Genomic DNA, 112404 nt, shown 5'->3' with positions numbered 1-112404 from the left:
TCGATGGCCGAGGCGATCTGCCGCGGGGTGGCCTGCTGCTCGGCGTTCACCGCCCAGATGTACTTTTCGGTCAGGCCTGCGTCGCGGGCCAGATAGGAGAAGGCGCCCTCGCAGGTCACCAGAGCACGCTCATTCTCCTTGAGCCCGGAGAGTCCCTGGACCAGGTTCTTCTCCAGCGTTTCCAGCTCCGCGTTGTAGGCAGTGGCATTTCGGGTGTAGTACTCGCGGTTTTCCGGGTCGAGTTCGATAAAGGCGTCGCGGATGTTTTCCACGTATATTTGCACGTTGACCGGGCTCATCCAGGCGTGCGGGTTGGGCAGGCCGGCATTGGCGTCCTCGGAGATGTCCATGACCTCGACGCCTTCGCTGACCACCACGTGCGGCACGTCGAGTTCGACGATGAACTGCTCGAACCAGGCCTCGAGGTTCAACCCGTTGTCCAGGATCAGATGCGCGCGCGAGGCCTTGGCGATGTCCTGCGGCGTGGGTTCATAGCCGTGGATCTCGGCACCTGCCTTGGTGATCGACTCGACGGTGATCTTGTCCCCGCCAACGTTCCTGGCGATGTCGGCCAGCACGGTGAAGGTGGTCAGCACCACCGGGCGATCGGAGTCGTCCTGGCCGGAAATGGCACCGGGGGAGTTGCATCCGGAAAGCGTCGCGGCAAGTGCCAGGCAGGCCAGGGCCGCGGACAGCCGGCGGCGCCAGGAAGTGAAGGCGCGGATGCGGGAAGGATTCGTCATTGAGGTCCTATGCGGGGCGGTGTGTCGGTGGGTGAAAACAACGGGTAATTCATAGTACGGCATGACGTACATGGATGTACGCCTCGGCGTAACCCTATTTGTCCGGCCGTCGAGGGAGTGTGGTCCGGGGAAGAATTCCGGTCTGCCGGGGCCACGGTGCCAGGGCGGCGGGCGGGACGGACCGACGCTCCATCCTACTTACTGCCGGGTACGTGGCGTCAGCCCATTGATGTGTCGCGACAGCGGGCATAGACTCACGCCTGGACCCACATTACACACCCTCATTCATTGCCTTGGAGGCACCATGCCCAAGCCGGAACTCACCGTCGGCGCTCCCTGCTGGATCGACCTGCTGACCTCCGCCCCGGAGAAATCCCAGGCGTTCTATACGGAGCTCTTCGGCTGGACCTACGAGGCCGGGGATGCAGAACTGTATGGCGGCTACATCACCGCTTCCAAGGACGGGAAGATGGTAGCCGGGATCATGAACAACGACGGTACTTCCGGGTCCCCGGATGTCTGGACCACCTATCTGCGGGTGGATGACATTGACGCCGCAACGAAGGCCGCGGCCGAGCACGGCGGGCAGGTCTACCTGCCGCCCATGGAGGTTCCCGAGCAGGGCAAGATGGCGATGTTCGGGGACGCCGGAGGCGCGGCGGTGGGGATCTGGGAGTTTGGCGGGCACACCGGATACGAAGTGGCTGCCGAAAACGGTGCACCCGCCTGGCACGAACTTTTTACCCGGGACTTTGCCCCGACCGTGAAGTTCTATGAGGACGTCTTCGGCTGGGACACCGCGGTGGTGGGCGACACCGATGAATTCCGATACACCACACTCGGTGCCGGGGATGATTCCAAGGCAGGGATCATGGATGCCAGTTCGTTCCTGCCCGCGGGCGCACCGGCCAGCTGGCATGTGTACTTCGCGGTTGAGAACGCCGATGCCATCATCGAAAAGACCTTGGCATTGGGTGGCGAGGTCATCCAGCCTGCGGAAGATACGCCCTTCGGGCGCAATGCAGCGCTGAAGGATCCAACGGGCGCGGAGTTCTGGATTACCCAGGACATCGGGCAAGGCTAAATGTGCCGGGACCGGGCCACCGGTTCCCGACGGCAGGGGGGAAACATTGACGTCGGCGCTTTGCCGCTTGGGGCCCGAGGCGCCGACGCCAATGCCCTTCATGCGATGTCCGACGCTGCCGCATACCGCGCCCAGGACGGAACCGGGACCCGCAGGATAGACGTGGGTTTGCCGGTCAACTCCGAAGGCATATATATGTATCAGCCAGTCGAGGCGTATCGAGCCTGCCCCCGGATCGGGGCAAGACGCGGGCGCTGAAATGGCCGTGGCCGTGGCCGTGGCCATGGCCTTGGGGTGGCAGTGAGTCTAGTCTCGGAACATGGTGCAAATTGGAGAAGAGATGGTCAATGCCCGCTCCGGCGAACGATTTGTCTGGCGGGCGACGCGAGTGTCAACGGGTGGGGAATACTGCGAGTTTGATCTGTACCTGGCACCGGGCGCGCGGGTGGCGGCCGCCCACCGCCATCCGAATCAGGAAGAGCGCTTCACCACGGTTTTCGGGCGTCTTGACTTGGTAAAAGGTGACAAGCGAACACTGCTGGGTCCTGGTGAAGTTGGCGTCATTCCGCCGGGTACCGCACACCGATGGGGCAATGCCGGGGAGCCCGCACATGCGATCGTGCGGCTGAGCCCCGCACTGCACGCCGAGGAATTCTTTGCAATGTTCTGTCTGCTGGCATCCGAGGGCAAGGCCAATGCCGCGGGACTTCCCCGAAACCCGCTGCAGATGGCGGTGCTGCTGGACGCCTATCGCGAGGAATTCGATTTTGCGACCGAGTCACAACACCGCATGCTCAGCGCTCCTCTGGCCGCGCTGGGCGCGATCGGCCGCCGTATCGGGCTGCGTAGCGGACATCCCGACGAAGATTCCTGAGTTTTCGAACGACGACCTCCCCTGCTCGATGTGTCTAAGCCGGGACAGGGACCCGCAACATCGCTTCGATCTTCCCGCGGCACCCGCCGCAGCCCGTGCCTGCCCGGCAAGCGGCACCGACCTCGGCCACCGTGGAGCAACCTTCTTCCACGGCGTGGGCCACCTGCCCATGGGTGGCACCCGAGCAACGGCAAAGCTGGTCATCGGCGCCCGCGGCAACCAGTGAATCGTCAGGGCCCGGGTCATCGAGCCGCAGCAACGAGGATCGATCTTCCGGCAACGTGCTGCCCCGTTCAAAGGCCAGCACCATTTCGGCACCCGTGCGCGGCAACCCGATCGCCAGGAACCCGGTCAGCACGTCTTGCTCCGTGACGAGCTTGAGGTATCGGCCTGCCTTCGGATCGGCAAACACGCTCACCCGCGCCTGGCCCTCGTCCCACGGGCCGGCCATCACGTTTCCGGCAACCACCAGTTCCAGGCCCTGGCCCTTGAGCATCAACACGTTTGAGGCACCGTGCCTCGGTGCAGCAGTCGGTGGATCCAGGGGCCCGCTCGCCGCGTCGGGGGCCGGTGCCCGGTGGGTGAGCAGGAAATCCGCCAACCATGCGGCCTGCGTCCAGCCCGGGGCCAACAACCCGGCGGGGGCGGCTCCCGCCACCTCGGCGCAGTCTCCCAGCGCAAAGACCCGGTTCTCGGTGTCGGCCACCAGATATTCGTTGGTGTGGATGCCCCTGCCGACCTTCAGCCCGCAACCGGCGGCCAGCTCGGTGCGTGCCCGCACCCCGCAAGAGAGCATCAGCGCATCCCCGGCGATCTCGCCATGGTCCTCGGTCGCCAGCGCGGTGAATCCCGAGGAATCCCGGCGCACGGCCGTGGCGCGGACCCCGGAGACGACCTCGACGCCGGCGCTACGCAGGCAGTGGGCCAAAAGCATGCCGCCCTCGGTGTCAACGGCACGGCCCAGCGGGGCGGGACCGTGGTGCACCAGCACCGGACGGTGCCCGGCCTCTGCCATGGCAAGGGCTGCCTCGATGCCCAGGATGCCGCCACCGAGCACCAACACCCGGCCGCCGGACTCCAGCACCCGGTTCAGCGCAGCGGCATCCTCGAGGGTGCGCAGCGCCATGACGCCGGAGGGCAGGTTGGCCTCGGCATGCGGGGCGAAGTCCAGCCCGTTCAGCGTCGGCACCACCGGACGGGCGCCGGTGGCGAACACCAGCCGGTCATAGTCCAACGTTCGTCCCGAGCCCAGGTGCACCCGGCGGCGCGAGCGGTCCACCCGCGTGACGGTTTCCCCCAGATGCAAACCGACGCCCGCCGCCACCAGGCGCAGCGGATCGATCATCGCCAGGTGCTCCGCCGAGGTCGCGCCGCTGGCCATCTCGGCCAAGAGCACGCGGTTGTAGGCGGCATGTTCCTCGGCCGAGACGACATCCACGGTGAACAGACCCGCGGCCAGACCCGGCAGCAGTCCCTCCAGCAACGAGGCCGCGACCGGGCCGAAGCCGATGACCAGGATGCGTTCGCGGATCGTCTCACTCATGATTCATCTCCCAACGGGTGCAGGGACACCGGTGCGTTCTTGAACTCGGGCATGGCGCTGAGAGGATCCACTTGGGAACCGGTGAGCAGGTTGGCGTTCTGGGCCCCGGCAAAGTGGAAGGGCAGGAACACGGTGTCCAGGCGGACCGCTGTGCTCAGCGCCGCCCGGGCCACGACCTCCCCGCGCACATTGCGCACCGCGACGCGTTGGCCTTCGGTGATGCCGTGGGCGCGTGCGGTGCCGGGATGGATTTCCAGCCGGGCCTCGGGTGCCGCCCCCGCCAGTTCGGCGACCCGGCGGGTTTGCGCCCCGGATTGGTAGTGTTCCAGCAACCGCCCGGTGACCAGCGCCAACTGGCCTTCGGCGTGCAGCGCCTCGAGGCGGGCGCGGGGGTGCACCGGGACCAGGAGTGCCTTTCCATCGGGATGGGCAAACCCTTCCAGGAAGAGCCGCGGGGTGCCCGAACGCTGCCCCGGAACCCGGGACACCTCGTGGCCGGCGGGGCAGGGCCAGTAGACGGCCGCCCCCGCGTCAAGGTCGTCCCAGTCAACGCCGGAATAATCGGCCAGCCCGCCGGCCGAAGCAAGGCGCAACTCCTCGAAGACCTCGCGGGCGTCGGCCGAAAACGTTCCGGGGGAATCCAGTCGCTTGGCGAGTTCGGCCATGATCCACAATTCGCCGCGTGCGCCTTCCGGTGCGCGAAGCGCCGCTCGGCGACGCAGGACCCGACCCTCGAGATTGGTCACGGTGCCCTCTTCCTCGGCCCACTGCAGCACCGGCAGAACGAGGTCCGCCTCCGCTGCGGTCTCGGAGAGGAAGAAGTCGCAGACCACCAGGAAGTCCAGGCGGCGCAGGGCCTCCAGGACCTTGGAGGCATCGGGGGAGGAGATGACGGGGTTGGAGGCGTGGACCATGAGCATGCGGGATCCGGATTCGGTGCCCAAGGTGTGCAAAAGCTCGGTGGCCGGGATGCCGGGACCGGGAAGGGTTTCGGGGGCCACGCCCCATACCCTGGCCACATGTTTGCGGTGGGCGGGATCGGTGATCTTGCGGTAGCCGGGAAGCTGGTCGGACTTCTGCCCGTGCTCGCGCCCGCCCTGGCCATTGCCCTGGCCGGTGATGGTGCCAAAACCCCCGGCCAGGGTGCCGGGCAGGCCCAGCAACAGGGCGAGGTTGATGGCGGCGGTGGTGGTGTCGGTGCCGTTGGCGTGCTGTTCGACCCCGCGCCCGGTCAGGATGTAGACGCCACCGCCGCCGGTCTTGGCGGCCATGGCCGCGGCGGCCAGGGCGCGGGCGGTGCGCCGGATCTCCGCGGCGGGAACGCCGGTGATGGTGGCGACGCGTTCGGGCCACCAGGCGCCGACCGAGGCCCGCAGTCCCGCCAGCCCTTTGGTGCGCGTGGCAAGGTAGTGGTCGTCGACCAGGGATTCGGCCAGCAGCACGTGCGCCAGGCCCAGCAGCAGCTGCAGGTCGGTGCCGGGAGTGGGCTGCAGGTGCCAGCCGGATCCGCCCACACACAGTTCGGCGGTGGCGGACCTGCGCGGGTCGACCACGATGAGTCCGCCGGAGGCGCGCGCGTTTTCCAGGTGCCGGACAAACGGCGGCATGGTCTCGGCGACGTTCGAGCCCAGCATCAGGATCATCGAGGCGGCATCAAGGTCCGTCAGCGGGAAGGGCAGGCCACGGTCCAGGCCGAAGGCCCGGTTTCCCGCCGCAGCCGCGGAGGACATGCAGAAGCGCCCGTTGTAGTCGATGCGCGAGGTGCCAAGGGCGAGGCGGGCGAACTTCCCGAGCTGGTAGGCCTTTTCGTTGGTCAGCCCGCCGGCACCGAAGACCGCCACCGCGTCGGCCCCGTGTTCCTTGCGGATGGATGCCGCGCGGGAGGCCAGCAGGTCAAGTGCCTCATCCCAGCCCACCGGGTCGAAGCCGCCGTCGGGTCGGCGGAGCAGCGGACTGCCCAGCCGTTCGGGGTGGTTGAGCAGGTTGGCCGCGCTGTATCCCTTGCGGCACAGCGCCCCGGCATTGGTCTCGAAGTCACGCCCGGTCAGCAACACCGGTTCCCGCGCACCGGCACCCGGGCTGGGGTCCAGGCTGATGCCGCATTGCAGGGCGCAGTACGGGCAGTGCGTGGGCGTGGTTTTGGGGTCTGGGGCGGTGATCGTCATTTAGATGCTCCGACCGGCAAAGGCCGTGCCGCGGCGGATGTAGCAGAACCAGACCAGGAACATCAGGGCCGCGTACAGCGCCACGAAGAGCACAAAGGCCGCCGTGTAGGAGCCGCTGCGGGACAGGGACAGTCCCAGGGCCTGCGGAATCATGAAGCCGCCGTAGGCGCCGATGGCAGAGATCAATCCGAGGGCCGCGGCACCCTTGCGTGCCGCAGAGACGTTGCCGGTGTTGTTTTCCGCGCGCAGGGCGAAAACGACGGGGATCATCCGGTAGGTCGAGCCGTTGCCGATGCCGCTGGCGGCAAAGAGCACCAGGAACAGGGCCAGGAACGCCCAGAAGTTGGCCGCCGGCAGGATCAGCACCACACCCAGAGTCACCAGGCCCATGACCGCCAGGGCGCACAGGGTGATGCGCGCCCCGCCGATCTTGTCGGCGAGCTTGCCGCCGGCCGGCCTGGCCAGGGACCCCACCAGCGGTCCGAGGAACGCCAGGGAGAGTGCGGCGGTGCCCAGGGTGAAGGATGAATATTGCGGGAAGGTGTCGTGGATCAGCTTGGGGAAGACGGCCGAGAACCCGATGAAGGAGCCGAAGGTTCCGATGTAGAGAGCGGCAATGATCCACAGGTGCGGTTCGCGCAGGCAGGCCAGTGCGCCTCGTACGTCCGAGCGGGCGGTGCTCAGGTTGTGCATGTTGCGCTTGGCGCCGTAGGCGGCCAGAAGGATCAGCGGGATCCAGATCAGCCCCGCCAGCGGCAATTGCAGGGAACCGGCGGCGAAAATGGTGATGGCGATGGGGACGAGCAGTTGGGCCACTGCAGCACCCAGGTTGCCTCCGGCGGCGTTCAGTCCCAGCGCCCAGCCCTTCTGCGAGGCAGGGAAGAAATAGGTGATGTTGGCCATCGAGGAGGCGAAGTTGCCGCCGCCGAATCCTGCCAGACCGGCCAGCGTCAGCAACAACCAGAAGGGGGTCGCTGGGTTTGAGACTGCCAGGGCCAGTCCGCCGGCCGGAATCAGCAGCAACAGGGCCGAGACAATCGTCCAGTTTCGCCCACCGAAGCGGGCGACCATGAAGGTGTAGGGGATCCGCAGCGTGGCACCGACCAGGCTGGGCATGGAGATCAACCAGAAGAGCTGGGTGGTGCTCAGCTGGAAGCCGGCGGCCGGAAGGTAGACCGCGACCACCGCAAAGAGCTGCCAGACGACGAACCCCAGGAATTCGGCGAAGATCGACCAGCGAAGATTGGTATTGGCGGTGGTGCGACCGATGCCTTCCCAAAATCCCGGGTCTTCGGCATCCCAATTGTGTACCCAGCGCCCCGGACCCATCTCGAGACGGGCCTGCGTTGTCGGCGTGCCGGTGCGATGTTGTTCCTGCTCTAGCTGTGCGCTCAAGACGTATCGTCCCCTCGTGCCTGGTGGTTGATGCCTTCAAGCATTGCCGAGGGAAGTTTCACCTGGACGCACGTGTTGTTGCGGGAAGCGAACATGTAGATCACCGAGGTGCCCGGGAGGGGGAGGAAAAGGAAACCTGGCCGAAACATCGTCCCTGCCGCCTGCCAGATGTCTCGTTAAAAAAGGCCGTGGCCTGCCCGGATCCAAAAGGATCCCGACAGGCCACAGCCTTGAGGTGCCAGGCGGCACCCCCAGAAAAATAGGTGCGGCTACTTCTTCAGGTGGTCAACCAGCTTCGAGGCGATGCCGTTGTAGGACCCCGGGGTCAGCTCCAGCAGGCGTGCCTCGGCCTCGGTGGACAGGCCCAGTGAGGAGACGAACTCCTGCATGCGGGCCGCGTCGACGCGCTGGCCGCGGGTCAGGTCCTTGAGGCGCTCGTACGGGTTTTCCATGCCTTCGACCCCGGCGATGGCCTCGGCGCGCATGACCATCTGGATGGCCTCGCCGAGCACCTCCCAGTTGTGCTCCAGGTCGTTGGCCAGCACGGCCTCGGCAACGTCCAGGCGGTCAAGGCCCTTGGCGACGTTGGAGATCGCCAGCAGCGAGTGGCCGAAGGCGGTACCGATGTTGCGCTGCGAGGAGGAGTCGGTGAGGTCGCGCTGCCAGCGGCTGGTCACCAGGGTGGCGCCCAGTGTGTCGAGCAGGCCGTTGGAGATCTCCAGGTTCGCCTCGGCGTTTTCGAAGCGGATCGGGTTGACCTTGTGCGGCATGGTCGAGGAGCCGGTGGCGCCTGCAACGGGGATCTGCGCGAAGTAGCCGATGGAGATGTAGCTCCACACGTCGGTGCACAGGTTGTGCAGGATCCTGTTGAAGCGTGCCATGTCGGCGTAGAGCTCGGCCTGCCAGTCGTGGGACTCGATCTGGGTGGTCAGCGGGTTCCAGGTCAGGCCCAGGCCCTCGACGAAGGAGCGCGAGACTTCCTGCCAGTCGGCGGAGGGTACCGAGGCGTAGTGGGCGGCGTAGGTGCCGGTGGCACCGTTGATCTTGCCCAGGAACTCGGTCTTCTCGATGCGGTCCAGCTGGCGGGTCAGGCGCCAGGCCAGCACGGCCAGTTCCTTGCCCAGGGTGGTCGGGGTGGCCGGCTGTCCGTGGGTGCGCGAGAGCATCGGAACGTCGCGGGATTCTTCTGCCATGTCGGTGATCTGTGCGACCAAGGTGCGGGCAGCGGGCAGCCAGACGTTCAGGACGGCGTCCTTGACGCCCAGGGCGTAGGAGAGGTTGTTGATGTCCTCGGAGGTGCAGCCGAAGTGGACCAGTGCGGTGAGGTCCTCGATCCCGATGTTCCCCAGGCGGCGGCCAATGTAGTACTCCACTGCCTTCACGTCGTGCACCGTGACGGCTTCGATCTCGGCCAGCTCGGCCACGGAGGCGGCGTTGAAGTCGGTGACGATCTTGCGCAGCGCCGTGCGCTGGGCCTCGGTGAGCGGGGAGGTGCCCGGCAGCACGGAGTTGTCGGTCAAGTGGATCAGCCACTCGACTTCCACGTGGACGCGGTCGCGGTTCAGCGCCGCTTCGGAGAGGTGGTCGACCAGTGGGGCCACGGCGGCACGGTAACGACCGTCCAGGGCACCTAGGGCGAGGGGTTCGGATGCAAGTGAAATGCGCGCGGAATCAGCCATGATGCCCATTCTTTCACGATTCAACCCTGCGATGCCCAGCGCGTGACGCCGCCCACTTCACGGTTATCCACACGTCGTCGTCTCCAGCGCGCCGCCGGGGCCGGCTGCAGTCACTGTTGGGTCCAGGACAACGACACCGGGAAACCGGTCCGGATATGGAAAGGATGCGGTGAAAAGACCATGTTGGAGGCCATTGCCGACGAAATGCTCATGCGGGTGGTTGCCGCCCAAGCCGCTGTGTACCGGGCCCGCGAACAACTTGAACAGGTGCAGACCCTGCAATGGGAATCCCCGGCCGGAAGGGCGTTCCGTGACCGGGCTGCGGAACTAGCCGGCAATGTCGCGGACCTGGACACCAGGTTGGAAGCGGCCCGCGGGGAAATCTGGGCCGCTCGCGCCGACTTGGCCGAGCTCGAGTCGACCATCCTGGCCACCACGGGAACTTTGGGGCCCATCCTCACGCCCGGTGCCGTGCCGCGCGGGTTGTTCGGTGGGTTGTAAGGCGCGAAAGGGGAGCAAGACGGATATGGGATACGAAGTGCACGGGGGACTGGGCTCTATCCGGTTTTCCATCACCGAAATGGAACGAACCACCTCGATGCTCACGGGCGCCGGTGCGGACCTGTTGGAAGCGACATCCTTCTTGGCCAGGTCCCCGCAGATCCCGGCAAGCATGCTGGCGCTGGGAACGGTGTTGCTGCGTGCGCGCGTGCTTGGCGCCGTGGCAGCGGTGGCCGAGGCTGCCGGGGCATGCACGGCACGAGCCGCGGAGACGGGAGTGCTGGCGTTGAAGGTCTCTACAGCGCGCATCACCTACGAGCAGGCCGAATCCGCGGTGCAACGCAAAGTGAACGAAGCGCGCGGGAGCCAATTGCCGCTGACCATCATGTGGGACCTGGCCAGCAACAAAGGCCGGCCGCGCACGCAAACAACAGAAGACATCATCAACCAGCTGCCGAACGCCCCCGGCCTGCCCTTTGGGTTTCTGCGCGACACCGAGCACGGTGGCCTGTTTGATTCCTCGGTGACCGACCGTCTCTACCCGCAACTCACCGACTTCCTGAGCGACCAGAACCTCGTGCACCTGCGGCCGATCGAGGTGGTCGGACATGGCCCGGATCAGGTTGTGGAATTCGACGGGAGCATCGAATCCCTGGTGGACTTGCAGAAGGTGGCGGAACGCGAACCTCCGGGCAGCCTTCTCATTACCCAGGTCGAAGCCCTCGAAGGCAGTGTCTACGTGTTGACGATTCCCGGGACCCAATCCGATCCGCCCCTGGACCGCCAAGGGAACGTCCGCCGGGTCGAGGGCGCGGAGCCCGGACAAGATCCGGGAAACCCCTGGGACGGGGTTGGCATCATCGAGGGCATGGGCAATGATTCGAAGAATCTTGTCCCCGCCGTTGAGGACGCTTTGAGACAGTCCGGAGCACGCAACGGGGACCGCGTGGTGGTGACCGGATATAGCCAAGGAGGGATCCACGCCGTCAACATCGTGAATAACGAACATCTCGGAAAGCTCTTTGACTTCCAGCATCTTTCAACGTTCGGCGCCCCGACGGGGCGGACCCCGGTTCCGAGTGACACCCATGCCCTGCATCTGGAAGACAAATACGACCTGGTTCCCGGTACCGACGGGACCACGAACCCTGATGAGCGCAACCGCCTGACGGTTGTCTTCGACGGTCCTGACCGGGCAAGGAACCTGGGAAACGACGGATTCGGCGAGGCCCACAAGCTGGAGAACTACAACTCGCATGCCAAGGAGCTGCGTGGTGCCACCGATCCCGGAGTCGTTGAATCGCTTGGATTGTTGGGTGCTCTTTTTGGCCGGTCCAGGCAGGGAAAGGTCCGATCGTACCAATTGGCCCGCCAACCCAAACCCAGGATCAAGGTGCCCGCGAAGGACGGGAAGCACGGCCGCCTGAACAGGATTGCTCCGTCGCGCTAGGGCGCGAACCGCTCGCCGGGTCTGGCTTCGGGCGGGGACGCTACCGTTTGGCCGGAGCGATCCAACCCATCACGGCGGAGATGATGGAAACAATCAGGGCGCCGATGATGGCGTCCCAGAAGAACTGGTCAACGTGCAGCCCGAAGGGCAAGTATTGAGTCAACCACGAGGTCAGCATCAGCATGCCGGCGTTGATGACCAAGGTGAAGAGACCCAGGGTCAAGCAGGTGATGGGCAACGACAACAAACTCACGATGGGCCGGACCACCGCGTTGACCAGCCCGAAGACCAGGCCCACCACCAAATAGGCCAAGACCAGGCCAACGGTTTTGTCCGAGGACGGTGCAGCAGTGACAGTGATGCCAGGCAGGACCCACGCGGCGGCCGCAAGGGCCAGCGCGTTGATCACCACCCGGAGGATGAACGCAATCATGGACCCATACTGGCATACCTTTCTGCGTTCCGGCCGCGTGGGCCAGCCGATTCCCGGAGAGAGATTGCCAATGCAACACATGGGGTACGCCGCGAAGGCAAGGGCTAAGCTTTGGGTCATGACCACCGAAAACCCAGCGCCTCGCGACCCGGTCCAGCCCCGCACCGTCATCGGCCGGATGCCGAAGTATGTTGCGGGCAAGCCGCCTCGCGAAATACCTGGCCTGAACGCCTACAAGCTTTCTTCGAATGAAACCCCCCTGCCGCCGATCCCGGAGGTCATGGAAGCGATTCGCGCCCAGCTCGACATTAACCGCTACCCGGATCCAATGTCGACGAAGCTTCGCACCGCGCTGGCCGCGTTCCTTTCGGTCCCTGTCGATGACATCGTCACCGGTGCCGGTTCGCTCGGTGCGCTGACCCAGATCCTGGCCACCTTTGCCGGCCAGGACGATGACGGTGTCCAGGACGAAGTGATCTTTGCCTGGCGATCCTTCGAGGCTTACCCGATCGTGGTCGAAACCGCAGGGGCGCTGCCCGTGCAGATTCCCCTGCTGGCCGATGGACGCCACGACCTGGACGCCATGGCGGCGGCGGTCAACGAACGCACTTCGGTGATCCTGCTGTGCACCCCGAACAATCCCACCGGTCCGGCGTTGTTGCGAGACCAGGTCGAGGCCTTTATCGCCAAGGTTCCCTCCAACGTGCTGATCGTCATTGACGAGGCCTACCAGGAATTCGTGCGGGACACGCAGGCCGTGAACGGGATCGACACCTACCGCAGCCACCCGAACGTGATGGTGCTTCGGACCTTCTCCAAGGCGCACGGGCTGGCGAACCTCCGCGTGGGGTACTCGGTCTCACACCCGGAGGTTACCCAACACATTCGAGTCGCCGCGACGATGTTCGCCGTCTCGTCCGTGGCCGAGGATGCTGCCGTGGCCTCCCTGGCCCACTATGACAAGGTTGTGGAAAGGGTACAAAGGATCGTTGACGAACGTACCCGCGTGGTTGCCGGTCTCGAGGAACTCGGATGGAAGATTCCGGCTGCCGAGGGCAACTTCGTGTGGTTGCCGCTGGGCGCCAATACCGCCGAATTCGTTGAGCTGGCTTCGGAGCAAGCACTGGCCGTGCGTGGGTTCGCCGGCGAAGGCGTGAGGGTGAGCATTGGCGAGGAAGAGGCCAACACCCGCTTCCTTGAGCTTTGTCGGAACTATCCAAAAGGCTCGACGCTTTCCTAGGGGCGGATAAGTCGTGATTTGCGGCGTTTCACCGCTAGGCTAGAACAGACAAAACCGCTATATGCCCCATGCGGAATCTATTCCGCGCGGGGCATATTTCATGTACGTAAGGACGCCCTCGGTATGACCAACACCGTGCACGAGCCCTCGGAGCAGGCGCTGATCCAGCTACTTACCCCTGAAGGGGAACGTCGCTCGCACGCCGAGTACGACAGCTACATCCAGGACGTCGACGCGGAAATGTTGCGAGGGTTCTTCCGCGACATGGCGCTTACGCGCCGCTTTGACCAGGAAGCCACCGCGCTGCAGCGCCAAGGCCAGCTGGCCCTGTGGGTTCCGCTGCGAGGCCAGGAAGCGGCGCAGATCGGTTCGGGTCGGGCGACCCGGCCCAACGACTACATCTTCCCGACCTACCGCGAACACGGCGTGGCACTGACCCGCAACGTCGATTTCCCCCAGATGCTGCGGATCTTCCGAGGCATTTCCAATGGCGGGTGGGACCCCCGGGAAAACAACTTCCACATGTACACCATGGTGCTCGCGGCCCAGATGCCGCACGCCACCGGGTACGCCATGGGCGTGCAGCGCGACCAGGCCGGCTGGGACGCCGAACGCCTTGAAAAAGACGGCACCGCCGTGGTCGCCTACTTCGGGGACGGGTCCTCCACCGAGGGCGAGGTCCACGAATCCATGGTCTTTGCTGCCAGCTTCAACTCCCCGGTGGTCTTCTTCTGCCAGAACAACCAGTGGGCCATCTCGGTTCCGTTCCACGTGCAGTCCAAGGTGCCCCTGGCCGAGCGTGCCGCCGGCTACGGTTTCCCCGGGATCCGCGTCGACGGCAACGACGTGCTCGCGGTGTTGGCTGTGACCCGTTGGGCCCTGGAACGAGCCCGCCGCGGCGAGGGACCGGTCCTGATTGAGGCAGTCACCTACCGCATGAGCGCACACACCACGGCCGATGATCCGACCAAGTACAGGATGAGTGCCGACGAGGAAGCCTGGGTCGCACGCGACCCGCTGCTGCGCCTGGAAAAGCACCTGAAGGACAACGACCTGGCCGACGAGGTCTTCTTCAAGCAGGTCGCCGTTGACGGAGACGAGATGGCGACCCGGGTCCGCGAGGAAGCCATGGCGTTCCCCGATCCGTCACTCGCCCAGTCCTTCGCAAATGTCTACGCCGAGGCGCACCCGCTGATCCAGGAGGAGCTCAAGTGGCACCTGGAATACGAGGCCGGATTCGCCGACACCACCGAGGAAGGGGCCACCCGATGAGCACCACCACGATGACCCTGGCCAAGGCCATCACCGCCGGGCTCGATGCGGTCCTGGCCAACGACCCCAAGTCCCTGCTCATCGGCGAGGACATCGGGCGCCTGGGCGGGGTCTACCGCGTCACCGACGGGCTGATCGACACCTACGGACCGGACCGCGTGATCGACTCGCCGCTGGGCGAGGCCGGAATCGTGGGCACCAGCATCGGCATGGCCATCCGCGGCTACTCGCCGATCGCCGAGATCCAGTTCGATGGCTTCGTCTTCCCTGCCTTCAACCAGATCACCACCCAGCTGGCCAAGATGCGCGCCCGCTCCGAGGGCCGCTTCGGTGCCCCGGTGGTCATCCGCATTCCCTACGGCGGCGGCATCGGCTCCATCGAGCACCACTCCGAATCCCCGGAGGCACTTTTCGCGCACACCGCGGGCCTGCGCATCATGGCCCCGTCCAATGCGCACGACGCCTACTGGATGATCCAGCAGGCTGCAGCCTGCCAGGACCCGGTGATCTTCTTCGAACCCAAGCGCCGCTACTGGCTCAAGGGCGAGGTCGACACGGCCAACCCGGCTGCCGACGCCTTCAAGGCCCAGGTCATCCGCCCCGGCGAGGACGCCACCATCGTCACCTACGGCCCGCTGGTGCCCGTCGCCCTGGCGGCGGCCGAGGCGGCGCGCGAGGACGGGCGCAGCGTGGAGGTCATCGACCTGCGCTCGGTCTCCCCGATCGACTTCGACACCATCACCGAATCCGTGGAAAAGACCGGCCGGCTCATCGTGACCCACGAGGCCCCGACCTTTGGCGGCATCGGCGGGGAAATCGCTGCCCGCGTGGGGGAGCGCGCCTTCCTCTCGCTGGAGGCCCCGGTCATCCGCGTGGGCGGATTCCACATGCCCTACCCGGTGGCCAAGGTCGAGGAACAATACCTGCCCGACATCGACAAGGTCCTCGAAGCACTCGATCGGTCCTTCGCCTACTAACTGAGTGGTGCGCACGAGCGCCACCGCACCGCTGCAGCATTGTTTCTTAAAAGGAGTCAGACGATGAGCACCTTCAACCTTCCCGATGTCGGCGAAGGCCTCACCGAGGCCGAAATCGTCGGTTGGAAAGTCAAGCCCGGGGACACCGTGGTGGTCAACCAGGTCTTCGTGGAAATCGAGACAGCCAAGTCCCTGGTCGAGCTGCCCAGCCCCTACGCCGGAGTGGTCAAGGAACTGCATGCGGCCGAGGGCGAGACCCTGGCCGTTGGCTCGCCGCTGTTTAGCGTTGACGAGGTCGGTTCCCGGCCAGCCCCGCTGGCCAATGTGCCTGACGTGGCCGACATTGCCGAGGCCGACACCCCGGTCGCCAGCGAAGAACCCGGCCCGCTGGTCGGTTCGGGCCCCAAGGCCGATGCCGTCAAGCGCCGTGCCCGCACCAGCCGCCCGGGAACGAACAAGCCCGCCAAGGGCGCAGGTGCCCAGGGGGCCGCCCCGGTGATCCCGGCAGCGCTTGCCGACACGATTTCCCGGCGCGCCGCAGAAATCGGCCAGGCTTCCACCCGACTGACCGCGGCAGCCAAGCCCGCCGTGGCAGCATTCGTCGACCGTGTCCTGGCCAAGCCGCCGGTGCGCAAGGTCGCCAAGGAACTCGGCGTGGACCTGACCGAGGTCACCGGCACCGGTGGCCGGGGCGAAATCACCCGCGATGACGTGCTCTCCTACAAGGCCCAGCGCGAGGCCGAACGCGACGCCGCACCGATGTTCTGGTCGGCTAAGGGCCAGGAAGAGGATGGACGCCTCATCCGAACCCCGGTGCGCGGCATTCGCAAGGCCACCGCCAAGGCCATGGTCGAATCGGCCTTCACCGCCCCCCATGTGTCGATCTTCGTGGACGTGGATGCCTCGCGCACCATGGAATACGTGGCCCGGCTGAAGAAGAGCCGCGACTTCGAGGGCATCAAGGTCTCTCCGCTGCTGGTGCTGGCCAAGGCCGTCATCTGGGCGGCCGCACGCAACCCCTCCGTCAACGCCTCCTGGGTCGAGACCGAGAACGGGGCGGAGATCCAGGTCAAGCACTTCATGAACCTGGGCATCGCCGCAGCCACCCCGCGCGGCCTGCTGGTCCCCAACATCAAGGAAGCGCAGGATCTCTCCATGCGCGAACTGGCGATTGCGCTCAACGACCTGGCTGCTACCGCCCGGGCCGGCAAGACCTCGCCTGCGGACATGACCGGCGGCACGCTGACGGTGACCAACATCGGCGTGCTGGGAATCGACACCGGCACCCCGATCATCAACCCCGGCGAAGTCGCAATCCTCGCCTTTGGCACCATTCGGCAGAAGCCGTGGGTTGTCGATGGCCAGGTGGTCCCGCGTTGGATCACCACCCTGGGCGGCTCCTTCGACCACCGCGTGGTTGACGGGGACCTGTCGGCGCGCTTCATGGCCGACGTGGCTGCCATCATGCAGGAGCCCGCGCTGCTGCTGGACTGATCGTTATCCTTTCGTGTCGCCCTCGCGTGGCCAAGACCCCTTCCTGCCTGTCTTCCACTCGCGGGCCGAGGCAGCGATCTGGATCCAAACCACGCCGGAGTTCACGGAAGCCGGCGGCATGGACAAGGACCACGTCACGTTGGGCAATGCCAGGCAGTTCATGGACAGTGAGCGCTACCGGACGATGAAGCAGGTCATGCTTTCGGTCCGGGCGAGATCCTTCTGAGTCCTGTCCCCACTCTCACTTCCCGTCCGTGATCGTTGGGATTATGGGCGGGAAGCCCCTGTTGTGTCGGCGCAGTTCACTGCCGATGTCGCCTCGATTATGCAGGATCCCGCACTGCTGATTAACTGACATGCGTGTTGGTACTTCCGGGAAAAGTGGCCGGATGCCGGTGCAACGCGCAGTGCGCGCATCGCACCGGGCATTTTCAGGCCTTTGCAAGCGCGTATCGGATGGGGCACAGTGGGGAAGGTATCGATGTCCGATTTGGCACTCGCGCCCAGGAGACAACCGATGAGTAAGTGCGCCGACGCCACCGTATCCGGCAAACCGAAGGCAATGACCGGGGCCCTGTGCATCGCCTCGCTGCTCGGGCTTTTCCTCCTGTCGGGATGCGCGGACCCCGGACAATGGGCTCCGAACGACTCCAGCACCGTCGATTCGACCCCCTTCGGCCCGCCACAGGAACCGTCCGATCGGCCCGTGACCGTGGAGGGGGGAAGTGCGATGGCAACTCCCTCACCGAAGCCCGCCGAAGAAGTCGACACCACGGGTTGGAAGACGTTCGCCACCCAGGGGCTGAGCTTTCGATACCCTCCCGACTGGAACATCGAGGAGGACGACTGCAGCAACTGCAACGCCACGGCCAAGCCCCTGGCGGACCCCTTCACCAAATGGGACATCGAGAATTCCGACGGCAACGAGATCGCCGAATTCCGTGCCGACTCGGCCACCGACATCGACGGGGACACCAGCACCTACAAGCGCACCGTGCTGGAATCCACGCCCGTGGAAGGGGGCTTCCTTGCCCCTGCCGAGGTGGTCTTCGAACACTTCGTCCTGGACATCCCGGGCAAGACCCGGGAACAGAAGGTGCTGCTGATGCTCAACGACGCGGCAGCGACCAAGGCGCGGGACATGAACCCCGCGCTGAGCTTCTTCCTGCCGAAGCAGGGCCTCGTGGCGCAGCTGACAAGTTCCGATGACCTGGCCGAGGAACTGGGATTCCATGACGACCACGTGAGCCTCGCGGATGCCGGGAAGATCATGCAGAGCCGGGATTACCGCCTGCTGCGCGCGGTGATGCTCAGCATGCGCGTTGAGAAGTAGCATGGAGGCAAACGCCATCAACGAGCCAACGCGGAAGCACCGAGTGAATCACGAGCTGTACGTAAAGATCTGTGGACTTCGCACACCGGAGACCGTCGCGGCGGCCGTCGCCGCCGGCGCCAACGCGGTGGGCTTCGTTTTTGCCCCCGGCAGTCCGCGAACCGTCGAACCGGAACTCGTGAGGACACTCGTCGCGCAGGTGCCGGAGCATGTCGAAACCGTCGGGGTCTTCCGCAACCAGCCGGTTCAGGACGTCATCGACCTCGCCCTCCGGGCGGGTGTCGGCACGGTGCAGCTGCACGGCGATGAACCGTACGCGGATCTCGAGGCGCTGCACGCCCAGGGTTTCGCGACGCTGCGGGCCTTCTCAATCGACGGCTATCGCGCCCTGGATGACGCCGAACGACAGCGCTGGGAATCCGGGCGGATCCTGCTCGACGCGGTCGAGCCGGGAGCCGGCGTCGCCTTCGACGCCACCGAACTCGTTGAGGCACCGCCTGCCGGGACCTGGATCCTTGCCGGGGGGCTGAACCCGGGGAATGTCGCGCACCTGGTGGGCACGCTGCACCCGGCAGGCGTGGATGTTTCTTCCGGGGTGGAGTCCAGCCGCGGTACCAAGGATGTAGACCTGATCGAAGCATTCATCGCGGCGGCCCGGTCCTCCTGCGCAACGAGCCCCTAGGCACCGCAAGGGCGGCACGTTCCGTGTCCCTGATCTCACCCGTGCGGAAGCCGGGAGCGCCACTGATACTTATTGGATCTGAATCGCGCGCATACATGTATTTCCCATAAGTAATCTTTGCGTCCTAATCTGGCAGTGGTGCACATCGGTGCTCCATGACCGGAGGTGGACGACGTGGAAGTACGTCAGATGCGGTACTTCATTGCGGTGGCCGAGGAAAAACACTTCGGCCGTGCGGCCCAGCGCCTGCACATGGCCCAGCCTCCGCTGTCCCAACAAATCAAGTCGCTCGAGGAGCAGCTGGGCACCCAGCTGTTGGTGCGCACCACGCGCAAGGTCGACCTCACCGCCGCCGGCGAATTGCTCCTGACCCGGGCGCGGCTGCTGCTGGCCGAGATCGACAAGCTCGAACAAGACGTCAAGCTTGTGGGGCAGGGAGCCAGCGGCGTACTGCGGGTCGGCGTCTCCGGCACAGCCACCTACCGACTGATGCCCATGATCGTGCAGGCCGCCCGGGTCCACATGCCCGGCCTGCGCCTGAACGTACAGGGCGAGATGCTCACGCCCGAAATGGAAATCGCGCTGGAAGAGCAGCGCGTGGATGTCGCCGTACTACGACCGCCAATCCGTTCGAGCCAACTGAGCCTGAAGTTCTTGGAGAAGGACGAGCTGGTTGTGGCCCTGCCCGAGGACCACGAGCTGGCATCGCGTGGCTTGCTTGACCTCTCGGACCTGGCCGATGAACCCTTTATCACCTACCCGCTGAGTTCCGCGGTTAACACCATCTCCATCGAGGCCTGCCGCCAGGCGGGCTTCAGCCCCCAAATTGTCCAGGAGACCCAGGAAACCTCGACCCTGCTGTCGTTCGTCGCGGCCGGGATGGGCGTCGCCTTGGTCCCCACCGCCCGGCGCATGTTCGCGTTGCAGGGCATTGTCTTCCGCCAGCTGCGCAATGCGCCGGCGGTCGATCTTGCCGTTGCCTGGAAAACCGACAACGAAACCGCACTGCTGAAAAAGTTCTTGGACCTCTTTGAGGCTCCAGCCCCCACGGAAGGAAACCCGGCGTGAAGATCCTACGCATCGAAGCAATCCCTTATTCGATCCCTTATACGCACCCGCTCAAGTTTGCCAGCGGGCAGGTCACCGATGCCGAGCACGTGCTGGTGCGCATCCACTCGGATGACGGACTGGTGGGGGAGGCCGATGCCCCGCCGCGGCCCTACACCTATGGCGAGACCCAGGAATCGATCATCACGATCATCGACAACGTCTTCGCACCGCAGTTGATCGGGCTAGATCCCTTTGACCGCGGCAAGGTGCACGAGGTGATGGCCCGGACCATCCACAACCAGGTCGCCAAAGGTGCCATCGACATCGCCCTGTGGGACCTGTTGGGCAAGGCGCTGGGCACCCCGGTGCACAAGCTGCTGGGCGGATACTCCGACTCGATGCGCGTTTCGCACATGCTCGGCTTCCGCCCGGCGCAGGAACTGCTCGACGAGGCGCTGCGCTTCGGCGAGGAGTACGGCATCACCACCTTCAAGCTGAAGGTCGGGCGCCGCCCGCTGGCCCTGGACATCGAGGCCTGCCACGTGTTGCGCGCCGGACTCGGCGAAGACGTGGAGCTCTACCTGGATGCCAACCGCGGCTGGACCGCAAACGAGGCCATGGAAGTCCTGCGCCGCACCGAGGGCCTGGGCCTGACGGCGCTGGAAGAGCCTTGTGATGCGAAGGAAGCCATGAGCCGCCGCCGGCTCGTGGAAAAGTCCCCGATCCCCATTGTGGGCGACGAGTCGGTGCCGACGGCAGGCGACGTATCCCGAGAACTGCTCTCCGGTGGCTCGAACGCGATTTGCATCAAGACCGCCCGCAGCGGGTTCACCGAAGCCACGGAGATCCTGGGCCTGTGCACCGGGCTCGGCGTCGATGTCACCATGGGCAACCAGATCGACACCCAGATCGGATCGTTGGCCACCGTGACCTTCGGTGCCGCCCATGAGGCGAGCAACCGCCGCGCCGGTGAGCTCTCCAACTTCCTGGACATGGCCGATGACCTGATTGCCGAGCCCATCCGCATCAGCGGTGGCCGCATCTCGGTGCGCAACGTCCCCGGTGTCGGCGCAGCCATTGACGAAGAAAAACTCGCCCGCTACCGCCAGAACTAGCACCCACCAACCACGCTTAATCCAGGAGAAGACATGATATTCCTAGCCCGCATGGACGTAACCTTTCCGGCCCACCTGACCGAGGCCCAAATCGCCGATTTCCAGGTCCGCGAAAAGGAATACTCGGGCCAGCTGCAGAACAGCGGCAAGATGGCAGGCATCTGGCGCATCGTCGGCGAGTACGCCAACCACTCGCTGTTCGACGTCGAATCCAACGACGAGCTGCACCAGATCCTCAGCGGTTTCCCGATGTACCCGTACATGAAGATCAAGGTCACGCCGCTGGCCAAGCACCCGAACTCGATCCGCTAGGCGGATCTGCGGCGGGAACGCCGCAGGGATGATGCGGAATGGGTCGGGTCCTTTGGATCCGGCCCATTCCATTGGCCGCGGGGCGTTAATTGCAAGAAAGGCTGCCAATTGCGGTCCTATATGCAGAGCGTCTCAATGGATCGGAAAGAAGTATTTCCCTCTTCTCAATAACCGGCATACATTGAATGCATAGAAAGTCGTTGTGACTGTAGTCACCGCACCATGTGACGCCGGACCAGCGCATCAACACCCCCCTCCAACTGGAGATAGAAGGAGCAACTCGTGAGCACCGAAACCACCGCAAGCGCCGCAGCCTCAGGCAACGCCGCCACCGACCGTTTCCGCCAGTCCGGCAAGACGGCATCGATCACCGCCGACGTCGAGCGCGTCAACCTGCTGGCCAGCAAGCTGATCAAGGCCGCCAACGACATCATCCTCGAAGAGCGCGTCAGCTACGACGAGTTCAACGCACTGAAGGCATGGCTGATCAAGGTCGGCGAAGACGGCGAATGGCCGCTGTTCATGGACGTGTGGCTCGAGCACTCGGTCGAGGAAGTCGCCACCGACCACCGCGAGGGCAACAAGGGCTCCATCGAGGGCCCGTACTACATCCCGGATTCCCCGGAGCAGAAGTCCCCGGCCACCATCGAGATGCGCGAGGACGAGAAGGGCACCCACCTGCTCTTCCAGGGCCAGGTCCGTTCGACCGACGGCTCGGCACTGAAGAACGCCAAGATCGAGCTGTGGCACGCGGACGAAGAAGGCTTCTACTCGCAGTTCGCTCCGAACATCCCGGACTGGAACCTGCGCGGCACCTTCATCGCAGACGAGGAAGGCAACTTCCAGATCAACACCATGCAGCCTGCCCCGTACCAGATCCCGACCGACGGTGCCTGCGGCCAGTTGATCGCCGCCGCCGGATGGCACGCCTGGCGCCCGGCCCACCTGCACCTGAAGGTCTCCGCACCGGGCCACGAGCTGCTCACCGCCCAGCTGTACTTCCCGGGCGACGCGCACAACGACGACGACATCGCGACCGCTGTGAAGCCGGAACTGCTGCTGGACATCGAGCCGGCAACCGAGGGTGAAGGCGTTCAGACGACCTACGACTTCGTGCTTGACCCCGAGTCCAAGTAGGGTCCACACCCCCACCTCGTCACGGCGGGGCTCCCGGAATGCATTCGGGGACCCCGCCGTTGTCGTACCACCATGCTTTCCGTGATGCCGCGCGCGGCGTCACAAAGGGGTACCAAGACAACACCAAGACCCATTTCGTACCCCTGTAATTTGATGTGAAAGAGAACCCGCAATGACCCAGGAAACCATGTCAAAACCGGTGGACGCGATGGAACTGCGGAGCGTATTCGGGCAATTCACCACCGGCGTCACGGTGGTCACCACACAGGGCACTGACGGCAAACCCTACGGCGCCATGGTGACGGCGTTCGCCGCGGTGTCGATGGATCCGCCCCTGGCCCAGATCATCTTGACCCGCAGCTCCAGGGCCGCCAAGCACCTGGATGGCTCATCCTTCGCCATCAACATCCTTTCGGACGGCCAGCTGGAGGCGGCCAAGCACTTCGCCGGCGAACCGATGGACTGCGAACCCGAGTGGGTCCTGAATGGAAACGTCCCGGTGCTGGTGGGCAACGCAGCCACGCTGGAATGCCGGGCGTGGAACAACTACGACGGAGGCGACCACATCATCGTGGTTGGCGAAGTCAGCTCGGTGGCACTGGGGAATGCGAATCCGCTGCTCTTCCACGAGGGCACGTTCCGCCGGATCGGTGAACGACTCGAGGACGGACAGGGTGAAAGCTGGTTCGCCGGCGCCAGGTCCTTCCAGCCATTCATCCCGTAACACCACTTGAGCGTCCGCACCGACGGTGCGGATCATTCAACCATCAAATCCATGCATTACTTGGCCCCAAAGGAGCACATCATGTTTGTCTCGACACGGCGAAAGACCGCAGGAGAACACCGGTCCGCGCGCAACTCGCGGACCACCACCGACACCGTCCAGGAACTAAACCACTGGGCCTGGACCGGATGGATGCCCGAAGCGGAGCGCGAGCTTCCCTATTCCGCCCTGCAGGCCACCGAACACCACACCTCAATGCTTGCCGCCTAAACTTTCGTCCACAGCAGCACGGACACGTGCCGGAGGCCCCGGACAGCAATGACGCTGTCCGGGGCCTCTCGCTTCTTTGTCCCAGGTTCCCCGCACCCTCGGCCCCCTGGCGGATGGAATCGACGCGGCCAAGAATGCCCAGCCGGCTGCCATCTTGTCGATCATGGGAGGCTCAACCGAGCGAGCCAAGAAAAGCCGTCGTATCCGCTGCCACCTGGGCAGGGCGTTCCCACAGGACCAGATGCCCTGCCTCCGGATAGATTTTCAGGAAGGAACCTGCGATCCGCTGGCACAGGATTTCCTCATCCGTCCGCGAAAGCACGGGGTCCCGTCCACCCCACAGAATCAAGGCCGGCGCATCGATGGTTCCCGATTCGGTGGGCGGCGTGGCTTGGCATAGGCCCGCCAAGCTGGCCCGCCAGATGTGCGCGGGCATTGCCGCACCGTCGAGCACCCGGTCCTGAAGGTACCACTCTGGAACCGCATGCTGCAGGGGAAACCAGGACAGGGAATCCCTGACCCAGTCGACGCTCACGGGATCCGTGAGGGCCTCGACCGAATCCGCGAATTCGGGTCGCCTCCGCAGGGTCAAGGGGGTTCCAGCCAACACCAGGGCCTGCACCCGTTGACCGTGGTCTACGGCCAATTGCTGGGCCACGTAGCCGCCGCTGGATGAGCCAAGGACGAATGCAGCAGGTACATCCAAGGCATCCAAGATGGCTGCGGCATCGGCAGCTTGTGCCACCAGGGAATAGCCGTCCCCGGGCTTTTCCGCATCACCGTGCCCCCGCAGGTCGGGCGCAAGAACCCTGAAGCCGGCGAGCCTGGGCACCAGGCGGTCGAAGCTTCTCCGGGATTCTCCCCACGCATGCAGCAACATCAGCGGCCTGGCATCCACGTCGCCGTGGACGAAACACGGCACCTCGATCCCCGTGGCCAGACGCAGCTTCAGGACGTCGGATTCCATGTACTCAGGCTACGCCCGGCCATCCGGCATTCCCAAGGCTAGTTGTCGGCGTCCCGATACCGCGCGGCGAGTTCGGTGCGCGAGGATACGCCCAGCTTCGCATAGATCCGGGTCAGGTGGTACTGGACCGTCTTGGCTCCGATGAACAGCTCCTCGGCGGCCTTCTTGTTGCTGGCACCTGCACAAACCAGCGAGGCCACCGCCTTTTCCTGCGAGGTGAGCGAGGACCAGTCGGCGGCGTCCCGGCGCGGGACGCTGATGCCGGTGGCCTTGAGTTCGCGGTTGCAGCGTTCGATGTAAATCGTCGCCCCCAGCTGCGTGTAACCTGCCAGCGCACGGGTCAGCGGACCGGCGGATTCGCCGCGCTTGCCTGCGCGGCGCAACGACTGCCCGTAGGCGTACTCGACATTTGCCCGCAGCACCGGCAGCGTGAGCCCCTGCAACAGGGCCAGTGCCTCCTCGAACGCGTCGCGAGATCCTTCCAGGTCGCCGCGTGAAGCGAGCACCTGCCCGCGCACCACCAGGAAGCGTGCTGTGGTCGAGCGGTGCTTGCACCTGCGGGCGGCCGCCATGAGCGGCTCCATGAACTCCAGGGCCTCGTCATAGCGTTCCTTGCGCACCAACGCATCCGCGTACATGTCGTGCCACGGCCAGAACCCCGGCTCATCGATCCCGCGCGAGCGGTCCAGCAGCAAAAGGGGCTCCAACGCCAGGATGACCTCGTCGTAGTCGGCGCGGGCGCGGGCCGAGGCACCCCTGGCCATCCGGTAGGGCACCTGCATGACCTCGTAGCTTCCGGTCCTGGCCCAGGCCTTGGCCAGGTGGGCCTCGACTTCCTCCTGCTCCCCTCGCATGGCGTGGATCTGCACCGCGGTGTAGTGCAGCAGGGGGCGAACCAGCTCGATGCCGGATCGTTCCTGCAGTGCGACGCCTGCACGCACGGTCTCCAGGGCCTGGTCCCAGTCGCCGGCCGAATACTCGGCCCGGGCCAGCCAGGCCCTGGCCCACAGGGCGATGCGGTGGGATCCTTCGGTGTAGTCGGTGGAGCTGGAGATCATCAGTTCGTGCCGGGCCAGTTCGATTTGGTCCCCGGCCACGTGCAGCCATCCCATGGCCATTTCGGCGCGTTGCCGCTGGGCGCCGGCGGGCAAGGTGGCGAGCATACGCGACAGGATCTTCTCACCCTCGGGCCCCCGGCCCAACATGCCCAGGCCCAGTCCCTGGACGGCCGAGGACTCCACGGCCACCGGGCTTTCCGCTTCGGCCAGCTCCAGGGTCCGTTCGGCCCATGACACAATCCTGTGCCCATCCAGCCGGCCCAGCGAGTCAAGGACCCGGCGCTGGGAAACGGTGGCCATGATGTCGATTTGCTGCGCGTCCTCGGCGCCCGACCACGCGCGGGAGAGCCAGCGGTCAGCTGTCGGCGCCTGGCCCTGGAGGATGGCAATGTAACCGGAGAGCAGGTCGCTTTCGGGGCTGGCCGCCAGGGAAGCCAGTTCCTCGGAGTAGGCCAGGGCGCGGGGCAGTTCGCCGGCAGCCACCGTCGCATCGACGGCCTTGAGCAGGAGAGGCTCGCGGTCCTCGGCGTGGGTCGCAAGATGCGCGGCACGGTGCAGCGCTATGGCGGCCGAAGCCCACTCGCCCTTGCCCGCCTGGCTCTCGGCAAAGAGCTCCAGCTGGTGTGACAGGGCTGGATCGGAAAGCAACGTGGCATCGGCGCGGTGTGCCAGCGCGTCGCCCGCGTTCTCGCCCAGGGCGGCAGCCGCTGCATGCAGGGCCAGGCGGCGCGAGAGAGGGACCAGGTGGTAGACGGCCATGTGATTGATGTGGCCGTTGAACAGCAGCGAAAGGTTTCCGCCGCTGCCGGCAACCTCCACCAGCCCGGAGGCCACGCACTCCTCCAGCAGGGGCAGCGGGTCCCCGACCTCGGCCAGGGCGACGACCCGTTCCAGCCGGGGGCCAACGCCCAGGATGGCGGCGGCCTCGATGACGGAGCGGGCAGGCACCGACAAGGCGTCCAACCGCTCGGAGACCTCTGCGGTGACGGCCCGGGGAGCCGGGAACCGGTGGTTCAGGTGGTTCCAGGTTTCGTCGGGGTTTTCCCGGATCAGTTCCAAGGCGGTGTGGATGTTGCCTGCGGTGTAGCCGGCCAACTGGTCGGCCGCGGCCGCCGAGAGGTCCACGCCGAGCCGGGACACGGAAATTTCCTTCAATGCGGCAGCAGTGGGCGGATCCAGGTCGATCGTGGTGCTGTGCTGTGACTCGAGAAGTTCGCGGGCACCCGGCGGCAGGAAGGCAGCTTCCTCCTCGCGCAGGGTCAGAATGACCAGCAGCTTTTCGGTGCGCAGCCGCCGCCAGGCAAACAGCAACGCGGCGAGGGACTGGGCATCGATCCATTGCAGGTTTTCCAGCAAGAGGATTCCGCTTTGCCTTCCCGCATTGCGGATGAAGGCGAGCAGGCCTTCGGCAAGGGGGGAGTCATCAGTGTCCGTGGGGCCGAGCAATTCCTGCAAGGCCGATCCGGGAACGTTCTTTTCCCACCTCGCGCCCGAGGCACTCCACGAGGCAAGGTGCTTGTTGTTGTCCATGAAACGCCGGACCAAGGCGCTTTTCCCGCACCCGGCCGGCCCGCTGACCACCACCAGCTGGGCGCTGCCGGCCTCGGCCAACTGCAGCAGTCGGGCCATGAGCGCCAGTGTTCGTTGTTGATGCATGGATCCGCCCCAGCCAACCTTTCAATGTATAAAGACGGGGGCCGCGCGAACATCCTTGTCCACGCGGCCCCCGGTGGCCGGCTCTGCAGCCGACCTGTGGTTACTTGGCGATCTTGACCCGTGCCGCGGAGCCGGCCGGCAGCTGGGTCTCGGAGTTGCGCAAGGGAACAAAGGCGGTCACCATTGCACCAACGATAGCAACTCCCGCGAAGACGTAGAAGGCGACGTGGTTTTGCACGCCTGCTGCGATGAGCAGTCCGCCGATCAACGGCCCGAAGATGCCGCCCAGGCGACCGAATCCGGCGCACCAGGCAACCCCGGCGCCGCGGGCGGCGCTGTTGTAGTAGTTGGACACGAACCCGTAGATCAGCACCTGCGTGCCGATGGTACCCACGCCTGCCACGGCAACCAGCCCGAGCAGGATTCCGAAGGGAAGCTGCAGGGTCAGCATCACCATGGCCACCGCGGCGAGGAAGAACGTCGTGGAAACCACGCGCTTGGCACCGACGCGATCGGCGCCCACGGAGGCAATCAACCCGCCGAAGACGGCGCCGGCATTGAGTACCAGCAGGAAGGCGAGCGAGTAGGACTTGCCGTAGCCGAACTGGGTCATGATCTGCGGCAGCCAGGTGTTCAGGCCGTAGGTCAGCATCAGGCCGGCGAAGCTCATCAGGCCCAGCAACAAGGTGGGCAGGGCGTACTTCTTGGAGGCCAGTGCCCGGAAGCCGATCTTTGTGTCGACCGGTTCGGATACAAGTGCGTGGGCACCGTGCGTCGGGGCCGTTTCTGCGATCGGGACGCCGGTGCGGATCGAGACGCGCTCGGCTTCCTCGGTGCGGCCGCGGGCCATGAGCCATTGCGGGGACTCGGGCAGCTTCGTCAGCGCCATGGGCAGCAGGAAGAGCAGCGGGGTTGCGCCGATGAAGAAGAGCCCGCGCCAGCCGACAAGGTCCAGCAGGACGATGGCCAGCAGTGATGCCAGGACCCCGCCCACGGGGACACCGGAGTAGACGATGGCGTTGTAGTAGTTGCGCTTGCCCTTGGGTGCGAATTCGGCCACGACCGCACCTGCGGTGGCAACCAGTGCGCCGACGCCGATTCCGGTGGCGAAGCGCAGGGCGCCGAAAGCGATGACGTTCGGGGCCAGGGCGGTCAGGCCCATGCCCACGGAGAACCAGATGATGCCGGCGATCATGATCTTGCGGCGGCCGAGGTAGTCACCGATCGCGCCGGTGACCAAGGCCCCGACCATGACCCCGAACAGTGCCCAGCTTCCCAGCACACCTGCGGTGGCCGGTCCGATTGCACCGAGCTGGGTCGGGTCATTGAGCAGGGTGGAGACGACGGTGCCGTAGACGACCAGGTCGTATCCATCAAAGATCAGGGCGATCGCGGCGATGGCGACGACCCAGTGGACGGTGTTTTTTTGCTTCTTGGTGGCGCTTGCTTCCGGTGATTTCACGATTTGCTCCATATTTTTATGGGCCCCGGGCGCACGGCTTTGTGCGGGGTTTCGGGGCACGGACAAGTGCCGCAGCGTGAGGCTGCGGGGTGGAAGCCTTGACCCGAAGGATAATCGGGCGGCGGGCCGTGGATAGCACGCAGGCGGCGGGGATACCGCCGCCTGCATGCAATTGAAAGATACCTATCTAGCCGAGGTCCCCTCCGGCCACCGCAAGGGTGCTGCCGGTGATGTATGAAGCCTCGTCGGAGGCCAGGAACACGATGGGTCCTGCCTGTTCGTCGAGGGTTCCGTAACGCTTCATCAGGGTGGAATCGATGGTCTGGTCAACGATCTGCTGGTACCAGGCCTTCTCCTGCTCGCCTTCGGGGGCCGGGCCCCGCTTTACCTGGCGTTCGGGGGCCTCGGTGCCGCCGGGGGCGGTGGCCACCACGCGGATTCCGTGGGCTGCCCCCTCCATGGCCAGGGCCGAGGTGATGGCCTTGACCCCGCCCTTGGCTCCGGCGTACGGGACGCGGTTGAGTCCGCGGGTGGCAACCGAGGAGACGTTCACGATGGTTCCGGAGCCGGCCTTGACCATTTCCGGGAACGCCGCGCGGCACATCCACAGGGTCGGGAAGAGCGAGCGCTGGATTTCCTTCTGGATTTCCTCCGGGGCATAGTGCTCGAACGGCTTGGCCCAAATGGTCCCGCCGACGTTGTTGATGAGCACATCGATCCGGCCGTATTCGGTGACCGCGGCGGTGACCGCGGCCAGCGCGCCCTCAAAGGTTTCGAGGTCGGCGGTGACGCTCAGCGCCTTGACGTCCTGCGCCCGCAGGCCCTCGGCGATGTCGTGCACCAGCGGCGAACGGTCCACCAGGACCAGCTCCGCACCCTCGGCGGCAATGCGCCGGGCCACTGCCCAGCCAATGCCCTGGGCGGCTCCGGTGATGAGCACGACCTTGGAGGCGAAACGGCCCGCGTGGAAGGATTCGGGCAGTGGTGCCGCGGCGGCATGGTTCACCGCCGGGTTGTCGGCGCTCATTTGGACGCGCGCGACGCGGCGGCCATGGTGGCCTTGGCGTGCTCGTTGTGGGCCATGATGGCCGTGCGGGCAGCTGCCAAGTCCTGGTTCTCGAAGGCGGCGACGATTTCCAGGTGGTCGGCGTCGACGGCGCCGTCGATCCAGTGCTCCTGGCGCAGTACCTTGGCCATGGTCGCGGGGACCTCCAGTCGGTTGTACGCCTGCAGCAGGTGTTCGTTGCCGACACAGCGGAACAGGAACTGGTGGAAGGCGTCGTTGGTCACGGTGAATTCCGCGGCGTCCACGAAATTCTCACCCGACAGGGTCTTGCCGGCCAGTTCGGCCAGGACCTTGAATTCGGCCAGCTGCTCAGGGGTCAGCTTGCCCATGGTCAGTTCAACGATGGCCAGTTCCAGGGCCATGCGCGCGTCGAATTGCGCCTGAAAAGTTGCGTGCTCTTCGCCGATTTCGTAGGTGGGCAGGGCTGCTGGAGCCTCCACTGCCTCCTCTGCGGGAGCTGCCGGTGCCGGTGCCTCCGGCGCCGCGGCCGCATCGGGAACGACTGCAAGGGCGAACTTCTCGAAGTAGAAGTTCTGCGGCTTGATGCCTTCGGCCTCCAGGTGGCGGCGGACGCCCTCGACCATGGGCGGCGGGCCGCAGAGGTAGATATCCACGTCGCCCTCGGCCAGGTGGTGCGGCTCGAAGTGGTTGGTGACGTAGCCCTTCTTTTCCGCGGCGCTGTTCGGGTCCCCGACGACGGTGTCGAAGGTGAAGCCGTCAATGCGCGACTTGTAGTCCTCCAGCACGTCGAGCTCGACCAGGTCGGTGTCGGTGTTGACGCCGTAGATGAGGTGGGTCGGGTGGGGGGTGTCCATGCCCGAGAGCTTTTCCAGGATGGCCAGCAGCGGGGCCAGTCCGGTGCCGCCGGCGAGCAGCAGCGACGTGCGCTTGGGATCGCGCAGGAAGAAGCTGCCCATCGGGCCGGTGAAGTTGATCTGGTCCCCGACGGCTGCGACGTCGCGCATGTAGGTGGACATCAATCCGCCGTCGGTGATGCGGATCAGGAAGGAAAGGGTGGAGACCTCCGGGCCGGAGCTGAAGGAGTACGAGCGGGTCTGGCCGCCGGAGCCGGGAACCTCGATGTTCACGTACTGGCCGGGCAGGAAGGAGAGCTCGTCGCGGTTCTCGATCTCGAGGCTGAACGCGTAGGTCGTCTCGGAGAGGCGGCGGATCTCTGTCAGCGTCGAGGAGTAGGTGGTGGCAGTCGTCTTGGCGACATCCGAGGTCGTGGGGATCTGCAGCACGAGGTCGGATTCGGGAACCATCTGGCACGGGAGGCAGAAGCCCTTCTCGGCCTCGTCGTCGGTCAGTGCCTCCTCGATGTAGTCACCGCCGTCGAACTTGCCGGATTCGCAGAAGGCCTTGCAGGTGCCGCAGGCGCCGTCGCGGCAGTCAAGCGGAATATTGATCCGTGCCTTGTAGGAGGCATCGGCGACGGTTTCGCGGGGTCCGACTTTAATGAACCGGGTAATACCGTCCTCGAAGGCGAGGGCAACCTGATAGGTCATGAGGGGGCTCTTTTCAAAATAGTGCAGGGTGGTGCGGCAGCTGGTGCAAGGTGGTGGTGCGGGGGCGCAAGATGCGCCCCCGCACCACCAGTCCGGCGGGCCGGGAACGGGCCCCGGTCCGGGCGGGACTAGATGTGGTAGATGTCCACGACGTGGTGGATGTAGTCGTTCTTCAGGACAACCTTCTTGGCCATGATCACCGGCTGGGTGCCGGAGTAGTCGATCGTGTAGAAGGAGGTGCCGAAGTAGGTGTCGACGTTCTGGTAGCGGTAGTACAGGGTGAACCAGTTGAAGCGCACATCGACCTTGTCGCCGTCGACCGAAACGATCTCGACGTTGGAGATGTTGTGCCCGGTGCGCGGCTCCGGCAGCGAAGTGGCGCTGGAGCGGTCGGTCTTGATGCGGAAGACGCGGTCTTCCAAGCCACCGCGGTTTCCGTAGAAGATCAGCGAGATCTCGCGCTGCGGATCCTCGGTGAGCTTGTCGTCATCGGCCCAGGCCGGCATCCAGAAGGTGGCCTCGGGGTGGTAGCAGTCGATCCAGCGATCGAAGTCGCGGTCATCCAGGAAGCGGGCTTCGCGGTAGAGGAACTGCGCGATGTCCTCCAGCTTGACCTCACCGGCGCCGGTCTGGATCTTGGTGACGATGGCGTTAGTGGTTGCAGTCATGGTTGTTCCCCTGTTCGGTGGTGCCGGTGGTGGTGGATGAGGCCTCGGCGGCGACGGCCTTGCGCATCGTGTCCAGCCAGTAGCCGTGCTGGATCGGGTACAGGCCCTCGTCCTCGGTGCGGGCGCCGGAGGAAATCGGCTCCAGGCCGATCTTCTTGGCGTTCTCGTCGGCACCGGTGATCTGGTGCGCCTGTCCGCGGGAGAGGTCGTTCCACTTGGCGGCGGTGGCCAGGTAGGTCTTCTGGCAGGAGCGGAATTCCTCGAGGTCATCCGGGGTGGCCATGCCCGAGGCGTTGAAGAAGTCCTCGTACTGGCGGATGCGGTTCGCGCGGGCCTCGTCGGATTCGCCGACCGGGGCGATGCAGTAGATGGTGACCTCGGTCTTGTCGACGGCGACCGGGCGGAAAACACGGATCTGCGAGGAGAACTGGTCCATTAGGTACACGTTCGGGTACAGGCAGAGGTTGCGGGAGACACCGATCATCCAGTCGGCCTTGGCTTCGCCGTGGGCGGCAACCAATTCGTCGCGCTTCTCGGCCAGCGGGCGGTTGGCCGGGTCCAGCCATTCGGTCCACAGCAGCAGGTGGCCGTTTTCGAAGGAGTAGTAGCCGCCTTCCTGCTTGTCCCAGCCGCCGGCATCCATGGTCTTGGTGTCATTGGTGGACTCGCCCGCGCTGCGGCGGGCCTGGGTGGCAGCGTAGTTCCAGTGGGTGGCCGAGACGTGGTAGCCGTCGGCGCCGTTCTCCGCCTGGAGCTTCCAGTTGCCGTCATAGGTGTAGGTCGAGGAGCCGCGCAGGACCTCGAGGCCCTCGGGGGACTGGTCCACGATCATGTCGATGATCTTGGTGGATTCACCGAGGTGCTCGGTCAGCGGCTTGACGTCCGCGTTCAGCGAGCCGAAGAGGAAGCCGCGGTAGGACTCGAAGCGGGCGACCTTGGTCAGGTCGTGCGAGCCGTCCTTGTTGAAGCCCTCCGGGTAGCCGGCGCCGCGGGAGTCCTTGACCTTGAGCAGCTTGCCGGAGTTGTTGAAGGTCCAGCCGTGGAACGGGCAGGTAAAGGTGGTGCGGTTATCGGTCTTGCGGCGGCAAAGCATGGCACCGCGGTGGCTGCACGCGTTGATGAGGGCGTTGAGCACGCCTTCCTTGTTGCGCGAGATCACGATCGGCTGGCGGCCGATGTTCGTGGTGAAGTAGTCGCCGATGTTCGGGATCTGGGATTCGTGGGCCAGGTAAATCCAGTTGCCCTCCCAGATGTGCTTCATTTCGAGCTCGAAGGTCTCTTCATCGGTGAAGATATTTCGGTTGGCGCGGAATTGGCCGGTCTCCGGGCTGTCGACGAGTGCATCATCAAGCAGGGCCGAGACGGTATCAAGTGTTTCTGTCATGGAGTGCTCCATCCTTCGTAGCGGGCGCTGGCGCCCTGGTCCACCCGGTGGGTGGCGAAACCATGAGATACACCATGTCAGTATGTGCGTGACCTCACACTGGGCATATGCCTAGGGTTGACCCAGGGTGGTGTCCATTGAGTGGATTGCGATATCAATCACAAAGATCTGGGTATTTGTCAGGCACCCGACCTCGCCGTAGCGTTAGGCCCCAAATGCTCCCTTCCAGGCCCGGTTCCCGTGCCGTCGCAGGGATCGAGGCCGTTGCCTTCCAATCGAAAGACGGCTCCAGTCGTGCCTGGGCACCTGAGAGCCGGAACCGGGACCCGAGGTCAGCGCAGGCGTCTTCCGCCTCCCGTGCCGGGCCGATGCTGGTCATCCAGGCTGTCGAATGGCCAGGCCTGGAGTCGGCCAAAGCGGCGTCCTAGGTATGGGCGGTGCCGGTCTGCAGCGGGATCCAGGGCCTAGCGCCTACATTGAGGCCGGTTGGCTCATGTTGGTGCTGAGTCTGACGGGTCGATTTGGCCGGCTGCTGGTGTCGGTTCCCCGCCCGATCCTGGCCGCGGTGCTGGCCTCGTTGTAGCTACCCTTCGTTCGGAATGTCACCCAGGCGGTGCTTGTCTCGCCACTGGTTGCCGGCATACGGAAATAGCACCCCCGCTTCGGGAATCCCGGAGCCAGAGCTTCCCTTCGGGGCCCCTGGCTATCGCGGCTCCGGGGCAGCGAGGCCGGCCAGTTGCTCGATGATCCGCCGCCCGGCCCCGGAGCCCTGCCAGTTCCGCAACAATGCTTCTCTCCCCGAACGCCGAACCACAAAGCGAAGCACCAAGGCCACCACCAGTACGTCGTCGGCATAGCCGACTACGGGGATGAAGTCCGGCACAAGGTCGATGGGGGACGCGAGATAGGCCAATAGCAGCACCAGGGCGCACCGGGGCCACCACGGCAGGTCCCTGTCCGCCACGAGCCTGCCCAGGAACCGCAGGAGATCGGGTAATAGGCGCAAGGCCTCGCCCAGGCCGACGGCGTCTGGGTTCCTCAGCGCGTGGCGCCGCAACAACGCCAGCAGCGCGGCATAGACCAAGAGCAGCCCGCCGAGAGCCGCGAGAAGGACCTCGAGCCACGCCACGTCTTGCTCAGCCCTTTCCCGCGTTCGTGGCCTCGTCGTGCGAATCGTCGTTGTGCAGGCGGGCGTAGACCATGTCGGCGTACTCGTCCAGACGCTCGACACAGGTCTTGAGGTGGGCCTCGGCCGCTGTTGCCTCGGCCAGCCCCAGTACGTCGCGGCTCTTGAGCTCACGGTGCCACCGTCGCAGGCGATCGAGGCTTTGTTCTTCTTCCTCGAGTTCCGCAAGGGTGAACTTCTTGATGCGGATTTCCTTGGCGATCTCTTCCTCGAACTTTCGGCAGTCACCGCCGAATTCCTCCCACTCCTCGAGGCGCTGCGTGCGGAACGCGGAGACCATCGCTTCCTCGCCGGGCGCCCCGGCGGTTGCCGTTGAGAGAACGATGACGTCTCCGGAGCCCTTGCGGGCCAGTTCCTCTACCTTCGTGACGGCCTCCCTGAAGTGGGAGGTCTCCGGGACCGTCCAAACCCCCTGGGTGACGGGGGCGGCCCCGATGCGGCGCAGTTCCCGCCATACCGCCACCCGGTGTCGAGAAGTAGCTCCGGTCAGGCGAACTATCAATACCATCCATGTCATGCACTCAGAATATATGGTTACAGGAATAAATGTAACAAGTAGTACATATCTGAATGCAAGGATCTCTTGGTTAGCTGCTTCGGCACCGCATTGCCACCACTGCCGAAGGCGGATCCTTGATCCCGCGCTCGTGCTGTGAAACTATGTGCGTATGAATGCAGATAACAAGTCTTGTACCCTGGACTCCGACAGCCAGTATGTGGAGCTTGCCGTTGAAGTGTTCAGCATGCTTGCCGACGCCACCCGCGTGAGAATCATTCTGGCCCTTCGGTCCGGGGAAATGGCGGTGGGGGCACTGGCCGAGCTTTTGGGCAAAACCCCTGCCTCGGTCTCGCAGCACCTGGCCAAGATGCGCCTGGCCCGGATGGTCGCCACCCGTCAAGAAGGAACAAAAGTCCTCTATCGGCTCGAAAACGAGCACGCCCGCCAGTTGGTCGTCGACGCGATCCACCAGGCCGAACATGCCCTAGGCGGCACACCCGCCCACCACGCGCGCGGACGGCAATCGGCATGAGCCCGAGCGATGAGTCAGCAGAACACAGCCACGGGCATGACGGGCATGACCACGACCACGATCGTGACCACGATCACGACCACGGACATGACGGGCATTCCCACCACCATTCCGGTTTCAAGGGGTGGCTCTTTGAACTCTTCGTCCCGCACACGCACGACTCCGCCGATTCGATCGACGACGCCCTGGAATCCAACATCCAGGGAATCCGCGCCCTGAAGATCAGCATGTTCATCCTGCTGGGCACCACGGTGCTGCAACTGGCGGTGGTCATGGTCAGCGGCTCGGTGGCGTTGCTCGCTGATACCATCCACAACTTCTCCGATGCGCTCACTGCCGTGCCCCTGTGGATTGCCTTCATCCTCGGACGCCGGACAGCCAACCGCCGCTATACCTTCGGATACGGGCGGGCCGAGGACCTGGCCGGGCTGTTCATCGTCGCGGTGGTCGCGCTTTCGGCCATTCTCGCCGCCTGGCAATCCATTGATCGCCTGATCCACCCGCAACCGCTTCAGCATCTGGGCTGGGTCCTGGCGGCCGGGGTCATTGGCTTCATTGGCAACGAGGCCGTGGCCATGTACCGCATCAGGATCGGCCGGAAGATCGGTTCCGCCGCACTGGTTGCCGATGGGGTCCACGCGCGCACCGACGGATTTACCTCCCTGGCCGTGGTCCTGGGCGCGGGAGGCGCCATGCTGGGCTTCCCCTTGGCCGATCCGATCGTGGGACTGGTCATCTCCGCCGCCATCATGGTCCTGCTCTTCGGCACCGTGCGCAGCATCGGCCGCCGGCTCATGGATGGCATCGAACCCGATCTCCTGGCCCGGGCGGAGGAAGCCTTCAACTCCGTTCCCGGGATCCTGGCGACGCCCCGGATCCAGTTGCGCTGGGTGGGCCACCGGCTGCACTGCACGGCGACGGTCGAGGTTAGGGACGCGGCGCTCTCCGAGGTCGAATCGACTATCCGGGAAGCGAAGCTGCAGCTCGTCCGGGCGCTGCCCAAGCTTGATGACATCCTCATCCAAACCGGGACGCGCCCGTTGGATGTGGTCAGGGAATCCGCGGAATCCGGCCTCGCCCGGGACCTCAGGTCCTGAACCCGGCGCCTACCTGGGCAAGCGCCCTGGTGAAATGCCCGGGGATGCGGCCAGCAGGGCACGGGTGTATGGATGCCGCGGATCGGTGAAGACCGACTCGGTGGCACCAGACTCGACAACCTCCCCGGCGCGCATCACCAGTACCGTATCGCTCATGTGCCTGATCACTGACAGGTCGTGGGAAATGAAGAGGTAGCCCAGCCCGAGGCGCTGCTGCAGCTCGTCCAGCAGATCCAGCACCTGCGCCTGGATCGAGACGTCCAGGGCGGAGACCGGTTCGTCGCAAATCAGCACGCGCGGGTTGGGTGCCAGGGCGCGGGCGATGGCCAGGCGCTGGCGTTGGCCGCCCGAAAGGGTGGCGGGGTTCCTGACCGACAGCTCGGGTGCGAGGCCCACCAGGGAGAGCAGCTCGGTGATCCGCCCGGCGTGTTTGCGCGGATTGCGGGTGGCCCCGAAACTCAGCGCATCGGCCAGCACCTGCCCCACCGAATGGCGTGGGTCGAAGGACGACAACGGGTCCTGGTAGATGGCGCCGAGCCACGAGCGGCGGGTGCGCCGTTGGGACTCGGGCACCGAGCTCCAGGGCTCGCCGAAGAGTTCCACCGAGCCCGTGTCCGGGCCCAGCAGCCCCAGGGCCATGCGGGCCGTGGTGGTCTTCCCGGACCCGGATTCGCCCACCACACCCAGGGTGCGGCCGGGCAACAGGTCGAAGTCGACGTTTTTCACCGCCGGAAAATCGGCGGCCCCCGGCACCTTGAAGGACCGGGAGAGCGAGCGTGCGCTGAGCACCGGCAGTTGCGCGGAATCCCCGGGCATCACCGGCGGCACAGCGGGTCCCGGTTCCGGAGTCGCGGGGATGGCGGTGGCGGGGGAGAGTCGCGCGAATCGGGGCTTGCCGGCCGGCACCGCGGCCAGCAATGCCTTGGTGTACGGGTGCTGCGGATCGCCCAGGATCCGTTGTGTCGGACCGGTTTCCACGATGCGCCCGGCCTGCATCACCGCAATGGTGTCGGCGACGTTGGAGACCGTGGACAAGTCGTGGCTGATCAACAGCATGCCTGAGCCCGCGGCCCGCAGTTCGCCCAGCAGATCCAGCACCGCGGCGGCGATCGTGGCGTCCAGGGCGGTGGTGGGTTCGTCGGCAATGACCAGGGCCGGGTCCAGGGCGATGGCCGAGGCAATCAGGGCGCGCTGGCGCATGCCGCCGGAAAGTTCCCCGGAACGCTGCCCGGCCCGGCGCACCGGATCATCCAGCCCCACCGATTCCAGCAACTGCACGACCTTGGCGGCGCGCGCGGCACCGGAGCCGGAACCGTGCAGGCGCAGCGCGTCGTCGATTTCCTTGCCGATCTTGCGCAGGGGATCCAGCGAGGTCAGGGCGTCCTGCAGGATGAATCCGACCTTGCTGCCGCGGATCGAGCGCCAGGCACGTGGTGAAAGGCCCCGTGCGTCCACGCCGGCCACCTCCAGTGCGCCGGCCCGCACGGTGGAGCCCGGCCCCGCCAAACCGATCAGTGAGCGGGCCGTCACGGACTTTCCGGAGCCCGATTCGCCGACCAGCGCCAGGCATTCACCGGGGCCCACGGAGAGGGAAACGTCCAAGACAACTGGGGTTTCCCCGAAGGAGACGTCGAGGTTTTCGACCCGAAGGATCGGTGCCGGTGCACTCATCGGGCACCCGCGGCCTTCATGGCCCGGGAAAGGACGGTGGAGGCGGCGGCGACCAGGACGATGGCCAGGCCGGGGAAGAATGTCATCCACCAGGCCAGTGCCAGGTAGGTGCGCCCGGCCGAAAGCATGGCGCCCCACTCCGGTGCCGGGGGAGGGGCCCCCAGGCCCAGGAAGCTCAGCGACGCCGCCCAGAGCACGGCCTGCCCCAGGCCCAGGGTGCCCAGCACCGCGATCGGTGCCAGCGCGTTGGGCAGGATGTGGATGGCCAGGATCCGGGAGCGGGTTCGCCCCAGCACCGTGGCGGCCTCGACCATGGGGGAGGTGCGCAGCGCGATGATCTGGGCGCGGATCATCCGCGCGTAGCCGGGGGCCGTGGTCAGCCCCACGGCAACCACCGTGGTTCCCACCCCGGGTCCGGCCAAGGCAATGAACACCAGGGCCAGCAGCAGGCCAGGCAACGCAAAGAGCACCTCCAGGACCCGTCCGACGCCGAAGTCCAGCCACTTGCCGCCGAATCCGGCAATGGTCCCCAGCACCAGGGCCAGCCCCAGGCCGATCGCCGTGGCCGCGGCACCGATCAGCAGCGAGGGCCGCGCGCCGTGGATGATGCGCGAATAGATGTCGCGCCCGGATTCGTCGGTGCCCAGCAGGTGTCCGGGCCCGGGACCGGAGAATGCATCGGCGGGGTTGATGGCCAACGGGTCGTAGGGAGCCAGGAGGTTCGGGAAAATTGCCGCCAGCAAGAAGAACGCGAGCACCGTTGCCGAGAGCAGCAACGGCAGGCGGGCCGCCAATGCCCTTAGCCCCCCGGTGCCGGGTGCAGGACGTGTGGATGGATGCGGGGCCAACACCGGGTCTCCCGGGCTCAGCTTGTTTTTGTCTAGGCTCACGATGCGGCCATCCGCGGGTCGGCCAGCCGCTCGGCCAGGTCGGAGAAGGCCATGATCACCACATAGGCGGCTGCAGAGAGCAGTGCCACGCCGGTGACCATCGGGATGTCGCGGGCGGTGACCGCCGATAGCAGTGAGCGGCCCAGGCCCGGCCGGGCGAAAATGGATTCAACGACCACAGCGCCGGAGAGCAGGGAACCGAAGGCCCAGCCGGAAAGGGCGATACCCGGCAGTGCCGCGTGGCGCAGGGAATGGCGCAGCAGCACGCCTGTCTCCGATTCCCCGCGCGCCCGGGCCGAGAGTGCGAAGGCGGAGCGGTGCGCCGCGTTCAGGGTGTCGCGCATGACTTGGCCCAGGAAACCCGCCAGCGGCAGGGCCAGGGTGGCCACCGGCAGCACCAAGCCGGCCGGCGCATTGGTGCTCACCGGAGGCAGCCAGCCCAGCGCCGTGGCAAAGAGCATGATCAGCACGCTGGCGAGCCAGAAGTGGGGGACGGCGGCCGAGACGATTTCCAGGCCCGAGGCCAAGGCCGAGCCCAGGGCACCGCTGCGCGTGGAGAGCACCGCGACCACCAGCGCCAGCGCCCAGGCCACCAAGAGGGCGAGCACCGCCAGGACCAGGGTGGGCGGAACCAGTTCTCCCAGGACCTCGGCCACGGGGATCTTCAGCGAATAGGAGGTGCCCAGGTCGCCGGTGGCCAGGCGCCACAACTGGCCAAAATATTGCACGTACAGCGGTTGGTCCAGGCCGTAGTCGGCACGGGCCTGGGCCAGCGCCTCGGCCGAGGCCTGCGAGCCGGGCCCGCCCATGATCGCCTCTGCCGGGTCGCCGGGAATCATCCGGATGCCAAAGAAGATCGCCGTGGACACCGCCCACAGCACGAACAAGCCTCCGCCGACCTTGCCCAGCACCCAGCGGGCGGCCGACCGGGCAATCCGGGTCGACCGCCTGCCGCTTGGGGCACGAAGGCTCATGGGTGGAGGTATTCGGGGCAGTGGGCTACTTGGCCAACCAGGTGTCGAAGAACGTCGGTGTGGCCACCGCGGTGGTGGTTCCCACGTTCTGCAGCTTCGACGAGTGGAGGAAATGGTTTTGCTGGTTGTAGAGCGGCAGCAGGTAGTAGCCCTCGAGCACCAACTTCTGCGCCTGTGCGTACAGGTCCTTGCGCTGTGCCTCGTCTTCGGTGGAACCGGCGGTTTCCAGCAATGCGTCGAGCGACGGATCCTTGACCTGGGAGAGGTTGGCGAAGTAGCCCGAGGGTGCCGGGACGGTCGAATCCGAGTGGAAGAGAATGCTCAGAACGCTCGGGCCGACCTTGGTGTAGGGCGCGGAGACCAGGTTGTAGTTGTTCTTGAACAGTTCGCCATACCAGCTGGAGAGATCGAGCAGGTTGATCTTGACCTCGATGCCCGATTCCTTGGCGGTGGCCTGCAGCTGCTCGAAGAGCGACTGTTCGGCGGGGATCGACTGGCTGGTGCTCACCGGAAAAGTGAGCGAGAGGCGCTCCCCCTCCTTGATGCGGTAGCCCTCGGAGTCGCGTTCGGTCCAGCCGGCGGCATCCAGCAGTTCCGCTGCCTTGGCCGGGTCGTAGCCGAAGAGCGATTCAGCGGAGTACGCCAGGGGCTCGACACTGGAGAGTGGGGAGTAGGAGCGCGGCGCGGTGCCGAAGAAGAGCGAGTCGATGCCGGCATTGACGTTGACCGCGTGGATGAAGGCCTCGCGGACCAAGGCGTCGTTGAACGGGGCCTTAGAGGAGTTCAGCTCGATGCGGTTTGAGGCGCCGGGGCGGGGTGCGTCCAGGTGCTCGATGCCCTGGGACTTGGCGGCGGCGGCAATGGTGTCGGGCTGGGCGTTGTCGATGATCTGGACCTCGCCGGCCTGCAGGGCGGCGTAGCGGGTGGCGGCCTCGGGGATGAAGCGCCAGGTGATGCCGTCCAGGTAGGCCGCGCCCTCGTGGCCGGGCGTGGCCACAGGCTGCACGTAGTCCTCGTTGCGCACCATGTTCACCGCGTCCTGCTTCTTCCAGGATGCGACCTTGAACGGGCCGGTGCCCACGGGTGCAGCACAGTTCTCTTCCTGGCTGCGCTTGAGCGCCACCGGGGACTGGATGGAGACCCACGGCATGGAGAAGGACTCGAGCAGGGAGTTGTCGGGGGCCTTGAGCTTCAGCTCGAGGGTGGCCTCGTCGATCGCCTTCATGGAATCGATCTTGCCCAGGGCCAGGAACCCGGTGGAGGACGCTGTCTTGGGATCGAGCAGGTGCTCGAAGTTCGCCTTGACGGCCTCGGCGGTCAACTGGGTGCCGTCGGTGAAATTGATGCCCTCGCGGACCTTCACGGTGCGGGTTAGCCCGTCGGCGGAGACGGTGGAATCCTCGGCGAGCCAGGGAACCAGTTTGCCATCGGCGGCCTTGGTGTACAGGGTCTCCAGATACTGGGAGGAGACCAGCGCCTGGGGGTAGTTGCCGCCCACGTGCGGATCCAGGCAGTCGGGCTCGGCATCGCCTGAGGCGTAGACCAGGGTGCCGCCGGCGACCGGAGTGCCGGCATCGGTGCCGGATTCCGGCGTCGTGGTGGCCGGTGCGCAGCCGGCGAGCACCAACGCCGCGGCCAGGGCCGTTGCGGCCGGGAATAGGCGAGTTGCCAGGGGGCGAACGTGTCTCATGTAGCTGCTTCCTGCGAACCGATGAAGTGATGTGTGATGGCCGGCCGCGAGGCTCCCGGGGCGGATGGCGGCGGGAGCGCGGGCAGCTAGGTACCGCCATCCACCTTAGTCCGCGACGCGGACATGGCGCAGGGCTGTGTGGGCGAGTTCATAGCCGATTCCCGGCACCGACGTCTGGAGGTTAATTGCCGACGGGTGCGGGGGAACCGGTATTCCCGGTCCCACCACACCCGTTGTAACGCGGGGATGAATCCCGCGCGACGGCGTCGCGGTAAGGCCTTTAGGCGCTTGCCACCGTGAAACGGCGGTGTTGGTGCTTGGGATCCTCGAGCTCGTCCAGGGCGGCAACGGCGAAGTCCCCGGTGCTGACCTTGTCTCCGGCGGGGGAGTCGTTGCCCAGGACGATGGCTCCGGTCGGCTCGCCCGGGGCGATCACCGGTGCCGGTGCCAGCATGGTCCAGTCCAGGCCGGAAGCCGAGGTGTAGAAGTCAAGGACCTCGCCCATGGTGCGGGCCTCGGGCATATATTCCTCGGGGAAGCCCGGGATATTGAACAGGCGCACGCCGTCGACCTCGGTCGCGCCCGCCCCGCCAACGATGAAGACGCGGGCCGGGACGAGGGTCTCGGAGATTTCCTCGTGTGCGTCGACGAAAGGCTGGTGGGACTCACCGGTGCGCGACGGCGGAATCGAGAAGACGACTACGTCATTCTCGGTGGCCAGGGCACGGTAGGCCGCCATGTCGCCCAGTTCGGCGGTGGCCACGTTGGCGGCTCCCTGGACTTCGCGTCCGCTGCGCGACACGGCGGTGACCTCGTGGCCACGCTTGGCTGCCTCGGCAACGATCTGGCTGCCGACCATTCCGGTGGCTCCGTAAACGGCAATCTTCATGGGCTGTTCCCTTCTCTCTGGTGGTGCGGGCCATGCCGGCCCGGACAGTTGCATGACGTCTATGGTATCCAATTGATATCGAGTACCTCAACGTAATATGGTTACCTAATGGATACTGATCAGCGGGCCTTCGATGTCATGAGCCCGGACTGCCCCTCGCGCTCGATCATGCAGCGCATGGGGGACAAGTGGACGCCGCTGGTGTTCCTGGCCCTGGAATCGGGGCCGCGCCGATTTTCGCAGCTACGGCAGGACATTGGCGGTGTCACACCCAAGGTTCTCACCCAAACCCTGCGCTCCCTAGAACGTGACGGGTTGTTGACCCGGACCATTTACCCCGAGGTGCCGCCACGGGTGGAATACGAACTCACCGCACTTGGTGCCACCTTGCTGGGCCCCCTTGCCGTCGTGCGGGCATGGTCCCAGGACCATGCCGAGAAAATCATCCGGGCACGAAACGACTACGACGACCTCCATGAGGCACCGGTTCCTTCCTGAAAACTTTTTTGTGTTTCGGGCAATCCGTCGGCACGGCGGTTCCGAATTCCTATTGTCAGCAACGCAGAGGCGTTGAAAAACGACAGGAAACCAAGGAGCCCATCATGGCCTCGACACACATCACCACCCGCCCCTCCCTTCTCCAGTACGTGGCGTTGGCCGTCGGCGCTGTATTCCTGCTGGTAGGCATCCTGGGTTTCATCCCCGGCATCACCAGCAACACCGAACACCTTGGAATGGCCGGACACCACTCGGGCTCAATGTTGCTGGGCATCTTCCAGGTCTCGGTCCTGCACAACGTCGTCCACCTGCTCTTCGGCGTCCTCGGCCTCACGCTGTGGCGCAGTGCGGCCAAGGCAAAGACCTTCCTCGTTGTCGGCGGAATCATCTATCTGGTGCTGGGTTTCTATGGCGTCTTCATCGACCAGTCCAGTGCCGCGAACTTTGTCCCAGTCAACACCGCTGACAACATCCTGCACTTCGCATTGGGCGTTGGCATGGCCGGACTCGGCCTGGCCCTGGGCAAGAACCCGATCCCGGCCCGACGCACCGCCTGAGCCTGCCCCTACTTCCCCACTGAATCCGATCCCGGGACCCGCCGTACGCTCACCATGTGAAGCGTGCGGCGGTTCTCGTTTGCCATGACCTTATGGGGGGCTGCCGCCGCAACCAACTCGTTGTTTCGGGGTCGGAGCGGTATGGTCAATCGCAGCAGAACATGCCGCGTGAACCCCCAGGGGGCGGCGCCCCGACCAAAGGAACCGCCGCATGCTGGCACTGGCTGCCGCCTCCCCGATCGTGGTGGCCATGGGCTTGTTCCTGGCCCGGACGAAGGCCACCACCATGGCCATCTACTCATTGCTCACCGGCGTGCTTGCGGCAGTCTTCTTCTTCCCCACGCCGCCCGCTGAACTCATGCGGGCAGGGGCCATGTTCGGGCCCACGATCCTCGAGGTGCTGCTGATCCTCTTTGGCGGCGTGCTGCTCTCGCGCATCACTTCAGAAACCGGTGCCATGGACAGGATCTCCGGCTGGCTGCGGCAAAGCGCCTCGAACCAGCAAGCCGGGACGGTGCTGGTGGTTTTTGGGCTGGTTCCCTTCGCCGAGTCGGTCACGGGCTTTGGCATTGGCGTCACCGTGGGCGTCCCGTTGTTGATCCAACTGGGACATTCGGTGAAGCACTCCGCGATCCTGAGCCTGCTCGGTTTGGTTGCCGTTCCCTGGGGAGCGCTGGGTCCCGGCACCCTGGTGGCAGCCGAGTTGGCCGGGCTCACGCTGTTCGACGTGGGTGTCCGTTCGGCGCTGTTGACCCTGCCGGTGGTACTGGGTGCGGGAATCACCGCATGGCTGGTGCTGCGCGGCGAATCGACCAGGCCCGGGCGGTTGCTGGCGCACCTGATGGGCGCCGCGGTGCTGCTCAACGCCGGCATCCTGGTCGCCAACCTGCTCATGGGCACCCCGCCGGCGGGCATCGCCGGCTCCCTGCTGGTGCTGGCGGCGCACCTGGTGGCCTTCAGGATCGGAGGGTCGCTGGTTCCGGCCGGGCGCGCGGTCCGGGTGGCATTGTTGCCCTATGCGGTGCTCACTCTTGGCTTGCTTGCTGCCCGCGCGTTGAGTTCGCCGATGGAAGCCTCCCTGCTCAAGCGCGCCATCACCAGCGGCGGCGTCTGGCTGGTGGTGGCATGCCTGGTCGCCCAATATGGGTCAGCCTCCCTGGGCGGCGGAACCTCCGGCCTGCGCGCACGCGCTGCCCTGGCCTACCGCAGTTGGATTCCCGTGGGGATAGCCACCGGCGGATTCACCATCCTGGGTGCACTGCTCGCGGCCACCGGAATGGGCAGGGAGCTGGGTGCGGCGCTGGCCGGAATCGGTGCCGGATATCTGGTGCTGGGGCCGGTCGTCAACGGCTTGGCCGGATTCATTTCCGGATCCAATACCGCGGCAAATTCCATGCTGGCCGCAACCCAGGCGCAAGCGGCGGCAAGCATGGGATCCTCGGTCCTGCAGATCGTCGCGGTATCCAATGTCACCGCTTCGATGGCCACCATGCTCGCGCCCTCGCGCATCCTGTTGGCCTACGAGATGGCAGTCGTACCCGCGGCAGCGGCCACGGGCCCCGCCCCTGAACCGGCACCGCCGAGCGAGGGCGAGGTCACCGCATGGATTGCCCCGCGTCTGGGCATCCTCCTGGCCGTTGTCTGCACCCTGTTGGGCGTGGTCACCTGGGTGATCCACTAGCGATTTCCTCCAGACCGGCCGACAGCCAAGCGGTGGGTGAACGACGCTGCTACTCGTCCTCGGAGGAATCCAGGCGACGGCGCGCGCTGAGCAGTTGAACTTCAGGGCGGGCCGCGACCAGGCGCTCGATGCCGTCGAGCACCTCAATCACGTGCACGGCGTCCGCCGCGACGAGTCCCGCGGCCACCCCTGCGCGCCGGTGAAGGTCATGTCCGCCGGTCTCCGCGACGGAGACCTCGAAGCGGCGCCTGATCTCGCTGAGTATCGGGCGCACGACGGCACGCTTCTGCTTGAGCGAATGCACATCTCCCAGTAAGAGATCGAACTCGATCCATCCAAACCACATGGTTACATCATGCGCCTTCCGGCAGGAGCCGTGAATCCCTCCGCGCGGGAGTTCCACCGCGCTGGTGCGGCAGTTCCTAGCGGACGCCGTTTTCGGCGATGGCCTCGGCCAGCACCGGGGCCAGGCGCTTGACGCCCTCGCGGATCTTGTCCTCGGGCACCGCGCTGAAGGCCAGACGCAACCGGTGGCTGGGGGCGTCGTGGGGGCTGAAGGCGGCACCGGGAATGAAGACGACCCCTGCCTCGATCCCCTTGGACAGAAGTGGGTAGGTGTCGATTCCTTCCGGCAACGTGACCCAGATGAAGAACCCACCCTCGGGCCGGGTGTACCCAACACCTTCGGGCATGTACTCGTCCAGGGCCTGAAGCATCGCCTCACAGCGCCCTGCGTAGAGTTCCCGGTAGGTCTGGATTTGCCCGCGCCAGTCATGCTCCGAGAGGTACTTGCTGATCAGCATCTGGTTGAACGTTGCGGGGCAGAGCGTGACGGCCTCGGCGGCCAGATAGAAGCGACGGAAGAGGTGCGTGGGAACCACCGCCCAGCCGATCCGCAGGCCGGGTGCCAGGATCTTGGAAAACGAGCCCATGTAGATCACGTGGTCCGGGTGGTAGGCGCGCAGCGGCTTGATCGGTTCCCCGGAATAGCGCAACATGCCGTACGGGTTGTCCTCCAGGACGAGGATGTTCTCGGCGATGCAGATCTCGGCGATCTCGGCCCGGCGCTCGGCAGCCAGGGTGATGCCGGAGGGATTGTTGAAGTTGGGGATCGTGTAGAGGAACTTGATCCGTGCCCCCTCGCTGCGCAGCTCGTCGATGCGCTGGCGCAGGGCCGAGGGAATCAGTCCGTGTTCGTCGGTGGCAACGGGTTCGGCGCGCACCTGGTAGGCCTCGAAGGTGTTCAGGGCGCCGACATATGTGGGATCCTCGCACAGCACCGTGTCCCCGGGATTGCAGAAGACCTTGCAGGCGACATCCTGTGCGGCCTGTGACCCGGTGGTGACCACAATGTTATTTGGGTCGACCCCGGTGATCCCTTCCTCGGCCATGACCTCGCAGATCTGCAGGCGCAGTTCCTCGGTGCCCTGGCCGCTGCCGTACTGCAACGCTGTCATGCCCTGGGTCGCGATCAGCTCGGAGGCCATCGCACCGAGCTTTTCCAGGGGCAGCGACTGCAGGTAGGGGTTGCCGCCCGCCAGCGAGACCAAGGTGGGGTCCAGGGAGAGTTCGAAGACGTCGCGGACCGCGGATTGCTTGATGTGCGATGCGCGCTCCGAGAAGAGTGATTCGTGCGCGGCCGCACGGGTCATCGCGATTTCGGTTTCACTGCCCATGCCAGGTTCTGTAGTTGAGGTCACACCGGCACTTTATCAACACTTGTTGCCTATAAGTCAACACCGGGCTATTTCAGGCTAAGGCTTTCACCGATATCAACGCCATCGATGAGGATCCGGGCTTCTTCAGTCCCGGCGGCAACCATGGCGGTGTGGGTGAGCTGGGCAATGATGCGCGGATCGTCGCAAATGCCGCCGGAGCTGAGCTCTCCGGTGAGCTCCACCGTGACGATGCCCTCCGACACCGTGGACGAGACGTAGTACAGGTCCGAACCCGCGAGCGCATTCATCAGGCCCGACTGGCCGAGCTCGATTTCCTTGTTCTCAAGCAAGCCGCTCATGGCCGCCTCCACCTGGCTGGCATAGATCACCGGACCCGTTTCGGTGGCAACGATGCTGTCGCCGCAACCAATCATGGGACCTGCCTTGCCCTGGTCACTGACCGCCACGTAGAAAATCCTCAATGAGGAGGTCGTCGTCTCCGGCAGCGCTGTGGCGGACGGGGACTCCGGGGCGGGAGTTTCAGCCGGCGGGGGACTTCCAACCGAGGATCCGGTGGCGCTCGCCGAATCGGAGGGCTTTGGCGGCAGCGTTGCCGGGGTCGGGATGCTGCTCGGTGCGGCAGCGGCGGACGGAACCTCGCTGGGGATCGCGGAACCGTTGGCAGACGGTGACGGTGACGGTGTCGGTGTTTGTGTCTGCGTTGGAAACGGTGCCGGCATCGGTGTCGGCACGCTTGACGGAACACTTGACGGCGGGGCGGAGATCGAGGGGGCTTTGGACTCAGACGTCCCTGTCCCGGTTGTTGGTGGCGCCGGTGCCGGACCGCCGGTGCAACCCGAGAGCGCCAGAACCATTCCGGCACCCGCAAGACCGCCCAGCAAGAGGCGCATCAAACGATTCCGGAACACGGCTTCCCACTCCTTCAAGCACCTTCATCCGCCATTGCGGCCACTTCCAACATACGAAGGTCTTGCCCGCCGAATCCAGCACGGTGGAGTTGCGGTTGGGCCTATTCCGGGGTATCGGTCGGCGCTTCGGTGCGGTTGTCGAGCCAGGCCTGCACCGCGGCGGGACGGATCCTGCGGTGCGTGCCGCGGTACTCGACGGGAATGATTCCCGAATCGGTAAGTTTGCGCAGGTAACTAGCCGAAACGCCTGCCATTTTCGCCGCTTGCGAGGTGTTCAATAACGATTCGACGGTACTCACACTCACTTCGTCGCCGAGCGCCATGCGTTGGAGCACCTCGATGAGTGCCGCATGGGCGACATCCGGCAATTGCAACGTGGTGCCATTGACAAAAATGGTGGTGTCCGCTGATTCTTCCAGGGCCGCCGCGAGCCTTGCCGCGGCCTTCTTTTCCAGGGCGGGGAAGGCCCTGACCTTGCTCAATGACGGTGTTGGAGACGACATGCTTCCATCATGCATGATGCCGCACAAAAGTGCCGGTCGGACGCGCGTCGCTGATGTGGGTCCGCATGCCGGATCCGCTGTTCCCCGGCGGCCTGCCGGTGGCGATTGTTTCACGATGGTTGCGCCAAGCGGTGGCACGAGAGCGTCGAAGTGCAGTAGTGTGTGGACCACGGTCTAAAGAAAGTACTGACCAGTGCGCATCGTCTGAGCCCCCACCCCGGGCCGGCAGACGCACAGCGAGGCTAAGCAGTAGGTGATCACCACGTCGACGTGGGATCGGCCGAAACTTACGACATCTACGATCATCGAATCGATTCCTCGCTCCGACACATTTCAGAACTTTCAAGGAGTCTTCCATGTCCATTGACACCTCTCTTAACGCCGCCGCCTCCATCACCGAGGCCGATATCTTCGACGCCCACATCGGCGGCAAGCTCACGGTCCAGTCCAAGATGCCGCTGGCCACCAAGCGGGACCTCTCCATCGCCTACACCCCCGGTGTGGCCCAGGTTTCCCGTGCCATTGCCGCGGACCCTGCCATGCATGCGACCCACACCTGGGCTTCGCGCCTGGTCGTGGTGGTCTCCGACGGAACCGCCGTGCTGGGATTGGGCGACATCGGAGCCGCTGCCTCGCTGCCGGTCATGGAGGGCAAGAGCGCGCTCTTCAAGGAATTCGGCGGCCTCGACTCCATCCCGTTGGTGTTGAACACCACCAACGTCGACGAAATCATCGAAACCTTGGTTCGCCTGCGCCCCAGCTTTGGCGCCGTGAACCTTGAGGACATCTCCGCCCCGCGCTGCTTCGAACTCGAAGAGCGCCTCATCGAGGCCCTTGACTGCCCGGTCATGCACGATGACCAGCACGGCACCGCCGTGGTCGTCCTGGCGTCCCTGCTCAACGCGGCAAAGGTTGCAGGCAAGGAACTGGGCCAGATGCGCGCCGTCATCTCCGGTGCAGGCGCCGCGGGCATCGCCATCGCCGAGATCCTCATCAACGTCGGCCTGGGCGATGTGGTGCTCGTCGATTCCAGGGGCATCATCCACCGCGACCGCGACGACCTGAACGCCATCAAGGCCAAGTACGCGGCCATCACCAACAAGGACGGCCTGATCGGCGGCATCCGCGAGGCGCTCGACGGAGCGGACCTGGTCGTTGGCGTTTCCTCCTCCAAGTTCGTGGAAGAGGACCTGGCCGGCATGAATGACGATGCGATCATCTTCGCACTGTCCAACCCGGACCCGGAGGTCATGCCCGACGTTGCCGCCAAGTACGCAGCCGTGGTCGCCACCGGACGGTCGGATTTCCCGAACCAGATCAACAACGTGCTGGCCTTCCCTGGCATCTTCCGCGGTGCACTGGATGCCGGCGCCCGCCGCATCACCTCCGAAATGAAGATCGCCGCGGCCCACGCCATCGCCGAACTGGCGCAGGACAAGCTCTCCGCCGACTACATCGTGCCCTCGCCGCTTGACCCCCGCGTCATGCCGGCAGTTGCCGCCGCCGTAGCCGAGGCCTCGAAGGGCCAGTAGCACTTCGGATCCATCCAACGGCTCCGGTTCGTCCATCCCCCCGGGTGGACAGAACCGGAGCCGTTTGGCGTCCGGCCTCTCCACGCCCGACGAGTACCGTTTCGACAGCTGCGCCGCCCGTTTCCTTCGTCCCGTGCGGGATCGTTGGATGCAATGGAAACGTCACCGAAAAGCGGCCTCCCCGGTCTCGTTTCGGCGCCGGGCGCGCTGTTACAGTGCCTCATGAGCCAGAACCCAGCACCGTCCGGCCGTGGCCGCAAGATCGTAGTCGCGCTTCTCGTGGTGGCACTGGCGGCCGCACTGGCCTGGGTGGCGATCCTGCTGATGCAGCCCGCGGACGGCCCTGGCGAAGACGGTCCGGGAACGACGGCCTCGCCGGGGACCAGTGCGCCGGCAAGCCCCTCCGCCACCCCCTCGCCAACGTCGAGTGCCTCGGATGTACCCAGTGCCGCGCCGTCATTGCCCGCAGCCGAGGCTGCGATGGTCGTCTGGCCGGATCCGGGAGGCACGCTGCGCTACGCGGCGCCGGAAGAAGCCGCCGCCGGATTCGCCGAGGAATTGGCGGGCTTCACCGACCCGGTCTACGGGGACTTCATGCAGGGCGATTCGCGCTCGGGTGAATTGGAGGTCCGCGCCATATCGGACGGCGCCGTGACCACCGTCCTGTTGCGCCAGCTCACCGACGGCAATTGGTACGCCATCGGGGCGATGAGCAGCGAGATCGTTCTGGATTTACCCAAGGCTAGCGACCCGATCACCTCTCCCGTGGCCCTGTCCGGGTCCTCGCGCGCATTCGAGGGGACAGTGGAGGTCGTGGTCCGATCCCACGGTGGCGCCGAGGCACTCGGGACCGGGATCGTGACGGGCGGAGCCGGGCCCGACTTGGGGCCTTTCAGCGGGAGCATCCAGTGGGACAACCCAGGCTCCGGCGGCGGCGTGCTGCTGCTGTTCGAGACCAGCGCCAAGGACGGCAGCATCTGGACGGCCGCCGCGGTCCCGGTCGGGTTCGCGGCGCAGCAATAACCCCGTGGGTTCACGGCAGATCGGCAGGGAGCCCGGCACGCTGCGGGACAAGATCTCCGGACGGGACCGCCTGCCCGCACCCCCATGTGCGGCCTATCGCGGGGCCTTCGGGCCCCACGGCATTGCGCGTAGGCAGGATATCGTGCAGGTCGGGTCCTCACCTTCCTTTTGAGAACCACCGGCTCCGGCGACGAGACGGCGGATTCGAGCCCGTGCCCCGGGTGTCGGACCCGCCGTCCTTTCTCGTCTCGGACGTTATCCACAATTCCCACCCGGCGCCCCACCGCACGACGGGAACGGCGAACACTGGGAGATGTCAGCAACACGTGGGGACGAACCAAGGAGCGGGAATCATGTGCCTCGAATGCGATGGGTGGACGGCCGACGAGGTGCGGCAAAGCATCGACAACCTGATCGATCAATACGGGTGGGCCGTTCAATATGTGGAAGACCCCAATCTGCGCCGAAGTTTCGGCTACACCGTCGGACTCACGAAACTGGGTGAGTCGGAATTCCTGGTCCGCGGCCTCGACATGGCCGAAACCAACCGGTTACTCAACGGTTTCGCAACGTCGGTGACCCGGCGCCATGAACACTTCGACAACGGCCACACGGCCGATGGGCCCGACGGACGGAAGCTGTATTTCTCCACCATGCACGGGGCCACCAAGTTCGCCCTGGGTGCCTACTCTCGTTACGGGCACGGAACACGGGTGCTGGAAATCCATTTCATGGATCGCGAGGTGCCGCCGTCGACTCCCGCACTGATGTTCAAGTCGGTGTCGGCCCCGGTCGGCCACGGACCTGTCACGGGCCGAAAGCGTTAAGGACATGCTGTTTGGACCGGCTTCGGATCCCGCAAGCCTGGAGTTTCTGCGGCCGATTCGCGAGCTGATTTGCCAAGAGGGCTACGCCGTCGTCAACGACACCGACTCCGAGCACAGACAGGAAGTCTGCTACTCGGTTGGACTGACTGACAAAGGCTTGCCCGAGCTCATCGCAGGGATGGAAGACTTCACCGAATTTCCACAGGGGTCCCCGGGCATGCTGCACCATCTGGCCCGCATGTTGCTGGCGCGGGGCGGCAGCTATGGGGAAGGTGACATCTTTGAATTCCACGGGCAGTGGGTACGACTGGTGCCCGAGACCCTCTACAAGGCGCAGTGCGACGTGAACCTCGGGCTGTACGGCCCAAAGTTCTCCTTGCTGCAGGTCGCTCCCTGTTCCCCGAACCCTACGGAACGGAAAAAAGTCCAACCGGTTTGCCTCAACTGACTCCAGGGCCGCGGGGGGCCTGGAATGACTCCCCGTCAATGCGAAAGGCGGCGGATGCGACCACCCGTAAATCGGGTCATCGCATCCGCCGCTTCGTTGGGGTGGGGGTTGCTAGGCGCGCAGGCGGGCCCTGCGTGCTGCGTGTTCGGCCGCGACCTTGGCATCGTGCTCGGCGCGGATTGCCGCGTGCTCCGGGTTGCGGCGAACCATCAGGTATCCGAGGCCCAGTGCTACGAACCAGATCGGGGTGAAGACCAGAGCCATCAGCGTGTCGGGCTGGGTGGTCAGGGCCCAGATGATGAAGCCGAAGAAAGCAAGCACCACATAGGGCATGAACAATCCGCCGGGCATCTTGAACTTGCTGGCCTCATTCAGCTCCGGGCGGCGACGGCGGTAGACGATGTAGCTGATCAAGATGATCGACCATACGAACATGAAGCACAGCGCCGAGATCGTGGTGACCAAGGTGAAGGCCTCGGCCACCGAACCCTCCGCATAGAGCAGGGCCACGCCGGCGAGCAGGAACATGCAGGAGAAGATCAATGCGTTCTTCGGAACCTTGCGGCTCGAGAGCTTTCCGAAGACCTTGGGTGCATCGCCCTCGCGAGCCAGCCCGTAAACCATGCGTGACGTGGAATATATGCCCGAGTTCGCGCTGGAAGTCGCCGAGGTGAGCACGACGAAGTTGATTACGCCTGCGGCACCGACCAAGCCAGCCAAGGCGAACATTCCCACGAAGGGTGACTCATCGGCGGAGTAGCTGGTCCACGGACGGACAGCCATGAGAATGACCAAAGCACCGACGTAGAAGAGCAGCACGCGGATCGGGATGGAGTTCACTGCGCGGGGCAGGTTCCGTTCCGGGTCCTTGGTCTCGGCGGCAGCGGTGCCGACCAATTCGATGCCGACGAAGGCGAACACGGCGATCTGGAAGCCTGCAACAAAGCCCATGAAGCCGGTCGGGAACATCCCGCCGTGTTCCCACAGGTTCGTGAAGGAGGCGCGTGCGCCATCCGTTTCGAAGCTCATGATGATCATGACCAGGCCGACGACGATCAGGGCCATGATGGCGATGATCTTGATCAGCGCGAACCAGAACTCGGTCTCGCCAAAGGCCCGGACAGTGGGAAGGTTCAATGCGAGCAAGACCAGGATGCAGAGGATGGCCGGAATCCACAGTGCCAGGTCGGGCCACCAGAATGCGACATAGTGGGCAATGGCCACCACGTCTGCGATGCCGGTGACAATCCAACAGAACCAGTACGTCCAGCCGGTGAAGAAAGAAGCCCATGGACCCAGGAGGTCACCGGCGAAGTCCCCGAAGTTCTTGTACTTCAGGTTGCTCAGCAGCAGCTCGCCCATGGCGCGCATGACGAAGAAGAGCATGAAGCCGATAACCATGTAAACGAAAATGACCGATGGGCCGGCCACCGAGATCGTCTTGCCCGAACCCATGAACAGGCCCGTGCCGATGGCACCGCCAATGGCCATGAGTTGGATGTGGCGGTTTGAGAGGGCCCGTTCCAGTGGCGGATTGCCGTCGGTGGACTCTTCGCCCGGTGCTTTGTCGAGCGTTTTTTCAGTCATGGTGCGGACTATCCTTGTGGAGATTGGTGTTGCCTGTGACGGCCAGTACAGAGCCTCAAAAACCCTACTGCAATTCCCGCAACCGGCGAAAATGGGGGTCGAGTTAATCACACCGTTGACGCATTTGCCGATCATTGGCGACTTTGCGTGCCTGCTGCACGACGCGCGTTGGTACCTTGGCACGCGAAGTCGGTAGGCTGGAGGCATGGCATTCCGTAACCGTCGCGCAGCTAACCTTCCGGCAAAACTTTCCCGCTCTTGGCTGCTAGTCAACGCCTCGAAGCCCGAGGACTTCGGCCCGGCGCTCGCGTCCGAGGCCGATTCGGTCATCTTCGACATGGAAGCCGCCGTTCCGGACGACAAGAAGGATGCCGCACGCGAAGCCGTGGTCGAGGCACTGTCCACCGGGATGACGGCCTGGGTGCGCGTCAACGGAATCGACACCGACTTCTGGGCCAAGGACCTGGCCGACCTGTCCAAGGCCCCGGGCCTGCGCGGGGTCATGCTGGCCATGACCGAAAAGCCCGAGCAGGTCACCTACACGGCCATGCGCCTGCAGGCAGGCACCCCGGTGCTAGCCCTTGTTGAATCCGCGCTCGGCATCGAGAACGCCACCGCGATCGCCTCGGCCCCCGGTACTTTCCGCCTGGCCTTCGGCGTGAACGATTTCCGCAAGGACACCGGCGTTTCCGGAGACCCGTTGGCCCTGGCCTACGCCCGCGGCAAGCTTGTGGTGGCATCGCGCGTGGGCAAGCTCCCCGGCGCCATCGACGGGCCTCCTGCACCGGGTGCGGATGCCGCCGAAGTCTTGGCCGACTCCGCGATCACCGCATCGATGGGCATGACCGGCAAGCTGGCGCTCTCGCGCACCCAGGTCGATGAGATCAACCGGGGTCTTTCGCCCAGCACCGACGAGCTGTCCTGGGCACACGACATGCTTGACGCCCACGCGGCCGGCGCCACGGTGGGCGATGGTTCTTACCTGCCGCGTCTGGCACGTGCACAGAAGATCGCCGACCTGGCCGACTCCTACGGATTGTGGAACGCCTAAGACCTCCGGTTGCCCGCGGGTGACCATGGCCCGGCAGGTGCGTTTCACGACGCACCTGCCGGGCTTTTCCATTTGTGCCATGCCTTGTGCCGACAGCCCTTGCCCCCTTGCAAGCAGGGCCGTCCGCACAGAGACTGTTGGCATGAGCGATGAAGGATCCGGCCGATCGGAGGTTTTGGCCTGATGACCAATCTCTATGAGAAACACGTGTTGCCTCGTCTCGCCGCGTTCTCCTGCGGCACCAAGTCCCTGGACCCGATGCGAACGCGGGCGTGCTCCGGGCTTGCCGGTAGGGTGCTGGAACTGGGTTTCGGCTCGGGAAGCAACGTGGGGCACTACCCGAAGGAAACGACGGAGGTGGTGGCCATTGAGCCCTCCGACACCGCCTGGCGGCTATCGGCCGGCGCACGGGCGGCATCGGCCATCCGGATCCTGCGCGGATCGGTTGACGGCCAGCAGCTGGGGGAGCCCGACGGGTACTTCGATGCCGCACTGAGCACCTTCACGCTGTGCACCATTCCGGATGCCGCCGCTGCCCTGGCTGAGGTCCACCGCGTGCTCAAGCCCGGCGGGGCGCTGCATTTCCTGGAACATGGGCTGGCCCCCGATGAAAAGGTCCAACGCTTCCAGCGCCGGGTCGAACCCCTTCAGAAGGCGCTGGCCGGAGGTTGCCATCTCACCCGTTCCGTCGCTGCGATGCTTCACGATGCAGGGTTTCAGACCTCCGAGTTGGACACTTTCTACCTGCCCGGAGCGCCGCGCTTCGAGGGTGCGATCAGCCTGGGCGTGGCGACCCGTTCCTGAACTCCCGCCCCGGCCGCCTACTCGTGCGAGTACCGGGTGACCAGCTCGCGCTTGAGCACCTTCCCGCTGGGGCCCAGCGGGAAATCCGCCACGATTTCGACAAGCCGCGGATACTTGTAGGCCGCCAGCCGTTCCCTGGCGTAGTCGCCAATGGCGTCGGCACCCAAAAGGCTCCCTGCCGCAAGGGTCACCGCGGCCACGATTTCCTGGCCGTGCTTTTCATCCGGCACCCCGAAGACCGCGGCATTGGTGATCTCCGGGTGGGTGACCAGCACTTCCTCGACCTCGCGCGGGTACACGTTGTAGCCGTTGCGCAGGATCATGTCCTTCTTCCGGTCCACGATGCTGATGTAGCCGTCCTTGTCCTTGGTGCCCAGATCCCCGGTGCGGAACCAGCCATCCACCATGGCTTCGGCCGTTGCCTCGGGGCGGTTCAGGTACCCGGAGAAGAGATTGTGTCCGCGGATCACCAGCTCGCCCAATTCACCGGTTTCCAGCAACTCGATGGCATCGGAGACCTCTGGGCGGGCAACCTCGATCTCGACTCCCCAGACGGGCTGGCCCACGGTTCCTGGCCGCGGCTCGATGCCCACGTGGTTGAAGGAGGCCACCGGTGAGGTCTCGGTCAGTCCGTAACCCTCGTGGATTGTCGCGCCGAAGTGCTCGCTGAATCCCTCGAGGATGGCCAGCGGCAGGGCAGCGCCGCCGGAAACCGCGTAGCGCAGCGCCGGGGCAGGCTCCGGGCGCACCTTGGCCGCGGCCAGCAACCCCACGTACATGGTGGGCACGCCGATGAAGATGTTCACGCCCTCGTCCAACACCATGTCCAAGGCCGCCTCTCCGGTGAACTTGGGCAGCAGCAGGATCTCGGCGCCGGCGCGCAACCCCGCGTTCAAGGCCACGGTCTGCCCAAAGGTGTGGAAGAGCGGCAGGCCGCCAAAGAGCTTGTCTCCCCGGCGCATGTCGAAGGTGTTCAGCAACAGCACGTTGACCTGCTCGACAAGGGCGAAGTGGGTGCCAAGCGCGCCCTTGGGCTTGCCGGTGGTGCCGGATGTGTACAGGATCGTGGCGATGTCCAGCGGCCCGCGCGGGACGTAGGCGCCAATGGGTGTTGCGGCCTTGGCAAGGTCCTCAAGACGGGGAAGATCCCCGGCCTCGGGAGACATCACGGTGAAGACCCGCGCCCCGGCCGCCAGCGCACCCGGTGCCCCCTCGCCCAGCAGCGGCGCGGCGCAAATGAGCGTCTGCGCCCCGGCGTCGCCCAACACGTATTCGATCTCATGGCGCTTGAAGAGTGCATGCACGGGGACCGCCACGGCTCCCAGTGCCAGCACCGCATAGTAGACGCGGGCGAAGTCGGTGACGTTGGGGATCATGATGGCGACCTTGTCCCCGTCCGTCACCCCGGCCTCGCGCAAGGCCCCGGCGTAGGCGCGCGCCTGGTCCCACAGATCCTTGTAGCTGGTGCTGGCCCCGCCCAGGGTGATGGCCGGCAGGTCGCCGTTGCGCTTGGCGCCCTCTGCCAGGATGGCTGCAACGGACAGGGTGGCGTTTGGAACTGGTGCGTTCACGGCGGATTCTCCCAAGACGAAGGTGCGGGCGGGCTCTCGCCCATCGTGCTCGCCGTGCCACCCGCCTGTCAACGAACAGCGCCGCGCGTGGCCCGCCGTTCACCGAGGAACCGGGTCAGTTGCCCGCGGCCACGACCTGGGCGACGGGGACGTCCCCGTCGCTGAACTTGATGGTCCGGCCGATGCTTGCCGGCTCATCCAGCGCTGCCACGATGGCCAGTGCCGTGTTGGCCCGGGAGGTCGAGGTATCCGACGCGGGGTCGGGCATCGGGTTCAGCAGACCGGTGGGTTCGGCAAGGGTCAGGGCCCCGGGGCCCAGGATGGTGTAGTCCAGGGTGCTGGCACGCAGGTGTTCGTCGGCGGCGATCTTGGCGGCCATGTAAGGGTAGAACGGGTCATCCAGTGCCACCAGGTGCTCGGTGTCGGCGGTGAGGAATGAGACCATGACATAGCGCTTGGCCCCGGTGATCTCCGCGGCGTTCATGGAACGGATGGCGGCGTCGCGGTCGACGGCATAGGTGCGGTCCGGGTTTCCGCCGCCGGCCCCGGCTGACCAGACAATCGCTTCGGCCCCCTGGAAGGCCTCGGCCATTTCTGCGGTCGTCGCGTTCTCCACATCCAGCACCAGTGGTGTGGCGCCGGTGGCGGAGACATCCGCGGCGTGGTCGGGGTTGCGGATGACAGAGATGACGGTGTCGCCTCGCTTGGCCAACTGGGCAGCTGCCAACAGCGCGACCTTGCCATGGCCGCCAATGATCGTGACCTTCATGATGCTCCTTGAGTCGTGTTCAACGTGTGCCTGGATGTGCGGCGTCCGCGTCGAGCGGTCCAATGAGGTGCCCGGTGTGCTGCATTCCGTCCCTAGTCTTTCAGTTTTCGAGCGGGTGCGGGGCGAACCACCGGGCCGGGACCCTTAGGCGGCCACGAGGATTCCGTCCTCGTCCGAGTACAGCATGGCGCCGGGGACGAAGGTGACCCCGCCAAAGGACACGACCAGGTCCACCGCGCCCACCGAATCCTTGGCGCTCTTGCGCGGGTTCGAGCCCAAGGCCTTGATGCCCAGCGGGGTGTCGGCCAGGGCCACGCGGTCACGGATCGCGCCGTTGATCACGACGCCGGCCCAGCCGTTCTCCACGGCAGCGGCGGCGATCATGTCGCCCATCAGTGCGGATTCCAGCGACCCGGCCCCGTCGACCACCAACACCGCGCCTTCGCCCGGGGAGTTGAGCAGGGACTTGACCAGGCCGTTGTCCCGGTAGCAGCGCACCGTGCGCACCGGACCGCTGAAGCGGGGGTGGGCACCGAAATTCTCAAATTGCAGGGAAACCGATTGCAGGTTTTCATCGTTGTCGAAGAGATCGCAGGTGGTAAACGTCATGTTCCCCAGCCTACGATTCACGGTGCCGGAATCCGGCCGGTGTTACGCCGGATGCGGGGTGTCCGTTCGCGACGCCCGGTGGGGACCAAGTTGTTGGCTGGGCCTCTGGGTGGTTTCGGCGTAGCATGCGGCCATGGGCAACGTGGTGATCAAGCGAGTCTACGAGGCAGCCGAAAGCGACGACGGCTACCGGGTCCTGGTGGATCGGATCTGGCCCCGGGGCATCAAAAAGGATGATGCGGAACTGGACCTCTGGCTTAAGGAAGCAGGGCCGTCCGATGAACTTCGAAAGCAATTTGGCTACGTCGCCAAGAAATTTCCGGCCTTTGCCAAGGCCTATCGCAAGGAACTGGACGGTTCGGAGGCCTTGGAGAAATTGTTGTCCCTAGCCAGCGACAAGGAGCGACTGTGTCTCTTGTATGGGGCCAAGGACGAGGAACACAACCAGGCCGTGGTGCTGCGTTCGGTCATCGGGGAGCAGCTGGGCACGGGCGGGGCGTAATCGGTAGAGCGGATCCGGGGCCCAACGACGGAGCCATCCGCCACTGCGCCCCGGATCGGCAGGCGCCTAGATAAAGGTGTTGCTGCTGGTGCCCAGGGATTCGATGGAGGTTTCCAGCACGTCGCCTGCCTTCAGCCACGGGTGGCGTCCGGCCTCATTGCGCCTGCCCAGGGCCACGCCGGCGGGGGTCCCGGTGAGGATCACGTCGCCAGGGCGCAACTCATTGAACACCGACAGGTAGGCCACCAGCGCCGCGGGGGAGAAGACCAGGTCGGCGGTGGAATCTTCCTGCACGATCTCCCCGTTCACGCGCGTGGTGATTTTCGCACCCGTGGCGAAGTCCTCGGGGCTGACCAGCCACGGGCCCAATGGCGAAGCCGCGTCCCAGCACTTGCCCTGGGTCCATTCGGTGGTGCGGCCTTGGTAGCCGCGCATGGACACGTCGTTGGAGACCGCGTAACCGGCAATGTGCTTGGGGGCATCGGCCTCGGAGATGCGGCGCCCGGGTTCGCCGATAATGACGGCGAGCTCGCCCTCCCAGTCGATGCGGTGGTCCTCGGCCGGGATCTCGATCTCGTCGTTGGCCCCGGTCAGCGAGGAGGCGAACTTGGTGAAGACCGTCGGGAACTCGGGTTCCTCCTTGCCGACTTCGGCAATGTGGTTGCGGTAGTTCAGCCCGATGCAATACACCTTGGCCGGGTTGGTGATCAGCGGGGCGTAGTCGGCGTCGGCCAGCTCGGCGACGGCGCCGGTGGCGGCTACACCCAATGCCGCGGTGCGGGCCTCGGGGTCGGCGGCCAGGAAGGCCCCCACATCGGCGAAGCCCTCGAGCTCGCTGAAGTTCTTCTCGGTGATCAAGGCGGCAAAGGTGCTTTCGGGCGCATCGGCCCGGCGCAATGTGGCAAGTTTCATGCCCTTATCCCATCACATGGGCACCGATGCGCCGGAACCGGTGACGCATTTTTTCTTTTCCCGCGGGTGCCGCTAGCGCAGGGCGGCAGTGAATTCGGCGGCAAGCATGGCAATGGCCTCGTGTTCGCCAGCGGCCACCAGTGCTCCGGGAACCACCGAGGAATCGACACACACAGCCAGCGCCCCTGCCTCCAGGAACTCCTTGGCATTGGCCAGGGTGACCCCGCCGGTGGGCAGCAGGCGCACGCCCGGGTAGGGACCCTGCAACTCGGTGAGGTAGCGCGAACCCATGATTGCGGCGGGGAAGATCTTGACCATGGCACTGCCAAGGTCAAGGGCCATGGCCACTTCGGTCGGGCTCATGGCCCCCAGGCAAAATGGCACCCCGGCCTGTGCGGCGACCTCGGCCACCTCCGGGCGGATGCCGGGGGCGACGATGAACTGGGCCCCTGCATCGATGGCGGCGCGAGCCTGGTCCGCGTGCAGCACGGTTCCGGCTCCGACCACTGCTCCGTGGGTCTGCACGGTGTCGGCGGCGCGGGCCAGGTGGGTGAGCATTCCGGGGGTCGTGAAAGTCAGTTCCACCGCGTAGATGCCTCCGGAGACCAGTGCGCCGCACAATTCTGCGGCGTCGGTGATCGCCTCGGTACGGACCACCGCCAGGGCCTTGTCGCGTTGGAGCATCTGGATCATTTCCGGCGTGTTCATGTGGATTGCGTTCTTCCTTTCGCGCTGCGTCGCAGCGCCCGGCCGGCGAGGGCCGAAGTGGGTAGGTGCTCGGAAACGGCGGCCACGCCGTTGACGAACACGTGCTGTATTCCTGCCGCCGGTTGCCGTGGATCGGCAAAGGTGGCCCTGTCAATAATGACATCCGGAGCGAAGACCAGCACATCGGCGGCGTTCCCCTCGGCCAGCACACCGCGACCGACGAGTCCCAGGCGGGCCGCTGGACGGCCGGTGAGCTGGTGGATCATCCCCGGCATGTCCATCGGTCCCGCTTCCCCGGCATACTGCGCCATGAAGCGCGGAAAGACGCCCCAGGTACCTGGGTGGGCCGCGGCCAAAGGCGCTCCGGGACCGGACCCGCTGTGGCTGCGGTGCCCCATGATGGCCCGCAGGTTTTCCTCGTTCCCGGTGCGGTGCAGGATGCCGGTGGCCAGCTCATCGGCGCCCAGGATGCGCAGGAAAGTGGTGACCACGTCGGTTGACTGGATCGCGGCAATCCGGGTGATGTCCTGGCCCACCAACATGGACAGCCGTGCGGAACCCACCGAGGCGATGCGCACCGCTTTCCAGTCGATGTTCGGATCGGCCTGGACCTCGGCCCGGATCCGCGCCACGGCATCGGCATCGTCGAAGCGGGCCAGGATGTCGGCGGTGTGCCCTTCCCGTGCCCAGGAAGGCAACAACGAGGACAGGAGCCCGGGGACCTCGAGGTAGGGGTGGGAATCGCAGCCCAGGTCGACGCCGGCATCCAGGGCCGCGTCAAGCATGTCCAGAAGTTCCGCAACCGTACCCGGGGATGCCCCGGCATCCATGCGCAGATGGGCCAGTTGTAGGGACACCCCGGTCCTGGCGGCCACGGCGATGCTGCCGGCCACGGCTTCCAGCACAGTGCCGTGGTGCGGGTCGTGTTCCGGGGACCAATAACCGCCGCAGGCGGCAATGGCCGTGCCCAGGGCCTCAAGCTCCGCTGCGGTTGCGCGAGGCTCCGGGTCATGTTCCTGGCCGGAGGACATGCCCACCGCGCTCTGCTCCAAGGCATCGGCAATGGCCTTGGCCTGGGCGGCAATCATTTCGGCCACGGACGCGCTCTCTACGCCCCGCATGGCAACGGCCCGCACGCTCCCCAGCGGCACCAGACAGGCCACATTGGCGCCTGTTCCCTCGTCGATCCGGTCAAGGTATTGGCCCACGGACGGCCAGTCAAGTGGTGCACGCGATTCTACGTGCGGGGCGAGGGAGAGCTTCTCCTGCCCCAGGACCTGGGTGGTCACGCCCTGCGTGAGGGCTGCATGGTGGGCAGGACCGGTCGGCAGGGTCGGCTCGGAGCGCCCGTGCATGTCGATGAATCCCGGACAGGTGACCAGGCCAGACCCGTCGATGACCAGCGTGTCGCCGTCCTCGATGAAAGCCCCGGCCGGGAGAATACGCGAAATGAGGCCGTCCTCGAGCACGACGTCGCCGGCGTATTCGGCGCTCCCGGAGCCGTCGATGATACGGGTGCGGGTGATGGCTGTGCGCACCGGGAGCGGGCGCACAGCATCGATCCGCATTAGAAGAAGGTGTGAACTAGGGAGACGACCCGTTGGTCCTCCACTGCATCCTCGAGAACCGGGATCAACGACCACTTGTCAAAGGCAGTGCAGGGGTGGGACAGGCCCAGCCGGATCACGTCGCCGACCTTTACCGTGGTGGTGGCCGGATCGAAGCGCAGGAAAGAGTGCTGGTCGTATTGCGTCACGATGCTCGCACCGACCAATTCGGTCATTTTGCTGCCCAGGTCTGGACCGATCATTTCTGGTTCGGGCAGTCCCTCATCGAAGGGGAAATCGCGTTTGCCGCCGTCGAGCAGGGCCAGACCCGCCTCGGGCTGGGAAACCACGCGGGCCCAGCCGTGCATGGCGGCGCGAAACGGGGCAATGCGCTGGCGGGCGAAGTGTGAAATGCCGCGGTGGAACCGGTCGTCATGCACCAGGTAGTCCCCGGACCGGATCAAGACATCGATCCGACGGCCCCCGGCGCCGGTGCCGGCGTCAATGGCGGGTGACAGCATCGACGCAACATCCTCGAAGCTGGCCCTGCCACCGGTGCTCAAGATCAAATTTGCCCCGGCGGCGTAGTGCCCGGACGCCAAAATGAGTTTGTGCGCCTTGAACATCTGCACCAGGTAATCACGCACCGTTTGCAGGGCGGCCTCGTCGGCGCCGTGGGCCGGTGTACCCTCATAGCCGCCGATGCCCACAAGGATGAGGTGGGTGGATGCGGCAACGGCGCGGGAGATGTCCAGTACTTCATTGATGGTACGGGCGCCGGTGCGGCCGACGGAGCCGCCGAGCTCCACCATCACCCGCAGGGGAGTAGGCGTGCTTTCCATGCTTGCGGCCAGTCGCGTGAGTGTGGCTTCAAGCAGCTCCACGCTTTGCAACGAGTCGACCCATGAGACCACTTCGAAATCGTCCCCGGTCACCGAGGACACCCAGGCGATGGCCCTCGGATCGGAAAGCGTATTGGGGAGCAGCACCCTCGCGATGCCATGGGCGTGTGCCACACGCATTTGGGCGTAGTTGGCCAAGGTGATGCCCCACGCGCCGCGTTCCAATTGTTCGGCCCACAATTGCGGGGCCATGGTGGTGGTGCCATGCGGGGACAACAACACCCCGCGCGCGCTGCCCCAGGCAGAGATCTGCTTGAGGTTGTGGGTCATGGCCGTGAGGTCCAGGGTCAACAGCGGCGTTTGCAGCTGGGAAAGCTCCACGTCCCCCGAGGTGAATTCGGCGGCGCTTTGCCCCTGGAAGGTGGCTGGTATGGCTTTGTGTCGCCAGTCGAGGGTGACGCGACCCAGGTTGGCGATCATGTCGACAGCATAGGCGGGGGAAGCCAGGGTCGTTCGTTCCGATTGTGCAAGATCATCCACGGCTAATTCCTTATTAATTCGGCCAGAGGCACTGTATTGGATGGTCATGGGGAGTTACGGACACACAGGCTTAATGTGTAACACGGCGGGGAATAATCCGCCAACACATTCCGGAACGCGAACAGGCCCACGGCGGTGGAGATGCCGGGCTGCGGCACCATGACGGAAACACAACGGCCCGAATGAATGAAAGGTGAATCGCCCTTCAGCGTCCGGCCACCGATGGCCGCGATGACATTTACTGCATTCCACCGTTCGCTCTGGCGGGCTGCGCAGACCGGAATGAAAGGAATTAATCGACGATTCTCATGTTGGGATTGGCACCTTCCGAATATGAATAAACGAACGGCGGTGAGATGCCCCGAATGAGCCTCGAGTGTTGATTTCGACGTCGTTGAAAGGGCAAGGATGCGCGAATTCTGTCGTGGCACGAAGAGGTTCTCCATGGGTCCGTGGTGGGCCTTGTTCCGGAGCGGCCAGGCTGGCGCCAACGGCCATGGGCACCCTGCCTGTCCCGCCTCCGGACAAGAATTCCCCTTTCTCTCAGCGGTGTCCAATGCGCAGATGGTTGATGAACCATGCGGCAAGCCCGGATCGGAACTGCCCAGGAACGTGCGAGGGGTTGAAAAATACATGCAAGTCGAAGTGCCTCACCGGATCGGAATCCGACGTTCTGATGTGAGGGCCACTACTTTTTTGACTCAGTGTTTTGCTCTTCGGGACGCTTGGCGGGCTGTCGGGCCGGGGACACGCGGAGTAGGATCGGGAGACACTCGCGTGAGGAGACCAGATCCATTGTCAGCCCTATGTTTTCAAGGATTTTCCGACAGTTCGTGGTGATATCCTTCGACTCTTCAAATACCGCTTTGGACGGATAATTCCCGGATAAAGCCATCAATTCCCATTCAATCTCGATGGATTGCCCGAGGCGCTCCCAAGTAGATATGAAGCCCCCTTTCACGTATGTTTGCACGGTATCTGAGGCCTTCGGGCCGATGAGAGCAGGCTACGTAACCAAAGTGAAGCAGGTTTTGATGTGTTTGAATTCATTGGCGAAAGATTCCGCCAAATATTGTTCGCCTCGTGGCAACATTTCTCGCTAGTTGCGCAGTGTCTGATCCTCGCGACGATTATCGCCGTGGTGATTGCGGCGCTGGTTTACCGCAATAAGTCCTTGTCTTCCCTGGCTAACGGGGTCTCGGCCATTGGCCTGACCATCCCCTCGTTCGCTGCGATCGGCTTGTTGATCGCCCCATTCGGGTTCGGCGTGACCCCCGCCGTCATCGTGGTCACGTTCTTTGCCGCGCTGCCCATTGTCCGCAATGCCATCGTCGGCCTGGCCGGCATCTCCCCGTCAGTGGTTGAGTCCGCCCGCGGCATCGGCATGAGCCGCATGCGCACCCTGGCAACGGTTGAACTTCCCATGGCATGGCCCGTCATCCTGTCCGGCATCCGGGTATCGGCCCAGATGGTGATGGGCGTTGCCGCGATTGCCGCCTATGCCCTGGGCCCCGGCCTCGGCGGATTCATCTTCTCCGGCCTCTCCCGCCTGGGTGGAGCAAAGGCCTTTGACTCAGTGCTTGTCGGTGTCATTGGCGTGGTCATCCTGGCCTTCATTCTCGATCTCATTTTGCTCGGCATCGGCCGACTTACCACTCCGCGAGGTATCCGTGTCTGAATCCTCTGACGCCATCACTGGCGCATCAATCTTGCTTGACGAAGTCACCAAGCAGTACCCCGGCCAGGTCAAGCCTGCCGTCGGCGGACTCACCCTCGAGATCCCGGCAGGAAGCATCGTCATGCTCGTTGGCCCATCGGGCTGCGGCAAGACGACCACCCTGAAAATGATCAACCGGCTCATCGAGCCCACCGGCGGAAAGATCGTCATCAACGGCGAAGACGTCACCAAGATGGACGGCGACACACTGCGCCGCCGCATTGGCTATGTCATCCAGGCCGGGGGACTCTTTCCGCATATGACCGTGGCAGCGAACATCGCCATCGTTCCCAAGATGCTGGGCTGGAAAAAGGACAAGATCGCTGCCCGCATCGATGAGCTGCTGGAGCTGGTCTCGCTGGATCCGGCCATCTACCGCGATCGCTATCCCAAGGAGCTCTCCGGCGGGCAGCAGCAGCGCGTTGGCGTTGCGCGAGCGTTGGCCGCCGATCCGCCGGTGCTGCTCATGGACGAGCCCTTTGGCGCAGTTGACCCGATCACCCGCCAGCGCCTGCAGGACGAACTGCTGAACATCCAGTCCGAGGTGCAGAAGACCATCGTGATGGTGACGCACGACTTCGATGAGGCGGTAAAGCTGGGCGACTGGATCGCCGTCTTCAACGAGGGTGCCCAGCTGGTCCAGTACGATTCGCCGGAGCGCGTCTTGGCCAACCCCGCCAATGAGTTCGTGGAGAACTTCATTGGCTCCGGTGCCGGCCTCAAGCAGCTCACCCTGACCCGGGTGAACGAGGTCGCGCTTATGGATGCGATCACCGCGCTGCCAGGCGAGTTGGCCAGCGATGTACTATCCCGGCTCCAGGGCGAGGGAGCATCGTATGCGGTAGTCCTGGACCAACGCCGCCGGCCCATTCGACGCCTCACCCGTCGCCAGCTCTCCCGCCTGCAGGTGGTCGACGACACCATCGACGAGTCGATGCCGTCGGTCAGCGACCAGTCGACCCTGAACGACGCGTTGGACACCATGCTGGTTTCGAGTTCCGAGACCGCCGTCGTCACGGGCAGGCGCGACGTCTTCCGGGGCCTGATCAACGTGCAGACCATCATGGAGGCCATCTCCCAAGCCAACGCCGCGGCCGCGGACGCTTCCGAGGCACCCGTTGGATTGAACTCCGGCGCCATTCCGGCCCTCGCCGTGGAGAATGCCGTGGCGGCGGAGCCGCAAAGTACGGAGGAGCCGCGATGAGTACCCTTGCCGCTGGCTCCAATCTCGCCCAGATCACCGAGCCGAGCCGCCCCGTACAGCGTCCGTGGCTGGTGCTGGGGCTTCAGCTGCTGGGAATCCTCGCAGCACTGGCCTCCGTGGCGATCTGGCTGGCCAACTCGGACCTGAGCGAGACCGAGCGCACCACGCTGGCCCCGGCAATCCTCTGGGGCTACACCGTCGAGCACCTGAGCCTCACGGTGGTGGCCGCGCTCATCGTGTTGGTCATCGCCGTCCCGCTGGGGATCGTGCTGACCCGACCCTCGATGCGCAGGTTCACCAACCCGGTGATGGCAGTGGCCAACATCGGTCAGGCGGCCCCGGCCATTGGCCTGGTCGTCATCCTGGCATTCCTGGTGGGCTTCGGATATTGGGCTGCCGTTATCTCACTGGTGCTGTACGCGATCCTGCCGGTGCTGACCAACACCATGGTCGGACTCAAGCAGGTTGACGAGCGCCTCGTCGAGGCGGGACGCGGCATGGGCATGAGCTCCATGGCCGTGCTGTTCAAGGTCGAGTTGCCGCTGGCTGTCCCGGTCATGCTTTCGGGCATCCGCACCGCGCTGGTCTTGCTGGTCGGCACCGCCACTCTCGCCGCCTTCATCAACGGCGGCGGTCTGGGAATCCTGATCACCACCGGCGTGAACCTGAACCTCACGGTCGTGCTGATTGCAGGATCCCTGCTGGTGGCATTGCTGGCACTGCTCATCGACTGGCTTGGCCGTGTCGTGGAGCAGCTCGCCCGGCCGAAAGGACTTTAGAGATGAATGCAGGAAAATGGATCAAGTCAACCGCACTCGTGGCGGCGGCCGGCATGCTGCTGACCGGATGCGGACTGTCCTCGGCGGGCTCGTATGTGCCGCCCGCCGGGCCGGGAAGCATTAGCCCGCTTCCCAACCTCCCGGGGAATCCCACCATGACGGTGACAAGCAAGTCGTTCACCGAACAGTTGATCCTGGGCAAGATTGCCGTGCTGGCCGGCCAGGCCGCCGGATTCAAGGTCAACGACCTGACGGGTGTTCCCGGCAGCCAACCGGCCCGTGAGCTCCTGTTGTCCGGCCAGGCCTCCGTGCTGTGGGAATACACGGGAACCGCCTGGCTGACCTACCTGGGACACGAAACAGGCATCGCCGACCAGTCCGAGCAGTGGCAGGTGGTGCACGACCAAGACCTCGAGGAGAACGGGATCCTCTGGGGCAAGCCCGCACCCATGAACAACACCTACGCCATGGCCGTGCGCAGTGAAGCGGTCGAGGACCTCGGCGGGATCAGCAAGCTTTCCGAGCTCAAGGACCTCGATCCCGAGGACCTGACGTTTTGCGTTGACGCGGAATTCAATTCCCGGGCGGACGGCCTGAACCCGATGCTTGAGCTCTACGGGCTGGAACGCGGCAACCCCAAGTCGGTGCCCGACACCAACGTGGGGCTCTACGACACCGGGGCGATCTACAGTGCCACCGACAACGGTGCCTGCAACTTCGGTGAGGTCTTCACCACCGATGGCCGCATCAAGGCCCTGGACCTGACGGTTCTGGAGGACGACCTGGGGTATTTCCCCGCCTACAACGTTTCTCCGGTCTTCTTCGGGGAATTTTCCGACAAATACCCGGGCATCGAGGACGTCTTTGCCAGTATCGCCCCGTTGCTCACCGACGAAGCACTCCAGGAGATGAACCTGGAGGTCGACGTCAACGGCCGCGAGCCCGCGGACGTGGCCTTCGAATGGATGGTCGCGGAGGGCTTCATCACCGAGCCGTAACAGGTCCGAAAATCCGGTTGTCCTACGTTGAGGGGGGGCGCTTCCAAAAGTGAAGCGCCCCCCTCAACGTGTCCGGTCGTATGCGCCCGCAGAGGCCCCGGCCTTGCGGGGCACTGGTCCGCGTTAGGACCTAGGATGGGCAGATGACCAGCCAGAATGAGAGCCCTCCCGTGGTGGGCGTGCTGCTGGCCGCCGGCGCGGGATCGCGCCTGGGCCGCGGTCCCAAGGCGTTGTTGCGCAAGCCAAACGGCCAGAGCCTGCTGGGCTCCGCACTTGCCGCGCTCCGGGGCGGAGGTTGCACCCAGTTCGTGGTGGTGCTGGGGGCCGAGGCCACACGGGTCAAGGAACAGGTCACCGAACCCGGTGCCACGGTGCTGGTGAACGAGCACTGGGCAACCGGCATGGGGTCGTCTTTCGCCATGGGCATGGGCGCGGTCCCCGACGGGGCGGCTGCGCTGCTGGCACTGGTGGACCAACCCGGCATGAGTGCAGCTCTTGTCCGCCGGATAGCCTCTGAACACCGTGCAGGACGGATCACCGCTGCCGGCTACCGCCGGGACGACGCGTCGTTGCGGCGCGGACACCCGGTGATCTTCGCCCCCGAGCACATTCCGGCGGCGGCAGCGGCAGCCTCCGGCGATGCCGGGGCGCGGGACTACCTGGCAGCGCACCGGGAACTAGTCGACCTCGTCGACTGCTCGGATCTGGACACCGGAACGGACATCGACACTGTCGCCGACCTCGAGGCACTCGGCTGGAAGTAGCGGCTATATCGGTAACGGTGGGGACGCGGTACTGCCGCAGCACTCGGTCGTGACCTTCCCCGTGCCATCGATGAGCATCTCCTCAAAGAGCGTTGCGCCCTGCGCGCCACGCGGGGAGTCCGGGATTGTCGTCGTGGTAGGCCGCTGGCGCAATGGATGGCACTCGGAACTATGGCCGACCGTGTTCAGGTCCATGCCGGGGCCACCTGTGTGGCGGGTTGGTGGGATGCTTCGTTGGCAGAAGTGCTGCCGGGGTCTCCGCCATGGATGGGCCCGGACAGCGTGTTCAGTGCAGCACCCGTGGCCAAGGGCGACCTGCTGGCGATGATCTCCGCGGCAATCCCGATGGCAACTTCGCCGGGGGTGGCGGCTTGCAGGTCAAGACCGATGGGGGAGTGCAGGGTGGCCAGCGCTTTTTCGGGGACAGCGGCTGCCCGCAACTCGCGCATGCGGGATTCGTGACTGGTCCGCGAGCCCATGGCACCCACGAAGGCGACAGGCTGGCCCAGCGCCAGGGACAGCAACGGGATGTCGAATTTCGCGTCGTGGGTCAGCACGCACAACACCGTGCGTTCATCGACGCGTCGGGCGGCAATTTCGCCGGCCAGGTAGTCATGAGGCCAGAGCGTGGAAATCTCGTCGGCAACCCTGAAGCGCGGCTGCAGGGTGAAGGCGGCGCGGGCGTCGCACAGCGTGGAGGAGTAGCCGAGCGTCGGGGCCAGCTTCAGCAATTCCTCGGCATAGCTGTTGGCCCCGAAAACGATCATGCGTGGCGGGGCGAGCCGCGACTCGACAAACAGCTCAACGGCCCCGGCACTGCTGGAACCGGATTCCTGGTCCAGTTTGATGACTCCGGTGCGGCCGGCGGCAATCAGCGGAAAACAGAGCCTGGCGGCCTGCGAGTTGCCGTCTTCTCCCACCAACGGGGCCAGTAGCCCGGCCAGGCCGGAAACGGACAGGGTGGAGGGATCCGAAATCAACGTCGAATCGGAAGACCCTGCATCGATCCGGCGAACCAGGGCCACTGGATCCGCTGACGGAAGCGACGCATAGGTTTCCAGCAGCCGGTGCATGGATGAACCGGCGTCAAAGGGTCCGATGTGCACGTCCACTTCACCTCCGCACATCAGTCCGGTGGCGAAAGGATCGGTGGGTGAATAGCCGTAATGCTCCCGGCGCGAGGTCCCTTGCGCCAGGGCCTCGAGCGCCGCGGTGTGCACCGCCGCATCGATGCAGCCGCCGGAAAGCGACCCGGTGATTCGGCCATTCCCATGAATCAGCATCGAGGTTCCACGAGGATGCGGGGTCGAACCCCGGGTGCCCACGATGGTGGCCACAGCGAAGGATTCGCCGACAGCCGTCATCGACGTGTTCAACGCGGAATGGAGATTCAGCATGGCTCGAATCCTTGAAGACGCCCAAGAACAGCGAGATCGCATCGAGTGGAAGGCAAAGGGGAGGACCTGCCGGTACAAGCCACATGAGTGACCGGATCCCGGAGCCGCGCTCGCCGACCTTGCAGTGGGGGTTCCGGCATCGAGATGCGGGTGCTCGGTGGGGGCATGCTGTCCCTGGCCCGCTGGTGGCTGCGGTCGGTGAATTTCAACTGACTCGCCGTGCCTAGTACTCGATGCGGGTGTCGAGGGCAGCCCACAACGCGAAAGGCTCATGGCGATCGACCCGGGCGTCGTTGATGCGTTCGACGGGCATCAGGGTGGCTCGTTCCGCCTCGCTGCCCTCGAAGTATTCGTAGAATGCCGCGTCGTCGAATCCCGCCTCGGCCGCCTCGTGCCTGTCGGAGGCAAAGACCACACGAGACACGCGTGCCCAGAGGGCTGAAGCAAGACACATAGGGCAGGGCTCGCAACTCGAGTACAGCACGGCGCCGGTGAGGTCGAAGGTTCCGAGTTCTTGGCAGGCGGCGCGGATGGCCGTGACCTCGGCGTGGGCGGTGGGGTCGTTGTTCGCGGTGACCCTGTTGACGCCCTCGAAGCGCGATCCGTCGGCGGCCACGATCAGGGCACCGAAGGGACCGCCCGCATTGCGGACGTTGTCCGCGGCGATGGCGATGGCTGCCGCGAGGTTTTCTGCTGAATCGGTGGTGCCCGTCATGGTGGCGACTTCCTTACCCTTCAGGCGAAGCGCCGGAGGAAGCCTGCCTTGGCTTTGTTCTGTCCGAGGCAACACTCCGCAGCTTCGAAACGGCCGGTGGGTTGGCAGTCCACGGTGGATGCCTTCCCCTCCGCAGGGAAACCGGCGTCGGTAATCTTCAACATAGCAAGTGAAGATGGACAACGCCACCATTGGTGCAGGGGCTAGGCGCGGGCCCTGGACATGGCGCGGAGCTTCCGGAACAAGGCCACGATTTGCCACGCGGCACCGTAGGCAGCCAAGGCAACAACGAACGCGGCCCCGCCGCGGGTGATGATGATCCAGAGGAACGACCCGGCGCTTGCCGAATCTTCCAGGATGGGTGTCGAACCCAGGCCAAGGACAGCTGCAGTCACGGCCGGAACCACCAGGAACAGGGCCAACAGGATGGTGCGGACCTTCTGGCCAGCGGGTTCGCTCGTTTTCACGTGGTGGCCCGATGCCCTTTGCCGTTTGAGGTACCAAAGGGCCAAGACCACCAAGCCGGCCAAGGTGCTGCCATGCTGCAGGAGACGGTAAACGGCAATTCCGGCAACGGGTTTGCTGGCCAGCAACGGCACCTGTTCAACGACCCAGCCGTAGGAGTGCGTGAACGAGTCCCAGGCCAGGTGCGTGAGAAGTCCAAGCATCAGCGAATAGAACGTCCACAGTGCAACCCGGGCGCTCGTGGGCGGGCGGCCCTTGAGCGCCGGCTTGTCCGGGACCCACGAGTCGGGAAGCGCCCACCGCAGCGGTTTGGCCACGAGCCACAGGAAACCGGCCAAGACCAGCGCCAGCGGCAAACCAACGGTTAGGATCTGGGAAAGGTCATGCGAGTTGGCGCCATTGAGCATGGGTGCGTACCAGGCGGCACTCGTGGAAGACACCATGGCGAAGTACGGGATGTCCGGGGCCATGGCCCCGGCAACCAAGGCGATAGGGACGAAGGGTTGACGCAGGAACGGCAGGACGGCAGCTGGGTGGGCCAGGGTGAAAGGCAAGGGAATCCTCGAAAAGTTGTTTCAGGGCCCACGGAGCAAAATGTACCTGGTGCGAATGGGCCTATCAACAAGCCTAATCGTCGACTGCCGCGTTCTTGGCTGAATCCAGTGTTGGCACCACCACGTTCGCGGTGCCTGGAATTCTGCCTGCACAGTGAGGGCACAGCTCATACGTAATCCAGATTCAGGTCGGCCCAAGTCAATGCGCAAAAATCCGGAACAACTTGAACAACAGGTGCGGCAATTGTCCGCGCAGTGAAGGGAACTGGGATGTTCGCACGGTATTTGGGACGAGAGCTGTCGGGGCGCAGGAAACAGACCGCCATCATCTCCATCGCCATGGCGCTTGCCATTGGGCTGGTCGTTATCGTCAACTCGCTGTCGGCGGGGGTGCGGGATGCGCAGGCCGCTGCGCTCGAATCGGACTACGGGGTCGGCACCGACATCACGGTGAGCGCAACTCCGACGCCACCGGCGGAAGGCGAACGGCCTGCTGGACCGCTCTTCGAATTCGACGCGGAGGCTCCCATCGAGATCGCACCCTCCGCCCACCATGGGCGGGTCCGGGTGCGGCCCGGGGACCACGGCACCGACGTTGCCGGGCTCTACGCCATCGGCGGGGCTTCCGGCGGAATGCAGGGAATGCGAGGGCTCGCCGGACCACTCATGCCCCGGCCGGAATCCGCACGGTGAGCACGGCCCCGCCGCCGGGGCGACTGTCGATGTCCACCCGGCCGCCGGCTTCGTTGACGGAGTGCTCCACCAGGGCCAAGCCGAAGTGTCCGGCGCGGTCGCGGCGCGCCGGGTCGAAGCCGGATCCGTCATCACCGACCGTGAGCCGGGTGCCGGACTTGTCCGTGGCAACCAGCACCGAGATGTTCGCCGCGCCCGAATGGGTCAGCGCGTTGCGGATGAACTCCCTGGCAGCACGGTAGATCACGGCCGCGGCTTCGTCCGAAAGGCTGTCACCGGGGTGGGCATCCAGCGTGATGTCCACCCCTTCGGCGGGCAGCCGTTCGACGGCCTCGACAAGCGCCTGCTGCAGGGTGTGCCCGGTGACAGGGGTGTCGTAGAACTCGCTGAGAAGCGAACGCAATTGATGAGTATCCTCACCAAGGATGTCCGCGATGCGCCGCAGTGACCGGGCATCGATGTTCCCGCCCGGCGCCGTTCCTGCGGCGGCTTTCAAGACCATGGCCGCTCCGGCGATATCCTGGATCACTCCGTCGTGCAGTTGGCGGGCCAGTGCACGACGCTCGTCATCGCGGGCGGTCGCGGCGTAGACCATGGCGTGGTGCCGTTGTTCGGTCAGGGCGTGCAGCCGCTTGAAGAGGGTCATGGCCAACAGGATAAGGATGGCGGCAAGCAGCAGCAAACCGCCGAGCATGATGGGAAGCTGGAGGGCCAGCGAGCGTTCGGTTATCGCCTTGGCATGGACCGGGGTGTATGCCTCCAGACGCATCGCGTTGCCCGCACTGTCGGTGAACCCGATGAAGGTTTCCCTTAGCTCCTCTGCGCTGCCGTGCTCGAAGCGATGCTCGGCATCATCCGGCACCGGGAGCACCACCGCCTCGCCGGCATCCAAGCGGTCGGCCAGCTCCGCGGAGAAGGAACGCACTTCCCCTTCGATAGCAGACTCGTCGGAGAACACCACGCGCACCGTGTCCCCCTCGACTTTCCAGACCTTGACGCGCATGACCATGCCGGAATCGAAGTAACCCTGCAATTCGCCAAGCAGCTGGTCGCGGCCGATGTCATCGGTGCCGCCGAAATCCGCGGCCGAGAGGGTGTCGCTGACCGAATCGGCCACATGCCGTGCCACCGATTCGGCGACCCGATTCGCCTCCAGCTGTGTCAGCCGCCAGTCGGTGACTACAACGGTGGAGAGCACCAGCAGCAGCACGGTGGTCGAGGTGGCGATGTACCAGGTCATGATCCGGCGGAAGGCGCTGTCGGTATTCGGTGCCGAGGCTCGTTCCACCTAGGCCGCCACGGTCAGCAGGCCCAGGCGCAAGGCCTTGGACACCGCATCGAGCTGGGAACGGCAGCCGAGCTTGGCAAGGACCGACTTGATGTGGTCGCGTACGGTGTATAGCGAAAGGGAGAGCTGTACAGCGATCTGGGCGGCGGACAGCCCCTGTCCGAGCAGTTCGAGCACTTCCTGCTCACGGGGCGTCAGGCCCCCTTCTGCACTCTTGCGCCGGACCAGGTTCCGGGTGATGACCGGGTGCGTGGCATTGGCGTGGCTAACCGCCCTGATGACCTCCTCGAGGCTGCCGTCCTTGGCAAGGAAGGCGCAAGCGCCGGCGGCGAGCGCGGCATGAGCCAGCTGGGCACGCGGGTTCGCCGTGAGCACCACGATCCTGCTGTCCGGACGCAGTTCGCGCAATCGTGATACCGCATCGATTCCGCTGCCGTCAGGCAGCTGCACGTCAACGATGGCCACGGTGAAATCATGTCGGGCGGCGACGGCCTCGGCTTCGGCAATGGTGCGGGCGGTGAGTTTGCAGCTGATGCCGGGAGAATTGTTCAGGGCCAGCTGCAGCAGCTCAACAAATACCGTGTGGTCATCGAGAATCAGTACCTGCTGGCTCATGGTCGTTGTGTTCCTTCGCGATATAGTGCTTGCTGGATTTCCCTAATTCTAGGGATCCCCTGCGGCTAAACCTAAGGATAGCCTTATCTAAGTCCTTCTTGCTCCGTGCTTCTGCACGCCCAAACTTGTGCTCCCGCACGCCCAAGAAAGTGTGACATGCCTAATCAACGCAAAAAAATCCTTGGCCTGACTGGTTCTTTGCTGGCTGCCGCATTGTTGCTGTCCGCCTGCTCCGCTGCGACGGGCGATAACGCCCAAAGCGAGAACGAAGCCGCCGGAAAAGGCAGCCTGGTCGTTTACTCCGGACGAGACGCCGAGTTGATTGATCCGCTGATCAAGCAGTTTGAGGAGTCCAGCGGCATCGACGTGCGCGTGCGCTACTCCGGAACCACCGAATTGGCCGCACAGCTGATCGAAGAGGGCGAACGCACCCCGGCACAGGTATTCCTTTCCCAGGACGCCGGCGCGCTGGGGGCCGTCAGTGCCGAGAAGCTGTTCTCCGAACTGCCCGCGGATGTCACGTCTCTGGTGCCGGCGGAATACACGTCGGTGGACGGTGCCTGGGTCGGGCTCACCGGCCGTGCCCGCGTGGTCGCCTACGACAGCGAAAAGTACACCGAGGACCAGGTCCCCGGTGATGTCTTCGGCCTGCTCGACGCAAAGTACAAGGGTGAAATCGGATTCGCTCCCACCAACGCCTCTTTCCAGGCCTTCGTCACCGCACTGCGCGTGGAGGAGGGTGAAGAGCGGGCCCGCGAATGGCTCGAAGGCCTGGTGGCCAACGATGCCCAGGCATTCGCCCGCAATGGAGAAATCCTTGAGGCCGTCAACAGCGGAGCTATCGGCCTCGGCCTGATCAATCACTACTACTGGGCCCGCTCCGAGCAGGATCCAGCCTCACTGCGAGCTCAGCTGAAGTTCGGTGACGCCGGATCGGTTTCCGCCCTGGTCAATGTCACCGGTGCGGGCATCCTGAAGAACTCGGCCGAAAGCTCCGAAGCCATGGCGTTCGTGAAGTTCCTGCTTTCCGAACAGGCACAGACCTTCTTCGTGGAGGAGACCGCGGAATACGCACTGGTCGAGGGCATGGACTCTCCTGCCGGAGTGCCGCCGCTGAGCGAGCTGGGCGGGCCGGATATCAACCTGTCGGAGCTGTCCTCCCTGGAGGAAACCATTAAGCTGATCACCGAGGTGGGGCTGCTCTGACCACCACCACCGAGCAACAACGTAGGGGAACGTCCAAGCGACGTCCCCCGACGTTGTTGTTTGCACTCTCCGCCCTGGTGGCCCTGGCCACATTCTTGCCGCTGGTACAGCTGGCCATCCGCGCCTCCGGCTCCGGCCTTGACTCGTTCACCGCCACCCTGTTGCGCCCGCGCACCCTGACGCTCTTGGTCAACACACTGGCCGTGTCCGCCGTGGTGGCCGTGGGCTGTTTTGTCATCGGGGTGCTCACTGCTTGGGTGATTGTGCAGTATCGGCTTCCCGCGCGGCGACTGTGGTGGGTGCTTGCCTGCCTACCCCTTGCGGTTCCCTCCTACGTCGCGGCCTTCGCCTGGCTGGCGACCTGGCCGGGCATCCACGGGTTTTGGCCGCTGAGCGCGGTCATGATCCTCACCAGTGCGCCGCTGGTGACCATCCCCACCCTGGGTGCCCTAGTGCTGGCCGACCGGTCGCTGGTGGATGTCGCCCGAACACTCGGGCGTGGGCCCCTCCATACCCTCGCCACGGTGACGCTGCCCCAAATCCTGCCGGCCGCGTTGGCCGGAACCCTGCTGGTGGTGCTCTACACCCTCTCGGATTTCGGTGCACCGGCGATGCTGCGCTACGAGACGCTGACCACCGGCGTGTACGGCTTGTTCACCGGCGGGCTGAACCGCACTGCCGCGTCGTCTTTGGCGTTGCTGCTGGCTGCGGTGGCACTGGTCTGCATCAGCGGCGAGCGCGCCCTGCGACACCGCACCGGGGATCTGAACCGGTCGGCCAGCACGAGCCGGCGCATCAGCAAGCGCATGCCCACGGGGCTGGCGGTTGCGGTTCAGGTCGCCCTCGGGACGATAGCCTTCGCGGCGATCGGATTCCCGGTGACCGCGTTGTTGGTGCGGATGTTCGACTCGGTGCGCTATGCGTCGGACTGGGCGCGGCTGCTGGAGGCCACGGGCACCACGCTGCTGCTCGGCGCGGTGGCCGCCTCGGCCACCGTGGCATTGGCCCTGCCGATCAGCTATTTGGCCTCCCGCTACCGCAGCCGGATGGTGAACCTCCTCGAATCGATGTCCTTCCTGGGCGATGCGCTGCCCGGAGTGGTGGTGGCCCTTGCCTTGGTCAGCCTGGCACTGTTGCTGGGCCCCGGCGCCTACCAAAGTGTCCTGGTGCTGCTGGCCTGCTATGTCATCCTGTTCGTACCCAAGGCGATTGGATCCGCACGCAGCGCCTTCGGCCAGGTCTCAATCCAAACCGAGGATGTCTCGCGGACATTGGGCCGTTCTGCGGCCTCCACCTGGTTCTCCGTCACGCTGCGCGGAGCCGCCCCGGGAATCGCTGCCGGTTGGCTGCTGGTGCTGGTCTCGGTGTTCAAGGAATTGCCTGCCACGCTGATGCTTCGGCCGATTGGCGTCTCGACGCTGGCCACCGAGCTGTGGGGCAAGACCACGTTGGGTGCCTATGGTGCGGCCGCGCCAATCGGTATCCTGTTGATTTTGGTGGGGCTGATCCCCGCCTGGTGGCTGAGTAGGAGCGTATCAACCGAATGAGTATGCAGATAAGCGGCATCGGCGCCAGCCATGTCCCCGGCAAGCCCGTCCTGAGGGACATTTCACTGACGGTCGAACCTGGGGAAATGTTGGCAGTGCTCGGACCATCGGGCAGCGGCAAAAGTACGTTGCTGCGTGTCATTGCCGGTCTGCACCCGGCAGATTCCGGGACCATCCGGCTCAACGGCAGGGACATCACCAGTCTTCGTCCGGAGGCGCGGCGCATCGGCTTGGTGCCCCAGGATGGGGCGCTTTTCCCTCATCTGACCGTGGCGGCAAATATTGCCTACGGCATTCGCGGGCCTCGAACCCGCAAGGCCGCCGCAGCCCATCCCCGGGTGCGCGAGCTGCTGGCATTGGTTCGATTGGAGGATCTGGCCGATCGGATGCCCCACCAGCTTTCCGGCGGACAGCAACAACGGGTTGCGCTGGCCCGCGCACTGGCTCCACGCCCGGATCTGGTGCTGCTCGATGAACCGTTCAGTGCCCTGGATGCCGCGTTGCGCCAGCAAGTGCGTGAAGAGGTGACCGAGGTGCTGGCCCGCAGCGGAGTGGCAACGATCCTGATCACCCACGACCAGGCCGAGGCGTTGTCCCTCGGGGCCCATGTGGCACTGCTGCATGACGGACGGGTGGTCCAAACCGGAACGCCCCACGACATTTATGCCCGGCCGTGCGACCGATGGGTGGCCGAGTTTGTCGGTGCGGCCAATTTCCTCACCGGAGTCCCCGAAGACGCCGGGGTGCGAACCGTACTCGGGCTGTTGTCGATGGAGGAGTCCTACGCCGGCAACGAACCACGCGTCCACGTCATGGTGCGGCCCGAGCAGCTTCAATTGCAGGATGCGCAGCTCGCCGAGGGCCTCGCCGGGCAAGTCATCTCACAGCAGTATTTTGGCCACGACCAGCTCACCCAGGTGCAGCTGGCCGGCTCGAACGGCGCTCCGGGTCCAACCCTGATCTGCCGCACAAACAGGATCTACCAGGCCAGTGACAGGATCACGGTCAGCGCCCAGGGGCCGTTCCACATGATCGGTTGAGTGGGCGCGTTCCCCGGAACAATCAAGGACTTGCGCACGCTGTTCTCCTGTTGCACCAACATGCCCGGCCCGGGAAGACGGGAATCGCGGCACCGGCGGCCCCGGACCGCAGGAAAGTCGTCTGCTCATGGCCGGATCATAGGTGGTTTCTGCTTTTGCGAACTCGTGGCCATCCAGGGGCCGACGGGCGGCGGGAAATCCACCCTGCTCCAGATGCCCGGGGCGCTTGACCGCCCGAGCTCGGGGACCGTGGACCTTGCCGGGAAGATGATCTCCACCCTGGGGGGACGGGGCCCCGGCCGACCTCCGGGCCCGCGAGATCGGCTTCGTTTTTGCAGCACTACAACCTCATTCCGACCCTCAGCGCGCAGGAGAACGTGGAAATGGGTTTGGCGCCGTTGAACTTGCCCGCTGCCGAACGAGCCAGGTGCGCCGCGGCGTCCCTGGATTCGGTGGGACTGGGGGAGCGGGCACGCATCTTCTCGGGGAACTGTCGGCCGGCCAGCAACAACGCGTCGCCAGTGCCCGGGCGCTGGCGAAGAACCCCAGGGTGCTACTGGCCGACGAGCCGACGGGCAACCTGGATGAGGCCACCCGTGAGGAGATCATGGAGCTGTTCGAAGAGCTCTGTCGCCAGGGCCTGACCACCGTGAAGGTGACCCACGATTCGGCGGTCGCTGGCCGGGCCGAGCGCCGGCTGAACATCAAGGCGGGTGAGATCACCGAGCAGGCCTAGCTGCAGGCTGTGCCGGGCGGGGGCGCGGGGCGGGCGGCGATTCGTGCCCCCACCTGACCGGCGCGGCACCACTCACGGCTGTGCCGCCCGCGTGATCAGCCCGCTGGTGGCGGGGTTGGCCGATGAGAGGATGTCCGCTGTGTCGATGACCATCGCCTGCATGGCCAGCGCCGCGCGCGTGAGGGTCACGTCGTTGCGGTGGGCGAGGCTGATGGAGCGTGCGAGGCTCGGTGCGGTGAGCCTGACCGAGCGCAGGCCGGGCCGGTCCACCATGACCATGGCGGGAACGACCGCGACACCGAGCCCGCGTTCAACGCACCGCAGCACCGCATCCATTTCTGCGCCGTCGAGGACAACCTTGGGCGTGAGGCCTGCGGCATGGAAGGCCTGCATGGTTGTTGCGCGCAGATCGTAGCTTTCATGGAAGGTGATTTGCGGAATTGCCGCCAGTTCCTCCAGCGTGAGGGCCTGGAAACCCTCCAGGATCGGACTCCGCATCGAGGAGATGACCACAAGTTCCTCCGTAAGGAGCGGGGTCCGCTGGAGGCTGGCCGTGGAAGCAGAACTGTCCTCCGACGTGGTAATGAGCGCGAGGTCGAGTGCTCCGCCGGCCAACTCATCGAGCAGGCCGCGCGAGCCCTGCTCGGTCAGGTGAAGATCGATGCCCGGGTAGGCCGCATGGAACGAGGTCAGCACATCCGGAACCAGGCTCACGCACAATGTTGGGGTGGCCCCGAGCCTCACGCGCCCCTTCTTCAAGCCTGCCAGTTCCTGCATCTCGTAGCGGACCGTATCCGCATCGGCGAGCATGCGCCTGGCCAGGGGGAGAAGCGATTCGCCGGCGTCCGTCAGTGTGATGTTGCCTCTCGCCCGATGAAAGAGTTCGGCGCCAAGGTCCGACTCGAGGGTGGAAATCTGCCGGCTCAGCGAGGGCTGGGCCAGATGCAATTGGGCGGCGGCGCGCGTGAAATGACCGATGCGTGCGACTTCCACGAAGCTTTGGAGCTGTTCCAGGTTCATGTTCGATAGCGTATCCGCATTGAAACGAGTCAAACAATTCATTGGACGGATCGAGGTCCCGTTCTTAGCGTTGAATACATGAGAACAACGAATGCGAACGAGCAACAGATTTCCACCACGGTCCTGGTCATCGGCACCGGAGGATCGGGCCTGCGGGCGGCCATCGAACTGGCGGAAATGGGGGTGGACGTGCTCGCCCTGGGCAAGCGCCCGCGCGACGATGCCCACACCTCGCTTGCCGCCGGCGGCATCAACGCGGCGCTGGGCACCATGGACAAGGACGACAGCTGGCAGCAGCATGCCGCCGACACCATCAAGGAAAGCTACTTCCTGGCCAACCCGCACACCGTGGAAATCGTGGCCCGCGGAGCCGCGCAAGGAATCCAGGACCTGGAACGCTACGGCATGGGATTCGCGCGGGAAGAGGACGGCCGCATCTCGCAGCGCTTCTTCGGCGCACACACCTTCCGCCGCACCGCCTTCGCCGGCGACTACACGGGCCTGGAAATCCAGCGCAGCCTGGTGAACCGGGCCGAGCAACTGCGGATCCCGATCCTGGACTCGGTGTACGTCACTCGGCTGCTGGTGAAAGACAACCAGGTCTTTGGCGCCTACGGCTTCGACATCAACACCGGCAAGCGCTACCTCATCCATGCCGACTCGGTCATCCTTGCCGCCGGAGGCCACACCCGCATCTGGCGCCGCACCTCCTCCCGCCGCGACGAAAACACCGGGGACGCCTTCCGCCTGGCCGTGGACGCCGGCGCCCGGCTGCGCGATCCTGAGCTGGTGCAATTCCACCCCTCGGGCATCATCGAACCGGAGAATGCCGCCGGCACCTTGATCTCCGAGGCAGCCCGCGGGGAGGGCGGCATCCTTCGAAACGCGCTGGGGGAGCGGTTCATGGAACGGTACGACCCGGTGCGCAAGGAACTCTCCACCCGGGACCGCGTTGCGTTGGCTGCCTACACCGAGATCAAGGAAGGTCGCGGCACCAAGAACGGCGGGGTTTGGCTGGATATCTCGCACCTGCCCCGCGAAACCATCATGGAGCGCCTGCCGCGCGTCTACCAGACCATGATGGAGGTTCAGATGCTCGACATCACCGCCGAGCCCATCGAAATTGCCCCCACCGCGCACTACTCCATGGGCGGGGTCTGGGTGCGCCCGGAAGACCACAGCACCGACGTCGACGGACTCTATGCCATCGGAGAGGCCTCCAGCGGGCTGCACGGCGCCAACCGGCTGGGCGGCAATTCGCTGATCGAGCTGCTGGTCTTTGGCCGCATCGTGGCACGGGCCGCGGCGAAGTACTCGGCGTCGCTGGATTCCCAGCCCCGCTCACACGAGGCGCTGGCGACCGCGCGGGCCGAGATTGACGACCTGCTGGCGGCCGAGGGCCAGGAGAACGTGCGCGAGCTGCAGCGCGCCATCCGGAACATGATGACCGACCATGCGGGTGTGGTGCGGGACGAGGACGGCCTGTTGGCCGGCCTGGCGAAGCTGGACTCGATCGAAGAGCGCATGGAGGCCGTGGGGATCCACCCCGACATTGCGGGCTACCAGGATCTGGCCCACGCATTCGACCTGAAGGGATCCGCGCTGGCCGCACGGGCCACCCTCGAGGCAGCACTTGAACGCCGGGAGACCCGTGGCTGCCACAACCGCAGTGACTACCCCCAGATGGACGATTCCCTGCGGGTCAACTTGGTGTGGTCGCCTTCCGCCGGAATCGTTCGCGAGGAAATCCCCGAGATCTCGTATGAAATCGCCCGGCTTGTCAAGGACGTTTCCAGCGTCGGAAAGCTCGTGGAGTAGCGGGCCGGCGGTGCTGCCTGCGGCCTGGGTGGCCGTTCCCCGCGGAGGGGAAGGCCGCCCGGGTCACGGCATTTTGCGGCGGCTAGTGCTGTTCCGCCGGATCGGCCACGGGCTTGACGCGGAAGGTGATCACGGCGAACAGGACTGCGGCCAGGCCCGCTCCCAAGGCGAAGACGAGGAAGTTCGAGTTGACGCCGAGCCCGGAGGCCAACAACAGTCCGCCAACCTGCGGGGCTGCGACGGCGCCGATTCGGCCCATGCCCATTGCCCAGCCCAGCGCGGTGCCGCGCAGGCGCTCCGGGTAGTGGTTGGCGACGGCGGCGATCAGCAGCGCCGCGGTGCCGTGGGTGCCCACGCCGGCGAGGATCAACATCGCGTAGACGACGCCGACCGGGGGAGTGGTCATGATGACGGCCAGGCCGATCCCGGCCACGAGGGCCGCGGCGGCCGCGGCGGGGGCGGCGCCAAAGCGGTCCCCGGCCCAGGCCGTGACGACGGAGCCTGCCACTGCGCCCAGGTTCAGGGCCAGCGCGAAGGTCAGGGCCGAGCCCAGGTCGTACCCGGCCTGCTCCATCAGGCTGGGCAGCCAGGTGCCCAGGCCGTACCAGGCGAAGAGGATAGCCAGCGAGGCCACCGCGAAGAGCACCGAGGCACGGGCATAGGGGGCGCGGAGCAGCTGGCCGAAGCCGGAGCCGCGGCGCGCGCCAGGACCGCTGCGGTGCTTGAAGGACAGGGTTTCGGGCAGGTAGCGGAAGCCCATCGGCACCACCACGACCAGCGCGATGACGGCAATCAGGAACATCGCTTCCCAGCCGAAGGCCGGGATGACCCAGATGCCAGTGACGGCTGCGATCGAACCGCCGATGGGCACACCCGACATCATCAACGTGGCCATGGTCGAACGCCAGCGGTCCGGCACCAGCTCGGCCACCATGGCGTTGGCTGAGGGAACGAGGCCACCCAGGCCGATTCCGGCCAGCAGGCGGAGGGCACCGAAGACCAACGGGTTCGGGGCGAAGGCGCACAAGATGGTGAGGGTGGAGAAGAGGATCGAGCAGGCCAGGATGGTCCGTCGCCGACCCAGCACGTCGGCCAGCCGTCCGGCCCCGAGCGCACCGATCATCATGCCCACGAAGGCCAGCGAGCCGATGGTGCCCATGGTCGTCGGGGTCAGGCCCCAGTCGTCGATCGCCAGCAGGGATGACTGCACGGTTCCGTACACAATGAGGTCGTACCCGTCGAAAACCACCAGCAGCCAACAGGTCACAATGGCCAGCACGGCCTTGCGGTTTGAGATGTTCCTGGGCTGTGACGGCTGTGCCGAATCGCCGGTGTTCTGTCCGGTGGGACCCGCAACGGCGCTCGTTGTGGAAAAAGTCATAGGTACAAGTGTTGCCGGTCTCAGTGTGACGGCGCATATAATTCTGATGTGCAGAAATTACGGGTAAGCCGCGAGATCCCCCGCTACCCCATCGAGGCGGTCGACAACGCCCTGAAGCTCATTGAACTGTTGCGTGACCATGGTTCCGTCCGGCTCAAGGACGCGGCCGTCGAGCTCGGCGTCGCGCCCTCCACCGTCCACCGCCTGCTGGCCATGCTCATTTATCGCGGCTTTGCCGAACGCGCGAGGGGCCGCGGTTACGTTCCCGGTCCCGCGCTCGGGGCCGGACCGGCCGGCCACGGCAAGATCAGCGAGCTGCGTGCCCTGGCCCAGCCGCTGCTGGAGGACCTGGCGGCCACGGTGCGGGAAACCGTGAACCTGATGGTGCGCGTGGGCGGGGAAGTCCGCTTCCTGTCCACCGTCGAGGGTTCCCGGCCGGTGCGCGTCGGCGACCGCCAGGGGACGGTGCTGCCGGCTCACCGGGCCTCGGCCGGAAAGGCCATGCTGGCCCGGCTCGACCCGCACGAGCTCGAGCAGCTCTACCGGGGGGAAACGGCCACCGCGCGCAAACTCAATGAGGCTGACTATGCCGCCTTGGTGCGCGAACTCGGATTCGTCCGGGATCGCGGGTTTGCCGCCAACTTCGAGGGGACCGAAGAGGGGGTCAGCGCGCTGGGAATGGCCATAACAAACGCGGACGGCGAGGTGGTCTGCGGCATCAGCGTGGCCATCCCGCAATCCCGTTTCCGGGAGGTGTTCGACGCGGGCCTGCTCGGGGAGACAGCGCGCACCGCCAAACTGCTGGAAGAGCGGCTGAGTGAGGTGGCCGACGGCGCCGGGTTGGACCGAGACAAGCCGTAATCGGCGCGGATCAACCGGTGGTCCGGCACGCCTCCGCGATGGGTTCTTGCTTCGACTATGCCGGCTCGTGCCTTCTCGGCGCGACGGTCCTAGGCATCTGCCACGATGATGACGTCCAGCTGGCACGGGCCGTGTGTGCCCTCGACTCGCTCAAGTTCGACGTGGCTGGGGCGCTGGGACCGGAGATCCGGGTCAGTGGGCGGGTGATGTCCATGCGCGGGAGCGCCTCGGGCAGCAGGCGCATTAGTCCGCAACAGGCTTGTCCGGCGGGAAGGCGAGCTCGTGGCCGTGTCGTTCGAGGATGGCACCCGTTGTTTGGGCGGTGCCCGGGTACTGGACATCGACGATGCAGGTGGCGAAGAATGCGCGGCCCATGAATGCCCGTCGTGACCTGTGACGGAACACGCGCCTACCATGTGGTCAGTGCCTGGTTAGGAGGCTCTTCACGGGAATTCGGCATGGCTGGCCGGAAAATAAATTGGTGACTGCTCTCACAATTCGGCCGAATGTGCGCTAGGCTACTGAGGTCAGACCATAGTGGTCTGACCATAGGTTGGTCATCTTGTCGCAAGAGAACGAATTCAACGGGTACGGTGTGGATTCCCCTGCGTGAGAATGGTCAGAGAGGACCACAAATATGGACAACTTAGCTGTACTCGCCCTTCTCGCGCTGGCGCCGATCCTGGTGGTCGGCGTGCTGCTCGCCGGCTTCCGCTGGCCGGCCAAATATGCCATGCCCGTCGGATACGTCGTCGCTGTGGTGGTCGCGCTGCTCGTCTGGAAGATGGACTTCGCCGGCGTGCTTGCCGCCTCGATCGAGGGCCTCATCGTCGCGGCCACCATGCTTTACATCGTGTTCGGCGCGTTGCTGCTGCTTGCGACCCTGACTGTGGGCGGCGCAATGTCCGCCATCCGAGCCGGATTCAACAACATCTCGCCTGACCGTCGCGTCCAGGCCGTAATCATCGGCTGGCTCTTCGGCAGCTTCATTGAGGGCGCCTCCGGCTTCGGCACGCCCGCCGCCGTCGTCGCGCCGTTGTTGTTGGCACTCGGTTTCCCGGCCATGGCCGCAGTGATGGTCGGACTGATCATCCAGAGCACGCCCGTGAGTTTCGGCGCCGTCGGAACCCCCATCCTCATCGGTGTGCAGCAGGGACTCGGCGGTGACCCCGCAGTTGCCGAACGCATCAACGTGCTGGGCCTGACCATGCCGGAATTCATCAACTCCATCGGGTTCCAGGTCGCGGTGATACACGCCATTGTGGGACTGCTCATCCCGCTGATCCTGGTCTGCATGCTCACGGGGTTCTTCGGTCCGGACAGGCGCTTCCGCGACGGCCTGGCCGTCTGGCCCTTCGCGATCTACGCGTCCCTTGCCATGACGGTGCCCTCCGTCCTCACCGCTCGCTTCCTCGGTCCCGAGTTCCCGTCGCTGTTTGGTGGCCTGATCGGCCTCACGCTGGTCATGTTCACCTCCAGCCGCGGATTTCTGATGCCTAAGAACGTCTTTGACTTCGGTCCGCGATCGACCTGGTCCGAGCGCTGGATGGGCAACCTTGAATCGGCCAAGGCCGTTGACCTGACCGCTCCCATGAGCCCGCTGCGTGCTTGGGCACCGTACATCTTGATGGGTTCGCTGCTGGTTGCAACCCGGGTGATCCCGGAACTTAAGGGGTTCCTGACAGGTCTCGCGATTCCCGTGAACGACATCCTCGGCACCGGAATCAGCACCTCCATCCAGCCGTTCTACCTCCCGGGCTTCGTGCTCATCCTCGCCTCCGTGTTTGCCTTCGTCCTGCACCGGATGAACGGCACGCAGATCGCCAGGGCTTTCAAGGTTTCGGCCAATCAGCTCTTTGGCACCGCGGTGGCGCTGCTCTTTGCTGTTCCGCTGGTCCGCATCCTGATCCAGTCGGGACCGGAACTGAACGCTTCGGGGCTCTCCAGCATCCCTGTGACGTTGGCCGAGGGCGCGGCCGCGATCTCCGGCGGATCCTGGCCGCTCATTGCGCCCTGGATCGGAGCGCTGGGAGCGTTCGTGGCCGGTTCCAACACTATCTCGAACCTGACCTTCTCGCAGTTCCAGTTCTCCACCGGTGCCCAGATCGGGGTCCCCCCGGAAGCCGTGGTGGCGGCGCAGGCCGTGGGCGGAGCCGGTGGCAATCCCATCTCCATCCACAACATCGTTGCCGCATCGGCGACCGTTGGCTTGCTGGGACGCGAAGGCGACCTGCTGCGCAAGACGATTCTGGTCACGGTCTACTATTGCCTGGCCGGAGGAGTTATTTCCTTCCTCTTCATCCACGGGCTGGGCCTGAACGCCGGAACGGTGATGTTGGTGCTGCTGCTGGCGGCCCTCGCCCTGATTGTCCGGTGGATGCTCAAGCAGAAGCCGTACCTGGCGGCCAATCACGTCGGAGGGCGGACACGGAAGGCCTAGGCCCGGAGGCGTCGGCCCGAAGGGGCCAACGTCCGCGCCGGCTGGAAGGGGTGAAACGGTCGGCTCCGTGCCTGCAGATGGCCGGTGCGGGGCTTGGCCCCGTGCACGGCCCAGATACCTTGCCGCGAAGCTGAATTCACATACGGGAAAGGCACGGAACCGCGTGGTTCCGTGCCTTTCCCGTATCTCGTCTCGGTTGCTGTCGACGGCCGGGGTCCCCGCTGACGGGCGTGCCAGGCGATCGCGCTGGGTCCCCGGAGGAGGGACAAATCGCGCCGTTCGCCCGGCAACCGTGATTCCAACTGAGCCTGGCAATGCGCTTTCTGCCGCGCTGCACGCCAAGGCGAGGGTGTCACTGGGCGGAAACCAGGAAGTGCCCATCAGCGATCGTCCGATCGAACTGGATGCAGCCGTCGAGAGGGGGCATATGGCCGCATGCCGTGAAGTGCACGGCCAAGCAGTGGTGGCGGTCGGCATCCGGGAGGGCGCGCGCAGATTGCTCCGGGCTGCGCCGCGAAGCCGGGCGTCGAAGAACGGGGAACGGCGATGCACTCTAGACGTACAAAGGGCGGCCGGTACGGCGCCCGGGCGAGCCAGGATCACCGCCGCGGTGGAGGGCTTCCGCACGCCACCCCTCCGGGAGCGGTCGAGGCGCTGGAAGTGCGGCTGGATGCGGTTCTCAAAGGCCCGTCGCCCACGGTTGACGTCGGGCCTGGGCCTGGGTGGCTGCCCCGAAACAGCGAGGAGTTGGCCCCGGACGAACCATGGGGCCAACTCCTCGTGACTCAGGAATCAAATGAAGTTTGTGCCGTGTGCTTCTTACAGCTGTTGTCCGCCGGCGATGGTGCAGGCCACCGCAATACCGGCTTTTGGTATCCGGAAACTACAGCCCCGTGACGATGATGACGTCCAACTGGCGCGGGCCGTGGACGCCCTCGACGCGCTCGAGCTCGATGTCGCTGGTCGCGCTGGGGCCAGAGATCCAGGTCAGTGGGCGGGTGATGTCCAAGCGCGGCAGCGCCTCGGGCAGCAGGCGCACGATGGAAGAGACCGGGACCACGCACACGTGGTGGTCGGGCACCAGGGAAATCGCCCGGCGTCCCTGGTCGCCGCTGCCGTCAAGCACGATGGTGCCGGACTCGGCAATGGAAACCGCCGAGGAGGTGAGCACCGCGCCGGTGCCATCCAGCTCGGCCACGCTGAGCACGGCACCCGGGGCGTCGATGCGGCGGCGCGAATCGTCGGCCAACGCGGCATCGCCAAGCCACGCCTCGTCGATGCCGTGCGGCACCACGTAGCTGGTGGCATCCTTCAGACGCTCGGCAATGGTCGCCGGGAGTTCCGGGGCGGCCACGACGTCCACGTGTGCCTGGTAGTCCTCGAGCCGGTCGACCAACAACTCGATGAGTTCGGCTTCTGGCATGTCCGAAGCGGTCCGGTACCCGCGGGGGACCGGACCCGGGGCTGGGGCGTCACGCAGTGCCGAGGTGATGCGGGAGAGGATTTCTTCCTTGGCGCTCATCGGTTTACTTCTCCTGCTTAGTTTTTGGTGCAACCGGTTCGTGGTCCTTCTTCCACCAGTCGCGGAAGGATTGGGCCGGGGGAGCGGGGATGTCACGGGACTGGGTCCATCCTGAGGCAATGCCCGGCAGGCGCTTGATCTTCTTGTCGCGGCCAGCGGCGAGCTTGCCCAGCGGCAGACCCTTTTCCAGCAGTCCCAGGTGCTTGCCCGAGGAGAAGGCCCACTGGGCACCCTTCATCATCAGGTCCATCTGGCTAGGCAGCTTCTTTTCCCCGCGCCGGGAATCCACGTCCTCGCCGCGCAGGTGCACCAGGATCTCGGGGATGTTGATCTTCACCGGGCAGGCGTCGTAGCAGGCGCCACACAGGGAGGACGCGTAGGGCAGGGAGCTGTTTTCCTCGGACTTGATGCCGGTGAGCAACGGGGTGAGGATCGCGCCGATCGGGCCCGGGTAGGTCGACCCATAGGCGTGGCCGCCGGTGCGCTCGTAGACCGGACACACGTTCATGCAGGCCGAGCAGCGGATGCAGTTCAGTGCGGTGCGTCCGTACTTGTCGGCCAGCGCGGCGCTGCGTCCGTTGTCCATCAGCACCAGATGCACGTTCTGCGGTCCGTCGCCCTCCGTGACCCCTGTCCACAGCGAGGTGTAGGGGTTCATGCGCTCTCCGGTGGAGGAGCGTGGCAGCAACTGCATGAAGACCTCGAGGTCCTCCTTGCCCGGCAGCAGCTTCTCGATGCCCATGACGGTGATCAAGGTTTCGGGCAGGGTCAGGCACATGCGTCCGTTGCCCTCGGATTCGACCACCGCGAGGGTGCCGGAGTCGGCCAAGGCGAAGTTGGCGCCGGAGATCGCGACCTTGGCGGAGAGGAACTTCCGGCGCAGGTGTTCGCGGGCCGCCATGGCCAGCAGGCGCGGTTCGTCCGTGAGATTCGGGTCCACGTTCGGCATCTCTTTGAGGAAGATGTCGCGCACCTCGGTGCGGTTCTTGTGGATGGCCGGGACCAGGATGTGGCTGGGCTTGTCGTGGCCCAGCTGGACGATCAGCTCGGCCAGGTCGGTTTCGAGGGCCGAGATGCCCTGTTCCTCGAGGTACTCGTTGAGTCCGATTTCCTGGGTGGCCATCGACTTGACCTTGACGACCTCGGTCGTGTCCTGTTCCTTGATCAGGTCGGCAACGATTCGGTTGGCCTCGTGGGCGTCGCGGGCCCAGTGGATGACGCCGCCGCGGGCGGTGAAGTTCGCTTCGAACTCCTCCAGCAGCGCCGGCAGATTCGCCATGACCTGGTTCTTGGTGGCCGAGCCCGCATCACGCAGCTCCTCCCAGTCGGGAAGCTCGGCGACGACCTTCAGGCGCTTGTCGCGGATGGTGTGGGTGGCATGGCGCAGGTTGGCGCGCATCTGGGTGTTGCCCAGTTCGCGGTGCGCGGCTGCCGGGAAGGGTTCCTCAATGTGGAGGTTGCCGTCGCCGAAGACCGGAAGGGTCGGCATGCCCATGAAGACGTTGCTCATCGCACGCCCGCCTTTCCTACGAGGATCGCACCGGTCACCGAGACCGGCTCGTCAATGGTGCTGGCCAGGATCTCGGCAAAGTGCAGGGTCGTGGCACCCGACTTGGTGCGCGAGAGCCCGCCACCGATGTGCATGAGGCAGGAGGCATCGCCGCCTGCGCACAGCGAGGCACCCGTGGAGTTTACGTTCTTGGTCTTGTCCTCCAGCATGGCGGAGGAGACATCTGCGTTCTTCATGGAGAACGTACCGCCGAAGCCGCAGCATTGGTCGGCTTCGGGCAGGTCCGCGACCGTTATGCCACCCACACTCTTGAGCAGGTCCAGCTGCCGATCGCCCAGTTTCAGCGACCGCATGCCGTGGCAGGAGGGGTGGTAGGTGACCTTGTGCGGGAAATGCGAGCCGAGCTGTTCGGCTGCGTTTTTCACGCCCAGGACATCGACCAGCAGCTGGGACAGTTCGTAGGTCTTGGCGCCCACCGACTCGGCCCGGGCCTTGAGCGCCGAGTCCCCGCATCGTTCTGCAAGGACCGGGTGCTGGTGCTTGACGGAGGCAACACAGGATCCCGACGGCGCCACGGCCACGTCGTAGGTTTCGGCTTCGAAGGCCTTCACGTGATTGGCGACCACGGTGAGCGCTTCGTCCATGTAGCCGGAGTTGATATGCATCTGGCCGCAGCATGCCTGCCCTGAGGGGAAAATGACCTCGTGGCCGAGGCGCTCAAGGATCTTGACCGTGGCACGCGCGGTTTGCGGATACATGGCGTCAACGATGCAGGTGGCGAAAAGTGCGATTTTCATTCGGTGATCCTTCCGGCGCATTCAGCCGAGGAATTGATGTGGTCTGACCATACTAGGACGTGATCGCCCCCACGTCCACCCGCAAGGACTTACGGAAGGAAAGGTTGTGATCCCGCTCACCGGCCGGCCGGTTCCTGGGTTATGCTGATGTGGTAGGACCATAGAGGTTCGACCGCCCCTATCCGCGCTCAATGACCAAAGCCAAGGACGCCCGTGGACACCTATACACCCACCGCAGGCCCGCTGGCCCGGGGGCATGGCGCTTACCACCATCGTTTCCCTGCTGCCGCTGCTGATTTGGCCGCAGAACCTGGCTATTGCCGCGACCCGGTGGCGCTGGAAGGCAAGGAGCCGGTCATCCTGCAGAAAGTCGCCAGCCGGTTGGTGGGCTTGCTGCTGGTGCTTTGCGTGCTGGTGTATCTGCAATCCACGCCGATCCTGGGCTGGATGCTGCAGACCCCGTAATGCCATTCCGGTAAATGGAAAGTACGAAGAAGATGCCTCAGGCCGTGGCGGATGGAAGTTCCCGGCCGCTGCCGCGACTCGTTGAGTGCGGCCGCCCAAACCTCGGAGCCGTGGGAAAATGAAGCCGTGACCAGCAAAGAAAGTACATCGCCGCAGCCCGCCCGAGCCTACGAGACGGTTCTGGGCAGCATTGAGGCCGACCTGAGGGCCGGGAAGATCAAAATTGGCGACCAATTGCCCGGCGAGCGATCCCTGGCCGAGACCCACGGGATCTCCCGGGCCTCGGTCAGGGATGCCATCCGCATCCTTGATGCGATGGGCATGGTGCGCACCTCCACCGGGTCCGGGCCCAACTCGGGAGCCGTCGTCATTTCCGAACCGGCGATAGGCCTCTCGGCGACCTTGCGGCTGCACGTCGCATCGCGCCAGCTCCCGGTCGCCGACATCGTCGAATCCCGCATCCTGCTCGAAACGTGGGCGGCCGAGTCCGCCGACCTGACGAGCAACCCCGAGCACAGCGACGAGGTGCTGCGACGTGCGGGCGAACTGCTCCAGGCCATGGACGAGCCGGGGCTCGACCGCGAGAAATTCCACGACCTCGACTCCCAATTTCATGTGCTGCTTTCATCACTGGCCGGAAACGCCGTCATCGAGGCCATGATGGAATCGCTGCGCCTGTCGATCAGTGACTACGTCAGTGAATCGGTGAGTGGCAATGAGGCCTGGCAGAAGATCGCCGAGGTCCTGCGCGTGCAGCACCACGGAATCCACAAGGCGGTTGCGGCGGGTGACGGAACGTTGGCGGCCAAACTCCTGCGCGAACACATCGAGTGGTTCTATACGGAGTCGCGGCAGCTCTAACTGCGCGCAGTCGCCAAGGGCCGGCCCCAAACGCCCAAAAAACAGGGCTGCGTGGAACCGGCCAATCTTCGCCATCGTGCGAAGCAGCTGCTTACAACTTCACTACCATCTTGCCGGTGTTAGCCCCCTGCATCAGGTCGATGAATGCCTGCACGGAGTTCCCCAGTCCTTCGACGACGGTTTCGTCGAAGACGATCTTGCCTTGGGCGATCCATTCGGACATGTCGGCCATGAACGCCGGGTAGTGTTCGGCATAGTTCCCTACGGTGAACCCCTTCAGGTTCAGGCCGCGAGTGACCATGTTGCTCATGTTGCGCGGACCCACCGGTGCGTCCGTGGAGTTATAGACGGAGATGGCTCCGCACAGCGCGCCGCGACCACCCGAATTGAATGCATCCAGCGCCGCTTCCAAGTGTTCCCCGCCCACGTTGTCGAAATACACGTCGATGCCTTCGGGTGCCGCTTCGTGCAACTGCCCGCGGACCGGTCCGTCCTTGTAATTGAAGGCGGCGTCGTAGCCGTACTTTTCGGTCAACAGTTCAACCTTCGCAGCGCTTCCGGCGGACCCGATGACGCGCTTGGCTCCCTTGAGTCGCGCGATTTGACCTGCCGCGCTGCCCACAGCGCCCGCTGCACCGGAAATGAACACGGTTTCACCGTCCTTGAGCCCGGCGATTTCGAGCAATCCCACATATGCCGTGAATGCCGTCATTCCCAGAATCCCGAGGTAAGCCGACAGCGGCAGGCCCTCAATGTCGCGCACCACCCGGAAATGGCTTGCTTCGTCTTGGGAAACATCACGCCACCCCAGCTGGTGCAGCACGGGGTCGCCGACATTGAATCCTTCGGCGCGCGATTCGACCACGCGGCCGACCGCTCCACCCGTCATGACCTCGTTGAGGGCGTACGGTGCCGCGTAGGACCTGGCGTCGTTCATGCGCCCGCGCATGTAGGGGTCGACAGAAAGGAACTCATTGGCCACCCGGATCTCACCCTCGGCGAGTTCAGGTAGTTCAACGGTGACCGTGGAGAAGTTCGCGTCCGTCGGCCATCCGGCGGGGCGGCTGGCCAGATGGATCTGGGTGCTGGTGTATGTGGACATAAAGTCGTGGCTCCGTTTCGGGTAGGAATTTGGGGGCTTTAGCGAGTGAAGGCAATCAGGCCAAAGGCGATGGCCAAGGCAGGTGCGGTGAGTTGGAGAAACGCCGCGCGAGCAAGTTTGGGCGAGGAAAAGAGCAAGACCAAGCCCGCGGCCACCATCGAGCCAGTGCCGGCAAAGATCAGTGTCGCTCCGACAATGGTGGAGGAAGCGAGGACGGCCGCCATGCCCACAACCGTGATGACGGCCAAGAACAGGTTGTAGAACCCTTGGTTGAACGCCAGCGGCTTCGTCGCGCTTGCCTCGGCATCTGTTTGGATGCCGAAGGCCTTGCGGGTGGACGGGCGGTCCCAACGCAGGGACTCGAGTACAAAGATGTACACGTGGATTGCCGCGGCAAGGCCGGCGAAAGTCATGGTTGTCAACAGCATCTGGTGGGCCCCTGAATCGAAAACGTGTTTGTGTAACGCTCATTCCAATATATACTGGAATGACCGTTACACAAAATAGGGGGATTCAGGTCTCATGGCCAGAACGCAGGAATTCGATACCAGCAAGGCACTCGGCGATGCCCGGCGCGTCTTTTGGGAAAAGGGGTTCGACGCCACCTCGATCGCGGACCTCGAATCCGCCACGGGTCTGGGCCGTTCGAGTATTTATCACGGCTTTGGCTCCAAGCGGGGTCTGTTTGACGCTGTGATCCAGGATTACATGGATACGATCCTGCGACCTCGCCTGAATTTGCTGCACGACCCAACGCTGCCTGCGCGAGGTATTTCGATTTACTTGGAGTCGTTGTCCGATGCCTTGGTGAAGACCGCGGGCCAGGCCACGAATCGAGGATGTCTGCTGTTGAACACCGCGGCGGGCATCGCGGGAAACGACGAGGCGCTTAGGATGCTGATCGATGGATATCAGATCGAGTTGCGGGATGGCGTTGCCGGCGCCCTGCGCGCAGCGGACCCTACGCAAACCGAATCGCTGGTTCTTGCCCGTGCCCGAATCGTCGCCGGGCTGACTATGAGTGCGCTGCTCATGGCGCGGCTGAACCTTGCTGAGGCGCGGGCCACCCTCGAAGCGGCCGGGGAACAATTCCGTCAGTGGCTTCCTGTGGGCTCGTAGATTCGATAGGCCGCGGTTCGTGGTCCAGTGGCACAGGAACCGCACCAAATACGACACCCACAGGCGGTGCTGGCTACCCTGCCTGATGCCCCGCCAATGAGTCAGAAGCGCGTTGGCCCGGAGACCCGCCTCAGATAGGTACTTTCGCCCCTTACGTAAGCCTGAACGTTTGTTTAGTATCTTAAACATGCGTTCAGATATCGAGGATTTCACGACGAGTTCCAAGATCCGAGACGCGGCCATCGAACTCTTTGGCCGCAATGGTTTCGCGCAAACCACGATCCGCGATATCGCCTCCGCCGCCAATGTCAGCCCCGGGCTAGTCATTCACCACTTCGCCTCCAAGGCAGGCCTGCGGGAAGCCTGCGACAGACGTGTCCTCGGGATCAGCTCGCAGCTAACCGTGGAAAAGGCTGATGTCGACGCCCTGCAGAAAATGATGGGCGAATACCTCAGCCACCCCGAGAAGTACAGGGCAGAGACTGCGTACATCCGCCAAGCCATCATTGACGAATCGGCCTTGGGAGACGCGTTCTTTGGTGCGCTCGTATCAATGACCGAGGACATGCTCGATGCCGGCATCAAGGGCGGAAGTATTCGTGAACTCGAGGACCCGCGGGCGACGGCAGTCGTGCTGGCCAGCAACTCCATGGGCATGCTGGTGCTCGGCCGACATGTGGCGCGAAGCCTCGGACATGATGCATATGGCGTAGACACCATAAACCGCATCGGCATCCCCACCATGGACCTCTACACGCATCCGTTGTATACGGACGAACGCTTCCTGAACGCAGCAAGGGCCGTCATTGCCATCTCCGACAAATCCAGGGAGAGATAGTGGAGCCTGTTATTGAAGTCACGGGTCTCAGCAAGAAATTCGGTGGCAAGGAGGTGCTGCACGGCGTCGACTTCAATGTGCCGACAGGCAGCATCTTTGGGGTCATCGGGCCCAACGGCGCGGGCAAGACTACGATCATGCGATGCCTGCTTGACGTCATCCGCCCTAGTTCCGGGACCCTAAGGGTATTGGGGCAGAACCCTACCCGGGGCGGCCCCGCATTGCGGCGACGGATCGGCTACCTGCCCGGCGAACTGATTCTGGAAGGCCGCACCACGGGACGCCGGATCCTGGAACACTTTGCGGCGGTCAGCGGCCCGGTCAGGCAGGGGATGGTGGATTCATTGGCCGAACGCCTGGACCTGGATTTGGACAACCAGGCCCGGAGGCTCTCCAAGGGAAACAAGCAAAAGCTTGGACTCGTCCAGGCCTTCATGCATGAGCCGGAGCTCTTGGTGCTCGATGAACCCACCAGTGGCCTGGATCCGCTGAGGCAACAGGAATTCCTGGCGCTCATTCGTGAGGCCAAGGACAACGGCCAAACCGTGTTCCTGTCCTCGCACGTGCTCAGCGAAATCCAACAGGCGGCAGATGAAGTGGCGATCCTGCGTGAAGGATCGATCGTCACGGTCTCCACCGTTGACCACCTCCGCGAAAGCGCCATCCGCCACGTGCGTGTGCTCTTTCCGGGTGATGACATACAAAGTGCACGCGCTCGCTGCGCTGAGATTCCCGGGATCAGCAACCTTGAAGTCCGGCAGGCCCATGACGGAAGCGACAGTCCAGTCATCGAGGGACGGGCCAGCATCGAAGGTCCCGTGGAACCACTGGTTCAGGCGCTTTCCAAGACTAGGTTCCTCGATCTGGTGATCGAGGAACCTGACCTGGAGGAATCCGTGCTCAAAATGTACTCCGCGGATCCCGCGGACAAAACTCCCACACGGCGTGGGGGAAGCAAATGAAACCCCAAGGTTTCCCGTTGCTGCGCAAGTTGCTGGCGGAGTCATGGCGTTCCACCTTGGGATGGTCGTTTGGTTTGCTGGCTGTGATGTTGATGTACCTGCCGTTGTACCCGAGCATTGGCGGAAGTCCTCAGATGCGCGACCTCTTGGCTGCCTTGCCCCAGGAAATGATCAAGGCGCTGAACTATGAGCAGATTTCCTCGGGCCCCGGCTACGCCCAAGCCACGTTCTTTGGGCTCACCGGATTCCTGCTCATGTCCATTGCCTCCATATCCTGGGGAGCCGATGCAATAGGGGGCGACGAGGAAGCGGGGCTTCTGGAACTCACGCTTGCCCACGGGGTGACCCGCACCCAGGTGGTGTTGGAGCGAGCAGCCGCGTTGGCACTTCGAATACTGGTACTTGCGGCCTTGGTGCTGGTAGTTGTTCTGGTGTTGAATGCTCCCGCGCAATTGGGAATCGATACGGCAAATGTGTTCGCCGGCGTCCTCATGTTTGCGCTCGTGGCACTTTTGAGCGGAACCGGTGCCTTGGTCGCCGGCGCACTGACCGGGCGCAAGGTTTTTGGTGTTGCCACGGGCACAGCGATTGCCGTGATTGGCTACGTTTTCAACGCGTTGGGAAACCAGAGCCAGGACCTGCAATGGCTCCACAACTTTTCCCCCTATTACTGGGCCTACGGCCAAGCGCCCCTGCTGAGCGGGGTGCCCTGGGCGGCTGTTGCCGGTTTGGGCGGGCTGAGCCTTCTGTTCATCGTCACGAGCGTGGTGGCCTTGCGGCAACGCGACGTGGGCACGTCCTAATGGCCAGCCAAAGGCCTGGAACTGGTGCCCGTAGCAGTCCCTGCGTGGATGAAGGCAGGCACGCCCACAATTTCCGTCGTGTCGACGTGGTGTGAGCAACGTTGCCCCCGGTTCGCGACCTCCCGAAGGACTTGCCCAGTACTCTGTGAGCATGCCCAAGAAGGATAAACCAGCAGCAGACGACCACGGATCGGGACCGATGCCACGGTCGACGTCCCGTGGATTCATGGTGCTGTCGTTGCTTGCCGTGATCCTGGTCGGGCTGAACCTCCGGGCGGGAATCACCAGCGCCTCCCCGCTCTTTCTCGACCTGCAGGAATTCCTGGGCTACGGTCCGTTCGTGGTGGCGCTGCTACCGTCAATCCCCACCCTGGTATTTGCCGTGGCCGGTATGGCGACGGTGAGGCTGACCCGGAAGCTCGGTCTGTCCGGAACGATCCTGTTGGCCCTCTGCGTTCTTGGTGCGGGGCTGGGGCTCAGGGCATTGCCGACCACCTGGGCCCTGCTGGCCGGAACGGTGGCAGCCATGTGTGGCATCGCGCTGTGCAATGTGGCCATGCCGTCCTTTATCCGCGAGAACTTTGCGGATAGGACCTCGATGATGACCGGGATGTATACGATCACCATGTCGGTAGGTGCCACTGCGGCCTCGGCATTGAGCGTCCCCCTGGCGTTGGCGGCCGGATCGCCCACACTCGGCCTGTCCACCTGGGGCTTTCTTGCGCTTGCAGCGGTGCTTGCGTTCCTGCCCTTCATGGTCATGGCCCGCTCCGAGCGTGCGGCAACTCCGTCGCCGTCGAGCGTCAGCCCGCTCTCGCTTATCCGCACCCGGCGTGGTGTGGTCATCACCGGGCTCTTCACTGTCCAGGCGCTCATGGCCTACGCCATGATGAGCTGGCTGCCCAGCATCTTGATCTCCCGGTCAATGTCACCGGCGGACGCCGGGATCATCCTCGGAATGCTGCAGGCGGTCACGATCCCGGCAACCATGCTTTCCCTCTGGCTCGTCAACAAGTACGGCATGCTTCGCGGGGCCTTCATCATGTGTTCGGTCATGGTTGCCGCCGGTCTGGCAGGCATGGTGTGGCTGCCGCTGTCTTTGGCCTGGCTGTGCGCCGTGGCCATGGGCGTCGGGTTCTCGGTGTTCCCGCTGGTGCTGCTGGTGATCTCATACAGCGGGGACACCTCCGAGGAAACCACCGCGATGAGCACCCTGGCCCAATCGGTCGGGTACCTGGTGGCCACCAGCGGACCGTTCGGCATGGGGCTGTTGTACTCGCTCAGCGGTGACTGGACCCTGCCGTTGCTGCTGCTGATTCTCGTGGCCGGAACCCAGCTCTGGCTCGGCGTGGTGGCCAGCGGCTATCGTCGGGGAACCCCGCAGCGCGTGCAGTAGGTTCCCCGACGATAGCTGGTCGGGCTAGGTCTTGGCGGCGAGCTCGTCTTCGACGTCCTGGGGCGCAGCCAAGTCCATCTCAAGCAACGGCACGACCCTTGACTTGGTGACGAACCGGTGGACGAGCCACAAGCCCAGGAAGATCGGAAGACCGATGTAGGAGGAGAGCACCTCCATGCCGCGTCCGGCAGCCACTGCCTCGTAGTTCTGCCCGGCAATCACCAGGATCAGTACGGCGAATGCCAGCAGTGGACCGATGGGGAAGAACAACGCCCGGTATGGCAGATCGCTGACCTTGTTCCCCTGGGCCAAGAACCCTCGCCTGAACCGGTAGTGCGAGATGGCAATCCCGGCCCAGACGATAAATCCACACAGGCCCGAGACGTTGAGCAGCCAGGCATAGGCGGCTCCTTGGCCGACGATGGCGGACAGGAATCCGAAGAGTCCCACCGCAGCGGTGGCCAGCAGCGCCGGCATAGGGACGCCGCGCGAGTCGGTGCGGCCAAAGATCTTGGGGGCCTTGCCGTCGTGGGCCATGGAGTAGAGCATGCGGGTCGAGGCATATAGCCCGGAGTTGCCCGCCGAAAGAATTGCGGTGAGGATGACAGCGTTCATGAGCGACGCGGCAAACGCGATGCCTGCACGCTCAAAGACCAAGGTGAATGGCGAGGATGCGACATCGGCTTCGCCGGATGCCAGAAGGCTTGGATCCGCGAAGGGGATCAGGCAGCCGATGATGAAGATGGCGCCGATGTAGAAGATCATGATGCGCCAAAATACGTTGCGGATTGCCCGGGGCACTTCGCGCCGGGGGTTTTTTGCCTCGCCGGCGGCCACGCCGACCAGCTCGGTGCCCTGGAAGGAGAAACCGGCGATCATGAAGACGGAGATGATCGAAACCCATCCTCCGTGGAATACATCCTCGCGGTTCTGCCAATTGCTGAGCCCTGGGGAATTCTCCCCAAGGATGCCGATGATCATGAGCACTCCGGCGATCAGGAACACCACCACGGCGGCGACCTTGATCAGCGAAAGCCAGAATTCACTTTCGGCGAAGGACTTGGCCGAGAGCGCGTTGAGCGCCGTCAGTACGACAAGGAAAATGCCGGCCCAGATCCAGCCCGGGACACCTGGCAGCCAGAAGTCCATGATGATCCCGGCTGCGACGAGCTCCGCGGCCACGGTGATGGCCCAGTTGAACCAGTAGTTCCAGCCGATCGCGAACCCGAAGGAAGGGGAGACGAAGCGCGTGGCAAAGGTCTGGAAGGAGCCGGCGACAGGGATCTTGGCCGCCATCTCGCCCAGGGACTGCATCAGCAGGAACACCATCAGGCCAACCAGGGCGTAGGCGACCAATGCACCGCCCGGGCCGGCCTGGGAAATGGTGCCGCCGGAAGCAACGAAGAGCCCGGTGCCAATCGCACCGCCGATGGCGATCATCTGCAGATGACGGCTGCTTAGCCCTCGCTTGAGTTCGTTGTTGGGCTTGCCGGGGTCAATGCCGATCCCTGGCGCGGGGGAGGATTCCCGTTGCGCCGTTGCATGGGGCTTGGGTTCTACGGAAGTTCTGCTCATGGGTGTCATGCAACACCACCAAGGGGCTTCAATGCGACCCGGCTCACAATCGTCTCGATACCCCGCGCCCGGCCAGCGCCGGCTGCTGAACCGCTGGTGTCAGGACGTTCCGCGGTAAAAGCCATCAGGCGTGATGTTTTTGATGCCGTGGGACAGTAGCGGAGGAGAAGCAATGGCGCGAACCGGTGGTCGTGAGCCATAGATGATGGAATGCGTGAACTTACTCTAGCGTGTCCCAAGACACAGCGTTGCTGATGCACTTATGGCTTCCCGGCGGATGGTCTAACTGGATCAAGACCATGCCACAGTCGTTGACCTGGAGTCTGTCGGACTCTGATGTGCCGGCCTTGGTCGTTGGCCGAAGGCCCCTGGACTCAATGACGGCACCACTTTTGAAGATGTGAAATCGTCTTATTATGACGCGAAAGTGTCACAAAGGAGGAATCGGGATCCTTCAGGGACGAACTCAGGGTCGAAGGGGCGGGTCGTTGCGCCCTGCCGGTGCGGCCGCTTGGCGTGAGGTGCCCTGCCCAACCGGTTGCACGCAAAAGCGACCTCCCGCGGTGAAGAAGGAAGGTCTCTTGGGCGGCCCGGTCTACTGGGCGATTTGTGCTCGGCCCAACGGCGCCGGATCCACCAACGGGTCGGACTGGAAATATTCGATGCCAGCCACCAAATCGATCTGGCCCGAATCGGCCACGTTGGTCCCCTCGGCGAAAGTGAAGACGTTGTCTCCACCCGGAGCCAAGAACGAGTTGGTGACAATGCGGAAGGCCTCGTCGTAGGCGATCGGTTCTCCTTGGTAACTCATCGATAAGGTGTGAGCCCCGCGCGCCGCATTCGGGCCATAGGTGTAGCTGAAGCCCTCGGAGGTGCCCAGGTGGAGTTTTGGACGGCTGGAGCCCTCAGGCTGCCACTGCTCCTCGAGCACCGACTTGATCTGTGCGCCGCTCAGGTCCATGGTGAACAACGTGTTGCCAAAGGGCTGGACCGAAGCTGCGTCCTTGTAGGTGACGGTGCCGTCGGTACCAAAGAGCATATCGGCGCGCAATCGGCCGGGGTTCATGAACGCGATCTGTGCGGGGACGCCTCCGAAGTCCCCGTTGGAGGTCGCCCAGAGGTGCACGTCCGCCACTAGGTTGCCCAGCGTGGATTCGACGCCGCGGTCCGAGCCGTTGGAGCCGCCGCGCAGGATGCTGGCGCTGATGTTTCCGATCTTCTGGGCACCCACGACCTCGGCCTCCGCGCTGGCCGCCTCAACGATCCTGGTGATCTCGGGAATCGCCTCGAGGCGCGGTACGGTAGTGCCGTCCGAGGCGATGGCGGTCAGCGAGATGAGCACGCCCTCGCTTCCGGTCACCTGCTTGTGCTTTTTGGAGACGGTGAGTTTCAGGGTGTCCAGCGTGGTCCCGTACTGGTGCGCCTGCAGCACCGGGCGTTGGAGTCCCGGGGCCCAGCCATCCACCGGGTAGGCGCAGGAGTATCCGACATGGGTGTGGCCGGACAGGATGGCATCGATCTCGGGGGGATGCGCCGCGGAGCAGATCGCCGTAGGTGGTGTCCTCGGTGCCGATCGAGGCGCAGTTGCTGCTGGAGGAACCCTCGTGGGTCAGCAGCACCAGCACATCGGCCTCGCCAATGGAGTCTTCGCCGTCGGTCAACTGCCCGGCGACCCGGTTGGCGGCCTCGAGCTGGTCACCGAAGTCGAGACCGGAAATGCCTGCAGGGGTCGCCGGTGACGCGGTTTGGTCGGTCACGGTGCCGATCAGGCCGACGGTCACGCCTTTGAGTTTCTTCAGGGAATACTCTTTCAGTGCCGGGGTCTTGGTTCCCTTCAGGTACAAGTTGGCACCCAGCGCGTGGTCTGCGCCGGCCGTCGCGTCACCGTTGCCGTAGCGCGGGATGACCCGGTCAACCAGGTCGGTGAAGCCGCGGTCGAATTCATGGTTTCCGACCGCCGAGGCATCCAGTCCGGCTGCGACCAGTGCGTCGATGGTGGGGTTGTCCTGCGGCGAGAAGGACGTGAACGTGGAGGCTCCGATGTTGTCGCCGGCCGAGACAAAGAGCGTGTTGCGGTTTCTTTACTTGTAGTCCTTCACAGCACCGGCGAGCACGGCGGCCCCGGCTTCGGCGTCGTTGGCCTCGATGCGGCCGTGGAAGTCGTTGATGCCCACCAGCTCGATGGTGCTTGTTGGCTTGTTGTCCTGCCAGTTGCCCTGGCCACGTGAATTCGGGTCGGCGGGCTGGGCCTGCGCCGGGCCGGCGATGGCAGCCGAGGCCAGGAGTGTCAATGCTGCGGCAGCGGCCAATGAATTGAGTCGCAAGGGATGTTTCTCGGACACGTTGGTTCTCCCTCAGGAAGGGTGGCGGGTTGAGGTGTCCACGTCCACGTGAACCGGCGGGGAACACGTGAGGCCGATCCTACCCACCGGTAGGGCACAGTCCAAGGGTTGTTGCACGCGGCTTGCCATGCTGCAGCGACGTGTCTTCGCCGCCCCGGGTCACCTATGGCACCATGAAGCCATGACCGGTAGCGACGCGGAGAAAGCCCCTGAACTAAAATCCTTTGAGAAGCTGCACAAGGACGGCAGCCTATGGGCGCGCGGGTTCACCCTGGAGGGGGAAATCCATGGGGATTGGGAATGGTTCAGGATTGACGGCACGCTGATGCGTTCCGGGAGCCTGGATCGCGGTCGCCAGGTGGGGATCTGGACCACCTACGACAAATCCGGCATCCCGTACAAGGACACCGACTACGGCGAGTAGTTTTTGCCGAAGCGCGTACGTCCCGGGAAACAAAAAACCGTGGGCCGGTGCCTGTCCCCTCGAACGGCACCAACCCACGGTCGGTTCATGGCGGCGCTAGCCGGCAGTGACCAGTTCCACGCTGACTGGCGTGGGGTTGCTGAAGATATCCAGCACCGGGCACCGGGCATCGACGGTTGCCTGAAGCTCTTCATAGCGTTCGCGCGTCTCCGGGCCGTCGATCTTGACCGTCAGGCGCACCTCGCCGAAGCCCGGGCGGACGGTCTCCTCGACGCCGAAGAGGCCTCGCACATCCAGGCCTGCCTCTGCGTTGATTTCCAGCGAGTCGATCTTGATGCCCAGCTGGTGTGCGTAGAGGCGGTAGACCACGACTTGGCAGGAAATCAACGCGCCGAGCGCGAACTCGACCGGGCTGGCGGCGGCGTCGTCACCGGCCAACCCCTCGGGCTCGTCGACAATGAAGCGATGCTTGCCGGCCGTGATTTCGCTGGCTACCGAACCGGTGGACACGCCGCTGGCCTTGAAGGTCAGCGCCGCGCTGGCCGGGTTGGCGGCAATGCGCTCGCCCCAGGCGGTGCCGGCCGCGGTGAGCTTTTCGGCGCGAATGGAATCCAGGGTGCTGTCAATCAGGGTTTCGGACATGGGAAACGATCCTTTCCTAGCTGGCGCATGCCTTGCACAACGCCATACTTACGCCGATCCGATTGGGCGGCGTCGAATCTTCACCTGGCGCACCCCGCTATGACGAAGGGGGTTGCGATCCAATCGGCCAGGGCCGTGAATGATTGGAACTCGTGATTCTGTTTACGAGTCTTGCCGATTCCGCGGTGGCTGCGCAAAGGGAGACCTTAACAAATCTTCACGGTGAATCGGTCGTTTCGTCGAACAAGTGCCTGTCCGGCCCAGCGAATTTCCCATTGCGGCGAATCGATGGCCGCAGTTGATGCTGTGCGGCGAAGAATCCGTTGTGGCCGTTTGGGACGACTTTGAAGCTTGGGCGATCGGCGCGGTGCCGCACGCCAGCTCGGGAAGCGGCATTAGCGAAGGACCCCGAAGCCCGCAGAGCGGCACGGCGGAGCACATGTGCCTGCAGACGCCATCGGCTCCGGCCCTGGCAAGTGAGGGACCGGAACCGATGGTTTGTTGGTGCGGGGGATCAGCTTTCGCGTTGCGAGGCGTCGTTGGCGTTCAGCTTCGACAGCAGGTCGGCGAAGCGCTTGATTTCCTCGGCGTCCCAGGAGACGAGCCGGTTCCGGAGCAATTGGCGGGACGCTGCACTGGAGGCCAGATATCCGACACGTGCGCTGTCGGTGATGCTGACCAGCATGGCCCGGCCATCGTTCGGATCCGGGACACGGGTGACCAGTTCCTTGGCTTCGAGCCACTTGATCATCCGGCTCATGGTGGCCTTGTCCACCTGCAGTTCCTCGGCCAGGATGATCTGCTGCTGTGCGTGTTCGCGGGCCAGGATGGAGAGTACCTTGTAGCCCAGCGGCTGAAGTTCCGGATGGATGGCGGCGGCGCGCTTGCGAATGGCCTGGCGCGCCTTGACGACCATGATCGAGAATTCTTTTTCCACGTCCTCGATCAGTGGATCAAGGGTTCCGGAGTCGGCTGCCGGTCCCGGCTCAGGCCGGGAATCGGGGAACGGTGAAGTCATGGGATTCATTTTAGTGGCGATCCGTCGTTTCGACATCTTCGCGACGGTACGTTCGACCTTCGAATGCTGCCACCGCAACCATGGGCAGTGGCGGCAGAAGCCCAGGTGTGGAATACCACTGTTTGCCGCTACCTCATTCCTGACTAAGGGGGGACGTTGCCACAAGGAGAAGCGCTCCGTACGACCACTAAAAGAACTCGGTCCGCGGGGTTCCCGGAACCAATCGTGACGGGCAGAATTGCTAGTTGTTGAACCCCGCCAAACGATGGAGAACACCATGGGCACGATCCTCAACCCGTACATCAGCTTCCGTGACACCGCGCGTGCCGCGCTGGAGTTCTACCAGTCGGTATTTGGCGGTGAACTGGATCTGCGTCCCTTCGCGGACTTCGATTTTGCGAAGACCGGCAATCCCGACGATGACAACAAAGTCATGCATGGACACCTGCGTGCACCAAATGGAATGAACCTGATGGCCGCGGATACGCCCGCCTCCATGGAGTGGAAGGGCGGAACCGCCATATCCGTCACTCTTAGCGGTGACGACAAGGAAGAAATAACAGGCTACTGGGAAAAGCTTAGCGACGGAGCCAAGATCGGCGAACAGCTTGCCGAGGCGCCATGGCGCGACTGGTTCGGCATGCTCACCGACAAATTCGGCGTCGATTGGATGGTCAACATCGCGGGACCGGACACCGCAAGGAAGTAATCGCCGGACCTGCCCGTGAGCGAAGAGCGAAGGCGTCAAGCGGCATGAAGGTGCGTGGGGATCGACCCGATCCGGGCGGGCTCCACGCACCTTTGCGCCGTAGTCTTTCTTGACCGCTTGCGCCGAGGCAGAGAAGACTCGAGCCTAGCCAACACTGCATTTTCGCAGATAGAGGATGGCCCCATGGAACACGATCTCGATCTCATTGTCATTGGTTGGGGCAAGGGCGGAAAGACGCTCGCCGGAACCGTGGCCCGTGCGGGGCAACGCGTGGCAATTGTCGAGGCGTCGGCGGACATGTATGGGGGAACCTGCATCAATATTGGCTGTGTTCCCACCAAGGCCTTGATCCACGACGCGGACATCCGTACCGGGACCGAGTTGGATCCGGACTATTTCGACACCGCGGTGCTGCGCCGGGACAAGCTCACCGCCGCGATGCGGGCCAAGAATTTTTCCATGCTGGACGGCCTGGATTCGGTCATGACCATCACGGGCAAGGCAAGCTTCATCGGCCCGCAACACATCAGGGTCGAGGCCGGGGAAGAAACGCTCGAGCTCGGTGCCAGGCGGATCATCATCAACACCGGTGCCGTGCCCGCGATCCCGGACCTCGACGGGGTGCGCATCGGCGGGCGCATCCACGACTCCACCACGCTGCAGCACGCGCAGCTTCCCAAGTCGCTCGTGGTGGTCGGCGGCGGATACGTCGGGACCGAATTCGCCTCCATGTTCGCGCACTTCGGTTCGAAGGTCATCGTGCTGGACCGCGGGTCACGTGCACTGAAAAAGGAAGACGAAGATGTCGCCGCCGAGGTCCGCGGTTCCCTGGCCGACGTGGGAGTCGATATCCGGGTGGGCGCCAGCGTGCAGCGCATCGGCCAGGACGCGGAGTCCGCGCGGGTGTACTACGAAAAAGACGGAACAACGCAGGAAATCCAGGCCGAGGCCGTGCTCATCGCCCTCGGGCGCACCCCGGCCACCGATGGGTTGAACCTGGAAGCCGCGGGCATCGAGCTCACCGAATCCGGGGCCATCAAAGTGGACGAACGCCTTTCCACCACCGCCGAGGGCGTGTACGCGCTGGGGGACGTCAACGGCGGGCCGCAATTCACCTATGTCTCCCTGGACGACAACCGCGTCGTTGCCGATGCCATCCTGGGATCCGGCAAGCGTTCGACCGCGGACCGCGTCGCGGTTCCCTACACCATCTTCACCACCCCGCCGCTGGCTCGCGTCGGGCTCAGCGAGGACCAGGCACGCTCCCGGGGGCTGGCCATCAAGATCGCAGTCAAAAAGGTCGCCGAGATTGCCGCGATGCCGCGACCCAAGATCGTGGGGGATCCCCGCGGCATCATCAAGTTCGTGGTTGATGCCGACTCCGACCGCATCCTCGGTGCCTCCCTGATGCACGTGGATTCCCAGGAAGTCATCAACCTGGTCGCCTTGGCCATGCGCCAGGGTATCACCTCGGCCACGCTGCGCGACTCGATCTGCACCCACCCTTCCTCCACCGAGGCGTTGAATGAGGTGCTCGGGTCTTTCAACCGTTGATGACCCTGCGGTCACGCGGGGACCCGGATGGTGTGGGTGGCCGTTGCAGACCATAAGATGAGAGCGTGCAAGACCTGCTGAGGAGCCTGGGACCCGCACTCGACCTCATAGGGTGGGTGGCGCTCATTGCCGCGGTCGGATTCTATGCCTTTGCCCTAGCCGAACGCCACCGGGATGCGGGTTGGAAAACCGCCGACTACAGGATCGCCGTGCTCGAGGGGCAGGAATGCCTGGTCTTCCACACCGCCGACGGAACCATCCGCAGCGAACTCCTGGTGCTCGAACGTCCACACCCTCCCGAGGGCGAGGCGCTGGTCTACTACCGGGATGACAAGACCGGATCCTGGCAACTGGAAAAGCCGCGTTCACAGGTGCGCTTCCTCTATTGGACGGCCGCGGCCCTGGCGGCCGGATTCGTCCTCAGCAAGGTCCTGAGCATCATTGCCCACTGGAACTAGCCCAAGGATCCCATCGGCAGGGCGATGATCCGGGATTCGGCCCCCTCGTTGGTGGCCACCCACAATTCCTTGCCCACCACCAGCACATCCCGCAGGCGTCCCTCCTGCCCGGCCAGCATTTCGCGGGCACCGGTGAGGGTGCCACCGGTCGGAGGGCCATCGCCCGGCAACGGCAACACCCAGAGCCGTTCGCCGCGCAGACACGCCACATACGCAACGTCCTCCGCAATGGCCAGGGCGCTGGGTGAGGCGTCGGAGGTCTTCGACCATACATGGACCGGGTCGACGAATCTCGGGTCTCTTGCCACCCCGGTGACCTCTGGCCAACCGTAGTTGCCACCGGCCCGGATCAGGTTCACTTCGTCGTCTTTCTCCGGTCCCAGTTCGCTGATCCACAGTCGATCGGCCGAGTCCCAACCGAGGCCCTGCACATTCCGGTGCCCGATGGAATACACCGGGGAACCGGCAAAGGGGTTGTCTTCCGGAATGCCGCCGTCGGGCTTGATCCGCAGGATCTTGCCGTTGAGGCGTGCCGGGTCCTGCGCCGCCTGGCGATCGGTGGCGTCTCCCGTGCAGATGTAGAGCAAGCCGTCGGGGCCCAGCTTGATGCGACCGCCATTGTGGATGCTCGACCGGGGAATGCCCGTCAGGATGTCTTGGGCAGGACCTACCCTGGCATCCTGCAGCTCGAAGCGCACCACCCGGTTGTCGTTCCCGGTGCCCATGTAGGAGTAAAGCCATTCGATCCCGCCGCTTTCAGTGAAGATCTCCAATCCCAGCAGTCCGGCCTCGCCGCCGGGAACCACCTGGGGCAGGTGGACCAATTCCGTCAGCTTGCCGTCTGGACCAAGGGCCATGATCCTGGCGGTGTCGCGCTCGGAGACCAGGATGCTGCCGTCCTGGCGGGCAACCATCGACCAGGGTGTATCAAGGCCGGAGGCCTTGAGTTTCAGTCCGGACTCGGCCTGGGCGTCGGTGGAACCGGGGGTCGGCGTCGCCGTGCCGATGGGGTTCTCCGCGAAGGAACATCCTGCCAGGGCCGAAATGCCCAGTGCGCAACCCAAGGCAAGGACGGTGCGGCGATCCACGGCGGGGCCGACCGCCGGTCCGTGAGCCTTCATGGCCCGAGTCTAGTGGGAGGAGACCTGTGCACGGAAGCATTCGGGCGTGGCAGCGAAAACGGCCCGGGTTCCCCGGGGACACCGCAGGACCTGCCGGTGTCCCCGGAAAATCCGGGCCGCTGGTTGGGTGGTGCGCGACTACTTCGCAGCCGTCAGCGAATCGACCCATTCCTGGTTTTCGGAGATCCACTTGTCCACGACAGGGGCGTAGTCCTGGGTGTCGGAGTCGTTGAACATGGCGTTTTCCAGGGAGAAGAGCTTCTCGTCATCGATCTTGAAATCCTTCATCCAACCCGCCAGGGTGGGGAAGTCCTCCTTGAAAGTGAGGCTGCCGTAGGTGCTGATGTGCTCGGCGGTGCCCAGCGTGCCCTTGGGGTCCTCAAGGTCCTTGATCGGGAAGGCGTCGTAGGCCCAGTGCGGGCGCCACAGTGTCACCAGGATATCGTCCCCGGCACCGGTGGCCTTCTTCAACTCGGTCAGCATGGCCGGGGTCGAGGAAGTCACGAAGTCCATCCCGTCCAGGCCGTACTGCGGAATCACGCGCTCCTTCGTGGCCTTGGTCAGCCCGGCGCCCGGATCGATGCCCACGATGCGGTTGCCGAACATGTCGGCCTTGCCTTCGAGCTCCTCCAGCGACGTGATGTCCGCGTCTTCGTTCACAGCTACGGTGAGCTTGGCATTTTCGTACCAGGTGCCCAGCTCCTGGATCTTGTCGCCGTACTCTTCGGCCTGGGTTGCGTGGGTCTCCGGCAACCAGACGTCCATGGCCATGTCGAAATCGCCGGTGGAAATACCGGAGAAGACCGGCGCGACGTCGGCGCTGGTCAGCGTTACGTCATAGCCCTTCTCATCCAGGATGCGCTCCCACAGGTGGGACACGGCAAGGCCTTCGTCCCATCCGGCGAAGACGCCGATGGTGATATCCGACTGGTCACCGTTGTCCGGGCCGGCGGACGCGTCGCCGCCGGAACCGCAGGCAGTCAGGGCCAGTGTGGAGGCTGCGGCCACGGCCAGCAGTGATGCGAGTTTTTTCCTCATGGTTCTTGCCTTTCTCGACGGCCCCGGAGTGCGGGGCCGCTTATGGGGGAATGATTACGCTGCAACGTGCTTCTTGGCCTTGCTCAGCGAAGCGGTGACGCGGTCAAGGAAGATCGCAAGGATGACAACGGAAAGACCCGATTCCACGCCCAAGGGGGTGTTCAGGCCGGTCAATGCCGAGTAGACGGCACCGCCGAGGCCGCCGGCGCCAACCATGCCGGCGATGACAACCATGGATAGCGAGAGCATGATGATCTGGTTGATGCCGGCCATGATGGTGGGCATGGCCAGGGGGATCTGGATTTGCCGCAGGATGCGCAGGGGCGAGGCTCCGAAGGCCTGCCCGGCCTCGACGACTTCGCTGTCCACGGAGCGGATGCCCAGTTCGGTGAAGCGGGCCCCCGGTGCCAAAGCAAAGATGATGGTGGCCACGATGCCAGGGACCGGCCCGATGCCCAGCAGGAGCAACACCGGAATCAGGTACACGAAAGCCGGCATGGTCTGCAGAAAGTCCATGACGGGCTTCACGACGGACGACACGGCGGTGGATTTGGCTGCGGCTATGCCCAGCGGGACCGATATGATCACGGCGACGAGGGAGGCAACGAGGACCAGCGCCAGGGAATGCATGGCGTTTTCCCATTGGTCCATGCCGTAGATCAGCAGGAATCCAACGACGCTGCCCAGGGCCAGCTTCCAGCCCTTGAGCCAGAATGCCAGGGCGGTGAGCACGAGGATTATTGCCCAGAACGGCGGGTTCGTGAGGATCCAGTCGAGTCCTGCGTAGAACTGCGCGAAGAAGGCCTTGACGCCGTCGAAAAAGACACCGAGGTTGTCGATGACCCAGTCAAGGGCGGTCTCAGCCCCTTGTCCGACGGGAATCCTGAATAAGTCGTTGGCCATTAGAGAGTGCCTCCCTCTTCACCGGATGGCTCCTGGGTGAAAATTTCTGGTCGTTGGCTTCCGTCGTCGCTTCCCGCGCCCTGTCCCGGGGCCACGGTCTGGATCGCGCTGGTCGAGGAGGGCACGTTGCCCAAGGCGGCCAACAGCGTCGCCCGTGCCACCGCGCCGACCAGCCGGCCTTTTTCATCGACGACAGGCAGGGGAGTGTTGCTTTCCACGGACCGCCCGAACAGGTCGTTGAGTGCGGTTTCGGCGGAAACCGCATCGTCCGCCCGGGTCAGGATCTCGGTCAGGTCCGAGCCGCCCCGGTCGGCCAGGGCCATGACCTCGCGGTCGGTGACGATGCCGCGGAAGTTGCGATTCCGGTCGATGACGAAGGCACCGGAAGTCTGCTGTTCGCGCATGGTCAGCAGGGCGGCGCGTGCGCCACCGCTGACGCTGACCACCGCTCGCGGGTTCTCCATGACGCTTCCTGCCGTGAGCACACGGGTGCGGTCCACATCGCGGACGAAGGATGCCACGTAATCGGTGGCCGGGTGGGTGAGGATTTCATCGGGGGTCCCGATCTGCACGATTTCTCCATCGCGCATCACCGCAATGCGGTCCCCGAGGAACATGGCCTCGTTCAGGTCGTGGGTGATGAAGATGATGGTCTTCCCCAGATCGGCTTGCAGGGCGGCAAGCTGCTCCTGCATGTCGCGGCGGATCAACGGGTCAAGCGCGGAGAAGGCCTCATCCATCAGCAGGATGTCGGTTTCCGAGCACAACGCCCTGGCTAAGCCGACGCGCTGCTGCATGCCGCCGGAGAGCTGTGCGGGGTATTTGTCTCCCCAGCCGGTCAGCCCGACGGTTTCCAACATTTTTGTTGCCTGTTCGGTCCGCTTCTTCTTGTCTACGCCCTGGATCTCCAGGGCGTAGGCGGCGTTTTCCAGTACTGTGCGGTGCGGCAGCAGGGCAAAGTGCTGAAAAACCATGGAAACGCTTTTCTGGCGTACCTGGCGCAGGCGTTTTCCGGAGATCTTGCTGATGTCGGTGTCGCCAACGTGGACAGAGCCGCTGGTCATGGGCAGCAGACCGTTGAGCATGCGGATCAAGGTGGATTTGCCGGACCCCGACAATCCCATGACCACGAAGATCTCGCCCGGCTTGACCTCGAACGAGGCATCGATGACGGCGGCGGTGCCCATGGGGGCGACATCCTTGCGTGACTGCCCCTCGTTAAGGGCCCTTACTGCTTCCTGCGGTTTGCGCCCGAACACCTTGAAGGCATTGGTGACACGTAGGGCCGGTGAAGCCGACCCTGGTGTTGAATTCATGCTGCATTCCATCCACGTGCCGCGCGGGATATCCGGCAACACGATTTGTGCATTCTTGTTCACTTGGCCGCTGCATTCGGCTGGTGAGCCTCGCGCATACGGATGAGACTTGGCCTTCCACGCTAACAGCCCGGTACGGAAAGCAACTAGATATGCCGTGATTTCCGGCCAATTGTTGACCTGGTTTTGGTGCCCTCGCCGCGTAAACCCGCGTCTGGAGCAAAGTTACGACATCGTGATGCCAGTGGCATGGAAAAATTGATTTTCGCTTGTTTTGTGCCCGATCTGTTGTTGAACATTGAAGGTCGATGTCTGCGATTTGTAAATATTACTTGGCCGTTATTTGGCGGAATTCAATGATCCAGTCACGTTGCCGCAGAAACTGGACGGTGGGCCGAATCGGACCCAGGGGCTTCCGCCGGTTCGGAGCGGGGTAAATGCTAAGAGATGATGGAACGACACGATTTTCGTATTCCCACCCTCCCTCGCGGTTCGTGCGGCGGTGGCGGGAGATCCAAGGAGGCACCTTCATGAGCGAAGCCATCAACATCGGTTCCATCGACAGCATCGACGAAGGCGAAGCGATCGTCATTCCGTCAGAGGACAACGGGACCAAGGAAGACATTGCGGTGTTCCATGCCGAGGACGGCAACTTCTACGCCATCAACGATGAATGCACGCACGAGACCGCCTCGCTGGCCGACGGCTGGATCGAAGGCACCGAGGTGGAATGCCCGGTTCACGCGGCCAAGTTTTGCCTCAAGTCGGGTGCGGCGCTTTGCCTGCCGGCTACCGTGGGAGCCCGCACCCACAAGATCGAGGTCAGGGACGGCGAGCTGTTGCTCTACCCTGAAACCCCGGCAGTCTGACCCACGCCCCGGATGAGAAAAGGCGGCGGCCGCTCCAGCCAAGAAGCTGGAGCG

111 protein-coding genes, 1 pseudogene and 1 riboswitch (1 of these 113 only partly in view) are annotated in these 112404 nt (G+C 64.7%); of the genes and pseudogenes, 57 read left to right on the top strand and 55 right to left on the bottom strand.

Going from position 1 to position 112404, the window contains the following annotated elements; genetic code table 11:
• Positions 1 to 743, bottom strand: the 5' portion of a protein-coding gene (locus tag OIU93_RS07925; RefSeq protein ID WP_264269549.1) for a metal ABC transporter substrate-binding protein. It extends 217 nt beyond the left edge of the window; the window shows 743 of its 960 coding nt (coding positions 1-743); the start codon lies at positions 741 to 743; the stop codon falls past the left edge of the window.
• Between the two features lie 304 nt (positions 744 to 1047).
• Between OIU93_RS07925 and OIU93_RS07920 the strand changes: the two genes are divergently transcribed.
• Together OIU93_RS07920 and OIU93_RS07915 are read left to right on the top strand one after the other, a co-directional pair.
• Positions 1048 to 1827 carry a VOC family protein gene (locus OIU93_RS07920; RefSeq protein ID WP_264269548.1) on the top strand — a complete coding sequence of 260 codons (780 nt, stop codon included), beginning with the start codon at positions 1048 to 1050 and terminating at the stop codon, positions 1825 to 1827.
• Between the two features lie 319 nt (positions 1828 to 2146).
• A complete protein-coding gene (locus OIU93_RS07915; protein ID WP_264269547.1) occupies positions 2147 to 2701 on the top strand; it encodes a cupin domain-containing protein in 555 nt (184 codons plus the stop codon).
• A gap of 34 nt (positions 2702 to 2735) precedes the next feature.
• Here OIU93_RS07915 and OIU93_RS07910 read toward each other — a convergent pair whose 3' ends face one another.
• From OIU93_RS07910 to purB, 4 genes are all read right to left on the bottom strand, one after another.
• A complete protein-coding gene (locus OIU93_RS07910) occupies positions 2736 to 4244 on the bottom strand; it encodes an FAD-dependent oxidoreductase (protein ID WP_264269546.1) in 1509 nt (502 codons plus the stop codon).
• A complete protein-coding gene (locus tag OIU93_RS07905; protein ID WP_264269545.1) occupies positions 4241 to 6409 on the bottom strand; it encodes a molybdopterin oxidoreductase family protein in 2169 nt (722 codons plus the stop codon). The genes OIU93_RS07910 and OIU93_RS07905 overlap by 4 nt, the downstream gene beginning before the upstream one ends.
• Positions 6410 to 7804 (bottom strand): MFS transporter, encoded by a 1395-nt coding sequence (locus OIU93_RS07900; protein WP_264269544.1) that lies wholly within the window; start codon positions 7802 to 7804, stop codon positions 6410 to 6412. It abuts the gene before it with no gap.
• 269 nt (positions 7805 to 8073) lie between these two features.
• Positions 8074 to 9483, bottom strand: coding sequence for an adenylosuccinate lyase (purB, locus tag OIU93_RS07895; protein WP_264269543.1), 1410 nt, complete (start codon positions 9481 to 9483; stop codon positions 8074 to 8076).
• Positions 9484 to 9663: 180 nt separating this feature from the next.
• On the opposite strand from purB, the gene OIU93_RS07890 reads away from it, so the two are divergent.
• Together OIU93_RS07890 and OIU93_RS07885 are read left to right on the top strand one after the other, a co-directional pair.
• Positions 9664 to 9984 carry a hypothetical protein gene (locus OIU93_RS07890; RefSeq protein WP_264269542.1) on the top strand — a complete coding sequence of 107 codons (321 nt, stop codon included), beginning with the start codon at positions 9664 to 9666 and terminating at the stop codon, positions 9982 to 9984.
• 79 nt (positions 9985 to 10063) lie between these two features.
• Complete coding sequence (locus tag OIU93_RS07885) at positions 10064 to 11434, top strand: hypothetical protein (protein WP_264269541.1); 1371 nt, start codon at positions 10064 to 10066, stop codon at positions 11432 to 11434.
• A gap of 40 nt (positions 11435 to 11474) precedes the next feature.
• Here OIU93_RS07885 and OIU93_RS07880 read toward each other — a convergent pair whose 3' ends face one another.
• Positions 11475 to 11867, bottom strand: coding sequence for a phage holin family protein (locus OIU93_RS07880; RefSeq protein ID WP_264269540.1), 393 nt, complete (start codon positions 11865 to 11867; stop codon positions 11475 to 11477).
• A gap of 118 nt (positions 11868 to 11985) precedes the next feature.
• Here OIU93_RS07880 and OIU93_RS07875 point away from each other — a divergent pair, with 118 nt between their 5' ends.
• The 13 genes from OIU93_RS07875 (at position 11986) to OIU93_RS07815 (ending at position 23473) form a co-directional block, all read left to right on the top strand.
• Positions 11986 to 13107, top strand: coding sequence for a histidinol-phosphate transaminase (locus OIU93_RS07875; protein WP_264269539.1), 1122 nt, complete (start codon positions 11986 to 11988; stop codon positions 13105 to 13107).
• A 123-nt stretch (positions 13108 to 13230) separates the two neighbouring features.
• On the top strand, positions 13231 to 14379 hold the full coding sequence (gene pdhA / locus OIU93_RS07870; RefSeq protein WP_264269538.1) for a pyruvate dehydrogenase (acetyl-transferring) E1 component subunit alpha: 1149 nt from the start codon (positions 13231 to 13233) through the stop codon (positions 14377 to 14379).
• Positions 14376 to 15356 carry an alpha-ketoacid dehydrogenase subunit beta gene (locus OIU93_RS07865; protein WP_264269537.1) on the top strand — a complete coding sequence of 327 codons (981 nt, stop codon included), beginning with the start codon at positions 14376 to 14378 and terminating at the stop codon, positions 15354 to 15356. The genes pdhA and OIU93_RS07865 overlap by 4 nt, the downstream gene beginning before the upstream one ends.
• A 63-nt stretch (positions 15357 to 15419) precedes the next feature.
• A complete protein-coding gene (locus tag OIU93_RS07860; RefSeq protein WP_264269536.1) occupies positions 15420 to 16850 on the top strand; it encodes a dihydrolipoamide acetyltransferase family protein in 1431 nt (476 codons plus the stop codon).
• Between the two features lie 13 nt (positions 16851 to 16863).
• Positions 16864 to 17076: a hypothetical protein gene (locus OIU93_RS07855; protein WP_264269535.1), complete on the top strand. Its 213-nt coding sequence runs from the start codon at positions 16864 to 16866 to the stop codon at positions 17074 to 17076.
• 291 nt (positions 17077 to 17367) lie between these two features.
• Complete coding sequence (locus tag OIU93_RS07850) at positions 17368 to 18183, top strand: hypothetical protein (RefSeq protein ID WP_264269534.1); 816 nt, start codon at positions 17368 to 17370, stop codon at positions 18181 to 18183.
• Position 18184: 1 nt separating this feature from the next.
• The gene (locus tag OIU93_RS07845; protein ID WP_264269533.1) at positions 18185 to 18865 is read left to right on the top strand and encodes a phosphoribosylanthranilate isomerase; all 681 of its coding nucleotides are present in this window, start codon (positions 18185 to 18187) and stop codon (positions 18863 to 18865) included.
• A 174-nt stretch (positions 18866 to 19039) separates the two neighbouring features.
• Entirely contained in the window at positions 19040 to 19933 is an 894-nt protein-coding gene (locus OIU93_RS07840; RefSeq protein WP_264269532.1) for a LysR substrate-binding domain-containing protein, read from the top strand.
• Complete coding sequence (locus tag OIU93_RS07835) at positions 19930 to 21030, top strand: enolase C-terminal domain-like protein (RefSeq protein WP_264269531.1); 1101 nt, start codon at positions 19930 to 19932, stop codon at positions 21028 to 21030. The genes OIU93_RS07840 and OIU93_RS07835 overlap by 4 nt, the downstream gene beginning before the upstream one ends.
• A 33-nt stretch (positions 21031 to 21063) precedes the next feature.
• A complete protein-coding gene (gene catC / locus OIU93_RS07830) occupies positions 21064 to 21342 on the top strand; it encodes a muconolactone Delta-isomerase (RefSeq protein WP_264269530.1) in 279 nt (92 codons plus the stop codon).
• Between the two features lie 282 nt (positions 21343 to 21624).
• Positions 21625 to 22479, top strand: coding sequence for a catechol 1,2-dioxygenase (gene catA / locus OIU93_RS07825; protein WP_264269529.1), 855 nt, complete (start codon positions 21625 to 21627; stop codon positions 22477 to 22479).
• A gap of 172 nt (positions 22480 to 22651) precedes the next feature.
• On the top strand, positions 22652 to 23203 hold the full coding sequence (locus tag OIU93_RS07820; protein ID WP_264269528.1) for a flavin reductase family protein: 552 nt from the start codon (positions 22652 to 22654) through the stop codon (positions 23201 to 23203).
• Between the two features lie 81 nt (positions 23204 to 23284).
• Complete coding sequence (locus tag OIU93_RS07815) at positions 23285 to 23473, top strand: hypothetical protein (protein ID WP_264269527.1); 189 nt, start codon at positions 23285 to 23287, stop codon at positions 23471 to 23473.
• 172 nt (positions 23474 to 23645) lie between these two features.
• On the opposite strand, the gene OIU93_RS07810 is transcribed toward OIU93_RS07815, so the two are convergent.
• The 9 genes from OIU93_RS07810 to OIU93_RS07770 form a co-directional block, all read right to left on the bottom strand.
• Complete coding sequence (locus OIU93_RS07810) at positions 23646 to 24440, bottom strand: alpha/beta fold hydrolase (protein ID WP_264269526.1); 795 nt, start codon at positions 24438 to 24440, stop codon at positions 23646 to 23648.
• A 38-nt stretch (positions 24441 to 24478) separates the two neighbouring features.
• On the bottom strand, positions 24479 to 27154 hold the full coding sequence (locus tag OIU93_RS07805) for a LuxR C-terminal-related transcriptional regulator (protein WP_264269525.1): 2676 nt from the start codon (positions 27152 to 27154) through the stop codon (positions 24479 to 24481).
• A gap of 100 nt (positions 27155 to 27254) precedes the next feature.
• Positions 27255 to 28616, bottom strand: a complete 1362-nt coding sequence (locus tag OIU93_RS07800) for an aromatic acid/H+ symport family MFS transporter (RefSeq protein ID WP_264269524.1) — start codon at positions 28614 to 28616, stop codon at positions 27255 to 27257.
• A gap of 187 nt (positions 28617 to 28803) precedes the next feature.
• A complete protein-coding gene (locus OIU93_RS07795) occupies positions 28804 to 29643 on the bottom strand; it encodes a 1,6-dihydroxycyclohexa-2,4-diene-1-carboxylate dehydrogenase (RefSeq protein WP_264269523.1) in 840 nt (279 codons plus the stop codon).
• Positions 29640 to 31190, bottom strand: a complete 1551-nt coding sequence (gene benC / locus OIU93_RS07790; protein ID WP_264269522.1) for a benzoate 1,2-dioxygenase electron transfer component BenC — start codon at positions 31188 to 31190, stop codon at positions 29640 to 29642. Before benC ends, OIU93_RS07795 begins: the two co-directional genes overlap by 4 nt.
• A gap of 128 nt (positions 31191 to 31318) precedes the next feature.
• Complete coding sequence (benB, locus tag OIU93_RS07785; protein WP_264269521.1) at positions 31319 to 31858, bottom strand: benzoate 1,2-dioxygenase small subunit; 540 nt, start codon at positions 31856 to 31858, stop codon at positions 31319 to 31321.
• Complete coding sequence (gene benA / locus OIU93_RS07780; protein WP_264269520.1) at positions 31842 to 33242, bottom strand: benzoate 1,2-dioxygenase large subunit; 1401 nt, start codon at positions 33240 to 33242, stop codon at positions 31842 to 31844. Before benA ends, benB begins: the two co-directional genes overlap by 17 nt.
• A gap of 703 nt (positions 33243 to 33945) precedes the next feature.
• Positions 33946 to 34371 (bottom strand): YkvA family protein, encoded by a 426-nt coding sequence (locus OIU93_RS07775; protein WP_264269519.1) that lies wholly within the window; start codon positions 34369 to 34371, stop codon positions 33946 to 33948.
• A 7-nt stretch (positions 34372 to 34378) separates the two neighbouring features.
• The gene (locus tag OIU93_RS07770; protein WP_264269518.1) at positions 34379 to 34945 is read right to left on the bottom strand and encodes a Chromate resistance protein ChrB; all 567 of its coding nucleotides are present in this window, start codon (positions 34943 to 34945) and stop codon (positions 34379 to 34381) included.
• Positions 34946 to 35096: 151 nt separating this feature from the next.
• Here OIU93_RS07770 and OIU93_RS07765 point away from each other — a divergent pair, with 151 nt between their 5' ends.
• A complete protein-coding gene (locus OIU93_RS07765; protein WP_264269517.1) occupies positions 35097 to 35459 on the top strand; it encodes a metalloregulator ArsR/SmtB family transcription factor in 363 nt (120 codons plus the stop codon).
• On the top strand, positions 35456 to 36556 hold the full coding sequence (locus tag OIU93_RS07760; RefSeq protein ID WP_264269516.1) for a cation diffusion facilitator family transporter: 1101 nt from the start codon (positions 35456 to 35458) through the stop codon (positions 36554 to 36556). The genes OIU93_RS07765 and OIU93_RS07760 overlap by 4 nt, the downstream gene beginning before the upstream one ends.
• Positions 36557 to 36565: 9 nt before the next feature.
• Here the strand turns inward: OIU93_RS07760 and OIU93_RS07755 are convergent, their stop codons facing one another.
• The 5 genes from OIU93_RS07755 to OIU93_RS07735 all read right to left on the bottom strand — a co-directional run bounded on the left by OIU93_RS07755 (position 36566) and on the right by OIU93_RS07735 (position 42670).
• Entirely contained in the window at positions 36566 to 38227 is a 1662-nt protein-coding gene (locus OIU93_RS07755; protein ID WP_264269515.1) for an ABC transporter ATP-binding protein, read from the bottom strand.
• Positions 38224 to 39117: an ABC transporter permease gene (locus OIU93_RS07750; RefSeq protein ID WP_264269514.1), complete on the bottom strand. Its 894-nt coding sequence runs from the start codon at positions 39115 to 39117 to the stop codon at positions 38224 to 38226. The genes OIU93_RS07755 and OIU93_RS07750 overlap by 4 nt, the downstream gene beginning before the upstream one ends.
• Positions 39114 to 40091, bottom strand: coding sequence for an ABC transporter permease (locus tag OIU93_RS07745; RefSeq protein ID WP_264269513.1), 978 nt, complete (start codon positions 40089 to 40091; stop codon positions 39114 to 39116). The genes OIU93_RS07750 and OIU93_RS07745 overlap by 4 nt, the downstream gene beginning before the upstream one ends.
• Positions 40092 to 40116: 25 nt before the next feature.
• Entirely contained in the window at positions 40117 to 41781 is a 1665-nt protein-coding gene (locus OIU93_RS07740; RefSeq protein WP_264269512.1) for an ABC transporter substrate-binding protein, read from the bottom strand.
• Positions 41782 to 42061: 280 nt separating this feature from the next.
• Entirely contained in the window at positions 42062 to 42670 is a 609-nt protein-coding gene (locus tag OIU93_RS07735) for an NAD(P)-dependent oxidoreductase (protein WP_264269511.1), read from the bottom strand.
• A 108-nt stretch (positions 42671 to 42778) separates the two neighbouring features.
• On the opposite strand from OIU93_RS07735, the gene OIU93_RS07730 reads away from it, so the two are divergent.
• From OIU93_RS07730 to OIU93_RS07720, 3 genes are all read left to right on the top strand, one after another.
• On the top strand, positions 42779 to 43168 hold the full coding sequence (locus tag OIU93_RS07730; RefSeq protein WP_264269510.1) for a helix-turn-helix domain-containing protein: 390 nt from the start codon (positions 42779 to 42781) through the stop codon (positions 43166 to 43168).
• A 104-nt stretch (positions 43169 to 43272) separates the two neighbouring features.
• Entirely contained in the window at positions 43273 to 43725 is a 453-nt protein-coding gene (locus OIU93_RS07725; protein WP_264269509.1) for a DUF4383 domain-containing protein, read from the top strand.
• Between the two features lie 211 nt (positions 43726 to 43936).
• The gene (locus OIU93_RS07720; protein ID WP_264269508.1) at positions 43937 to 45406 is read left to right on the top strand and encodes an L-lactate permease; all 1470 of its coding nucleotides are present in this window, start codon (positions 43937 to 43939) and stop codon (positions 45404 to 45406) included.
• A 49-nt stretch (positions 45407 to 45455) separates the two neighbouring features.
• Here the strand turns inward: OIU93_RS07720 and OIU93_RS07715 are convergent, their stop codons facing one another.
• From OIU93_RS07715 to OIU93_RS07700, 4 genes are all read right to left on the bottom strand, one after another.
• Positions 45456 to 45752 (bottom strand): DUF503 domain-containing protein, encoded by a 297-nt coding sequence (locus OIU93_RS07715; protein WP_264269507.1) that lies wholly within the window; start codon positions 45750 to 45752, stop codon positions 45456 to 45458.
• A gap of 76 nt (positions 45753 to 45828) precedes the next feature.
• Entirely contained in the window at positions 45829 to 47082 is a 1254-nt protein-coding gene (locus OIU93_RS07710; protein WP_264269506.1) for a PLP-dependent aminotransferase family protein, read from the bottom strand.
• A 68-nt stretch (positions 47083 to 47150) separates the two neighbouring features.
• A complete protein-coding gene (locus OIU93_RS07705) occupies positions 47151 to 47531 on the bottom strand; it encodes a GerMN domain-containing protein (RefSeq protein WP_264269505.1) in 381 nt (126 codons plus the stop codon).
• 563 nt (positions 47532 to 48094) lie between these two features.
• The gene (locus tag OIU93_RS07700; RefSeq protein WP_264269504.1) at positions 48095 to 48496 is read right to left on the bottom strand and encodes a helix-turn-helix domain-containing protein; all 402 of its coding nucleotides are present in this window, start codon (positions 48494 to 48496) and stop codon (positions 48095 to 48097) included.
• Between the two features lie 356 nt (positions 48497 to 48852).
• On the opposite strand from OIU93_RS07700, the gene OIU93_RS07695 reads away from it, so the two are divergent.
• The 4 genes from OIU93_RS07695 to OIU93_RS07680 all read left to right on the top strand — a co-directional run bounded on the left by OIU93_RS07695 (position 48853) and on the right by OIU93_RS07680 (position 52326).
• Positions 48853 to 50028, top strand: coding sequence for an NADP-dependent malic enzyme (locus tag OIU93_RS07695; protein ID WP_264269503.1), 1176 nt, complete (start codon positions 48853 to 48855; stop codon positions 50026 to 50028).
• Positions 50029 to 50250: 222 nt separating this feature from the next.
• Complete coding sequence (locus OIU93_RS07690) at positions 50251 to 51051, top strand: Gmad2 immunoglobulin-like domain-containing protein (RefSeq protein ID WP_264269502.1); 801 nt, start codon at positions 50251 to 50253, stop codon at positions 51049 to 51051.
• Between the two features lie 353 nt (positions 51052 to 51404).
• Positions 51405 to 51878: a DUF4262 domain-containing protein gene (locus OIU93_RS07685; protein WP_264269501.1), complete on the top strand. Its 474-nt coding sequence runs from the start codon at positions 51405 to 51407 to the stop codon at positions 51876 to 51878.
• A gap of 4 nt (positions 51879 to 51882) precedes the next feature.
• The gene (locus OIU93_RS07680; protein WP_264269500.1) at positions 51883 to 52326 is read left to right on the top strand and encodes a hypothetical protein; all 444 of its coding nucleotides are present in this window, start codon (positions 51883 to 51885) and stop codon (positions 52324 to 52326) included.
• A gap of 111 nt (positions 52327 to 52437) precedes the next feature.
• On the opposite strand, the gene cycA is transcribed toward OIU93_RS07680, so the two are convergent.
• Positions 52438 to 53913: a D-serine/D-alanine/glycine transporter gene (gene cycA / locus OIU93_RS07675; protein WP_264269499.1), complete on the bottom strand. Its 1476-nt coding sequence runs from the start codon at positions 53911 to 53913 to the stop codon at positions 52438 to 52440.
• A 205-nt stretch (positions 53914 to 54118) separates the two neighbouring features.
• On the opposite strand from cycA, the gene OIU93_RS07670 reads away from it, so the two are divergent.
• Together OIU93_RS07670 and OIU93_RS07665 are read left to right on the top strand one after the other, a co-directional pair.
• Positions 54119 to 54964, top strand: a complete 846-nt coding sequence (locus OIU93_RS07670) for a CoA ester lyase (RefSeq protein ID WP_264269498.1) — start codon at positions 54119 to 54121, stop codon at positions 54962 to 54964.
• A 183-nt stretch (positions 54965 to 55147) separates the two neighbouring features.
• A complete protein-coding gene (locus OIU93_RS07665) occupies positions 55148 to 55768 on the top strand; it encodes a class I SAM-dependent methyltransferase (RefSeq protein WP_264269497.1) in 621 nt (206 codons plus the stop codon).
• 17 nt (positions 55769 to 55785) lie between these two features.
• Here the strand turns inward: OIU93_RS07665 and OIU93_RS07660 are convergent, their stop codons facing one another.
• The 3 genes from OIU93_RS07660 to rraA form a co-directional block, all read right to left on the bottom strand.
• Positions 55786 to 57339: a long-chain fatty acid--CoA ligase gene (locus OIU93_RS07660; RefSeq protein WP_264269496.1), complete on the bottom strand. Its 1554-nt coding sequence runs from the start codon at positions 57337 to 57339 to the stop codon at positions 55786 to 55788.
• Between the two features lie 115 nt (positions 57340 to 57454).
• Complete coding sequence (locus OIU93_RS07655) at positions 57455 to 58111, bottom strand: SDR family oxidoreductase (RefSeq protein ID WP_264269647.1); 657 nt, start codon at positions 58109 to 58111, stop codon at positions 57455 to 57457.
• A gap of 141 nt (positions 58112 to 58252) precedes the next feature.
• Positions 58253 to 58717, bottom strand: coding sequence for a ribonuclease E activity regulator RraA (gene rraA / locus OIU93_RS07650; RefSeq protein WP_264269495.1), 465 nt, complete (start codon positions 58715 to 58717; stop codon positions 58253 to 58255).
• Positions 58718 to 58850: 133 nt separating this feature from the next.
• Here rraA and OIU93_RS07645 point away from each other — a divergent pair, with 133 nt between their 5' ends.
• Entirely contained in the window at positions 58851 to 59219 is a 369-nt protein-coding gene (locus OIU93_RS07645) for a DUF488 domain-containing protein (RefSeq protein ID WP_264269494.1), read from the top strand.
• Positions 59220 to 59285: 66 nt separating this feature from the next.
• Here the strand turns inward: OIU93_RS07645 and OIU93_RS07640 are convergent, their stop codons facing one another.
• The 5 genes from OIU93_RS07640 to OIU93_RS07620 form a co-directional block, all read right to left on the bottom strand.
• Complete coding sequence (locus tag OIU93_RS07640; RefSeq protein ID WP_264269493.1) at positions 59286 to 60131, bottom strand: fumarylacetoacetate hydrolase family protein; 846 nt, start codon at positions 60129 to 60131, stop codon at positions 59286 to 59288.
• A 72-nt stretch (positions 60132 to 60203) separates the two neighbouring features.
• A complete protein-coding gene (locus OIU93_RS07635; protein ID WP_264269492.1) occupies positions 60204 to 60839 on the bottom strand; it encodes a bifunctional 4-hydroxy-2-oxoglutarate aldolase/2-dehydro-3-deoxy-phosphogluconate aldolase in 636 nt (211 codons plus the stop codon).
• Positions 60836 to 62407, bottom strand: coding sequence for an amidohydrolase family protein (locus OIU93_RS07630; RefSeq protein WP_264269491.1), 1572 nt, complete (start codon positions 62405 to 62407; stop codon positions 60836 to 60838). Before OIU93_RS07630 ends, OIU93_RS07635 begins: the two co-directional genes overlap by 4 nt.
• On the bottom strand, positions 62407 to 63768 hold the full coding sequence (locus tag OIU93_RS07625) for an amino acid deaminase (RefSeq protein ID WP_264269490.1): 1362 nt from the start codon (positions 63766 to 63768) through the stop codon (positions 62407 to 62409). The genes OIU93_RS07630 and OIU93_RS07625 overlap by 1 nt, the downstream gene beginning before the upstream one ends.
• Positions 63769 to 63812: 44 nt before the next feature.
• Positions 63813 to 64214: a hypothetical protein gene (locus OIU93_RS07620; RefSeq protein WP_264269489.1), complete on the bottom strand. Its 402-nt coding sequence runs from the start codon at positions 64212 to 64214 to the stop codon at positions 63813 to 63815.
• A 590-nt stretch (positions 64215 to 64804) separates the two neighbouring features.
• Between OIU93_RS07620 and OIU93_RS07615 the strand changes: the two genes are divergently transcribed.
• From OIU93_RS07615 to OIU93_RS07595, 5 genes are all read left to right on the top strand, one after another.
• Positions 64805 to 65446: an ABC transporter permease gene (locus OIU93_RS07615; RefSeq protein ID WP_264269488.1), complete on the top strand. Its 642-nt coding sequence runs from the start codon at positions 64805 to 64807 to the stop codon at positions 65444 to 65446.
• A complete protein-coding gene (locus OIU93_RS07610; protein WP_264269487.1) occupies positions 65439 to 66689 on the top strand; it encodes an ABC transporter ATP-binding protein in 1251 nt (416 codons plus the stop codon). The genes OIU93_RS07615 and OIU93_RS07610 overlap by 8 nt, the downstream gene beginning before the upstream one ends.
• Entirely contained in the window at positions 66686 to 67468 is a 783-nt protein-coding gene (locus OIU93_RS07605) for an ABC transporter permease (protein ID WP_264269486.1), read from the top strand. Before OIU93_RS07610 ends, OIU93_RS07605 begins: the two co-directional genes overlap by 4 nt.
• A 2-nt stretch (positions 67469 to 67470) precedes the next feature.
• Positions 67471 to 68466 carry a glycine betaine ABC transporter substrate-binding protein gene (locus OIU93_RS07600; protein WP_264269485.1) on the top strand — a complete coding sequence of 332 codons (996 nt, stop codon included), beginning with the start codon at positions 67471 to 67473 and terminating at the stop codon, positions 68464 to 68466.
• Positions 68467 to 68609: 143 nt separating this feature from the next.
• Positions 68610 to 69230 (top strand): NTP transferase domain-containing protein, encoded by a 621-nt coding sequence (locus OIU93_RS07595; protein ID WP_264269484.1) that lies wholly within the window; start codon positions 68610 to 68612, stop codon positions 69228 to 69230.
• Positions 69231 to 69415: 185 nt separating this feature from the next.
• On the opposite strand, the gene OIU93_RS07590 is transcribed toward OIU93_RS07595, so the two are convergent.
• From OIU93_RS07590 to OIU93_RS07580, 3 genes are all read right to left on the bottom strand, one after another.
• The gene (locus tag OIU93_RS07590; RefSeq protein WP_264269483.1) at positions 69416 to 70627 is read right to left on the bottom strand and encodes an XdhC family protein; all 1212 of its coding nucleotides are present in this window, start codon (positions 70625 to 70627) and stop codon (positions 69416 to 69418) included.
• Between the two features lie 223 nt (positions 70628 to 70850).
• On the bottom strand, positions 70851 to 71342 hold the full coding sequence (locus OIU93_RS07585; RefSeq protein WP_264269482.1) for a nucleoside deaminase: 492 nt from the start codon (positions 71340 to 71342) through the stop codon (positions 70851 to 70853).
• Positions 71343 to 71545: 203 nt separating this feature from the next.
• Positions 71546 to 72361: a DUF4184 family protein gene (locus tag OIU93_RS07580; protein WP_264269481.1), complete on the bottom strand. Its 816-nt coding sequence runs from the start codon at positions 72359 to 72361 to the stop codon at positions 71546 to 71548.
• 270 nt (positions 72362 to 72631) lie between these two features.
• Here OIU93_RS07580 and OIU93_RS07575 point away from each other — a divergent pair, with 270 nt between their 5' ends.
• The gene (locus OIU93_RS07575; protein ID WP_372342885.1) at positions 72632 to 73054 is read left to right on the top strand and encodes a hypothetical protein; all 423 of its coding nucleotides are present in this window, start codon (positions 72632 to 72634) and stop codon (positions 73052 to 73054) included.
• On the opposite strand, the gene OIU93_RS07570 is transcribed toward OIU93_RS07575, so the two are convergent.
• Both OIU93_RS07570 and OIU93_RS07565 read right to left on the bottom strand, forming a co-directional pair.
• Positions 73026 to 74342, bottom strand: a complete 1317-nt coding sequence (locus OIU93_RS07570) for a sensor histidine kinase (protein WP_264269480.1) — start codon at positions 74340 to 74342, stop codon at positions 73026 to 73028. The genes OIU93_RS07575 and OIU93_RS07570 overlap by 29 nt on opposite strands.
• Positions 74343 to 74957 (bottom strand): response regulator transcription factor, encoded by a 615-nt coding sequence (locus tag OIU93_RS07565; RefSeq protein ID WP_264269479.1) that lies wholly within the window; start codon positions 74955 to 74957, stop codon positions 74343 to 74345.
• A gap of 156 nt (positions 74958 to 75113) precedes the next feature.
• Between OIU93_RS07565 and OIU93_RS07560 the strand changes: the two genes are divergently transcribed.
• The 6 genes and pseudogenes from OIU93_RS07560 to OIU93_RS07535 all read left to right on the top strand — a co-directional run bounded on the left by OIU93_RS07560 (position 75114) and on the right by OIU93_RS07535 (position 79486).
• Entirely contained in the window at positions 75114 to 76163 is a 1050-nt protein-coding gene (locus OIU93_RS07560) for an iron ABC transporter substrate-binding protein (RefSeq protein WP_264269478.1), read from the top strand.
• 56 nt (positions 76164 to 76219) lie between these two features.
• Positions 76220 to 77710, top strand: coding sequence for an iron ABC transporter permease (locus tag OIU93_RS07555; protein WP_264269477.1), 1491 nt, complete (start codon positions 76220 to 76222; stop codon positions 77708 to 77710).
• Positions 77707 to 78750 (top strand): ABC transporter ATP-binding protein, encoded by a 1044-nt coding sequence (locus tag OIU93_RS07550; RefSeq protein WP_264269476.1) that lies wholly within the window; start codon positions 77707 to 77709, stop codon positions 78748 to 78750. The genes OIU93_RS07555 and OIU93_RS07550 overlap by 4 nt, the downstream gene beginning before the upstream one ends.
• 60 nt (positions 78751 to 78810) lie before the next feature.
• The gene (locus OIU93_RS07545) at positions 78811 to 79152 is read left to right on the top strand and encodes an ATP-binding cassette domain-containing protein (RefSeq protein WP_372342889.1); all 342 of its coding nucleotides are present in this window, start codon (positions 78811 to 78813) and stop codon (positions 79150 to 79152) included.
• Positions 79070 to 79264 (top strand): annotated as a pseudogene (locus OIU93_RS07540) (hypothetical protein); the annotation flags it as partial. The gene OIU93_RS07545 and the pseudogene OIU93_RS07540, both read left to right, overlap by 83 nt.
• 36 nt (positions 79265 to 79300) lie before the next feature.
• Entirely contained in the window at positions 79301 to 79486 is a 186-nt protein-coding gene (locus OIU93_RS07535) for a hypothetical protein (RefSeq protein ID WP_264269653.1), read from the top strand.
• Positions 79487 to 79558: 72 nt separating this feature from the next.
• Here OIU93_RS07535 and OIU93_RS07530 read toward each other — a convergent pair whose 3' ends face one another.
• The gene (locus OIU93_RS07530; RefSeq protein ID WP_264269475.1) at positions 79559 to 80506 is read right to left on the bottom strand and encodes a LysR family transcriptional regulator; all 948 of its coding nucleotides are present in this window, start codon (positions 80504 to 80506) and stop codon (positions 79559 to 79561) included.
• A 108-nt stretch (positions 80507 to 80614) separates the two neighbouring features.
• On the opposite strand from OIU93_RS07530, the gene OIU93_RS07525 reads away from it, so the two are divergent.
• Positions 80615 to 82324: an L-aspartate oxidase gene (locus OIU93_RS07525; protein ID WP_372342888.1), complete on the top strand. Its 1710-nt coding sequence runs from the start codon at positions 80615 to 80617 to the stop codon at positions 82322 to 82324.
• Positions 82325 to 82406: 82 nt separating this feature from the next.
• Here OIU93_RS07525 and OIU93_RS07520 read toward each other — a convergent pair whose 3' ends face one another.
• Positions 82407 to 83705 carry an aromatic acid/H+ symport family MFS transporter gene (locus OIU93_RS07520; RefSeq protein ID WP_264269473.1) on the bottom strand — a complete coding sequence of 433 codons (1299 nt, stop codon included), beginning with the start codon at positions 83703 to 83705 and terminating at the stop codon, positions 82407 to 82409.
• A 48-nt stretch (positions 83706 to 83753) separates the two neighbouring features.
• On the opposite strand from OIU93_RS07520, the gene OIU93_RS07515 reads away from it, so the two are divergent.
• Positions 83754 to 84566 (top strand): IclR family transcriptional regulator, encoded by an 813-nt coding sequence (locus OIU93_RS07515; protein WP_264269472.1) that lies wholly within the window; start codon positions 83754 to 83756, stop codon positions 84564 to 84566.
• A gap of 243 nt (positions 84567 to 84809) precedes the next feature.
• Here the strand turns inward: OIU93_RS07515 and OIU93_RS07510 are convergent, their stop codons facing one another.
• Entirely contained in the window at positions 84810 to 84941 is a 132-nt protein-coding gene (locus tag OIU93_RS07510) for a hypothetical protein (RefSeq protein ID WP_372342884.1), read from the bottom strand.
• 262 nt (positions 84942 to 85203) lie between these two features.
• Between OIU93_RS07510 and OIU93_RS07505 the strand changes: the two genes are divergently transcribed.
• Positions 85204 to 87006 carry an L-lactate permease gene (locus OIU93_RS07505; protein ID WP_264269471.1) on the top strand — a complete coding sequence of 601 codons (1803 nt, stop codon included), beginning with the start codon at positions 85204 to 85206 and terminating at the stop codon, positions 87004 to 87006.
• A gap of 883 nt (positions 87007 to 87889) precedes the next feature.
• Here the strand turns inward: OIU93_RS07505 and OIU93_RS07500 are convergent.
• From OIU93_RS07500 to OIU93_RS07490, 3 genes are read right to left on the bottom strand one after another with little or no spacing between them, the layout of a single operon-like run.
• Entirely contained in the window at positions 87890 to 88528 is a 639-nt protein-coding gene (locus OIU93_RS07500; protein WP_264269470.1) for a lactate utilization protein C, read from the bottom strand.
• A gap of 4 nt (positions 88529 to 88532) precedes the next feature.
• Positions 88533 to 90038, bottom strand: a complete 1506-nt coding sequence (locus tag OIU93_RS07495; protein WP_264269469.1) for a LutB/LldF family L-lactate oxidation iron-sulfur protein — start codon at positions 90036 to 90038, stop codon at positions 88533 to 88535.
• Positions 90035 to 90835, bottom strand: a complete 801-nt coding sequence (locus OIU93_RS07490; protein ID WP_264269468.1) for a (Fe-S)-binding protein — start codon at positions 90833 to 90835, stop codon at positions 90035 to 90037. The genes OIU93_RS07495 and OIU93_RS07490 overlap by 4 nt, the downstream gene beginning before the upstream one ends.
• A 213-nt stretch (positions 90836 to 91048) precedes the next feature.
• Here OIU93_RS07490 and OIU93_RS07485 point away from each other — a divergent pair, with 213 nt between their 5' ends.
• Together OIU93_RS07485 and OIU93_RS07480 are read left to right on the top strand one after the other, a co-directional pair.
• Complete coding sequence (locus tag OIU93_RS07485) at positions 91049 to 91300, top strand: hypothetical protein (RefSeq protein WP_264269467.1); 252 nt, start codon at positions 91049 to 91051, stop codon at positions 91298 to 91300.
• Positions 91301 to 91426: 126 nt separating this feature from the next.
• A complete protein-coding gene (locus tag OIU93_RS07480) occupies positions 91427 to 92161 on the top strand; it encodes a FadR/GntR family transcriptional regulator (RefSeq protein ID WP_264269466.1) in 735 nt (244 codons plus the stop codon).
• Between the two features lie 91 nt (positions 92162 to 92252).
• On the opposite strand, the gene OIU93_RS07475 is transcribed toward OIU93_RS07480, so the two are convergent.
• Together OIU93_RS07475 and OIU93_RS07470 are read right to left on the bottom strand one after the other, a co-directional pair.
• Entirely contained in the window at positions 92253 to 93263 is a 1011-nt protein-coding gene (locus OIU93_RS07475) for an NADP-dependent oxidoreductase (protein WP_264269465.1), read from the bottom strand.
• 38 nt (positions 93264 to 93301) lie between these two features.
• Positions 93302 to 93691 (bottom strand): DUF1304 domain-containing protein, encoded by a 390-nt coding sequence (locus OIU93_RS07470; RefSeq protein WP_264269464.1) that lies wholly within the window; start codon positions 93689 to 93691, stop codon positions 93302 to 93304.
• A 94-nt stretch (positions 93692 to 93785) separates the two neighbouring features.
• Between OIU93_RS07470 and OIU93_RS07465 the strand changes: the two genes are divergently transcribed.
• From OIU93_RS07465 to OIU93_RS07445, 5 genes are all read left to right on the top strand, one after another.
• The gene (locus tag OIU93_RS07465) at positions 93786 to 94382 is read left to right on the top strand and encodes a TetR/AcrR family transcriptional regulator (protein WP_264269463.1); all 597 of its coding nucleotides are present in this window, start codon (positions 93786 to 93788) and stop codon (positions 94380 to 94382) included.
• Positions 94383 to 94569: 187 nt separating this feature from the next.
• Positions 94570 to 95220: a TetR family transcriptional regulator gene (locus OIU93_RS07460; protein WP_264269462.1), complete on the top strand. Its 651-nt coding sequence runs from the start codon at positions 94570 to 94572 to the stop codon at positions 95218 to 95220.
• Positions 95220 to 96182 carry an ABC transporter ATP-binding protein gene (locus OIU93_RS07455; protein ID WP_264269461.1) on the top strand — a complete coding sequence of 321 codons (963 nt, stop codon included), beginning with the start codon at positions 95220 to 95222 and terminating at the stop codon, positions 96180 to 96182. Before OIU93_RS07460 ends, OIU93_RS07455 begins: the two co-directional genes overlap by 1 nt.
• On the top strand, positions 96179 to 96985 hold the full coding sequence (locus OIU93_RS07450; protein WP_264269460.1) for an ABC transporter permease: 807 nt from the start codon (positions 96179 to 96181) through the stop codon (positions 96983 to 96985). The genes OIU93_RS07455 and OIU93_RS07450 overlap by 4 nt, the downstream gene beginning before the upstream one ends.
• Positions 96986 to 97136: 151 nt before the next feature.
• Complete coding sequence (locus OIU93_RS07445; RefSeq protein WP_264269459.1) at positions 97137 to 98381, top strand: MFS transporter; 1245 nt, start codon at positions 97137 to 97139, stop codon at positions 98379 to 98381.
• Positions 98382 to 98405: 24 nt separating this feature from the next.
• On the opposite strand, the gene OIU93_RS07440 is transcribed toward OIU93_RS07445, so the two are convergent.
• Together OIU93_RS07440 and OIU93_RS07435 are read right to left on the bottom strand one after the other, a co-directional pair.
• Entirely contained in the window at positions 98406 to 99965 is a 1560-nt protein-coding gene (locus OIU93_RS07440) for an amino acid permease (protein WP_264269458.1), read from the bottom strand.
• 586 nt (positions 99966 to 100551) lie between these two features.
• Complete coding sequence (locus OIU93_RS07435; RefSeq protein ID WP_264269457.1) at positions 100552 to 101421, bottom strand: bifunctional UDP-sugar hydrolase/5'-nucleotidase; 870 nt, start codon at positions 101419 to 101421, stop codon at positions 100552 to 100554.
• Positions 101422 to 101560: 139 nt separating this feature from the next.
• On the opposite strand from OIU93_RS07435, the gene OIU93_RS07430 reads away from it, so the two are divergent.
• Positions 101561 to 101695: a hypothetical protein gene (locus OIU93_RS07430; RefSeq protein ID WP_264269456.1), complete on the top strand. Its 135-nt coding sequence runs from the start codon at positions 101561 to 101563 to the stop codon at positions 101693 to 101695.
• 342 nt (positions 101696 to 102037) lie between these two features.
• On the opposite strand, the gene OIU93_RS07425 is transcribed toward OIU93_RS07430, so the two are convergent.
• Entirely contained in the window at positions 102038 to 102298 is a 261-nt protein-coding gene (locus tag OIU93_RS07425) for a hypothetical protein (RefSeq protein ID WP_264269455.1), read from the bottom strand.
• Positions 102299 to 102479: 181 nt separating this feature from the next.
• Between OIU93_RS07425 and OIU93_RS07420 the strand changes: the two genes are divergently transcribed.
• Positions 102480 to 102722 (top strand): toxin-antitoxin system YwqK family antitoxin, encoded by a 243-nt coding sequence (locus OIU93_RS07420; protein WP_264269454.1) that lies wholly within the window; start codon positions 102480 to 102482, stop codon positions 102720 to 102722.
• Positions 102723 to 102818: 96 nt separating this feature from the next.
• On the opposite strand, the gene OIU93_RS07415 is transcribed toward OIU93_RS07420, so the two are convergent.
• Positions 102819 to 103364 carry an OsmC family protein gene (locus tag OIU93_RS07415; protein WP_264269453.1) on the bottom strand — a complete coding sequence of 182 codons (546 nt, stop codon included), beginning with the start codon at positions 103362 to 103364 and terminating at the stop codon, positions 102819 to 102821.
• Between the two features lie 39 nt (positions 103365 to 103403).
• Positions 103404 to 103522: riboswitch (SAM riboswitch) on the bottom strand.
• Positions 103523 to 103878: 356 nt separating this feature from the next.
• On the bottom strand, positions 103879 to 104382 hold the full coding sequence (locus tag OIU93_RS07410) for a MarR family winged helix-turn-helix transcriptional regulator (protein ID WP_264269452.1): 504 nt from the start codon (positions 104380 to 104382) through the stop codon (positions 103879 to 103881).
• 277 nt (positions 104383 to 104659) lie between these two features.
• Between OIU93_RS07410 and OIU93_RS07405 the strand changes: the two genes are divergently transcribed.
• From OIU93_RS07405 to OIU93_RS07395, 3 genes are all read left to right on the top strand, one after another.
• Complete coding sequence (locus OIU93_RS07405) at positions 104660 to 105091, top strand: VOC family protein (RefSeq protein ID WP_264269451.1); 432 nt, start codon at positions 104660 to 104662, stop codon at positions 105089 to 105091.
• Between the two features lie 183 nt (positions 105092 to 105274).
• Entirely contained in the window at positions 105275 to 106645 is a 1371-nt protein-coding gene (locus tag OIU93_RS07400) for an FAD-dependent oxidoreductase (protein ID WP_264269450.1), read from the top strand.
• A gap of 65 nt (positions 106646 to 106710) precedes the next feature.
• Positions 106711 to 107103, top strand: a complete 393-nt coding sequence (locus tag OIU93_RS07395) for a hypothetical protein (protein ID WP_264269449.1) — start codon at positions 106711 to 106713, stop codon at positions 107101 to 107103.
• Here OIU93_RS07395 and OIU93_RS07390 read toward each other — a convergent pair.
• From OIU93_RS07390 to OIU93_RS07375, 4 genes are all read right to left on the bottom strand, one after another.
• Positions 107100 to 108224: a sorbosone dehydrogenase family protein gene (locus tag OIU93_RS07390; protein ID WP_264269448.1), complete on the bottom strand. Its 1125-nt coding sequence runs from the start codon at positions 108222 to 108224 to the stop codon at positions 107100 to 107102. The two genes, OIU93_RS07395 and OIU93_RS07390, sit on opposite strands and share 4 nt — an antisense overlap.
• Before the next feature lie 138 nt (positions 108225 to 108362).
• On the bottom strand, positions 108363 to 109262 hold the full coding sequence (locus tag OIU93_RS07385; RefSeq protein ID WP_264269447.1) for a glycine betaine ABC transporter substrate-binding protein: 900 nt from the start codon (positions 109260 to 109262) through the stop codon (positions 108363 to 108365).
• 54 nt (positions 109263 to 109316) lie between these two features.
• Entirely contained in the window at positions 109317 to 110165 is an 849-nt protein-coding gene (locus tag OIU93_RS07380) for a proline/glycine betaine ABC transporter permease (protein ID WP_264269446.1), read from the bottom strand.
• The gene (locus tag OIU93_RS07375; RefSeq protein WP_264269445.1) at positions 110165 to 111481 is read right to left on the bottom strand and encodes a glycine betaine/L-proline ABC transporter ATP-binding protein; all 1317 of its coding nucleotides are present in this window, start codon (positions 111479 to 111481) and stop codon (positions 110165 to 110167) included. The genes OIU93_RS07380 and OIU93_RS07375 overlap by 1 nt, the downstream gene beginning before the upstream one ends.
• A 530-nt stretch (positions 111482 to 112011) precedes the next feature.
• Here OIU93_RS07375 and OIU93_RS07370 point away from each other — a divergent pair.
• A complete protein-coding gene (locus OIU93_RS07370) occupies positions 112012 to 112350 on the top strand; it encodes a non-heme iron oxygenase ferredoxin subunit (protein WP_264269444.1) in 339 nt (112 codons plus the stop codon).
• Positions 112351 to 112404 lie beyond the last annotated feature (54 nt).

Source organism: Paeniglutamicibacter sp. ZC-3 (assembly GCF_025847175.2).
Lineage (GTDB): Bacteria > Actinomycetota > Actinomycetes > Actinomycetales > Micrococcaceae > Paeniglutamicibacter > Paeniglutamicibacter sulfureus.
Note: the sequence above shows the minus strand (reverse complement) of the source record. Positions and strands in the feature narration are given on the sequence as shown.

Bases quoted from the DNA above. Each gene is read 5' to 3' on its own strand.
- OIU93_RS07920 (WP_264269548.1), top strand. From the start codon at position 1,048: ATGCCCAAGCCGGAACTCACCGTCGGCGCTCCCTGCTGGATCGACCTG.
- OIU93_RS07915 (WP_264269547.1), top strand. From the start codon at position 2,147: ATGGTGCAAATTGGAGAAGAGATGGTCAATGCCCGCTCCGGCGAACGA.
- OIU93_RS07910 (WP_264269546.1), bottom strand. From the start codon at position 4,244: ATGAGTGAGACGATCCGCGAACGCATCCTGGTCATCGGCTTCGGCCCG.
- OIU93_RS07905 (WP_264269545.1), bottom strand. From the start codon at position 6,409: ATGACGATCACCGCCCCAGACCCCAAAACCACGCCCACGCACTGCCCG.
- purB (WP_264269543.1), bottom strand. From the start codon at position 9,483: ATGGCTGATTCCGCGCGCATTTCACTTGCATCCGAACCCCTCGCCCTA.
- OIU93_RS07890 (WP_264269542.1), top strand. From the start codon at position 9,664: ATGTTGGAGGCCATTGCCGACGAAATGCTCATGCGGGTGGTTGCCGCC.
- OIU93_RS07885 (WP_264269541.1), top strand. From the start codon at position 10,064: ATGGAACGAACCACCTCGATGCTCACGGGCGCCGGTGCGGACCTGTTG.
- OIU93_RS07880 (WP_264269540.1), bottom strand. From the start codon at position 11,867: ATGATTGCGTTCATCCTCCGGGTGGTGATCAACGCGCTGGCCCTTGCG.
- OIU93_RS07875 (WP_264269539.1), top strand. From the start codon at position 11,986: ATGACCACCGAAAACCCAGCGCCTCGCGACCCGGTCCAGCCCCGCACC.
- pdhA (WP_264269538.1), top strand. From the start codon at position 13,231: ATGACCAACACCGTGCACGAGCCCTCGGAGCAGGCGCTGATCCAGCTA.
- OIU93_RS07865 (WP_264269537.1), top strand. From the start codon at position 14,376: ATGAGCACCACCACGATGACCCTGGCCAAGGCCATCACCGCCGGGCTC.
- OIU93_RS07860 (WP_264269536.1), top strand. From the start codon at position 15,420: ATGAGCACCTTCAACCTTCCCGATGTCGGCGAAGGCCTCACCGAGGCC.
- OIU93_RS07850 (WP_264269534.1), top strand. From the start codon at position 17,368: ATGAGTAAGTGCGCCGACGCCACCGTATCCGGCAAACCGAAGGCAATG.
- OIU93_RS07845 (WP_264269533.1), top strand. From the start codon at position 18,185: ATGGAGGCAAACGCCATCAACGAGCCAACGCGGAAGCACCGAGTGAAT.
- catC (WP_264269530.1), top strand. From the start codon at position 21,064: ATGATATTCCTAGCCCGCATGGACGTAACCTTTCCGGCCCACCTGACC.
- OIU93_RS07820 (WP_264269528.1), top strand. From the start codon at position 22,652: ATGACCCAGGAAACCATGTCAAAACCGGTGGACGCGATGGAACTGCGG.
- OIU93_RS07815 (WP_264269527.1), top strand. From the start codon at position 23,285: ATGTTTGTCTCGACACGGCGAAAGACCGCAGGAGAACACCGGTCCGCG.
- OIU93_RS07810 (WP_264269526.1), bottom strand. From the start codon at position 24,440: ATGGAATCCGACGTCCTGAAGCTGCGTCTGGCCACGGGGATCGAGGTG.
- OIU93_RS07805 (WP_264269525.1), bottom strand. From the start codon at position 27,154: ATGCATCAACAACGAACACTGGCGCTCATGGCCCGACTGCTGCAGTTG.
- OIU93_RS07795 (WP_264269523.1), bottom strand. From the start codon at position 29,643: ATGAGCGCCGACAACCCGGCGGTGAACCATGCCGCCGCGGCACCACTG.
- benC (WP_264269522.1), bottom strand. From the start codon at position 31,190: ATGACCTATCAGGTTGCCCTCGCCTTCGAGGACGGTATTACCCGGTTC.
- benB (WP_264269521.1), bottom strand. From the start codon at position 31,858: ATGACTGCAACCACTAACGCCATCGTCACCAAGATCCAGACCGGCGCC.
- benA (WP_264269520.1), bottom strand. From the start codon at position 33,242: ATGACAGAAACACTTGATACCGTCTCGGCCCTGCTTGATGATGCACTC.
- OIU93_RS07770 (WP_264269518.1), bottom strand. From the start codon at position 34,945: ATGACATGGATGGTATTGATAGTTCGCCTGACCGGAGCTACTTCTCGA.
- OIU93_RS07765 (WP_264269517.1), top strand. From the start codon at position 35,097: ATGAATGCAGATAACAAGTCTTGTACCCTGGACTCCGACAGCCAGTAT.
- OIU93_RS07760 (WP_264269516.1), top strand. From the start codon at position 35,456: ATGAGCCCGAGCGATGAGTCAGCAGAACACAGCCACGGGCATGACGGG.
- OIU93_RS07755 (WP_264269515.1), bottom strand. From the start codon at position 38,227: ATGAGTGCACCGGCACCGATCCTTCGGGTCGAAAACCTCGACGTCTCC.
- OIU93_RS07745 (WP_264269513.1), bottom strand. From the start codon at position 40,091: ATGAGCCTTCGTGCCCCAAGCGGCAGGCGGTCGACCCGGATTGCCCGG.
- OIU93_RS07740 (WP_264269512.1), bottom strand. From the start codon at position 41,781: ATGAGACACGTTCGCCCCCTGGCAACTCGCCTATTCCCGGCCGCAACG.
- OIU93_RS07735 (WP_264269511.1), bottom strand. From the start codon at position 42,670: ATGAAGATTGCCGTTTACGGAGCCACCGGAATGGTCGGCAGCCAGATC.
- OIU93_RS07730 (WP_264269510.1), top strand. From the start codon at position 42,779: ATGGATACTGATCAGCGGGCCTTCGATGTCATGAGCCCGGACTGCCCC.
- OIU93_RS07725 (WP_264269509.1), top strand. From the start codon at position 43,273: ATGGCCTCGACACACATCACCACCCGCCCCTCCCTTCTCCAGTACGTG.
- OIU93_RS07720 (WP_264269508.1), top strand. From the start codon at position 43,937: ATGCTGGCACTGGCTGCCGCCTCCCCGATCGTGGTGGCCATGGGCTTG.
- OIU93_RS07715 (WP_264269507.1), bottom strand. From the start codon at position 45,752: ATGTGGTTTGGATGGATCGAGTTCGATCTCTTACTGGGAGATGTGCAT.
- OIU93_RS07710 (WP_264269506.1), bottom strand. From the start codon at position 47,082: ATGGGCAGTGAAACCGAAATCGCGATGACCCGTGCGGCCGCGCACGAA.
- OIU93_RS07700 (WP_264269504.1), bottom strand. From the start codon at position 48,496: ATGTCGTCTCCAACACCGTCATTGAGCAAGGTCAGGGCCTTCCCCGCC.
- OIU93_RS07695 (WP_264269503.1), top strand. From the start codon at position 48,853: ATGTCCATTGACACCTCTCTTAACGCCGCCGCCTCCATCACCGAGGCC.
- OIU93_RS07690 (WP_264269502.1), top strand. From the start codon at position 50,251: ATGAGCCAGAACCCAGCACCGTCCGGCCGTGGCCGCAAGATCGTAGTC.
- OIU93_RS07685 (WP_264269501.1), top strand. From the start codon at position 51,405: ATGTGCCTCGAATGCGATGGGTGGACGGCCGACGAGGTGCGGCAAAGC.
- OIU93_RS07680 (WP_264269500.1), top strand. From the start codon at position 51,883: ATGCTGTTTGGACCGGCTTCGGATCCCGCAAGCCTGGAGTTTCTGCGG.
- cycA (WP_264269499.1), bottom strand. From the start codon at position 53,913: ATGACTGAAAAAACGCTCGACAAAGCACCGGGCGAAGAGTCCACCGAC.
- OIU93_RS07670 (WP_264269498.1), top strand. From the start codon at position 54,119: ATGGCATTCCGTAACCGTCGCGCAGCTAACCTTCCGGCAAAACTTTCC.
- OIU93_RS07665 (WP_264269497.1), top strand. From the start codon at position 55,148: ATGACCAATCTCTATGAGAAACACGTGTTGCCTCGTCTCGCCGCGTTC.
- rraA (WP_264269495.1), bottom strand. From the start codon at position 58,717: ATGACGTTTACCACCTGCGATCTCTTCGACAACGATGAAAACCTGCAA.
- OIU93_RS07645 (WP_264269494.1), top strand. From the start codon at position 58,851: ATGGGCAACGTGGTGATCAAGCGAGTCTACGAGGCAGCCGAAAGCGAC.
- OIU93_RS07640 (WP_264269493.1), bottom strand. From the start codon at position 60,131: ATGAAACTTGCCACATTGCGCCGGGCCGATGCGCCCGAAAGCACCTTT.
- OIU93_RS07635 (WP_264269492.1), bottom strand. From the start codon at position 60,839: ATGAACACGCCGGAAATGATCCAGATGCTCCAACGCGACAAGGCCCTG.
- OIU93_RS07630 (WP_264269491.1), bottom strand. From the start codon at position 62,407: ATGCGGATCGATGCTGTGCGCCCGCTCCCGGTGCGCACAGCCATCACC.
- OIU93_RS07620 (WP_264269489.1), bottom strand. From the start codon at position 64,214: ATGGAGAACCTCTTCGTGCCACGACAGAATTCGCGCATCCTTGCCCTT.
- OIU93_RS07605 (WP_264269486.1), top strand. From the start codon at position 66,686: ATGAGTACCCTTGCCGCTGGCTCCAATCTCGCCCAGATCACCGAGCCG.
- OIU93_RS07600 (WP_264269485.1), top strand. From the start codon at position 67,471: ATGAATGCAGGAAAATGGATCAAGTCAACCGCACTCGTGGCGGCGGCC.
- OIU93_RS07595 (WP_264269484.1), top strand. From the start codon at position 68,610: ATGACCAGCCAGAATGAGAGCCCTCCCGTGGTGGGCGTGCTGCTGGCC.
- OIU93_RS07590 (WP_264269483.1), bottom strand. From the start codon at position 70,627: ATGCTGAATCTCCATTCCGCGTTGAACACGTCGATGACGGCTGTCGGC.
- OIU93_RS07585 (WP_264269482.1), bottom strand. From the start codon at position 71,342: ATGACGGGCACCACCGATTCAGCAGAAAACCTCGCGGCAGCCATCGCC.
- OIU93_RS07575 (WP_372342885.1), top strand. From the start codon at position 72,632: ATGTTCGCACGGTATTTGGGACGAGAGCTGTCGGGGCGCAGGAAACAG.
- OIU93_RS07565 (WP_264269479.1), bottom strand. From the start codon at position 74,957: ATGAGCCAGCAGGTACTGATTCTCGATGACCACACGGTATTTGTTGAG.
- OIU93_RS07560 (WP_264269478.1), top strand. From the start codon at position 75,114: ATGCCTAATCAACGCAAAAAAATCCTTGGCCTGACTGGTTCTTTGCTG.
- OIU93_RS07550 (WP_264269476.1), top strand. From the start codon at position 77,707: ATGAGTATGCAGATAAGCGGCATCGGCGCCAGCCATGTCCCCGGCAAG.
- OIU93_RS07545 (WP_372342889.1), top strand. From the start codon at position 78,811: ATGCCCGGCCCGGGAAGACGGGAATCGCGGCACCGGCGGCCCCGGACC.
- OIU93_RS07530 (WP_264269475.1), bottom strand. From the start codon at position 80,506: ATGAACCTGGAACAGCTCCAAAGCTTCGTGGAAGTCGCACGCATCGGT.
- OIU93_RS07520 (WP_264269473.1), bottom strand. From the start codon at position 83,705: ATGACTTTTTCCACAACGAGCGCCGTTGCGGGTCCCACCGGACAGAAC.
- OIU93_RS07510 (WP_372342884.1), bottom strand. From the start codon at position 84,941: ATGGGCCGCGCATTCTTCGCCACCTGCATCGTCGATGTCCAGTACCCG.
- OIU93_RS07505 (WP_264269471.1), top strand. From the start codon at position 85,204: ATGGACAACTTAGCTGTACTCGCCCTTCTCGCGCTGGCGCCGATCCTG.
- OIU93_RS07500 (WP_264269470.1), bottom strand. From the start codon at position 88,528: ATGAGCGCCAAGGAAGAAATCCTCTCCCGCATCACCTCGGCACTGCGT.
- OIU93_RS07495 (WP_264269469.1), bottom strand. From the start codon at position 90,038: ATGAGCAACGTCTTCATGGGCATGCCGACCCTTCCGGTCTTCGGCGAC.
- OIU93_RS07490 (WP_264269468.1), bottom strand. From the start codon at position 90,835: ATGAAAATCGCACTTTTCGCCACCTGCATCGTTGACGCCATGTATCCG.
- OIU93_RS07475 (WP_264269465.1), bottom strand. From the start codon at position 93,263: ATGTCCACATACACCAGCACCCAGATCCATCTGGCCAGCCGCCCCGCC.
- OIU93_RS07470 (WP_264269464.1), bottom strand. From the start codon at position 93,691: ATGCTGTTGACAACCATGACTTTCGCCGGCCTTGCCGCGGCAATCCAC.
- OIU93_RS07465 (WP_264269463.1), top strand. From the start codon at position 93,786: ATGGCCAGAACGCAGGAATTCGATACCAGCAAGGCACTCGGCGATGCC.
- OIU93_RS07460 (WP_264269462.1), top strand. From the start codon at position 94,570: ATGCGTTCAGATATCGAGGATTTCACGACGAGTTCCAAGATCCGAGAC.
- OIU93_RS07450 (WP_264269460.1), top strand. From the start codon at position 96,179: ATGAAACCCCAAGGTTTCCCGTTGCTGCGCAAGTTGCTGGCGGAGTCA.
- OIU93_RS07445 (WP_264269459.1), top strand. From the start codon at position 97,137: ATGCCCAAGAAGGATAAACCAGCAGCAGACGACCACGGATCGGGACCG.
- OIU93_RS07440 (WP_264269458.1), bottom strand. From the start codon at position 99,965: ATGACACCCATGAGCAGAACTTCCGTAGAACCCAAGCCCCATGCAACG.
- OIU93_RS07420 (WP_264269454.1), top strand. From the start codon at position 102,480: ATGACCGGTAGCGACGCGGAGAAAGCCCCTGAACTAAAATCCTTTGAG.
- OIU93_RS07415 (WP_264269453.1), bottom strand. From the start codon at position 103,364: ATGTCCGAAACCCTGATTGACAGCACCCTGGATTCCATTCGCGCCGAA.
- OIU93_RS07410 (WP_264269452.1), bottom strand. From the start codon at position 104,382: ATGACTTCACCGTTCCCCGATTCCCGGCCTGAGCCGGGACCGGCAGCC.
- OIU93_RS07405 (WP_264269451.1), top strand. From the start codon at position 104,660: ATGGGCACGATCCTCAACCCGTACATCAGCTTCCGTGACACCGCGCGT.
- OIU93_RS07400 (WP_264269450.1), top strand. From the start codon at position 105,275: ATGGAACACGATCTCGATCTCATTGTCATTGGTTGGGGCAAGGGCGGA.
- OIU93_RS07390 (WP_264269448.1), bottom strand. From the start codon at position 108,224: ATGAAGGCTCACGGACCGGCGGTCGGCCCCGCCGTGGATCGCCGCACC.
- OIU93_RS07385 (WP_264269447.1), bottom strand. From the start codon at position 109,262: ATGAGGAAAAAACTCGCATCACTGCTGGCCGTGGCCGCAGCCTCCACA.
- OIU93_RS07380 (WP_264269446.1), bottom strand. From the start codon at position 110,165: ATGGCCAACGACTTATTCAGGATTCCCGTCGGACAAGGGGCTGAGACC.
- OIU93_RS07375 (WP_264269445.1), bottom strand. From the start codon at position 111,481: ATGAATTCAACACCAGGGTCGGCTTCACCGGCCCTACGTGTCACCAAT.
- OIU93_RS07370 (WP_264269444.1), top strand. From the start codon at position 112,012: ATGAGCGAAGCCATCAACATCGGTTCCATCGACAGCATCGACGAAGGC.